This window comes from Anaerobutyricum soehngenii (assembly GCF_009697165.1).
Lineage (GTDB): Bacteria > Bacillota > Clostridia > Lachnospirales > Lachnospiraceae > Anaerobutyricum > Anaerobutyricum soehngenii.
In genome coordinates, this window is record NZ_VULP01000007.1 from 1 (window position 1) to 115343 (window position 115343).

Sequence of the window (115343 nt, forward strand, 5' to 3'; positions counted from 1 at the left end):
TGTGACTATATGTCTCCAAATGATTATGAAGAACTGTATCGTAGAATCCAGAAAGACGAATTGCTGATGGCAAGTTAAGATGAGGAAAACCTCATTTTAACTTGTACTAAATCTTGACATAGGACCAATTTGCACAAAATAGTTAGGAGTAAGAGTATGAAGAAAATGAAAAGAATAGTTGCTATTTTGCTTGCTGTTTTAATGATTACAACGATAGTGCCCGCGAATGCATTAACGGTATCAGCCGCAACCAATAAAGCAACAGTAACGCAACCGGCAAAGTTAAAAAATGTACTGAAAAAGAAGCGCATAACAACAGTTAATATAAAGACAGGAAAAAAATATACTTTTACTACGAAGGCGAAGAAGTATAAAAAGACGATAAATCTTACGGCATCTCGTTCAACTTTTAAAAATAAGGCTGTTTTTAAGAAAGTAAATATTAAAAATATTAATTCTTATGTAGAGATGGCTTCGGGGAATAAGTTGAATGTTACGGCATCTAAAGTGAAACTTCAGATTGCAGCAAAAGCCAAAAATACATCGATTCGTCTGAATAAGAAAAATATGAAAGCAGCAGTAAAGATAAGCGGTTCAATTTCAGCGATTCAGATAAATAAGAAGGCAGATTTAAAAGTTTCTGGTAAGCCTAAGAAAGAATTAAAGATTAAAAATAGTGCAGCGGATTCTAAAATTAATATAGATACGGCTACAAACGTACAGGTTATTTTAAATAAAAAAGCCAATGTACTTATCGGAAAGAGTGTAAAGGGAGCTACTATTATTTTAGCTGCTGGTAGCACAGCAACAATTACCAATTATTCTAAAAAAGAAGTTTCTGTTCGGCAGAGTAATGGAAATATTATAAAGGTTAAGGCTGGACAAAAGAGGACGGTTAGTAATAAAACCAGTTCTGATTCCACGAAAAAGGGAAAGGATAATGTTGTTCCAGTAAAGGCATGGAAAGTTTCTTTTGAGACTAAAGGAGGTACACAGGTACCAGCTCAAACAGTTGAAATAGGAAAGAAAGTAGTGGAACCGGTAGAGCCGTCATGGGATGGATTTACATTTAAAGGATGGTATTTAGACGAGAATTTTAAGAACAAATACGATTTTAACAACAAGGTTTCAGAAGATTTTACATTGTATGCAAAGTGGAGAATGAGTACAGATTCTGATATAAGGCATACGGTAACCTTTGTATTAAATGATGGAAGTGCTGGAACTTATCAGCAATCTACGGTTATAAATAATAATTCTGTATCAAGACCTTTGACCAATCCTTCTCGTGCAGGGTATACATTTAAAGGTTGGTATGATGATGAGACTTTAACTGCAAAATATGATTTTTCCTCTCCAGTCACATCAGATATTACTTTATATGCAGGCTGGGGTAATCCAGAGGGAGAAGACGGTTTATATGCTTCCCAGAATGGAGGAGATACAACCTATGCTATTTCTTCTTTAAAAGTGTCAAACACGAAGGTAGAAGCGGTAGTTAACTCAAATACGTCAGGTATTCTTGTTGTAAGATTTTATGATCCATCGGGTTATTTTGATGAAAATAGCAATTGGAGTGTTGACTCTAAACACTGCTATGGGTATTTATCTGTAAGAACACCGGCGCATTGTGAATCTTCGGTGGTATCTGTTGATAAGCCTTCTGACATGAATTTGCCAATACATTATATAGTAACAGCATCACTCTATGACTCAGAAACAACGAATGAACTGTGTGATACATATATATGTGCAGATTATACTGAGGAAAATGAAGAGTTTGAAAAGTTGACCGTTAATGATTTTAAGAATGAGACAGTTCTTAATTTTGATAAAGATAAGACAGATAACTTTGGGGTACTGGCAAATGAAGTAAAAGAAATAAAATGTACAGGAAGTCAGAATCATATTTCTGTAAAGAGTCAGACCATCAAGAGTGGTGATAGTTTAGTAAATAGAGAAACTTATATATTTTCTAATCCAGATGATACAGTAAAGAGGTTAAAACAGGGAGACAAAGTTTTAATTTATGAAAATGGTACTGCTAAATATATACTTGAAATATCTAATGTATCTGTAAGTGGTGGACAAATTTCCATTACGGAAAGTTTAAATACGGATTTAATGGATTTTTATAGTGTATTAAAAGTAGATATGGGTGTCGAAGAAGCAAAAGCGGAAGTCGGGGGCATTATGAGACATGCAGAAATAATCGATACCGATACGTCAGCAAAAGTCTCACTGGCAACGAATCTTGAATGGAAAATTAAAAATGGTAGTCCTGGAGCATCTTTAAAGGGAGAATTAAAAGGTGAGGCAGAGCTGAATCTTTCTATTAAGTATGATGTGAGAATATTTAGAAAAGATTATTTTGAATGTGCAGTAAAATCTAATATTACAGGAACCTTGCAGGTTAAGTTAGAGGGTTCCATAGATAACAGCTCCAAAGTGAAAAAAGAACTTGAGGGCGTAAAAGTTCCATTTAAGACTCCGATTGTGGGTCTGGATGCGTATACAGCAGTATCCTTCCCGACAGAAGTATCATTTAAAGCAAATGTATCTGTCACCTTAAAGTTTGCTATGAATAATGGTTTCACATATAATAGCAATTCAGGAAGACAGGATATTGATAAGAAGTCATATTCTGTAGACTTTAAGGGAGAAGCAAAATTTGAAGTAAGTACAGGTCCTAAGTTTACAGTAGGTGTTACTTTTATTAAGGATAAATTAGATGCATCAATTGAGGCACAGATAGGAGTGAAGCTAACTGCAGAATTAGCTCTTACACAGAGTGATGATATTTCCAATGTTGATTCGAAACATGCCTGTCATGCCTGTTTGTCCGGAAAGGCAAGATGGTTTGCAAAGGTAAATGTAAAGTTGAAATATAAAATCGTAAAAGATGTACTGGAAGGGACAGCCTTTGATTTGAATGTTATTTCTGTTGAGGGATATGTGAATCCACGACAACGAATACCGGGAGGATTCTATTTATCTCTTAAGAATGATAGAAATAGCATACTTGGAGGTCAGATTAAATTTGGCTGGGGAGAATGTCCAAATAAGAAATACAGACTTATTGTAAAGACAGTAGATAAGGATAATAATGAAATATCCGGAGTAGCACTTACTATTGTGAATAGTAATGGAGATGTTGTACAGTCTGCAAAATCACAATCAAAAGGATATTTATATAATGGTGTTTATAAGGTATCCGGTACCATTGGTGATAAGACAGTTTCCTCATCATTTGTTATTAATGAAGGTGCGAAAAATGTAACTCTTTCAGAAAAATCTCAGTCAACAACTCACATTACAGGAAAGGTAAGAGATGCCGACACTAAGAAGTGGATTGGTGGAGCAACAGTTAAGTTCAATAAGGGAGAAATGACGATAAGTTCTGCTACTACCGATGCAGATGGATTATTTGAGGCGGATCTTCCAGTAGACAGTTATGAGATAGTTGTCAGTAAAGATGGATATGTCAGCGTTACCACGAATGAAACGATTGTAGAAAGTGAAACAAAATACATGGGAACAATAGATTTAGTAGCTGGTGACGAAAATGGACGGGGAGGCTTTAGCGGATATATTACAGATGCCATAACAGGTAAGGCAGTGCAGAATGTAAAGTTACAGATTAGAGCAGGAGCCAACAGTCCAGATACAAATGATATTCTTTTGACGTTAAGTACTGATTCGGGAGGATACTACAGTTATAAGCCAAAAGACATTTTTGGAATTAAAAGAGGTCTTACCAGTGGAATGTACACGGTTACAGCTATCAAAGACGGTTATATCACAAGTAGCTTTAATATTGTAGTAAAAGAAGATGAAGATGTTGATAATCAAAATGGAACAATTTCTCCGGTTTTAAAAGATAAAGAATACCGAATTGTATTAAGATGGGGAAGTCGTCCAAGTGATCTGGATTCACATTACAATGCTATTGTAGAAGCGGATCATGTATATTATTCAAATAAGAGAGGAAAGGCAGCGAATCTTGATGTAGATGACACTAGTAGTTATGGACCGGAAACAATTACAGTAACAGACTTTGATTCACTAAGTAATGGATTTGTTTACTCGGTACACAACTATTCAAACAAGAGTGAAAGTTCAAGTCAGGCACTTTCAGAATCCGATGCATATGTTACAGTATATCACGGAAAGTATGAGCCAGTTGTTTTCCATGTTCCGGTAGGCTATGTGGGAACAGTATGGAATGTATTTAAAGTAAACAGCGAAGGTAATATAGAAGCGATAAATACTTTTGAAAACTGTAGTGATTCATCGAATGTAGGAAGTTCTTTCAGAACATATTAATTCAGGATGTATTAATTAGTGAAAATGTGAGCGGGGCTGCCGCAGTATAGGTCTGAAGCTATAACTGCTGACAGTCCCGTTTTTATGTGCCCTGAAAGATTTTAAAAGTGCTATATGATATGCAATAATGAGCATGGGAGCTAAGCTTTTTCTTGTTAGATTAAAAATATTAAAATATTAGAAAGAATACCTTCTAAAAAAGCGAGAAATAATAAAAAAATGCCTACAGGGAGATAATAACGCTGTATAGTTTTTGGAGCGGTATCTTTTTTTACATAAAATTGTTCGGGATTCGAAGGATTATAGTTAACAGTAACTTTTTCACCAATAGAAAAATAATTATAGTTATGTCCATTTAAAGATTTTTCATATATAAAACCATGAACATCATATTTTACAACGGGGATATATAGATATTGTTTTGTTTGAATATCTGTTGATACATTACATTCTTCTGGAGTTAATCGGATGATTGTACCAGTTACTGATGCAGTGCATACTTTTTCCAACTTTGACTGGTCGTGAGATATTTTATGGCTGAGATAAACAAAGAGAATTCCAATTCCGATAAGTAATAATGGAACGATTCCGCCCATAAGTATTCTAAAGATCATAAGCATTGTCGTCACCTCCTGATAAAAAATTTCCGTCAAAATCAAATATAGAACAATTTTAAAAGTATATTAATGAAATTTCTGTTAGTATAATCATAACAAAACTGTTTATAGAAAGTAAAGTAAAATTAAAAAGTTGACTTTTCCGCGTAAGTGTGTAAATATATAAATATAAATCTGCCAACGCAGAAATTCTGGTTACTGACGGATATGTGAAGAGACACAGTGTAGCCGGAGGGATGGAGACATCCTGTTATTAGCCGACCGTCTGGGCAGCTTCTTTTGAAGTTGCCCTTTTTGTTTTTACCCCAACAATTTATCTCAGTCGAGAAGACTCCCACCTCCTTCAGGCGGCTCGACTTGAATTAAAGACATAGTAAATAGGGCAAGGGTATAAAGCAGAAGAGAAAGTGTGTAAAGTATTTATATGCGTTAAAATGAAAGGAAGAAGGATATGAAAACAGATATTCAGATTGCACAGGAAGCAACAATGCTTCCAATTAAAGATGTAGCAGCAAATTATGGGATTACAGAAGATGATTTAGAATTATACGGAAAGTATAAGGCTAAGTTTTCTGATGAGTTTATGAACAGTCTTGATGAGAAACCAGATGGTAAACTTGTATTAATGACAGCGATTAACCCAACTCCTGCCGGAGAGGGAAAGACAACAACAAGTATTGGTCTTGCACAGGCATTAGAGAAGTTAGGAAAGAAGTCTGTTCTTGCACTTCGTGAGCCTTCTCTTGGACCATGTTTCGGAATAAAAGGCGGAGCTGCTGGAGGCGGATATTCCCAGGTAGTTCCTATGGAAGATTTAAATCTTCATTTTACAGGTGATTTCCATGCAATCACATCTGCAAATAACTTATTAGCAGCACTTCTGGATAATCATATTCAGCAGGGAAATGAGCTTCGCATCGATACAAGACAGGTAATATGGAAACGTTGTATGGATATGAATGACCGTTCTCTTCGTAATATTGTCATTGGCCTTGGAAGAAAAGTAGACGGTTATGTAAGAGAAGATCATTTCGTCATTACAGTAGCAACAGAAATTATGGCGATTCTCTGTCTCGCAGAAGACATTAAAGACTTAAAAGAACGTTTATCAAAGATTATTGTAGCATATGATGTGGATGGTAATCCTGTAACTGCAGGACAGCTTAATGCAGTTGGTTCTATGGCAGCATTATTAAAAGATGCGATTAAGCCAAATATGGTACAGACATTAGAGCATACAGGCGCAATCGTTCATGGAGGACCATTTGCTAATATTGCACATGGATGTAACAGTGTACGAGCTACAAAGATGGCGTTAAAGCTTTCTGATATCGCCATTACAGAGGCTGGATTCGGTGCAGATCTTGGGGCAGAGAAGTTCATGGATATTAAGTGCCGTATGGCAGGCTTAAAGCCAGATGCAGTTGTATTAGTAGCAACAGTTCGTGCTTTAAAATATAATGGTGGTGTTCCAAAAACAGACCTTGCAGAAGAAAATATGGATGCGTTGAAAAAAGGTATCTGTAATCTTGAAAAACATATCGAAAATCTTCAGAAATTTGGTGTGCCTATCGTTGTAACTTTAAATGCGTTTGTTACAGATACAGAAGCAGAACACGACTTTATCCGTCAGTTCTGTGAAGAAAGAGGATGTGAATTCGCTCTGTCTGAAGTATGGGCAAAAGGCGGCGAAGGTGGAATTGAACTCGCTAAGAAAGTATTGAAAACATTAGAAGAAAAAGAAAGTAATTTCAAAGTACTTTATCCAGATAATGCACCTTTAAAAGAAAAAGTAGAAACCATCGCAAAAGAGATTTACGGTGCAGATGGAGTGACATATGAGCCAGCAGCAGAAAAAATGCTTGCGAAACTTACAGATTTAGGATTCGGTGATCTGCCAGTATGTATGGCAAAAACACAGTATTCTCTTTCTGATGATCAGACAAAATTAGGTCGTCCGGAAGGTTTCAACATTCATGTACGTGATGCTTTCGTAAATGCCGGAGCAGGTTTTGTTGTAATCCTTACCGGAGCAATCATGACAATGCCGGGATTACCAAAGAAACCAGCAGCATTTGGCATTGATGTAGATGATAATGGAAAGATCACAGGATTATTCTAAATCCTGATTTGTAGATTTAATGTAGACAAAAAAAGAAAACATACCATATCCCATCTGCTCTGTAGTCGCTGTATTTAAGATGCTCGTCCGCATCTTAAACACGCTCCGAAGCCGCATCTGGGATATGGTATGTTTTCTTTTTTCGTCTATATTAAATCTTATTCTATATTTAACCACATTGCTGGTTTTACAGTGATATTAGTATTGGTTACTTCATATCCATAATCCATAACGGTTTTATCTTTGTATACAAAGCTCATAGAGTTTTCGGCTGCTCCTGGAGTACGAAGCCACCAGCAGCTTTTTGTTTCATGAATGGCATCATAATATTTTGCAACTTCATCACAGCTGAGTAAGAAGAATTTATCTTTCGTATTATTACCTGCTGGAGTTTTATAGGTTGCATTTGGTGTGTTTTTTACAGTTGTTTCCAAAATACTGTTCCGTTCGTTTTCAGTGAAACTTTCCTGAAGAAAATTGTTGTTAAGCCATTCACGTACGGAAGAAGATTCCCAAGTTACATTCTGCCCTTTTTCATCAAATGGTGTTGAACCGAAAGCATTATCTTTGAGTAAAAGTACTTTTCCATCTTTTTTATCGAGTACTCTCCAGTCCATATGGGCAAAAGGAATTACTTCTCCTATTTTGGTGTTTTTAACGCGTGCTTTTTCTAATGTAACAAATTTAGATTCACTGTCTTTATAGTCTTCTTTAGAAAGTGCATTATAATTTTTATAGGCGGTATTCTCGTCTCCGTCTTTATAAGCTTGTTTTGCAGATTTGTAACGGTATTCTAATGCTTTTTCATGGGCGGAAATATCTTTGTTCTTCATATAAACAATTTCGTAGTTCTGCCATGTTTTTTCATAGTTTCCTGTATGTGAGTAAATGCCGGCGAGACATTGTCTAAAGGAAACTGTCCGGGTGAAAAACAGTAATGCAAGCATACAAACGATGAAGGTACAGCTTACAAAAAGACTGTGACGTTTTAACTGGGAAGCTTTCTCATCTGCAAGCTTTTCACAGAGTTTCATCTGTTCTTCGGAATCATTACACTTGATGGCTTCTGCATATACAGAAGGCTCTGTCCATTTTTCAACGAGGGGATGTGTCTGCTCATAGTGGTAAATACGAGAAAAGATTGTTTGAGCAGAGTAGTAGTCATTCGGTGTTTTTGCTTTATCACGAATATGACATGCTTCTTTATATAATTCTATTTTCCCTTCTGCGCGTGTGTTGAACTTCTTTTTCTTGAGTTCTCTAAGAAGTGGCCGCACATCTTTATAAGGTTTGACTTTTTTTAAATATTGGATAGCACGATGATAATATTTGCCCTGGTCTTCAAACTTATTCATATGTTCCGCTATATTAATATATCGGAGGGCAGTTTCATAGTTCTGCTGAGCCAGTTCTTCTTCCGATAAATTATCATGGGTTTCTTCGATGGTGAGATTGATATCAATTTTTTCATCATTTCTCATGGGAAGTTCTTCCTTTCTAAAAATATAGTGAGGCAAAATTATTCAGTGTTTCAGTGATAATGAAACGAATCTGAATAGTTGCAATCAAATTATGTTACCATTTTTTCGGGCAAAATACAAGGCGTTTGCGTAAGAAAACCATCTAATGGAAATTGCCAAAAAAAAGATGCGGATTTCTTAAACATTGTTCAATAAAAAAGGAATAAATGTTGAGAAAAATACGGTAAGTGTGATAATATATTCAGACAGAATGCTAAGGCGTTCCTGAAAAAGTAAGTGTTGATAAATATGCTGTGCAATTTGTTATGCAATTTGCAATGAATTTCAAAGGCAATGATATTTTCTTTGGTATTGGCATGGTATTAGTATACGAGGAGGAAAAGCATGATATATTTTGATAATGCGGCAACAACATTAAAGAAACCAGATGGAGTAGCACAGGCTGTTTCAGATGCTATCATGAATTTGGGAAATGCAGGAAGAGGTGCTTATGATGCATCTTTACATAGTATGCGAATGGCCTACGAAACGAGAGAATTATTGAATGAACTTTTTAATGGAGAAGGACCGGAGCAGATTGCGTTTATGTCTAATGCAACGGAAGCTTTAAATACGGCAATTAATGGGATGATTCAGTCGGGAGATCATGTTGTGACAACAGTTATGGAACATAATTCGGTACTTCGTCCGTTATATTTAAAAGAACAGACAGGGGTTGCGCTTACTGTTTTGCCACTTGATGAGAATGGGTTGATTTCCAGTGAAGCTTTTGAAGAGGCGATTCGTCCAGATACGGAAGCGATTGTTTGTACGCATGCATCGAATGTAACAGGCACAGCGCTTAATTTATATAGAATAGGAGAAGTATGTAAACGTCATGGATTACATTTTATTGTTGATGCTTCACAGTCAGCAGGAATTCTTCCTATAGATATGCAGGCAATGAACATTGATGCATTGTGTTTTACCGGGCATAAAGGATTGTTTGGACCGCAGGGAACGGGGGGAATCTGTCTTAGAAAGGGGATAACGATTCGCCCGCTAAAGGTAGGTGGAAGCGGAATACATTCTTTTGATAAAGAGCAGCCGCAGTTTATGCCGGAACTTTTAGAAGCCGGAACGATAAATGCACATGGGATTGCTGGTTTAAATGCTTCACTTAAATATCTGAAGAAGGAAGGCCTGGAAAAGTTATATACAAAAGAAGCGCTTCTTACGAAGACATTTTATGAGGGAGTGCGTCGTATTGAGGGTGTGAGAGTGTATGGTAACTTTGACCAGGAAAAAAGAGCGCCTGTAGTATCGTTAAATATTCGGAACGAGGATGCAGGAAAGGTTAGTGAAATTCTTTGGGAAGATTATGGAATTGCAACAAGAGCAGGAGCACACTGTGCCCCGCTTATGCATGAAGCGCTAGAAACAACGGAGCAGGGTGTTGTCCGTTTTAGTTTCTCAAGTTTTAATACGATAGAAGAAATCAAACAGGGGATCGAAGCAATTCGGGAGCTTGCATCTGAATAATAAAGATAAAATAAAAAATAGACAATTATAAGCAGATTTTTCTTGCTTAAAAAGAATAAAATGACAAGAAATATTCGGTCCAGATATTTGCAAAAATGATAAAATGCACAAAATAATAACGATAAATATTGAAGTCTTAGTATAGTTATGCTGTTCTAAATACAGTGTAAATAATGAAAACACCATAAAAGGAGGATATGAATATGAAGAAATTTACAAAAATCTTTGCATTTGCAATGGCATTGATGATGGTATTCGCACTTCAGGCTCCGGTAAGTGCAGCGGAAAAAGGAGCAGTGCAGGCTGTAAATCAAGAGCAGGCGCAAGCAACAGTACAGGCGGATACATATACACATAGAGTATATAGCCTTTATTACAATCAATCTATGAAAAAATGCCCAGTCACAATACAAGTTACAAGTAATTCTTCTAATCATTATACATATGAAGTTCAGTTATTAGATCATACGAAGAAAAAAGTTATCGCTCAGGATGATTGTGCATTATATGCATTTTTTGATTAAAAAAAGAATCAGCTTTATTACTATAGAGTAAGAGCAACTGCATATGATTATACACAGAAAAAATATGTTCCTGTTTCTGACTGGTCTTATGGTTATGGTATTAATACTGCTATATGTAAGGTTAAATTATCCGGTAAGAAGATCAAGATAAAAGTACCTAAAGTAAAGGGTGTTAAGAAGTTTACTTTGTATATGTCAACAAAGAGTGATAAAGGGTATAAAAAAGTTAAGAAAGTAAAACCAGGAAAGACAGTTGTAATATCTAAGTTTAAGAATAAGGCGTTTAAGAAGGGAAAATATTATTATTATAATGTTGTTTCTAAGAAAAATGAAACAAGATTAAAACATAATTTCCATATTTACACCAAATATGTTCGTAGATAGGTAAATATTAAAAATCCCAGTAAGGGGAAGGCTTTTTAGCCTTTCCTTTACTGGGATTTTTTTGGAGTATCAATTAGTCAGCTTTTGGACCTGCTTCTGCGATATTCTTTGGCATGTTAGGATATTTCTTAGTGAAGTTATCCTGGAACATCTTAGCAAGCTTTTTAGCCTGTGCATCGTAAGCAGCTTTATCTTCCCATGTGTCACGAGGGTTCATGATTTCAGAAGGTACGTTAGGACATGTCTGAGGAATGTCTACGTTAAATACTTCATCATGTTTGTACTCTACATCATCAAATGTTCCGTTTAATGCTGCAGTTACCATTGCACGAGTATATTTTAACTTCATACGGCTTCCTACTCCGTAAGGACCGCCTGTCCATCCTGTGTTTACAAGATATACTTTTGTGTTGTATTTTTCAATTCTTTCTCCAAGCATGTTAGCGTATACAGATGGATCCATTGGCATGAATGGTTCACCGAATAATGTGGAGAATGTTGGCTGTGGTTCTGTGATTCCACGTTCTGTACCAGCAAGTTTGGATGTGAATCCTGTTACGAAGTGGTACATAGCAGCGTTCTCATCTAATCTGGAGATTGGAGGAAGTACACCGAATGCATCAGCAGTTAAGAAGATAACTACTTTAGGGATTCCGCCAACACCAGGGATCTGTGCGTTAGAAATATAATCAACTGGGTATCCTACACGAGTATTCTCTGTAAGAGATCCATCATCAAAATCAAATTCACGAGTTTCGTCATCCATGACAACGTTCTCTACAAGGCTTCCGAACTTAATCGCATTGTAGATTTCTGGTTCGTTTTCAGCGCTTAAGTTGATACATTTAGCGTAGCATCCACCTTCGAAGTTGAAGATTCCTCTGTCAGACCAGCCATGCTCATCATCACCGATTAATTTACGGTTAGGATCAGCGGAAAGAGTAGTCTTACCTGTTCCGGATAAACCAAAGAATACTGCTGTTTCATGAGTTTCAGGATCCATGTTAGCGGAGCAGTGCATTGGAAGCACGCCTTCTTTTGGCATTAAGAAGTTCATTACAGAGAATACAGACTTCTTAATTTCTCCTGAGTACTGAGAACCACAGATTACTACCTGTTTCTGTTCATAGTCAACGATGATAGCTGCTTCAGAATGAGTTCCATCGATTTCTGGAATACACTTGAATCCAGGTGCAACGAAGATTGTGAAATCAGCTTCGCCGTAGTTTTCTAATTCTTCTGCTGTAGGACGAATTAAAAGCTCATGAATGAAAAGATTCTGGCTTGCTAACTCGTTAATGATACGGAACTTTCTTGTGCAGACAGGATCAGCACCAGCCTTACCATCAAAGATGAAGATTTCTCTGTTCTGAAGGTAAGCAACTACTTTTGAACGGATAGCATTGAACTTCTCCTGAGTGATAGGAACGTTAACGCTTCCCCATGCAATGTCATCATGAACAGAAGGAGTATCAACGATGAATTTATCTTTAGGAGAACGTCCTGTATATTTACCTGTAGTTACAACGAGTGCGCCTGTATTAGAGAGTTTGCCCTCTCCTCTTCTTAAAGCTGCCTCTGTTAACTGTGCAGGTGTTAAGTTGCGGTAAACTGCTTTAGGATTCACAATCCCAAGTTTCTCGATACCATATGTTTCCATTGTAATACCTCCTAAGTTATATTTGAATTAACTAATACCAATTTTTCAACAATCGTTCCTAGTATAGCAATGAAGGATTGAAATGTCAATTATTCAAAACAAATAAAATGACTAATTGTGAGAAAAAATATTAAAAATATTTAAAAATCAAGGGTATTTACATATATCTTTTAAGAAACATTACTGAGAATTTCTGTTTCTTTTTCTATTTCCTGTCTTAAAATTGAAAAATTGCAGGAACCAACATTCAGAACTGCTTCATGAAAATCAGAAATTTTAAAAGCTTTTCCGAGGGAATCAGCCATAGTTTGTTTTAATTGATCTAATTCGTAGCAGCCGATACTGTAGGAGAGATAAGTTGTCGGATTTTCAATGACATAACGATAAAGCTTTTGGGCACCATCTTTATCTATGCCATAAGTCTGTAAGTAATTTGCCAGAGCATTTTCATCATAATTTTTATAATTTACATACAGATCGCTGAGAGAAGATAAGGATAGCGAGAGCAGGTCATTATCCCGGTAAAGCTGGCGGAGCTGCTTTGTTGTTTGTTCATCGACATTTTTAAATTCAATAAAGTTATAGCTGTATAGCTGAGCGTAAGTTCCCCAGCCTTCATCATAGCCGGCACAGTGGAGAAATGTCCGAAGGGGAGAGGGATTCGTAGTTAAAAAATAATTTGTCTGATACAGATGTCCCGGATAGCCTTCGTGAGCAAGGGTAGAAAATAATTCATTAGAATCCACGCGGCTTTTATTTATGTAAATAATATTATCTTTGGTGCTGTCGATTGGCGGTACAAGGTAGAATGCACAGGCGGAAGTACCGGAGAGTGCATCAGGAACATTTTTGAGCTGGCAGGAAATATTTTTTATTTCCGGAAAGTCGATTAGCGAATCATTTTTTAACGTGTTCATAATTTCTTTTGGTGCAGAAAGAGCAGGAGTTGCAGAGAGATATTCTGTATACAAATCCTTATTCTTTGTAGTGAGAGAAGAAATATCTTTTACTGTATTTTTTAACTGTGATTCTAAAATAGTAATACAGTCTTCCGGAGAAAAATCTGTTCCTACATTAGATATAAGCAAAAACTTATAATAATCCTGCCCATTTTTATACTCGCAAAGTCTTTCTTTAGAAGAAGTATTTTTTGATTCATTTATATAAGTTTGTAAAGAAGTTTTCAGTGATTTATATGCAGGAAAAACTTTATCGGTAACAAGCAGACGGTTATTTGCAATATAACTTGCTTTCTGGTCTTTACTTAAAGATTCTACCTCAGCTAAACGTTCCTCAAAGCTTTGGATGAGGAGATTATTTTCTTCACTTGCATTGAGAAACTGATCAATCTGATCAATGGTATCAGAAATTACGAAAGAAGGACTTATGATACCTGCATTTCGCCGTTCCTGTTCAAAATCAAGAATCTGAGTAAAAAGTTCAGGAACCTGGTTGACAAGAGAAAGATAATCTTTTACGTCTTTTTCGTTATCCAGGCGGTATTCAGAAAGAGTTACCGGAATTTCGGACTGTAAACCGTTTGTGCCAAGTGGGGAAGAATAAAGGATGTATTTTTCGTTCATAATAGATTCGTTCAGATAATCCTGAAAAATCTGCCAGGTAAGTTTTTGCTTTTTTGTCAGATTGCTTGTTGGAAAGGTATAAAGTTTTTGAAGTAATTCTTTTGAACGGCTACAGTTCTTTTTTAAAGTATCGGAAGAAAGATCTCCATAGGTTGGAGAGACAGGGGTTTTGATTCCATATGCAGACGGATTCGAAAGTTTAAAATGAAGAGTGACGGTATTTTCAGCAGCATATTCCCTGAAACAAGAGTTAAGAAAGCGGTCAAACTTCTTTTGCTGTAAAGAAGTTTGCGTAGAAGCTTGTCCGCAGCCAAACAGGATGGTTCCGGAAAGCAGAATAAAACAGATGCTGGCAAATAGTGTGTGACGATGGTTTTTCTTCATAGCGGCCTCCTTTTATATCATTTTTATATCAGAAGATGAAAAGTATTTGGTATTATACTATGAATTATACAGGAAAACTATTAGTTTTTCAGAAAAATAACCATAGACGAATATTCGGATTTATTTTATAATAAAAAATGTTTGACTATAGATAGTACACCTAAGGACAGGTTGCACAGGAGGTATATAGATAAATGAGTAAGAAACCATATTACATTACGACTGCGATTGCTTATACATCAGGTAAGCCTCATATTGGAAATACTTATGAGATCGTTTTAGCAGATGCAATTGCAAGATTTAAAAGAAAAGAAGGCTATGATGTACGTTTCCAGACAGGAACCGATGAACATGGCCAGAAGATTGAGTTAAAGGCAGAAGAGGCTGGAATTTCTCCAAAGGAATTCGTAGACAATACTGCAAAAGAGATTAAGAGAATCTGGGATTTAATGAATACATCCTATGATAAGTTTATCCGTACAACAGATGAAGATCATGAGAAACAAGTTCAGAAGATTTTTAGAAAACTGTATGATAAAGGAGATATTTATAAGGGATATTACGAAGGAATGTACTGTACACCATGTGAATCATTCTTTACAGAATCTCAGTTAGTAGATGGTAAGTGTCCGGATTGTGGACGTCCATGCCAGCCTGCAAAGGAAGAGGCATATTTCTTCCGTATGAGTAAATATGCAGACCGTCTGATTCAGTATATTAATGAGCATCCTGACTTTATTCAGCCGGAATCCCGTAAGAACGAGATGATGAATAACTTCCTTTTACCGGGACTTCAGGACTTATGTGTATCCCGTACTTCTTTCACATGGGGTATTCCTGTAGATTTTGATCCAAAGCATGTTACTTATGTATGGCTTGATGCATTAACAAACTATATTACAGGTCTTGGATATGACTGTGATGGGGAAAGTGGAGAATTATTTAAGAAATACTGGCCGGCAGACTTACATTTGATCGGTAAAGATATTATTCGTTTCCATACAATTTACTGGCCGATCTTCCTAATGGCATTAGATCTCCCACTTCCAAAACAGGTATTTGGTCATCCTTGGTTATTACAGGGTGATGGTAAGATGAGTAAATCAAAAGGAAATGTTATTTATGCAGATGATCTTGTAGAGTTATTTGGTGTAGATGCTGTCCGCTATTTTGTACTTCATGAGATGCCTTTTGAAAATGATGGTGTTATTACATGGGATCTTTTAGTAGAACGTATGAATTCCGACCTTGCGAATACTCTTGGAAATCTTGTTAACCGTACTATTTCCATGTCTAATAAATACTTTAATGGTGTTGTTGCCAATGCTGGTGTCACAGATGGATTTGATAAGAATCTTATGGATGTGGCATTAGATACAAAGCATAAAGTAGTAAAATGTATGTCCAAACTCAGAGTAGCAGATGCTATGACAGAGATTTTTAACTTATTTAAACGTTGTAATAAATACATTGATGAGACAATGCCATGGGCTTTAGCAAAAGATCCTGAGAAGAAAGACAGACTGTCTACTGTCCTTTATAATTTAGTAGAGAGCATCACAATCGGTGCTTCCTTACTTACTCCGTTCATGCCGGAAACAGCAGAAAGAATCTTTGCCCAGCTTAATTCTTCTGAAAGAAGCATGGATGAACTTGAGATGTTTGGTCTTTATAAGTCTGGTAATAAGGTAACAGATAAACCGGAAATTCTTTTCGCAAGACTTGATGCAAAAGAAGTACAGGCAAAAGTTGAGGAACTGAATGCTTCAAAACAGACACAGGAAGCAGAAGAAGAGAAAAAGGATGATGAACCTGTAATTGATATCGAAGCCAAAGAAGAGATTACATTTGATGATTTTGAAAAAATGCAGTTCCAGGTTGGCGAGATCATTGCCTGCGAGGAAGTAAAGAAGTCCAAAAAACTTCTCTGTTCTCAGGTTAAGATTGGAAGCCAGGTAAAACAGATTGTTTCCGGTATCAAGAAACATTACAGTGCAGAAGAAATGGTTGGCAAGAAAGTTATGGTACTTGTGAACTTAAAACCTGCTAAATTAGCTGGAGTTCTTTCTGAAGGTATGCTTTTATGTGCTGAGGACGAAAATGGAGAATTATCTCTTATGGTTCCAGAAAAGAAGATGCCAGCAGGAGCAGAAATCTGTTAATATGTAGATTTCGTGGAGACGAAAAAAGAAAAAATACCATATCCCATCTGCTCTTGTAGTCGCTGTATTTAAGATGCTCGTCCGCATCTTAAATACGCTCCGAAGCCGCATCTGGGATATGGTATTTTTCCTTTTTTCTGACTATTCTAAATCTACAGTTGGTAAGAATGGGGATTCTCCAGAAGGGAGTAGGTTTGGCTGAATTGTATTCTTTTTCTTTATTATAAATTCTTTACAATTCAGCATAAAATTTTGTTTCAGCGGCTTACTGGTTTTGATAGCAAATTAGTGATTTATGTTGGAAAAAAGGGGATTGTCCAGAAGATTATGATTTTTTAACTGATTTGTGTGTCTGAAGTAGACAGCCGCTGAAGGAATGATTATTGCTGAATTGCTAAAAGATTGTGGAAAAGAGAAGAAACTTCTTAATTAAGTATTACATTTTGTGACTTTGTGCTATGGAATTCTGACCATAGGAACTTAGGACTCATTTTTCCTAAGTTCCTGTTTTTCTGGGCAGAATGGAATGTTTAGCGCAACGGAACAAAATGAAACTTAATTAAGAAGTTTCTTCTTGTTCATAGTTTGGAATGCAATTCAGCTAAGTAATCAAGCTGCCTTCAGTGGCGTATGTTTCCTTTAGCAATTAGCAATTAAAGAGGTATATTATGATTTTTGATACACATTCTCATTATAATGACAAGCAATATACACAGGACAGGGAAGCTGTCCTTGCATCTTTAGAAGATGCAGGTGTAACACAGGTAGTAAATGTAAGTGCGAGCTGGAAAGATTTACAGGATACGTTAGAGCTTATTCAGAAGGTTCCGTTTATGTATGGGGCAGTCGGAATTCACCCGGATCATGTTGGCGAGTTGAATGAAGAGCGGTTGAGACAGCTTCGGGAATATTGCCACAGAGACAAGGTTGTTGCAGTTGGAGAAATCGGACTGGATTATCACTGGAACGTAGAACCAAAGGAAGTACAGCAGGAATGGTTTGTCAGGCAGCTTCATCTTGCAACAGAAGAAAAACTGCCGGTAATTATACACAGCAGAGAAGCTTCACAAGATACATTTGATATTATGAAAAAGGAACATGCAGGGACAACAGGTGGTGTGATCCACTGTTTTTCCGGTTCTGCTGAGATGGCAAAAGAATATGTGAAAATGGGGTATTATATCGGTGTAGGTGGTGTTGTTACTTTTAAAAATTCTCGTGTATTAAAGGAAGTAGTAAAGGCTATTCCTTTAGAGCATATCGTAGTAGAAACGGATTGTCCTTATCTTGCACCAACACCGCACAGGGGAAAGAGAAACAGTTCTGCATATCTGCCGTTAGTTATAGAAGAAATCGCGAAATTGAAAGGAATTACGGCAGAAGAAGTAGAAGATGCAACTTATGAAAATGCCCAGAGATTATATGGCTTAATTCGTTAGACAAGCAGATACACAGACGACCTCTGGAAGAGAAAGAATTCATATCTGTGACTTTAGTCGCGGCGTGTTGAATGTTCGCTCCTGCACTCACATTCAACACTTGCTCCGAGGTCACAGATATGGATTCTTTCTCTTCTAGAGGTCTGTTTTTTGGCTGCTTTAAGATCAAGTGATACGAAGCATTTTTTACATATTGTCCCTTTCTCAATTTCGTCTCTTGAATGAAATAGCTATTTCATGTATTATTACATTACTATAGAGAAACTAAGTAAAAATTTAAGGGAAGGTTTAAGAACTGATTTCCCGAATATAAAAATGCTGTAATAAGTGTTATAAATGATTTTTTATGTTTTGTGGGAATGTTCTATCGCAAGAATACCTTAATCTTCTGTAACAAAATTTATAATAATATCCTTCAGTGCGAGTATTTGTACGCATTGCCACAGTATAGTGGAGTAGAAATCCTGGCGGCAATGAGGAGCAATGAAGGATATTATTATAAATTCTGTTTTCAAAGATTTTATCTTGTGATAGAACATGTTCAAAGACGAAAGTTGAATCTTATGACAGCAAAAGGAGGTTTTATGGCGAATTTAGGAAATCCGCAGGAGACGATTGCTGTTTTACAGCGGTATGGTTTTAATTTTCAGAAAAAATATGGACAGAACTTTTTGATTGATACACATGTACTTGATAAGATTATCGGAGCAGCACAGATTGGTCCGGATGATTTTGTGTTGGAAATCGGTCCGGGAATCGGAACGATGACACAGTATCTGGCAGAAGTGGCAAGGGAGGTTGTTGCTGTTGAAATTGATACAAAGCTGATTCCGATTCTTCAGGATACGTTAAAGGAATATGATAATGTAACGGTATTAAATGAAGATATTTTAAAAGTGGATATCCGTAAAATTGCAGAAGAAAAGAACGGTGGTAAGCCAATCAAGGTCGTTGCCAATCTGCCATATTATATTACAACACCAATTATCATGGGATTATTTGAGAGTGAAGTGCCACTCGATTCCATTACAGTTATGGTACAGAAGGAAGTGGCAGACCGTATGCAGGTAGGACCGGGAACGAAAGATTACGGCGCGCTTTCTCTTGCAGTGCAGTATTACGCTGAGCCATATATCGTAGCTAATGTGCCTCCAAATTGCTTTATTCCAAGGCCAGCCGTTGGGTCAGCCGTTATTCGCCTGACACGCTATCAGGAAAAGCCGGTGAAAGTAAATGATGCCTCTTTTATGTTTAAAATTATTCGCGCTTCTTTTAATCAGAGAAGAAAAACATTGCAGAATGGACTGTATAATTCCAGCGAACTGCGTATACCGAAAGAAAAAACGGTAGCGGCGCTTGAGGAGATGGGGCTTACTCCGACAATCCGAGGGGAAAAACTTTCTTTGGAGGAATTTGCACAGTTATCAGATATTCTTGGAAGATAAACACACTGCTGTCATAAAAGTAGTTTGCCGGAATACATTAGTGAAAAAGGAGTATCATCATGGCAGATTATCAACGGATACTTTCTTATCTGTATCGTTATGAAAAGTCAGAAAAAAAAGAATGTCTTGGATTTATTAAGGCAGAGCAAAAATCAGCTATTCTTAAGCTGACTATTCAGATAAACGATGAACGATTATTACATGGAATGGAATTAAAACTATGTTTCTATGAAAAGCAGGGAGAACACTGGGGAGTCCGAAAGATTGATTCGATCATAACAGAAGAAGATAAAGAGGAATTTCATCAAATATATTCTAAAGAGCAGCTTCCGGAAGGTTTCGATATAAAGAAACAGTCAGGTGTTGTGTTGTATTATCAGGAAGAATACTATTATGGAAGTGTCTGGATTGGTGAGGAAATCCCTGCAGAAGTGTTGAAATCATTGCAGTGGAAGAGAAAGGAAGAACCTGTAGATCATGTAGATTATGTAGATAATATTGATGATATTAATGACATCAATGCAGGCAATCTGGATGAAAACGTGGATCATACTGCTATGCGTAAGTTGGCTGAAAATACAGATGAGCGTATAGATGATATTGATATTAGTGAGCAGATTAAGAATGCAGATGATACGGATGTTAGTAAGCAGATTGAGAATGCAGATGATACGGATGTTAGTAAGCAGATTGAGAATGCAGATGATACAGATGTTAGCAATCAGGCAGAGAGTACAGATAATATTAAGGAGCAAGAACAGAATATAGCTAATTTTATTGCTGCAGATAACAATGATAAGATAGGCAATACTGGGTTAAATAATATGGAAGTAAATATGGATACAGACATAGAAGAAGTAAACGCTCCTGTGGATGAATTTGAAAAAATGTGGATAAACTCTGTAAAACAAGACCCTCCTGTGGATAATATTTTTAATACTGCCTTTTATGAAGGGTATAAAGTATCAATAGCAAAGCTAAAAAAGCTGGGAGAAGAAGCCAGACAGTTAGCAGATAATCAATTTCTTTTAAAAGGATATGAACGCTATAAGCATTTGTTAATGGGCAAGGTAAGATACGCAGGAGAAAAAAGATATTGTGTTGGAGTTCCTGGTATTTATGAGAATAGGGAAAAATATATGGCGGAACTTTATCAGTTCCCGATATTTTTATCGCTGACAGAGAATAGAATGAAAACAGGCAATTTTGGCTACTGGCTTTATCTTTTAAAGGGCAGGGAGTAAATAATCAGGAAAGGCCGTTATTTTTAGAGGAATGAGCAACTGGCAAACAGGAGAACATTTTATGAGAAAATACACAGAAGATGAAAAGTTTATGAAAGAGGCAATCAAGCAGGCAAAGAAGGCGGAAGCAATCGGAGATGTTCCCATTGGCTGTGTTATTGTCCATGATGGAAAGGTGATTGCCCGGGGATATAATAAACGAAATAAAGATAAGACGGTTCTTGCACATGCAGAGCTTCTTGCTATGAAAAAAGCGTGTAAAAAGCTTGGCGACTGGCGATTGGAAGACTGTACGATGTATATTACTTTAGAACCTTGTCAGATGTGTGCCGGAGCGATCGTGCAGGCACGTGTGACCAGAGTGGTTATTGGAAGCATGAATGCGAAGGCCGGCTGTGGCGGTTCCATTCTTAATCTTCTTGAAATGCAGGAGTTTAATCATCAGGTGCAGGTTGAAAGAGGAGTACTTCAGGAGGAATGTTCGGAAATGCTTTCTGCATTTTTCAGAAAGTTAAGAGAGATTCAGAAAGAAAAAAAGAGAAAAAGAAAGCAGATGCAGGAAGAAAATCAGGATTAAAAGAAAATCAGAGGCATTCTGGAAAACAGAGTCAGTTGAATATCTGACTCTGTTTTTTTTTTCTTCTTGTTGGAAAAGAATAAAAATACTTAATAAATATCAAGGAAAAAGGTGAATAAATGAAAAGAATATGATATTTTAAAGGTAGAAAAATTTGGATAGAAATTTAAAGGGGTATATGGAGAAAGGATGAAGGTATGAAGAAAAGAATAGTATCATTTTTGATGGCAGGAATGATTTTTATGATTTCACCATTGCAGGGGATTGCGCAGGTTGTTTCAACAGAGATTATAGAGGATACTTCCCAGGGAAAAGATATGACAAAAGTTTCTTCTGAGAATATGCAGGAGATAGATACGACAGAGGTTTCTTCTGAAAACACACAGAAGGAAGAATCTGATTTTGTTATTACAGATGGTATTTTAACTGAGTATACAGGGGAAAAAACAGAGGTTATGATACCAGATGGAGTAGCCAGCATTGAAGAGCATGCCTTTAAAGAGAATAAGGTTATTACAAAAGTAGTATTTCCAGACAGTGTGAAGACTATAAAGTATATGGCTTTTCAAAATTGTACTTCGTTGAAAGAAATTTATTTTGGTAATAAGTTAGAGCAGATTAACGGGAATGCTTTTTATGGATGTAAGACAGTGCAGAATATAACATTTACAGGTCTGACTGTGCCAACAATAACAAATAAGCAGGATTTTTTTGGAAGAAGTGGAGTAGTAGGCCTTGAACGTATTTATGTGGAAGCTGGTTGTTATGGAAGATATGTGGCGGCGTATGGACAGTCAATATCAGATAGTACAAGAATAATTGAATTAAAGTCAGATGATTTTGTTATAGAAAATGGAGTTCTGGTGAATTATGCTGGAAATGCTGAAGAAGTAAGGGTTCCAGAGGGAATAACAGAGATAGGAAGAGGAGCATTTCAGAATAACAAGACAATAAAGAAAGTGATTTTGCCAGATGAGGTTATAACAATAGGGGCATATGCGTTTGCGGGATGTAGTAGTCTTGAAAGTATAAATATGCCAAAAAAAGTAGAGGTAATAGGAGATAAAGCTTTTTATGGATGTGGGTCTTTAAGCGGAAGTTTGTTGTTGCCGGATCATCTTGTATCGATAGGAGCCAGTGCGTTTTACAATTGTACTTCTTTGACAGGAAATTTAAATATACCAGACAGTATAACAAGTATTGGGAAAAGTGCATTTTTCAATTGTAAAGGATACAATGGAACGCTTTGTTTGTCGGCAAAATTGACCCAGATAGAAGAATCTGCTTTTAACGGATGTAAGTTTACAGGGACGTTGAATTTGCCAGAAAGTATAAAAACAATAGGATATGGAGCGTTTTGGTCCAATAAATTTAGTGGAGAAGTAATAATACCCGATAAGACAGAAACGATAGGAAACAGTGCCTTTGCATCCTGTACAGAATTGGAAAGGGTTATATTTGGAGAAAATGTAAGTCGTATTGGAAGCTATGCGATTAGCGGATGTGTAAAGATAAAGACATTAACATTTAAAGGACTTACACCGCCATCACTTACTTGCTATGAGTTTTTTGGAAGTAGTAATGGTCCAGCTAATCTAGAAACAATCTATGTTCCATCTGGTACTTATAAGGCGTATCATACAGCATATGGAGCAGGAATGGGAGCAGGAGTCCGTCTTATAGAAGAGGGAGCTGATGACCTTATCATAGAGGGAGAATCGTTAGTGTCGTACATAGGAGATGCTGAAGAAGTAAGGGTTCCAGAGGGAATAACAGAGATAGGAAGAGGAGCATTTCAGAATAACAAGACAATAAAGAAAGTGATTTTGCCAGATGAGGTTATAACAATAGGGGCATATGCGTTTTCAGGATGTAGTAGTCTTGAAAGTATAAATGTGCCAAAAAAAGTAGAGGTAATAGGAGATAATGCCTTTTATGGATGTGGGTCTTTAAGCGGAAGTTTGTTGTTGACGGATCATATTGTGTCGATAGGAGCCAGTGCGTTTTACAATTGTACTTCTTTGACAGGAGATTTAAATATACCAGACAGTGTAACAAGTATTGGGAAAAGTGCATTTTTCAATTGTAAAGGATACAATGGAACGCTTTGTTTGTCAGCAAAATTGACCCAGATAGAAGAATATGCTTTTAACGGATGTAAGTTTACAGGGATATTGAGTTTGCCAGAAAGTATAAAAACAATAGGATATGGAGCGTTTGTGTCCAATAAATTTAGTGGAGAAGTAATAATACCCGATAAGACAGAAACGATAGGAAACAGTGCCTTTGCATCCTGTACAGAATTGGAAAGGGTTATATTTGGAGAAAATGTAAGTCGTATTGGAAGTTATGCGATTAGCGGATGTGTAAAGATAAAGACATTAACATTTAAAGGACTTACACCGCCATCACTTACTTGCTATGAGTTTTTTGGAAGTAGTAATGGTCCAGCTAATTTAGAAACAATCTATGTTCCGGGCGAGGCTCTGGAGATTTATAAGAGTAAATGGGGTTCTTATGTTGGAAGTAATGTGACATTTTCTTCTGATTTTATGACGACAAAGGTGGGAAATCTTTGCATAGAATATGCATTCAGTCACAGTGTGAAGTTAAAATGGAATTCATCTTTGAGTGAAAAGATACAGGGATATCATATTTATCGTGATGGCGTTTTGGCAGGTACAGTGAAAGACTGTAGTTTTTCAGAGGATAATCTGAAAATGGGAAGTTATACCTATGAAGTGGCAGGATATACGGAGAGTTTAGATGAGGATAAAGAAAGTGTACAGGAAACAGCAAGAGCTTCTCTTAATGTGACACTGAAAGAGCCAGAAGTAACGAAAATTTATACGGAATATGATGGAAATAAACTTTGTCAGGAAGGAAGTAATTTATATGCTTCTGTTAAGAATATAGGAAATCTTGGCTCTAAAGATGAAAAGACAACATGGGGTAGATTTTATTTGCTTCAGAATGGAAAGAAAACACCGCTATGTAATGCGATTACAGAAAAACATTATAAGAGTGAAGATCATGCAGTATATCAGATGTCATGGGATATTCTTGATGTAAAGGATGGAATATATACAATTATATTTGAAATAACAGATGCTGATGGAGAAACAGGAAGTGCAACTGCAGAAGTAGAGATTGATCGATCTGCGCCTGAAAGAATTTCCAAAATAACAGCGCTTGGAGATGTCAATAAAATTGTTCTGTCATGGAGTCTGGCACACGAGCTTGAGACAAATTGCTATTATATTTATCGAAAAGCAGAAGATGAGAATCAGTATACTCGAATTAAGAAAATATATGGAAGGGATACCGTTAGTTATACGGATGTAAAGGCAACTCGTGATGTAAAATATGAGTATTATATTACTGCGGTAAATACTATGGGCAGGGAAAGTGAGCCGTCAGATGTTGTGGCGGCAAAGCCTTCAAAAGATGAGGAAAAACCAAGAGTTGTACAGATGAGTCCGGAAAATGGCAGTGCAGTCAGTGGTGTGCAATTTATTTCTGTACAGGCAGAAGATAATATAGGGGTAGTAAAGACAGAGATACAAGTTTCAGAAGATGAGGGCCAGTCATGGGAAAAAGTTGGAGAGAATACATCGGGAAATGGAAAGATTGCTTTAGATACCAGAAAGTATAAAGATGGAAAGCTTCTTGTAAAGGGGCTTGCATATGATGCGCAGAGTAATGTTAGCACAGGGCTTTCTTATGCCTACAGAGTAGACAATACAGGCCCGGAGCAGGTAAAGGGATTATCTGGCGAAACGACCTCTACTACAGCGACACTTCGTTGGAATGATGTTGCAGATAAGGATTTTTCTTATTTTCGACTGGAAAGAAAGCAGGAAGATGGGGTATTTAAGAAAGTACAGGATATTTATAACACACTTGGAGTAAACCTTACTGATTTGACAGCCAATACGATATATATTTATCGTGTGGTGGCATATGATCAGTGTGGAAACAGAGGAATAGAATCTGAAGAATTAAAAATAAAAACAGCGGAAGATAAGGAAGCCCCACAGATTGTTTCTATGAATCCTGCTGCAAATTATTATAAAGATAGTATTCCGCTTAAAATTAGTATCAAGGATGACACAGGGGTAGATTCTGTAAGAATTCAGGTATCAAAAACAAAGGCAGACTGGATTGATGCAGGAAAGATTTCTTTTGAAAATAAAAGAAAAAAGGAAACTGCGGAATACACATTGGATCTTACAAATTATGATGAGGGCAGTATTTTTGTACGGGCAGTTGCAGTTGATATATTAGAAAATGAAATGGAAAAAGACATTCCATTCATAGAATATATTGTTGATCGTACAGCACCGTCTGTTCCGAGAGGATTAGAAATGGATGTTTCTAAAGGGCGAATTGAACTTAAATGGGAACAGAATAAAGAAGAAGATATTAGTAGTTATGTGCTGTATCGTTCTATTGATGGAGAAAATTATGAAAAAATCGCCGATGATATCCAATATTTGAATTACTGGGAAGCAAATGCTGAAACGGGACAAAAATTTTGGTATCAGTTAGCAGCAAAAGATAAAGCAGGTAATGTTAGTGAGAGAACAGAGGCGGTCTCAGCAGTTGTTCCAGAAGATGAACAGGCACCGGTAATGGAAAGCAGCCTGATAAAAGATAGGGATATTATCGGAGGAGATAATAAAACTTTTCGTATTCTGGTAAGTGATAATGATAAGCTTGATACGGTAAGTGTTTCATATACGATTGGAGAGTCTTCGGATAAGAAGTTGCTTTTCCAAGAGGTGGAGTTAAATTGTAGGGAAAAACTGCTGGAGAAAACATTGCCTATTGCACAGTGGACAGATGGTGAGAAGATAATTTTTTCTGTGACGATTACAGATAAAGCAGGGCACACGACAGTTTGTAGTGATATAGAATGTACCGTGGATAGAACAGCTCCTGAAATTATTTCTTTTAAAGCATCAGAGCAGGAAGAGTCTATTCTACTTACCTGGATAGGAAAGCAAGAAAAAGATTTAAAGGAATATCAAATTTATCGTAAGACGATAGAAGGCAAATATGTTTTTATTAATACGGTTACGGCAGATGATTCAGAAGAGTATACTTATGAAGATCATGAGGCAAAACAGGGAGAAACCTATGTATATAAGATAAAAGCTTGTGATAATGTAGGAAATTTCAGTGAAAAAGAAAGTGAGAATATCTGGAGAAAAAATAAAGTATCAATACAAGCGGTTTTGTCCTGTGAAAGTTGGATGGAACAATCAGTAGAATATGCTTTTCGTGCAGATGAATCCAAAGCAGATAGTGGAATCATTTCTTATATATTTGACTTTGGAGATGGAGAGCAGGTTACATCAGATAAACCTGTTACGAAGCATAAATATGCAGAAACAGGAAATTATAAAGTGATTCTAACAGTGGAGGATAAGGAAGGAAATCAATCTGTAGTTGAAAAGACAGTACAGGTGGAAGAGGCGAAACTTATTGGAACACTTAAAGTAAGGGTATATGACAGTGATGGAGATGTTTTATCTAATGTTCCAGTGTATTTTGATATGGATCATACCATGGAAAATAAAAAATATACAGATGAAAGAGGTTGTGTAGAATTTGTTGGTGTATCTCAGAAATATGCAGTTGGCGTATATACGGATGGATATCTTCCTGTGAAAAAGAATGTGCTTGTTCAGGCGGGAGATAAGACGGAATTAAAGGTTACATTGACAAAACAAGCAATAGTGAGCGGAAATTTCGAAATAAACCGCATGACTTTAGATGAGATTATGGCAGCTAAAATTGATACAGCTAATCCAGAAAATCAGTATGTTTCGAAGTTTACGGTACGTATGATGTATCAGGATACACCGGTGGAGATGTCAGGGTATGTAAATGATAGTGGACAAATGATTCGATCGGATAATTCGCAAAAAATGGTTGTGGAAGATACTAATGGAAGACATTGTGCCAGAAAGCTGGAATGTTTTGTGCCTCAATCTTCAAAAAATTCTAAAATTATAGCAATAATTGATACTCCGGTGACAGCATCCTGCTTGAAAGAATTTTTTGATGTCCGGCTTTATATTTTTAATCAGGCAGATGGAGAGTTTGTATTAGAAGATAATACAACAACATTAAATATTCCGGAGGGACTTTCTATAATCCAAGGCAAGAATACAAGATTTGACAGTCTAAAGGGGCAGGGACAACAAGAAGTTGACTGGATTGTACGAGGAGATCAAAAGGGTTCTTATGATTTGTCTGTAGATTATCGAGGAACATTAATGCCATTTACAGAACCGGTAAAAGCAACATTTAAAACTAGCGAGAAAATACAGGTATATGGTACAGAAAATTTATCCGTAAATTTTGAAGTAAATAAGACCATTCGAAATAATGTTCTGTATTTTAACCTGTCAGTTACGAACAAGAATCCGGTAGATGTTTATATTACTTCATTGGATATTATTGATAATGTGTTAAAAAGCAATCAGAATGCGAATACTTTGCCGGAAGGTTTTCCATTAAATACTTCAGGATCTGAGAAAGGAATAAAAATCTTAAAGACTTCTCTTTCGGATAAGAATAATATAAGATATTTAAAACCAGAGTATGAATTAAGTGTTCTTAGACCGGGACAAACATTTAAAAAATATTATGCATATTATGATGTGATTAATTATGATGGAACAGCCTTTCTTGGATGGATAAAAAGTAAGTTTGAAAAGATGGATATTCCAGTAACTCTGTCTTCCACGGAAATGAATTTCTATAGTAAAAATAATGCAGAGGAAAAGAAAAAGTCAATTTTAACAGAACCGGAAAAAAGAAAGCTTTATGAGTTTATAAAGGACAGTAAAAATGAAAATTTCTATTACTATATGCAAGCTCTTGCAGATAGTGAGGATGATGCCAAGAAGTTTGGAGAGGCTGTGTATCGTACAACAGACTGTGTTTTAAATTGGGACATGAGTTTGATAACAAATAGTGATATGAAAGATATTACAAGACAGTACGTAGTAAATCTTTTGACGGATGAATCTATGCAAAGTAATGTTGTTCAGAAGGTTGATACGAAATATATAAAGATAGCAAGTGCCGTACTGAGTGATATGCAAAGTGTTGCATCTGATTCGAGTACGACTGATGTAGAAGAACTCAGCAGTTTTATATCAAATACGAGTACGATTAACACACTGGCAGAAGCGATAAAAGGAGGAGGAGAGAAAGGATTAAAAGAAAAGCTTTTAACATTAGCAGGATCTACAGCGGCAACAGAAGCAGTAGCGAATGTTATTCATACATATTGTAATGATAATAATCATTTTCTTGCACAGGCCTTTCAGGCGTCGGTAACAGAGAATTGTGGAGCTTGTAAAAAGATTATTGGACAGGTTTCTAATGGGATAACAGCATGGAATAATTCGGCAGAATTTATTAATCAAATGGTAACTATCAGTGCCAATCAGGAAGAATCCCTTAATTGTATTGACAAGCTGATGAGTTCTGAATATATAAACGATGTGGTTTATGAAGAACTTGGAAATATCAGGGATCAGATTAATAATGGGTATAAAAGCCAAGCAGATAAATTTGTATCAGAATATGCCAGATTATCATTAAAAGCACAGGGACAGACATTATTAAACAAAGGATTAAATCTTATAGATGAAACATTTTATGGTGGACATTATGCGACACCGGTATATGCTATATTAAAAATTAGTTTTAATCTGGGAGACAGTCTGTTTGAATGGTCAGATAATGTAAGTAATTTGCAAAAACTTCGTGTTGCGGCATCTCTGACATATTCGCTGAAAAGTCGTTTGAGGGAAGAAGAGAAGGATGGAGGCGATCCAGAAGAGTTTTTAAGTACATTAAAGTATTTAATTAAAATGAGGCTGGAAGGAGAAAAAGCCTATATTGAATCAGTAAAGGATTCAGGAAAAAAAGAGCAGGTTTTAAAAGCGATTAATAAAGAATTGGGAACAAGCTTTAGCTTGTTGGATGAATATTATAACTATATACAGACACAACTGATATCATATAGAGATACTCTTTTTGGAGAGATAACAGATAGGCTTGATGTTGCTGCTGCACCGGATGTTTCTATTGATTATACAAATGAATGTACGGATAAAGAGGTTAGTCAAAATATGGAATATAGTTTTGATGGAGTAAACTGGACAACTGGTACAGGAATAAAGCTTGTGTTGACACCAGGAGAGGCAAGCCGACATTTATGGATAAGACAGAAGGCAGATTCTGCAGGGCTTACAGGAAATATAAAGAAAATTTTGATTCCGACGAGACCGGTTATTGATGGAGAAGTAAAAGCAGAGTATCAGAATGGAAAGATTACATTTACCGGATTAGATGACGGAGTATACAGTATAAATGGGGTTCAGAAAAATATGACTGTGTCATCTGGTGTGGGAGTAGCAGAAGTAGCTTCCTTTATAGAGAATGTGCAAATTCAAAGGATGGCTACAGTAAGAGAATTCGCGTCCCGAACAAGAAAAGTTACTGTAGTAAAAGCAGAGGAAAAGCCGGATGTACAACCAACAACACAGGAAAAATCGAATACTGGGTCATCGAAGGATGAATCAGCAGAAGAAAAAAAGCAACCGGGAAGAGTAGATAAGACTGTTGATAAAACGGTACAAAAAAGTGTAAAATTAAAAAAAGCAAAAATTATTTCTATAAAGAAAAAGAAGAATACATTAACTATTAAATGGAAGAAAGACACCAATTCATCTGGATACGAAATATGGTATGCTACAAAGAAAAATTTTAAGAAGGGCCTGAACAAGAAAATTATTAATTCTCCAAAAAAGAGTTCGATTAAGTTGAAAAAAATAAAATCGAAAAAAGTATATTATATAAAAATTCGGTCATTTAAAAGATTATCGAATGGAACTGTAGTATATAGTAAATGGAGTAAAGTAAGAAAACAAAAATAATTCAGGTAAATATAATATTATGTAACTCTGTGAATTTTCAAGAATAGCTACAATAGAATCAACAGAAGAATTAATAGAGAGTTTTTGCTTTAGTAAAAGAATTAAGAAAGCGCCACAAGATGGAATATTATTAAAAATCCATTCATGTGACGCTTTCTGTTATGTGAATATAAAAATCGAATTATTAAAACCGTGCGGTCAGCTTTGTATGCTTACCAACAGACGTTACCTCTACAGTTAGCTCGAACCAGGCACCCTCACGGCACACAGGAGAGACTCCTTAGTGCTGCTCCGTTCCCGACCTGACACGGTTCAGAGATTCCTGTTGCGCGAGACCCAATTGTCAACACCACTTATAAAGGGCAGCTCCATCAATAAGACATCCGAGGCTGACCATCACTCCTGCTATAGCGGATTTCAGGTACAGGACGCCGCTAACTTCCCAGCTGCACGGTAAATATCAGTATAAAGGATTTTACCAGTTATGTCAATGAATATTTTGTATTTTATTTGTTGAAATGGGCATTATATCGGATGGGATGCGTATCTCGCAGCAAGAGTGCTGAAAAATTCTTGAAAATAGCAAAGTAAATAGTTAATTTATGCGTAAGTAAAAATAATTATTCAAAGTAAAATATTGACACGAATCCGAGGCTGTGTTATGCTTTTTTTGTGTTTAAAAGTTAGTATGGAAATTTAGTATAGCTTGTGTCTTAAGCAGAAAGGCAGGGAAACATTGCAGGGGAATGTTATAGATTCATGGGAAGAGAGATTTCGGCTCACGTTAGACCATTTTCGTAATGAGAACATGGCAGATTTTCGGAAGAATTCCGAAGCATACAGGCGTTTAGTAAGAGAGGAAGAAGAGGCGTATGCCAAGCTTGATACGCTGAATCTGACAGAGGAGCAGAGAGAGATTATAGAAGAGGCTTTTGAAGCACAGAGTGCGGCAGAGGCAGAGTATGCGACAGAAAGTTATTTTTGTGGAATAGCAGATTGCATACGATTTTTGAAATATATCGAGGGACCAAGGGGTGAATAGTACGATTTTTCGGTGATTTTCTTATATTTTTCTTGAAAAGACGTATAGGGTTTGCTATAATGTTTTATTGACTATGGGCTGAGGCAGATGCCCTTAAAAGCCTTTATAATTAATGAAGATAGATAGCACACTGGTGCTGCTGAAGACAGATTTCAGTACAGGAAAAGTAGGAGGAAGAAGAATGCATTGGTCTGAGAAGATTGCAAAAGATATTATTAAGAGATCTCCGGACAAGGAAGAGTACGTTTGTGCAGCGGGTATCAGCCCATCCGGATCCATTCACATTGGTAATTTCAGAGATATAGCTACAAGTTATTTTGTATATAAAGCGTTGATCAAGCAGGGAAAGAAAGCCCGCCTGTTATTTTCATGGGATGAGTTTGACCGTTTCAGAAAGGTACCTGTTAACGTTAAGGAGATAGCTCCTGAGTTAGAGAACGAGATTGGTAAGCCATATGTAGATGTAAAGGATCCTTATGGATGCTGCTCTTCTTATGCAGAACATTTTGAAAAGGAATTTGAAGCATCTCTTTCCCGTTTTGGAGTAGAGGTTGATTTCCGTAGACAGAGTGAGAATTATCGCAGCGGAAAGTATGCGAAGTATATTATCCAGGCAGTACAGAAGAGAAAAGAGATTTTTGATATTCTTGATAAGTTCCGTCAGCAGGTAGCAACAGAAGAAGAGAGAGAAGCATATTATCCGGTAAGTATTTACTGTCCGGTATGTGGTAAGGATGAAACAACAATCATATCCTCTTCTGAAGACGGAGTAACATGTGAATATACATGTAAGTGTGGACATAAGGGCACATGGGATTTCAGTAAGGACTTTAATTGTAAGCTTGCATGGAAGATTGACTGGCCTATGCGCTGGATGATCGAAGGTGTTGACTTTGAGCCGGGCGGAAAGGATCATGCCAGCCCAGGAGGAAGTTATGATACAAGTAAGATCATCGCGAAGAAGATTTTCGGAGCGCAGGCACCTATGTTTAAAGGATATGAATTCGTAGGTATCAAGGGAACAACTGGTAAGATGTCTGGTTCTACAGGTCTTAATCTTACACCGGATACATTACTTAAGATTTATCAGCCGGAGATGATTTTATGGCTTTATTCTAAGTCAGAGCCGAATAAGGCATTTGATTTCTGCTTTGATGACGAGATTTTACGTCAGTATTTTGAGTTTGATAAGATGCTTAAGGTGTATCAGGCAGGTAAGGGCAAGAACTATGATTATATTGAAGGCATCATGCATAACTGTATGATCGAGGGTCGTGAGATTCATCCGGTACCAATGCAGCAGATCGTAAACTTTGGTTCTGTTGTAGATTTCAATGCAGACATGCTTGAGACGGTATTTGAAAAGATTGGTACACCATATAAGAAAGAAGAGTTTGCAGAGCGTCTTGAGCTTGCGAAGTACTGGTTAGAGAAGTGTTCACCAGAGAACATGAATACACTTCTTGGATACAGAAACTGGGATTTCTATAATACACTGAATGAGGTGGAGAAGAAGGAGATTGAGTTATTACATGACTTTATCGCTAAAGGTGAATATGATTTAGATGCTCTTAACAGCTTTATCTATACGATTCCTAGAGAGGCAGACCCAGACTTCCAGGAAGAGAATAAGAAGGCAGCACAGGCACAGTTCTTTAAGAACGCATATAATCTTATGATTGGTAAAGCCGCGGGACCAAGACTGTATTTATTCCTGTTTGCTGTAGAACCACAGAGATACCTTGGACTCCTTGATTTCTCTACTCCACAGACAGAAGAAGAGAAGGTTCTTGCAGCAGAAGCGAAGGCTGAGGCAGAGAGAAAAGCTGCAGAAGAAGAAGCCAGAAGAAAGGCTGCTGAGGAAGAAGAAGCCAGAAAAAATGCAATTGCACCGATTAAGGAAGAGATTACAATTGATGCGTTTGATAAAGTTGATATGCGAGTATGTAAAGTTATTAACTGTGAAGTTGTAAAGAATGCAAAGAGACTTTTAAAACTTACATTATTTGATGGATTAGATGAAAGAATTATCGTATCTTCTATTCGTGACGATTATACACCAGAAGAACTGATCGGAAGAAAGATTATTGTAATCGCGAACTTAAAGCCGGTGAAGTTTGCAGGTGTGAAGAGTAACGGTATGCTTATCGCAGCCAGCGGAGATGATTTCGGATGTAAGATTATCTTTGTAGATGATTGTGTACCAGAGGGAACAGCAATTCATTAAGCTGCTGATACCAGGGTCAAAATATTTTTTGACCCCAACATTATTTGATCATAGAATTTAATATTGAATTTAGTATTATAAGACATAAATTCATCACCTTTCCGGGATGATTTGTTAACAAAATCGTAACAAATGTTGCAAAAGTTACAGAATTATTAAATTTGTACTTGACTTTTGTTAATAATTATCGTAGAATATGTTACAGAAAGTTAAAAACACCGCACTGGAAAGGATTTATACATGAAGTTAACATATTTTGCAAACTGGAAATCATGCCTCCGCACATTAGTTTTAACGATGATGGTAATTGTAGCAGTGCTTGCAGTTAAGCCGGCAGCTGTACAGGCAAAAGCATCTGATTATACAAAGGATACAGAAGGCTGGATTGAGGCCTGTCAGAAAGTCGGAAGAGACTTAACAAAATACAATTTTACATACGGAAGCCATAATAAGCCAACTCTTTCAGCAAGTATCAAACATGGAAGAAGAGCAAACTGTGCATCATATGTTTCATGGTGTCTGCAGGAATTCGGAGTACTGAAGAAGGGACAGACTTTTTACACTCGTGGAGGAAGAATTCATAAGAGATTTAAATCCTGGAGAGGAAAAGTTAAGATTATCAAAGTAAATAAAAAGGCGAAGGATGTTAAGTTACAGCCTGGTGATATTATTGGATGGAGAGATATCGTTCACACTAATATTTACGTTGGTAAGAATGGCAAGGGACAGAAACTTTGGTTAGATGGAGGTTCCGCAGGAACTCGCAGAGGACGAGTAAGACGTTATTATTCTGCAGATAAGATTAAGACTTTTAGTTATTTAAATAAACATAAGATTTCTTTTATTATCCGTATTAAAGGATTGTAAAGATATTAAAAAGCGTATAAGTTTATGTTGAAGCTTATACGCTTTTTGTTTTTTTCAGAAAAAAAGTGAGTAGAGAAGATACTCTTCTAAGAGACTAGTGAGGAGATAGAAAACATGGTCATTCGTTTTATCATGAGTTTTCTTGCTACGTTAGCATTAAATATACGGTTTGATATTCCACAGGATATGAACCATTTGGCCAGCGAAAGCAAGATGCTTAATATATTTTATAATTTTCAAGGAAGTCTGACCGGTACGATGGCAGCGGCAACGCTGGTATTTGTCTTGTTGTGTATTATAGAGAGATATCTTTATAAAAACAAAACAAAAGTACATAGGACACCGGTATTATTTCTTATATGTTTTTGTATTGCGGTCGTATGGGTGATGGGAGAAAGTTTTTACAGGGTAAATTCCCTTGCATTATTGCATATGGGAACAGGACAGATGGTGAAAACGCTTGTCTATGTGACAGGCATTACTTGGTTCCTTTCTGAAATGTCAGCTTTGCTTGATCTGTTTTTACAGTCTGGATGGGATTGGCTGCCAAAGAAAAAAGTGTTTTTCTGTGATGCCTACAATAAGCATCCATTTAAAGTTTCTGTTTTAGTATTGTTTGTATGCTGGCTGCCGAATTTATTATTATCTTATCCGGCGACCATGTGCATTGATGTGTGGAATCAGATGCTGCAATCTTTTGGATTCCAGAGATTCACGACACATCATCCACCGGCACATACTGTTTTGGCAGGAGCTTTTGAGAGAGTAGGATTACTGCTTGGAAGTGCGAATCTGGGCTTGTTTTTATATATTTTATTTCAGATAATCTTATTTGCGCTGATTTTAGGATATATGTTTTATACAATGAAGGAGCTTGCTTCACCAACATGGTTAAAAGTTACAGCATTTATTATTGCTGTTTCTTCGCCATATTATACGCAGTATATCGGAATGATCGTAAAGGATACGATATATTCTTATTTTATATTGCTTTTTGTCATTGAGCTAGTGTACATACTTTTATTAAAACAGGAATATTGGAAAAGTAAAAAGCATTGTTTTCTTTTAGCAGCATCAATGATTGGCTCTGTTTTGTTTAGAAATAACGGAAAGTATATTATCTATCCGATGATCCTATTTATTTTAATTACAGTACTTTTACAGAATAGAAACCAGCGTACAGATCAAGAGGAGAATCAAGATACAAGTCGCATCAGAAAGAAAAGCAGACGGACTCGATATACGAAAACTTTTATGACAGCAGTCATGGTATGTCTGATTTCTGTTGCTGTTTCTTCAGGGGTTCAGAACTTTTTGACCAGACATTATAACATTGAACCAGGAGGGATTCAGGAAGCATTATCCTTGCCATTTCAGCAGACCGCCCGTTATGTGAAAGAGCATGAAGAGGAAGTAACGCAGGAAGAGAGGGAAGCGATAAAGGGAGTACTGGCATACAATAAGCTTGGTAAGTATTATAATCCGAAGATTTCAGATCCGGTCAAAGCTACCTATAAGAAAAGAGCAACGACAAAAGATCTGACAGCGTATCTTAAAGTGTGGGTGCAGCAGGGATTGAAGCATCCCGTCACTTATATAGAAGCAACAATGAATCAGAATTATTATCTGGTATATCCACTGGTAGAGAACAGTACCGTTTATGATACAACAGCGCCGGACAAAGTCTCCGCAAAGAAACTGGCAGAAAAGTTAGGGGTTCATGAAGTTCCGGTGATTCAAAAACTGGATAGATGGAGAACTGGATTTAATAAGGTGTTTTTTACCTTGCCTGTGTTTGGGCTTATAGCAAGTATGGCATTTTTTAATCTGATTTTAATCTATCTTTGCTACAATGGAATACGCAAGAAGATTCCACAGATGTTTTTGCTGGAGATGCCGCTTTTGCTTAGCGATGCGATCATTGTACTGGCGCCGGTTATTAAAGGACATCCAAGGTATGCATTTCCGGTTATCTACTCTATACCGATTGTATTTTGTGCATATTTATATTGGGCAGGAAAAAAGAATCAGTGAATCAGCAAGTAAGCTAAAAAAACGTAATAATTAGTAAAGACACTTGCTTGACTTTTCTTACACGAAACGATAAAGTAAAAGTATTAGCATATAAACAATTATAAGGAGGATTCTATGAAATTTACTAACGTAAAAAAGACCGTTTTAACGGGTGTTGTAATGGGTGCTGCATTATTTACATTTAATTTTACAGCATTACCTGGAAGTGTTAATCTCCCTGCAGTAGTTCAGGCAGCTGAAGCGAATTTTACAGGTGAGGAAGCAGGAAAACTTTATTTAACTGGACAGCTTTACACAGGTGCTGCATTAAAGGACGGTAAGCTTTACAACTATAAACAAGGTGTACGGGGAGCAGCCTATACAGGAACATTTACAGGAAAGTATCTGAATGTAAGTACAGGTGCACAGGTGCAGATTAACGGTGTATATTATCAGAATGGAAAAGTATTTTCCGGTGTTGCAGGCAGAAAGTATTATGTAAAGGGTCTGTTACAGAAGAAGTTTACCGGTTGGAAGAAGGTTGGCGGAAAGATTTATTACTTTACAAAAGGTGTTGCTCCTGCAAAAGGATTTAAGATGTTAAAGAGCTATACCGGTGGAAGCACGAAGTATAAATATTACTTTAAAGGCGATGGTTCTCTTTCTACAAACTTATTTAAAGACTGGGGATATAACAAGTGCATCAAGACAAAAATGACGATTGAGATTAATACAAAGACTCATAATGTTACATTTTATCTGTACGATAAGAAGACAAAGAAGTATATCATCCCAGCGAAGACAGTGCTTTGTTCTACATCTGCAAAGGCGAACGGAACACCTAGAGGACATTTTTTCTTAATGAAGACATCCGCAAAGAGATGGGTAAGAGTGCCGAATAACAATACACGTTTCTATCAGTGGGCCACACGTATTGCAGGAACTCCTACATTAGTTCACAGTAGTGTATATACAAAGTATGGTAATAACAAGGCATTATCTGCATCTTATTATAATAAGTTAGGAAACAGCAATACATCTTACTGTGTTCGTATGCAGGCGGTAAACGCAAGGATCGTTTATGATGTTGCAAAGAAGACACCAAAGAAACAGCGTACATGGATCAACATTGTAAAGAAAAATAAAAAGGGACCTTTCGGTATTGTTAAGTTAAAACATACTACAGGTAAGTTAAAGAATTCCAGAAAAACTGACCCTACAGATCCTGAATTATTCCCTGGAAATCCATTCTCCGTTAAGTAATTTTAGCAGGGGAAGTACGGATGAATACACAATTTTCTAAAAAAGATACAAATATCGTGAAGGGCGTTGCAATTATTGCAATGCTCTTCCATCATTGTTATGTAACCAATATTAATTTTAAGGCACATGGGGTATCGTTTGCACCATTTTCAAAAGGAACCGTTGTAACATTGTCTTTATGGGCAAAAGTCTGTGTTGGAATCTTTGTATTTTTAAGTGCCTATGGCATTACGATTTCTTTAAAAAAGCTATATGATCAGAATAAATATGAGAGACAGAATATTTCCTGGCTTACAATACGAAGAGTGTGGAAGATTCTGAGTGGTTTCTGGCCGATTTATATTCTTGCGATTGTTGGATGTAAAGTTTGGGCGCCGGAAAGCTTTACCGTATATAAGCAAGGCATGACTCGAATTATTTATATGCTTATTGATTTTTCAGGGTTGGCTCATATTTTTGGAACACCGACTTTACTTGGAACCTGGTGGTATCTTGGACTTGCATTTATGGAGATTATGCTGCTTCCATTTCTTTATTATGTGTATCGTAAATGTGGAGCATTTACTACGATTGCATTGAGTTATCTTCTGCCAATGGCATTATCATTGCCGATGAGCAGCAGTGTTGTACATTATCTTCCAGCTATGACGTTAGGTATCTGGTTTGCACAGGAAGATTTATTTCCTAAGGCTGTAGACTGGAGGATTCCACATACAGGGCTTATGATCACAAGGGTAGCAGAGTTTTGTGTACTTGCTGTGTTCATTCTTGGAACCGTATGGCTTAAGACTTCAAAGTTTGGAAAAGTGCATCCGAATGTTACCGATAGTGTAACACCATTAGCAGTTATTTTATTCACTTATCTTTTCCTTGCAAGTATACCGATTCTTCGGGATATGCTGTGTATACTGGGTAAATACTCAATGAATATCTTTTTATTTCATAACTTTATCCGTTCGCGATGGTTTGAGGACTTCTCATATTCTTTCAGATTCTGGTGGCTGATCGTTATTGTATTAGTAATAGACTGTCTGCTGTTTTCTGTTGTTATTGAATTTTTAAAAGAAGTTCTGCGATACAATCACCTGACGATAAAGATAGAAAAGAAGTTACATGGAATGATAAGTAACGAATAATAAAAGGAAAGAAAGTTATGGAGAATTCAACACAACAAAATAAAAAATATTATAACGAGATTACGATTGCAAAAGGAATCGGTATTCTTCTTGTTGTATTAGGACATGCTTTAAAGCAGACAGGAGTAAGTAATGTACCAGGGAATGCACTGATCAGTATAATATATAGTTTTCACATGCCTCTGTTCTTTGTGTTATCGGGATTTGTTTCTGTAAAGATTCTTCAGTATTCTAAGATGACAGAATACATAAACTATATAAAAAGCAGAGCAGCCCGTCTCCTGATTCCTTATTTTGTTATGGGAATTCTCTATATGCCTTTAAAATATTTTATGAACAGGTTTGCGATTAATCCATATGATTTTTCACAAAGCTGGAAGTTGATTCTTGGAGATAATCCGAATACAACGATGTGGTTTTTATATACCCTTTTCTGGGTGTCGGTAATCGCATTGATTTTACTGAGGCGCTCAGTGCTGTTACCGATGCTTATTATAAGCGCTATTCTTTCATGCACAGCCTTTATATTTAACTGGAGTTTCCGTATACCAAAGTATTTATTTTTCTTTATTCTGGGAATTTATATTAGAGATCATTATGAGAAATTCATAGAAATCAGAAAGAATAAGTTGATTTTTATTTTGGTGGCAATCGCATTTATTATATGTAATATAGTAAATTATCAGATGGGAAGAGGAGAATTTATTACTTCTGTTTCAGGAACAATATTATGTATGTGGTTTTCTCTTTGGCTTGTGGAGAAGAATGTAAAATGTTATGGCGTTTTGAAAAGTCTGGGTGATGCGAGTATGGATATTTATATTTTGTCAGACCCGGTACAGACGGTATCAAGATTAGCTTTATGGAACATATTACATATGCCAAATGTTTTGGTTATTATGTTATGTTTTGTGTCAGGAACAGGCATATCATTTATTGTAGCAAAGTATATTCTGCGCAGATTCAAAGTATTTCGAATTCTGCTGTTTGGAGAATGTTAGTACATAGTTATTTATAAAACGATGTACCAGATGAATAAGACAGGAAGGAAGGCATTATGAAGAAAAGTTTATTAACAAAGGTAATGGCATTAGCTATGGCAGCAGTTATGTTATTTAGTTTCAATACGACATCACAGGCTGCTGCAAAGAAAAATATTGATACAAACGATACGATTTCATTATGGGTGGGAGATTCCCGAACCGTTCTCATCTATCAGGACATGAATATGAGAGCCCCAAATGGAACAAAATATCGCAATAAAGCACGAGTAGAGGGCAAATATCTTATGCTCAAGTATCGTGACTGTTATGCAGGACGAGGAACCGGATATAATCTGGTGCGTGGAGGAAGAACGAGAATACAGAACGTAGCAAGAAAAGCTGGTCGTCAGAATATTGTCTTTGCCTCCGGAGTAAATGATATTTATAATCCACAGGTAAGTCCGTTTAGATCCTATGTAGGTGGTGGACGAGTAGCTCCGGCAAGTCCGGAAACACTTGCTACAGAGTACTGGAAGTTATATGAGAGTTTTATCAGTAAATATCCAGAAGATCATTTTTATCTTCTTTCTGTTAACCCGGTATACTGTACGCTTCGTTACAGAGGAAATACGGTAACAAACAGCAAAGTCATTCGTTTTAATAAGACATTACGTAAGCTTGTTAAAAAGTCCGGTTATAAGAATGTAACATATGTGGATACTTATAAGAATGTATTCCAGAAAAACGGATGGGTTCATAAGAAGAGTGCATATCGTTACGCTATTAAGTACAGAAAGATGAATGTGCGCTATATGAGAGAAAGTTCCAGCTATCAGTTACATTACACCGATTCAGTAGATAAAAAGCTTTTTAAATATGTAAATGACTTTATTAAAAATGATATGAATATTAGCAAAGATATAAAGCAGAATTAATTACGGTTATTGCGGAAGATAAAAAGTAGCTTGTTGTAGTTAAGTATTCTTGAATTTATCAGGAGGAGGGTAACAGTTATGAGAAAACATAAAAAGTTATATACGCTATTAACAGTGTTGCTATTAACGTTTACGATGTTCATTCAGTTTAGTTGTTCTTCTGAGGGAGCAACCCGGCTGAGTGAGACAAATATAGTGATGACAGCAGGAACAAATAAGAAGTTGAAATTACGGCAGGCAAGGGGGAAAGTTGAATGGTCTTCCAGTAATAAAAATATAGTTTCTGTAAATGAAAAAGGCAGAATATACGCATTGAAAGGTGGAACAGCCTATATTAAAGCAAGGACGAAAAAGAAAACATATAAATGCAAAGTTGTAGTTGTAGGATTTAATAAAGAAAAGTTAACTTTGTCTAAAAAGAAAAAGTTTACTTTAAAAGTAAGAAATTCAAAAGCAAGGAAATGGTATTCCCGTAATAAAAAGATTGCGACAGTTACTTCAAAGGGTGTTGTAAAGGCTAAGAAAAGTGGAAAGACTACGATTGTTTGTGTGACTCGTACCGGAAGAAAGATTAAATGTAAGGTGTATGTACCAAAACTTGAAAACGCAAGTACAAAGATGGTTGTGGAAACAACAAGAGAAGTTGAAGTAGTTAATACAGCTAATGTATGTCGCTGGTCTTCTTCGTCCGGTCAGGTTGCCGCTGTTGACAATAACGGAACAGTACAGGCTTTAAAAGCAGGAAAAACAACGATTAAATGTAAAACAGGTAATGCTGTTTTAGAGTATGACCTGACGGTCATTAATCCAAATAATCTTGTGACAAAGAGAGCAGATCTTCCAGACAATACAAAAGTAGATCAGATAGATGTTACAGTAACAGGATATCCGAATAACCGAACATATTCTATTTATAAACAGAATGGAAGGGAAAATATAAGCAAAAAATTTCCTCATTATATGCAGGGACATGGATGTTCTGCTTCATCATTAACAACGGTACTTAGTGCTTATGCAGGAGTTACATATAAGCCGACCCGTATGATAGAAAAGATTGAGAAGAAGTACTTTGGAGACAAGTGGAAGAAGAATTACAGTAAGAGTCGTCCGATGCCAATCAGTTTATATGGAATGACGAAGATTCTTGAAGGCTATGGAGTAAGATATAAATATGTCAGAGATTTTTCAGACAGTCTGGCAAAGCAGGAAATTGAAGCACATTTAAGGACTGGTAATCCGGTAATCTTTGTTGTTGCTGCTAAGAGCCGAAAAGCTGGTGCAGTAGCGAACAAATGGACAAGCGGATATCACTGCATGACAATGCTTGGAATGACAGATACAGGAAAAGTAATTGTAGCAGACTCCGTAGACCGTTCTACTAAAACTTTTGGAAATAACCAGAGAATAAAGTATGCATCACTTGGAGAATTGATTGGCTATATGTTCCCATGTACCAATACGACATCCACATCAATATACTGGGGTGGTAAGGCAAGTAGCGGCGGTTACATTTTAATTAATCCGCAGAATCAATAAAGTACATCAGATAGAAAATGAGGATAGACATGAAAACAAAAAAGAAAATAAGAATGAAAACAAGAATGAAAAAAGCAATCACATTCATGCTTACAATGTTCATTCTGACAGCAGTACTTCCGGTAAATATACAGGCGAAGTCAGTAACGACACCAGTCTCACAGCTCCCGGAAAAGTCAGATGTAGGACAGATTACAGTTACTGTTAATTCGGAGAATGGTACAAGAAAGTATACTGTTTTCGGACAGCATAAAAATCCATGGAAAAAGACGAAATACCTTGATATGCATGGATGCGCGGTTTCTTCTTTGACAGCAGTACTTTCTGCTTATTCTAAAAAATACAGGAAATATACACCTGTTCAGGTGAAAAATATTGTAGAAAAGAAAGCACTAGGAACAGCTGTCTGGAAGCGCAATTACAGCAAACCGGTATTAAGACAGATGCCAATTTCGATGTATGGAATTTCAAAAGTACTGAATTATGCCGGTATCAAAACAAAGTATGTACGTACCTTTACTAATAAAAAGGCAGAAAAACAGATATTAAAGCATCTTAAGACAGGGAATGCGGTAGTGATCGAAGCGAATAACCGAACACAGATAAATGGCCGTTTCAGTGCCAGAACAACCAGAAGATGGGCTCTTGGAAAGCATACAATGGTTCTGCTGGGACTCACCGATGATGGAAGAGTTATCGTAGCAGATTCTGCGCAGAGAACCTGGTCTAAGAAGAAGCAGAGGATCAAATATACTACAGTAAAAGAAATTGTAAAATATCTGATTCCATGTAAATCTTCAGCTAGAACTTACTATTTCTCCAGTACCGCAGCTTCTGGGGGATATGTGTTGGTAAATACGAAATAACCCTGTTAATGCGGAGAAATAGAACAGCTTTCTCTGACAAGCAGCTTACATGGAAGCTCAATTCTTGCAGCACTATTATGTCCATTATGGATTCTGTCAAGAAGGAGCTTCACAGCATGGTGCGCCATTTCTTCTTTTGGAATATCAATGGTAGTCAGCATTGGTTTTGTCTGCTCTGATTCCCGAATATTATCAATAGAGATGATAGAAGGAACATATCCTTTTTTTCTACGATGCCGCAGACAGTCAAATACGCCAAGTGCTGTGCTGTCATTTGCACAGAAGATGGCAGTAGGAAGGGAATCTCGTTGTAGAATGAGCTCCATTGTTTTCATTCCTTCCTCGCGGGTCTGGCTTGTTGGATAGATATTTGAGTAGTCAAGAGGAAGGCTGTGTGAAATTAAAGATTGATAATAACCGATATATCTCGCCTCATAGGAGCAATCTCCTATGTAGGCGATTTTTTTATGCCCAAGAGAAATGAGATAATTCATAGCGGTGATAGCTGCATTGGTTCCGTTACAGATTACTTCATCGTAGGCAAAATCCGTTGGGTTACGGTCAATTCCAACGATATTATGATAATGATTTTGCAGAGGAGAAATAAGTTCGGAAGGACATTTTCCGAGAAGAATGATTCCATCCGCATGTTTGTCGGTAGCAGAAAAAGAAGACTTTTCATTTAACATAGAAGTAACTTCCGGAAGAGTGAGGAACTTTCCAATGACACATTGCTGGCGTAAAAGTTCTTTTTTTAGAAACTCAAAAAGTTCGCTGAAAAATAAATCTTGAGAGAGTGAGGGAAAACGAGTAAGAAAAATATCAAAAGTCATTGCTTTTTCTTCTGTCCGCGCCAGACTGGTTCCGGATTTTAAGGTTTGAGCAGCAGTGTTTGGTGTATAACGGATTTCCTGCGCGGCAGCCCAGATACGGGATTCCAGCTCAGGATTTTTGCATTTATAATCCGGTTGATTTAAGACTCTTGAAACAGTAGATACTGAAGTGCCGGCAATGCGGGCTATTTCTTTTAAAGACATAAAAACCTCCTGATAACGTTATCAAAAATATTATAAAAATAGAATAAAAAAATCATCTGTATATCAGTTTATTATAAAAAATATGTTGTAAAAAATCAATTTATTCAAAAAGATAACGTTATCAAAAAATGGTATTGTTGTTAAGGCATTTTTCGAATAATATAAATACAACACATGTGAGAGCAAGAAGAACTGATGTCAGGCAGAAAAATCAAAGAAAGGACGAAAAGGTATGAGACGGAATATAAAGAAGATTTTTATGGTGGCAGGAGTAGTAGCAATGATAGCGGGGCTTACAGGATGCGGAACAAAGAAGAGCGCAGGAAAAACAACAGAAATTAATGTGGGTTATTTTAATAATGTAACACATGCACAGGCTCTTTATATGAAAGCACAGGGAACACTTGATAAAGCATTTGACGGAAAGGCAGCAGTGAAATGGACTTCCTTTAATGCAGGTCCTTCTGAAGTGGAAGCATTATTTTCAGGAAATATCGATATTGGATATATTGGACCGGTTCCGGCGATCAGTGCCAATGTAAAGTCAAAGGGAGATGTGAGTCTGATATCTGGAGCTTCTCAGGCAGGAGCGGAACTGGTAAAAGCACCCGGTTCGGATATTAAATCTGCAAAAGATTTAGATGGAAAGACGGTAGCGATACCGCAGATTGGAAATACACAGCATTTGTGCCTTTTAAAGCTGCTTTCAGATAATGGTTTAAAAACAGTAGAAGAAGGTGGCACAGTTACGGTAACGGCTGTAGAAAATGCAGATGTTCAGAACATGATGGATCAGGGAAATATAGATGCAGCACTTGTTCCGGAACCATGGGGTTCTACACTTGTAAAGAACGGAGCAGAAATCGTTCTCGATTATAATCAGGTTTATATGGAAGGCAATTATCCAGTAGCGGTAGTTGTTGTGAGAAATGAATTTTTAAAGGAGCATCCGGACTTAGTAAAAGAATTTTTAAGACAACATGAGGAAGCGACAGATGCAATTAATCAAAATGTAGACAAAGCAGCGGAGATTATCAACAATGAGATTAATGCAGCAACAGGAAAATCACTAAGTGCGGACATTTTAAAGACAGCATTTCAGAAACTTACGATTTCAACAGATGTAAATAAAGATGCAGTTGATGATTTTGCAGCAATTTCACTTGAGCAGAAATTTATCGATCAGAAACCATCAGATGATTTTATCTCTGTAGAGGAGACAAACACATCTGCAAAATGATGGATATAACAATGTTTTGAAGAATGGCATTTTAAAGGAGACAGAGCATGGCATTATTATTAAAAAATGTAGGAAAAACCTTTGAAAATACAGGGCAGGCTACTTTAAAAAATATAAATCTTGAAATAAAACCGGGAGAGTTCCTCTGTGTAGTTGGGAAAAGCGGATGCGGCAAAAGTACGCTGCTGAATCTGATTGCAGGTCTGGAAAAACCGACAGAAGGAAAAATTCTTTTAAATGGAAAAGAAGTGAAAGCACCCGGTTCGGAACGGACAGTGATGTTTCAGGAACACGCTCTGTTTCCATGGCTGAATGTAATTCAAAATATAAAGTTTGGAATGGAGATAAACGGAGTTCCAAAGAAAGAGCAGGATTACCGCGCGGAAAAGTATTTGAAAATGATGCAGCTTGAAGACTATAAAAATTATGCGATACATCAACTCTCCGGAGGTATGCGCCAGAGGGTAGCATTAGCAAGAGCATTTACAATGGATTCAGAAATTTTACTGATGGATGAACCCTTTTCCGCACTTGATAAACAAACATCAAACCATTTAAGACAGGAACTGCAGGATATATGGATGAAAACACATAAAACAATATTTTTTATTACACACAGTGTAGAAGAAGCGGTTTATCTTGGAGACAGAGTTGTAGTAATGTCAGGAGAAGACGGCGGAATCAAAAATATTGTACCGATAGAGTTAGATAGACCAAGGCATGTCTATAACGAGGACTTCATTGCCTATCGACATAAAATATTAGAAGAGATACAGGGAGGGGATTACTGATGAAAAAAATATGGAAATCCAATATAACAGGAGAAATACTGTTCCTTCTTGGTGTTATTCTTTTATGGCAGATTTTATATATGATCGGTGTTGACGGACTTGGAATATGGAAATCCTATGCGATGCCGTCACCAAGTGGTGTGTGGAATTCATTTACGGAAATGATAAAACAGGGAACCTTGCTATCGGCAATTGGGAACAGTTTACTGCGCGGGGCAATAGGATATATTCTTTCCCTTATGATCGGAGAGGTTATCGGAGTATTTATGAATCATTTTTCATTTTTACATAAAAATTTAAGACCTCTGATTATGGGAATACAAACACTGCCAAGTATTTGCTGGGTACCATTTTCTATCTTATGGTTTGGATTAACACAGACAGCAATCATCTTTGTAGTAATTATGGGATCTGCATTCAGTATGGCAATCGCCGTAGACAATGCGATACTAAACGTCCCTCCAATCTATAAAAAAGCAGCGCTTACAATGGGGGCAGATCAAAAACAAATTTATTGGAAAGTTATATTTCCCGCAAGCCTTCCGGAATTAATATCAGGTATGAAACAAGGCTGGTCATTTGCATGGCGCGCATTAATGAGTGGAGAAGTAATGACGACATCCATCGGACTTGGCCAGACATTAATGACAGGGAGAAATCTTGCAGACATCAATCAGGTTATGCTCGTCATGGTAGTTATTGTGGTAGTTGGAATCGTGATTGATCAGGTGATCTTTCATAACCTGGAAAAAAGAATACTAAGAAAAAGAGGATTGACAATTTAGCAAAATACAGAAATGAAAAAGGACAGGGATTATCACTGCAATCCCTATCCTTTTTTCGTTTCGTTTATTTGCAACCCATTTCCTGTTCTGTTATACTAGAAAATAACTTTAGGACAGTACATAATGTATGAAATGGAGATTATTATAGAATGAAAAAATTAGTAATTGCAGAGAAACCGTCTGTTGGACGAGATATTGCCCGCGTGCTTGGCTGTAAGCAGCAGGGGAAGAAATATATTGAAGGTAATGAATATATTATTACCTGGGGACTGGGGCATCTGGTGACACTGGCAGACCCGGAAGGCTATGATAAGAAGTTAAAGACATGGAGAATGGAAGATCTTCCAATGATGCCGGAACGTTTTAAGCTAGTAGTTATACCACAGACAAGAGGGCAGTTTCAGGCAGTGAAGTCTTTGATCGAGCGAAAGGATGTTGGGGAAATTATTATCGCAACGGATGCCGGACGAGAGGGTGAACTGGTTGCGAGATGGATTCTTGCGAAGGCAGGGAATAAAAAGCCGTTGAAAAGATTATGGATTTCTTCTGTGACAGATAAAGCAATTCGTGAAGGATTTGCACATCTTAAGAATGCGAAAGAGTATGAGAATCTTTATCATGCTGCAACGGCGAGAGCGGAGTCCGACTGGCTGGTGGGAATGAATGCAACGCGAGCGTTGACTTGTAAGTATAATGCACAGCTTTCCTGTGGAAGGGTGCAGACACCGACTTTGGCAATGATTGCAGCAAGGGAGGAAGAAATCAGACATTTTACACCGAAGCCGTATTATGGTTTACAGCTTATTGGTAAGGGAGTTACATTTACCTGGAAAGATAAAAAGTCCGGAAGTGCGGCAACATTTTCCAGAGAAAAAAATGAAGAAGTTTACAAAAAGATTTTAGGAAAGACAGCAGAGGTTATTGAAGTAAAAAAGACGAAAAAGACTTCACAGCCGGAGGGACTTTATGACTTGACCGATCTTTCAAGAGATGCGAATCAGCGCTTTGGTTTTTCTGCCAAACAGACATTAAATATTATGCAGAGCCTTTATGAACATCATAAGGTGCTGACTTATCCAAGAACAGATTCGAGATATTTGACAACGGATGTGGCAGAGACTCTGCGGGAACGTGTGGAGGCGATTGCAGTTGGTCCGTATAGAAGCTTTACTAATACAGTGCTGAAGGGAAAGATTACTCCGAAGAAATCTTTTGTTAATAATCAGAAAGTATCCGATCATCATGCGATCATTCCAACAGAACAGCCGGTTATCCTGGCACAGCTTTCAGTAGATGAGCGAAAGATTTTCGATCTTGTTGTTAGGAGATTCCTTGCAGTTTTATATCCTCCTTATGAGTATGAACAGACGAAGATTACCATACAATGTGAAGGGGAAACATTTTTTGCTGAAGGAAATGTTCCATTAAACAGGGGATACAAAGAAGTAACTGCGCCGGAAGGAGATGAGAATGGAAAGGTATTTCCATCTTTAAAAGAAGGCGAAGTAATCGGGGAATTTACTTTGAAAAAAACCGAAGGAAAGACAAAACCGCCGGCGAGATTTACAGAAGGAACGTTATTGAAAGCGATGGAGAATCCAGTAAAATATATGCAGCAAAAGGATGCAAAAGCAGCAAAAACGTTACAGGAAACCGGTGGACTTGGAACGGTTGCAACAAGGGCAGATATTATTGATAAGCTGTTTGGCAGCTATCTTATTGAAAAAAAGGATAATGAAATATTTATTACAGGTAAGGCAAAACAGCTGTTGTCTCTTGTGCCGGAAGATTTAAAGAAGCCAGAACTTACCGCTGAGTGGGAATCGAGGTTATCTGCGATTGCAAAAGGTAAGGCAAGTGATAGAAAGTTCATGAAAGAAATTGAAACATACACAAAAGAACTGATGAAACAGATCCAGAATGGAACAGGAACTTTCCGTCATGATAATCTGACGAATAAAGTTTGTCCGGAGTGTGGAAAGCGTCTTCTTTTAGTAAATGGTAAACAGGGTAAGCTCTATGTCTGTCAGGATAGAGAGTGTGGATACAAGGAACGGATTTCCCGAATGACAAATGCTCGTTGTCCGGTTTGTCATAAAAAGATGGAACTGATCGGAGCAAAAGAGAATCAGAAGTTTGTATGTTCTTGTGGGCATAAAGAATCGATGCAGGCATTTGAAAACCGCCGAAAGAAAGAAGGAGCCGGTGTTTCTAAAAAAGATGTGGCAAATTATATGAAAAAAATGAAGAAAGAAGAAAAACAGCCACTGAATAATGCACTTGCAGATGCGCTGGCAAACCTGAAGTTATAGGATACAGCCAGTACGGAAGTGAGTAAATAAAAATGAGGATTTAATTTATGAGTATAAAAAGAGTGATTTTAACTTCTTTATTTTGTGTAGCAATGTTATTTGCAGCAGGAAAAAAAGCAGAGGCAGCTTTTCCTTATGATATGGAGCAAAAGCCAGTAATGGCAGCCTCTATAAAGAGCGAAAAAGTATCTGTTTATGAAGATGTATCACTGAAAAAGTTGTTAAAGGAAGTGAACGGCAGCAAGCTAAACATAGAGGCATACAGAGTCAGTGGAAAAAGTATTTACGGAAAGTATACAAGTGGAAAGGAATCTGGTTTCGGCTGGTTTTCCCTTGATACTTTTGTAGTCGATCCTGATTATAAAAATGTGTATGCAACAGTACGAGACGGGATGTACATTTATACGAATCGAAGTTTTTCAAAGGTACAGACAACGATTAAAAAGTATAGTGGGATTATCGTCATCAGTAAAAAAGATGGGGACCGTCAGGTGATTTGCGATAAAAAAGATCATTATGAGATTGGATGGATGACCGCTGGGGCATTTTCTAATACATTGCTTTATGACGGAAGAGAAAAACAGACAGTAGCAGATGGCATCTATGAATTTGGATGTGGATATCAGGATGATAAAAACGGCGGAGCAAAAGATCAGACAGAAATGGAAGGCTATCAGAAGTACACATTTAAGATAATGCATATTACACAGAATAAATACTATATTCAAAATACAGAAGATGGAAAGTATTTATCTGTGGTATTTCAGAGTGTTTCAAGGGAAAATGCAGCGAAGGGGAAAAAGGGAAGTTATAAACTTTGTTGGACAGAAAAACCAGAAGAAGTACGAGGGCGGTTTGAATTGCAGCGATTAAATGGAGCCTATACGATTCAGAATGTGTCGAGTAAGCGTTTCCTTGCGGAAGAAAAAGATTCTGCAGATTCTGTGAGCTTGACACTTTTCACAGGAAGAAGTGATATAGGGAGTCACTGGCGGATTCATGCGACACAAAAGATGAGTAATACAAAGAAGCCATTTGTCATTACCCAATATGATCCGGAGTGGTGTGCGACACCATATGGCGGAGGTGGATGTATGGGAACTGCAGGCTGTGGAATTCTTGCAACAGTAAATGCTGTTTACGCATTGAACGGTCAGTATATGGATGTAATGGAGCTTGCCAATTATGCAGTGAAGAAAAATTACCGTATTGTCGGAAGCGGAACAGATGATGGTATTTTTAAGGCAGCAGCAAAGAAATACGGAAAAAAATATGGATTTGCCTGGGATGGTGGAAGTGGAAGCATCGACGTTTTAAAGAAAAAGCTTAAGGCAGGAGATACAGCAATCGTTCATGTACAGGGACATTATGTTTGTATTTCTGATTATAATAAAAAAACAAAGAAATATCTTTTACTGGATTCCAATTATCTGCCAAAACGTGCAACTTCCGCTTTTGGTGATTGGATTAAAGTAGACAGACTTTTATCCGGGGCATTAGAATCCCAGTATTTTTATTTCTTTAAACTTAGTGAAAAGTAATGATGAAGTAGAAGCGATGTAGTGGAGCAGGTATTCGGGATATGATTTTGAGAACGAAGTCTGTAGAGTGAAAATACGAAAAGCAGGGAAATGAATATGAAGAATAAAGAAGATTTAAAAAAGGAACTGATCAAAATCGATCATAAAAGTTACGGAATGTATAAAACGCTTGGAGGTAGTTACAGTTACGGAAATTATATTTTGCATATAGATCATGTACAGGGAGATCCCTTTGCTTCTCCTTCCAGACTTCGTTTTGAAGTGAAGAAGGAAACGCATGGATTTCCGGAAGAGTATTATGAAGAAAAACATCGCAGACTGGCATTAGAAGATCAAGTGCTGCGCCGGTTTTTAAGGCAGCTTCGTCAATTAGATAAAGGATCTATGGGTTCTGGTAAGAGCGGAAGAATTACGACCTGTCCGGCAAATCAGACGGTGCAGGAAAGAATCGCGGTTGTTTTTTCTAAGGATAGAATGGAACTTCGTTTTGAAATGGGATTTCCGGCGAGAGGAAGAACAATTATGGCAAAAGAGATGCAAAAACTTGTTTTTGATATTTTGCCGGAACTGGCAGAAAGCTGTTTGTTTTATCGTAAATGGGATACAAAGAGTAAGAGCTTTTTGGAAAAAGCTGTTTCTCTTGCAGACGATCAAAAGGAATTACGCCGGCAGCTAAAAGAAAGAGGATTGATAGGTTTTGTGGCAAACGGTGCAATATTACCAAGAGAAAGTGGCATTTCCGATCGTCCAATGCGGGATGCAGTGCCATTTATTTCACCGGAATCCTTACAGATTGAAATAGAGCTTCCACATAAAGGAAAGATGATCGGAATGGGGATTCCTAAAGGAATTACTGTTATCGTAGGTGGCGGTTATCATGGAAAGTCTACATTATTAAAAGCGTTAGAACAGGGAGTATATAATCATATTGCAGGAGATGGGAGAGAATATGTCGTAGCAGATGCTACAGGAATGAAAATCCGGGCAGAAGACGGCAGAAGTATTTTGCATACAGATATTTCTTTGTTTATTAATCATCTTCCTGCCGGACAGGATACCGTAGATTTTTCTTCGGAAAATGCAAGCGGAAGTACTTCTCAGGCGGCCAATCTGATAGAAGCCATGGAAGCTGGAGCAGAATTGCTGCTCTTAGATGAAGACACCTCTGCAACGAATTTTATGATTCGGGATAAAGTGATGGCAAAGTTAGTTTCTGATGAAAAAGAACCGATTACAACCTTACTTCGTCACATACGTGGAATTTATAAAACGATGGGAATTTCTTTTATCATTGTTGTAGGAAGTTCTGGAGATTATTTATCCGTAGCAGACCTTGTGCTTCAGCTAGATCATTATAAAGTAAAAGATGTTACAAAAGAAGCAAAGGAAATCTGCGAACAATGCCAGATTGCAGGGCAGTATGCGGAAAAAGAAGTTTGTATGCCGGAATTTTCCCGTAAATTAAAACCAATAAAATCTGCTAGAAGAAAGTTAAAATCAATGGGAACAGATACGGTGCTGATCGACAGGGAATCCATTGATGTGCGTTACTTAGAACAGCTTTCAGAAAGTGGACAGACAACAGCACTTGCCTATATGATGGGATGGATACTAGATCATGTAACAAAAGAAGAAGATATTCAGGAATTCATAGAAAATATGTATAAGCTTATCGAGAGAAAAGGAATGGCAGCGGTAATTCCTGCAAACTATTCTGCCGGACATCCCGTTCTTCCAAGAAAGCAGGAATTGTATGCCTGTCTTAGCAGATACAGAAGTGCCAAAATTGTAAAAAAATATATGTAGATTTTGTGAAAATGATTGAGAATAGAGTGAGATTAATGTAAAGTAGAATAAAGTAGGTGAAGGGTAAACTAACAATAAAAAAGGAGAATTTATAATTTATGATAAAGAGAAAGATATTTATTGCGACGGTATTGTTAGCATCTATGTGTATGGTGGGTGGATGTGCTACCTCAAAGTCCGGAGAAAAGGCTGCGGAAGCGACAACAGAAGCAGCTGCTACAACAGAGCAGACAACACCGGTAGAACTGAACGCTTCTGAATATGTGAAGCTTGGGCAATATGAAGGACTTACGATTAAAGGTTCTTCAACTAAGGTCACAGAACAGGAGATAGAAGATAAGATTGATGAACTGGCTGAAGAATATACAGATTACAAGGAGATTACCAGTCGTGATATTGTTCAGAAAGAAGATTATCTGAATATCGATTATGCAACAACGATTGATGGTAAGGAGAATGAAGATTATTCTGACAGCAGTATTGACATTCATTTAGGGGAAGGAAACCTGAATGTAGATGATGATGTCGATATAGACGAGAAGCTTGTAGGAAGTAAGGTTGGACAGGAAGTAGAGGTGGAATTTACATTTCCGGAAAGCTATGAAGATACTTCTGTAGCGGGAAAGAAGTGTCAGATGACAGTGACGATTAATGCAATAGAAAAAGAAGTTGTTCCGGAAATCACAGACTCCTTCATTAAAAAGAATACAGACTATTCTACATTAAAGGAATATAAACAACAGGTCAGAAAAGATCTTATTTCCGATAAGAAGACAGAAGCACAGCAGAATAATGAAGATGCGCTCTGGACAAAGATTATGGAGAATGTAACGCAGATTAAAGAGTTCTCGGAAGATGCAGTTAAGCAGGAAGTGAAAAATGTTAAAATAGAGAATAAAGAAATGGCAGAGTACTTTGGCATGAGCGTAAGTGACTTTATTGAGCAGTATAACGATATGTCAATCGAAGAATATGCCAAAGATTCGCTTAAGAGACAGTGCGTGCAGGATTTGTTAGTAGAAGCAAAGAATGTAACAGTAACAGATGAAGAATTGAATAAAGAGATACAGTATTATATTGACGAATTAGGCTACAAGGATAAAAAAGATGTTTTAGATACAATGCCGGAGGAAGAAATCCGTTCAGAATTACTGTATACCAATCTGATGACAGCATTATTAAAAGATACAAAGATTCAGAAAGCAGAATAGGGCCACAGTCAATCATGGAAAAGGAAATGAAAAAGAATAAAAGTAACGATAATTTTCAAATAAAATTAAAGTAAAAAATGCTTGCATTCATCTTTTGTTTATGATAGAATTAATATCCGTAAGCGGATATGGCGGAATTGGCAGACGCGCTAGATTCAGGTTCTAGTGAGCATTACGCTCATGCAAGTTCAAGTCTTGTTATCCGCAGCGTAAAACCATTATGATTCGTTATGAGTCATAATGGTTTTTTTTACAAAATTTTACGTATATATGATCATAATAAAAAAGTAAGACAGGCGTTATTATGTAAGATCTAGAAAGGGAGAGTGCACTTATGAGTAACTATATCACTACATATACGAGAAAGCATTTTGACCCTGTAAATCCTGAGCCAGTGAATATGGATATTAAAGACATTGCACATGCTCTTTCAATGATATGCAGAGGAAATGGACATGTCAGTTCTTTCTGGTCTGTAGGGGAGCATTGTATTTTATGTGCAAAGGAAGCGGCTGCAAAAGGATATGCAGATCGTTTAGTACTCGCTGCGCTTTTACATGATGCAAGCGAGTGTTATATGTCAGATGTGCCAAGGCAGTTAAAACAGAACATGAAGCAATATAAAGAGCAGGAGAATCATTTATTAGATGTGCTCTATACAAAGTTTTTAGGAACTCCGCTGAGCGAAGAAGAAGAAAAGCTTATAAAAGAAATTGATAATGCATTATTGTGGTATGATCTGAAGTATTTATTAGATGAGGAATTAGAGGAAAGGCAGCCGAAGCTTCATGTAGAGCCTGATTATACGGTAAGAGCATTTTCTGAGGTGGAAAAGGAATATTTAGAGATATTTAAACGATATAAAAGTACAGTTTACAAGGGACTACACAGGGTAGGTATCTGACGGGAGGGGTGCCGCCAGTCAGATTTTCCATGTGATGTTCAAGCTGTCGCTTGTGGCGGCTATGGTGGTGATCATCAAATCCACCACACGCCGCTTGTCATCAAAAGATACATTCTCCCAGGTATCGAGGTAGCCGGAAATCTGGCTGACCTGTTCCGGGCTGATGGCCTCCACAGTCAACTCCGCTATCCTTGCCAGAAGTTCCTGCTTGCGCCCGTCCAGTTCCGCTATCTTCACATTCACATAGGAGAACAGGACATTGTTTGCCCCCGTCAGACTGTCCACCAGCTTTTCAATCTCGCTGTCTACATGGGCAAGTTCCACTTGCAGGGCGGTGATTTTCGGGTTTGCCTTTGCCGCTTTCTTTTTTCCTGTCAGCGTCTTGTAGCTTGCCAGCTTCTTTACCATCTGCTGATAAACAACCGCTTCCAGTTCCGAAGTGATGATTTTCCCACAGCCAGGACAGCTTTTATTGTCCAGCCGTTTCGTGCAGCGGAGATACTGTTTGCCGGAGGGATTGTAGATACTCATAAGAGCATACCCGCAATTCCCGCACTTGATTTTTCCTGCCAGCCATGTGTGGGTGGCTTTCCGGGCAGACTGGATTTTCATGTTGTTCATCAGCTTCTTGCGGCAGGTCAGCCAGGTGTCGGAGGGGACGATACCCTCATGGGGAGCCAGTACCAGCATTTGGTCTTTTAAGTCGTTTTTCTTGCTGGCCTTTACATCTCGCCCTTGATACAGATAGCAGCCGTTCATGCCCGTAAAATCGGCAACGTCATTGACAATGACTGTACCTTGACTTTTGAAAAATTCGTACACATCAAGGTCTGCCTGCACATAGACAGGATTGCGTAACATCTGCGCCAGCGTGGGGCGTATCAGCTCTTTGCCATGGAACAAAATCCCCTGTTCGGCAAAGTACCGGGTAATGTCCCCGTAAGAAGTTGTGGGCTGGGCGTACATCTCAAACATCAGCCGGATATTGGCCGCTTCCTCCGGGTTTACCACCAGCTTCTTTGTGTTGATACCGTCCATCTTGATAGGCTCCGTATGGAAGCCGTAAGGGGCTTTCCCGCCCATCTTAAAGCCCCGCTGACTGCGGGAGTAGTAAGCGTCCGTTACCCGCTTCTGTATCGTTTCCCGTTCAAGCTGGGCGAACACGATACAGATATTCAGCATGGCCCGTCCCATCGGCGTGGAGGTATCAAACTTTTCCGTAGAGGACACAAACTCCACATTGTACTGCTGGAACAGCTCCATCATGTTGGCAAAGTCCAGAATGGAACGGCTGATACGGTCGAGCTTGTAAACCACGACCTTTGCAATCAAGCCCCGCTTGATGTCCCGCACCAGTTCTTGAAACTTCGGACGGTCTGTGTTCTTGCCGCTGTACCCTTTGTCTGTGTATTCCTTGCAGTTACCGCCTTTCAACTCGTATTTGCAAAATTCAATCTGGCTTTCAATGGAAATGCTGTCCTTTTTGTCTACCGATTGTCTTGCATAGATTGCGTCTATCCGATTGTTCATATTGTCGCTCCTTTTCTTAAAAAAGAAACGGAGCTGCTGACAGTTCTATTATACCGCCAGCAGCCCCGCAAATCAATGATGGGTTTGGAAAACCTTATGTCCCGGCTTCCTCACTCTCCCGCTTGTCGGCGTACTTGCGGAACACCTCATAAAGCTGCTGTTCCAGTTCCCGGCGTTTGGCTGCTTCCTGTTCCGGCGTGAACACCGGGGAGAGATTTTCCAGTGTGATTTCCTTTCCCTGAAAAGTCACGATTTCGATTTCCTTTTTGTATCTGATATTACTTATAAGATCACCTTTCCTTTCCATGCTGCCGCTGTTGCCGTTTCAGTTCCGCTAAAATCTCCGGCGGGATACGGTCAACCAGCCGCCGCATATCGTCCAGTTCGCTTTTTAACTTCGCCCGTTCCATCGTGTCATTCATCTTGCCTTTTTCGCTGGCCTTTGCCCTGACTTCCAGCTTTTCATTTTCCGCTAACAAGTCATTGATTGTGACCTTGTATTTTTTCAGTTGCCCGGAGAAGTTCTCCATCTGCGGAAACCACTTTTTCAGCATGGAGAGGGCTTCCTCTTTCTTCTTTCCGGCGTTCAGCGGGGTAATGCCGGAGAGAACCGCTTCAATGGCCCTCGCCTGTTTGGAGAGGTTGACCGCCTGTTTGAACAGCCGGGTGGGGATATGCTTCCGGCCCGTCTTGCTGGCGCTTTCCCCACGCTCCAGGTCGGGGTACTGCTCCACCATACAGGCGTGAAAATCGTCCTGCCACTTCGTCAGATTGGCCCGGTTGCCGATAATTTCTTTGGCGCACAGGCGGTTGTCCTTTGTCAGCGGCACAAAGACCAAGTGCAGATGGGGCGTTTTTTCATCCATGTGTACCATAGCCGAAACGATGTTCTCCCGGCCCACCCGGTCAATGAGGAAGTCCGCCGCCCTCTGGAAGTAGGCCGCTATCTCCTTTGGGGACTTGCCCTTGAAAAACTCCGGGCTGGCGGTAATCAGCGTGTCCACAAACCGAGTGCTGTCCTTGCGGGTGCGGCATCTGGCCTGCTCGATGCGGCTCTGAATGAAATGGTAGTAGCGGCCATCCGGCTTGACGATGTGGAAATTGTACTTGCTCCGGCTGGTGTCAATGTCCGGGTTGCTGGCGTACTGCTCCTTTTTCCGTTCATGGTGGGCTTCCAGCGGCCCCGCCGGGTGGCCCTTGTGCTTCTCAAATCGCAAAATTGCGTGTTGTGCCATTGAACTCCTTTCCCCATTCCATTCCTTTCCGGCGGGTTTTCCCGCCGAAAATATCTCTGATAGGATTGGAATGGAATGAATGTAAATAGATGGTTTTAATCTCTGTATTTCTATATACCGTCAGATTTCCGTACTTCAAGAGGATTGATTTTCGTACTCGCCAAGTACGGTTTTCAGCCCTCCGGCGTACCATAACCGGATTTCTTGAAGTCGGTGTTTGGAACCGCTTCATAGGATTTCGGGTAAATGCGGTTGGGTTTTCCACAGCCCTGTTTCTGGATTTCCACCAGCCCCGCATACTGCAACTCCCGCAGGGTGTTGACCGCTTTCTGCCGCCCGCAGCGGAGCAAAGCGACCACCTCGCAGATGGGGTAGTACAGGTAGACCCGCCCGTACTCGTCCGCCCAGCCGTTCTTCCGGGACAACTCCGCCCGGCGCAGGACAAAGGCATACAGCACCTTCGCTTCGTTGCTCAAGGGCTGGAATGTGGGTGCTTCAAAAAGGAAATTGGGGAGCCGGGTGAAACTGAACGCCTTTTCCGGCTGGTGAATATAAATCGTGTTTGTCATAGCGTGTTTTGTGGACGGTTAGAGGCCCGTTTTCCGGGGCGAATGATAAATGATACCAGCCGCCCCGGTTGAGGGCTTGCGGAGCCTTGCAAATCAAGGCTTTTCCCGCTCTTAACTGTCCACAGCAGACCTCCTTTTCCGTTCACTTTCTGTTTTCTGCCGCCTGTGAACTCTGGCGGCGCAGTCCGGGCAGTATTTGCCCCGGTTGGACTTCGGGACGAACACACCGCCGCACTCCGCACAGCGTTTCAAGTCCCTGTCCCGGTAAATCTCCGCTTCCAGCGTCCTGTCCAGCGGCAAGACCGCCCAGCGGAACCACTTGCAGCAGACGGAGAACGAAATCATCTGCGGACAGGCGCAGGTGTCGCCATCGTCCAGCGCAAGGCAGTTTCCGTCCTCGCAGTTGCAGCACTCCCGGCGTATCAGGCCGCTGGCTCGTCTCTTCTGGGGCGGGGTTATGCGGTAGGGGGAGCCGTCCGGCCTGTGTTCCAGCGGCGGCAGGTGTTGATAGGGTCTTTTGCTCATGCGTCCCTCCGTTTTCTTTGGCGTGTTCTGTTTCCAAGGTGCTTGTCCATCGATGAACTATCCCAAGTCTACACCTTTTTGACCGCCTGTGCCGTATATCCAAGAGGTAGGAAATCAGCCTGAAAAACTCCCTATTTCCACGCTCTCGGATTTGTGATATAATCAAAAAAAGATAAAAGACAAATTCAGGTTTCTGGTCTTCTTGCACAAAATAAAGGAGGAGCTATTATGCAAATTGTTTATATTCCAAGCGAATCAATGTCTGTTCAAGGTAAAAAAGATGAAATCTATAAAAGATATGGGAAAGACTGGAATATTAGAGAACAGGGAGGAGGTAACGGAAATTGGTTGTTGACCAGAAAAAGTGATGTGCTTGTAGATGGAAAAAGTTATCGTACTTTTGTACTTGAACACTACGGTAAATCCAAGCTGACAGCGAAGCTTGTTGATAAATTTCGTGAAGATGTAGCAAATGGTAAAATAAAACTGTAAATGCCTATGCCGTTATGCTATGAGCATAGTACATAGCATAACGGCTTCTCTTTCGTTGAGCTAGCAAGGAGGGTGAATATGTCTTTATCCATACAAGAGCGATTAAAAGACCTACGTGTGGAGCGTGGCTTGACGCTGGGGCAGCTTGCGGAGCAGACCGGGCTTTCCAAGTCTGCGCTGGGCAGTTACGAAACGGAAGACTTCAAGGACATCAGCCACTATGCCCTTATCCGGCTGGCGAAGTTTTACGGTGTGACCGCTGATTATCTGCTGGGGCTGTCTGAAATGAAAAATCACCCAAACGCCGATCTTGCAGACCTGCGTTTGAGTGATGAAATGATTGACCTGCTGAAAAGCGGGAGGATAGACAATACCCTGCTGTGTGAGCTGGCGGCGCACCCGGATTTCCCCCGGCTGATGGCTGACCTTGAAATCTATGTGAACGGAACGGCACTGAAACAGGCGCAGGGTGCAAACGCCATAGTGGACACGATGAGCGCAACTGTTATAAAAAAGCATAATCCTGGCATGAGTGATACGCAGTTAAGACAGCTTATCACCGCCCATATTGATGAGGACGAGTTTTGCCGCTATGTGATACAACGGGACATAAACGGGATTGCCCTTGCTCTGCGGGAAACACACAAGGACGATTTTTTCAGCGTCCCAGAGGATAACCCGCTAAAAGAAATGCTGGAAACTGCTGGTGAAATCGTCAGCCAGGACAGCGACACGGAACAAGCGTACTTGGCGTTTATCTGCAAACGGCTCAAGCTGAATTTTAGGAAGCTGTCAGTAGAAGAACGGAAGTGGCTGAAAAAGATTGCGGAAAAATCCGACTTGCTGAAGAATCCAAAACCGCAGAGAGGACGAAGATAAAAAATGCCTGAACGGCGGTTCTGGTTTTTCAGAACCACCATCCAGGCATTTTGTTTAGTAATAGAAAAAGGTGCAGTTGATTATTGCGTATTGTCAATCTCTCTCAAACCGGGTAGTAAAAATACGGCAAGCGCAACGATGATAATGCCAATTCCGCAAATGACAAACCATTTCTCAACTCCCAGCCGCTCCGCCAGAGGCCCGGAAATGACAAGGCCAAACGGCATGGCGAGGGAAGCGGCGCTTGTCAGTAGAGAAAAAACTCTCCCCAGATATTCTGGTTTGACCGTTTCTTGAAAAATCGCATTTTGCACACCGTAAAATGGAGCGGAAATTCCCATAACAGTACAGCACACAACAAAGACAAGAAATGCGTCTGGCGGCAAAAGCCCGGAGAGCATATTGCTAACGCCCATCAGGAGAACGGAAAGACCGATGGTGTACCGCCGTTTCTTAAAACCGCCCCAAATGCTCAGAATGACTCCGCCAAGCAGCATACCAACCGCAAAAGCAATTTCAGCGGCAGAGGCATGGGCCGGTGTTCCTTTGAAGTATGACATACAGATGAGAGGAAAAAGCGTACTGATTGGCATATAAAAGAACATATAAATTACACCAATCCAGAGCAGAGCAAAGAGGCCCCTGTTTTGCTTTAATACCACATACCCCTCTTTCATATCCTGTAAAAACTGTTGTCTTTTCGTTTCTGGACATAGTTCAGGCGTTGGTATGGACGAAATCGCAACAGTCACACAGGCAAGGATTGCACCCACAATATCTAACAATATAATTGCATTAAGAGGCCAAACAGCATATAAAAACGCTGCGGCAGCTGGACTGATAATCGCACTTACTGCTTGCATGGTCTGCGTGTAACCAGCGCATTTTGTAAGTTCCTCTTTTGGCACAATCATAGGTGTTGCTGCGCTGAATGCTGGAGAATGAAAAGCAGTTCCCGCACTTCGGATTAACAGGACAACCATAATAGACCATACGGGCAATTCCATGTAAAACGCCACCAGCGCCAGAATACCGCCAGCGGCGGCAATTATCAAATCCGCACCAATCATTACGCTTTTACGGCTGTGCCGGTCAACAAAAGCACCTGCAAACGGGCCTAAACAGGCTTGCGGCAAAAATCCAATCAGTGTTGCCGCCGTCAATATGATTGCAGAATTAGTTTTCGCAACCAAATAAAAGATAATGGCCATTTGCAAAATACCGCTGCTAATAAAGGATATTGCTTGTCCGGCAAGAAGTGTAAAATAAGTTTTTCTCCATGAATTGTTGTTTTGGGTCATAATGCGAACCTCCTTTTTTATTGCATTGTTCCTTTGTTTCTGCAATAAAAAGCAGGCGTTGTCCCACAGAGAGGGCAGACGCCTGCATAACAACAAAGCACGAAAAAACACCACGATACAGTTCAAAGACTGCTCGTGTCAAACCTACGTGTTCCTTTGCATACGCACGCAAAAAAAGCCCACCATCATGTGGAAAGGTACTTCTACTTTTTATTGCTTATTAGCGTACACAAATTAACACACGTAAGCCTCCTTCCAATCTCAAACTGTCGCACAGTATAACACACATCCGATAGACTTGTCAACCATTTTTAACCTTGTTTTCCATCTTGTTTTTCCATCTCTTACGGGCAGTAGCAAAGCCAGGCGAGCCAGTCAACGGTCAAGATGAACGGCGCTTTCAGCGCCGCCGTTGACAGTCTCGCCCGTCTTTGCTAATGGGTAATCAAGGCGGGAAAGCCATTTTAGGGCTTTCCCGCCCATTTCAATTTTGGGAGAAGAAAGGCCCCAAAATGAACGAGTGCGGCCAAACACTTTTAGGGATTGGCCACCTTGTCCACCCATCCAGCGGGGCGGCGGGGAACGGTCAAGGCCGGGCGTCAGCCCATTCATTTCAGCCTTGACGGTTTCCTGCCGTCCTGCTACTTTTCCCGGAGTGTGGCCACACATCTGGTCACGGTGTCCAGAGCTTTGGGACTTTTTGTCCCATAGGCCGGGGGCGGAGGACGAGGGACGGGGGCTTTCATAATACGCCCTGTCTGCTGCTGAAATCAGCCCTTTGTTTCCGGCTTACCAGCCCCAAACAAAGCCCTGCTTTCCTGCCGCGTCAAATGCCCTTGCCCTCCCCGGCGGCAACGGTATTTTCAGGGCAACGCCGACAGAGCGTATAACACACTACACTTTGCTCCGCAAAGTCGTGTGCCAAATGGGGCGCTGCCCCCTTTGGAAACCCCCGCAACAAACAGGTGCTATGCACCCAGCCGGGAGCATAGCGCCGTTTGTTGTCAGCAGCCCGTTTCACGGTCTGCGTGTAGTTCCTTGTAAACTGACCTAAAGATAAGATAAAATATAATGAATGAAATGACGATGTTATAAGATATACGCTCGGAATTTTGATACCGGTTTTCGGTTGATATTCCGAGCGTAAGTAGTTTTAGCGCTGAATGGCAAAAGGTGTACTGTACCATATATTAGCATAATCTCTGGTATTATGGTTTAAAATATCTTTAAGTAATTTACATATGTGTGTGATCTGGCTATTTATGTCATTATCAACTGTACCATATATCTCTCCGGATTTTATTTTCTGGTGCATTTCGGGATTATTATTAATTCCGATAATCAGGGGAAGGCTCATGTTATGCTGCTTATAATAGTCATAGACACCAAGTGCCATATCATCATTATTACATATAACTGCTTCTGCGGAATGAATGAGTGTTTTATCTAAGTTTGCAAACTTTTCAGTCGCAAGTTGGCGCTGCCAGTCAGCAGAGAGATTGGCGAGCTGATTGAGAGGCAGATTTTGGCTGTTTTCAAGGAAACCATTTGTTCTTCTTATAGAATCAAAATGTGTTTGTTCTCCTTCAATAAGAATATAATCGAGCGTATTGTTTTTATTATGATCTAATTTTTTCTGATTTTCTTTCCATGCGTTTTGAAGCATATCCGCCTGAATTGCACCAGCCTTTTTTGCCTGCGTTCCCACATACCATGTCTGTTTGGAAATAGATAAATCTTTTTTGTCTGTTTCTCTATTAAATAAAATGACAGGAAGTTTATGGTTCGCTGTCTTATTTAGGACGCTAGCAGCAGAAGAAGGTGTTACAAGATTGATCAATAAGGCATCAAAGTTCTGCTCATACATGTATTGAAGCTGATGTTCCTGGCGATTGGCATTACCTTCGGCATCAAAGATTTCATAAAGAATTTTTTTGCCGTTAAAAGTACAAGTTTCAAGTTCGTTCTGAAGTTTGTCAATATAGTCGCTCATAAAGGTGTCATCCATGTCATAGACAGCGATGCCTATATGAGTGTACTCATTTTGGGGTTGCGGTAGCTTCCATATTGTTATAGTGCTTATTAAAATAATAATTAGTGTAAACAAAATGGAATTATAATTAAAAAGATTTGTTTTCATAACTAAAATCCTCATTTTTGTTAATTTGCCAGTAGAGAGTTTAGTTTTCCACTTTCGATAGTCTGTTTATCTAACTTTTGGCATGAAACAATGATATTTTGCATATGTTTACTGCGAGAGTAGGAGTCAATCATTTGGATACTCTTATATCCAAGTTTATAAGTGTTCTTAATGTAGATATGAGAATGCTTGCTTTCTGCAATTTTTTTTATTATTTGAGAAGTAATTGGAAGGCAGTAGGCTTTTTCTGTAGTTTTCTCAAAGGTAGCGTAATGAATAAAGGATGACGTCATCGTTTCTGTAATTGCTAATAGGTTACTGTAGTCATAATGTTTGTTAGGTTCTGTCATATATTCTTCCGGATAAATCAAAAGAATGCCAATTACATGATTGTCCGTCTCTTTTTTTACTAAAGAATCCAGATCCTTGGCAGAGAGCTGCTCTTTATACCAGAAGTCAAGAGTAATAGAGTTGTTACAGGCATAATCGCGCAGGGCATCTAAAATTCTGGAAGTTTTTTTATTATAGGAAGAGGACAGCAGGACTACTACCGTATTTTTGCTTTTGAGGTTTGTATGGTTCATCATACATTGGGAAGAAAAAAATGCAATCAAAAGCATTAATATAATTAACAGTACATATTTTTTCTTATTATTTTTCATAAATAAAATCCTTTCGTTTGCCATAGGCGGAAACCCACTATCTTTAGGTGGTGGGAGGAGCCTTGTTAACTGTTACCTAATATGCTACAATAGCCGTAGCAGTTCTTAAAGAGAAAACCGTTAGATGTGCTGCTCATTAAAGGCACTCTTTTGTACATTGACAAGATATGAGGTTGCAATACGAAATTCGTGTATTGCGTAAAATCTTAACCGTAAAAGATTTTTTACTGTATAGCATGGGAAGTTTAGTACCTGATACAGTTACAGATGAGCATGTCTTGTCTGTAAAGGGTGCTGTCAGCCACCCTATGATGTAACGCCACTTTAGATAGCAATATCTATCGGGGATTAAAGGTCGGAGGTGTAATCCGTTAGTACGACTGGGCAGTTACAAGCCCATGACCTTTAGGTCGTGGGTAGTTGACCAATATCCAATATCCTCAACTTTCTTTATTTTCGGAATGATGATAGAGGCAGTTGTTCCTTCATCAAGTTCACTGGTAATAACAACACCGTATGCATTGCCGAAAATCAATTTAATTCTCTCATCAACATTTCGTACACCGATACCAGAACCACGTTTGCTGGAGACTACTTTATTGTGCATGATATATTCAATCGTTTCTGGAGGCATACCAAGACCGTTATCAATTACATCAATATGAATGAGCGAGTTTTTTTCATAGATAGAAATCTGGATTTCACCATCATCATAAATTCCTTCCATTCCATGGTAAATAGCATTTTCAAGTAATGGCTGAATGGACAGCTTAGGGCAGAGATATTGTAAAAGATTTTCATCTGCCTGTACAGAAAAATCGAATTTATCTTTAAAACGTATGTTTTGAATAGAAAGATAGCTGGTTGCATGCTCTAGTTCTTTTTTTAGTGAGATAATATCCTGTCCCTGACTTAAGGAAATACGGAAGAATTTTGCAAGAAGAGAAACCATCTGCTCTGCACCTTTATATTCACCACTCTGTATCATCCAGATGATGGAATCAAGGGTATTATATAAAAAGTGAGGGTTAATCTGAGATTGTAAAAGTTTCTTTTCCATTTTTCGTTGTTCACGTTCATTGTTACGGATTTCGTCCATTTGTTTTTGTAACTTTTCTGCCATGATATTAAAATGAGCGCTTAGTGTTTTTAATTCTCCGATGCCATTTTCTTCTGCTTTTGCCTGGTAATTTCCTTTTCCAAATTCCCGCATTGTGTTAAGTAACCGGTACACAGGATTAGTGAACTCATGAAAGAGTAAAATATCCATAAAAACAAGAAATATACCGACCATAAGTAAGATAATCCATACAACATAATAAACACTTATATTTTCTGTATGTATATTGAACAAAGAACTGACGAGGACAATATTCCAGCCGGTATATCCAATCTGCTGTCGTTCGATCAGCCATTTAGTACCCTGAAATTTATGTATTTTATAATTTGTACAGTTTAAGGCTATATTGATAGTTCTTTCTTTATACAGATCGGAGGAAATGCGTTGCATAAAAGGATGGTAAAGAAAAGCCGAATTATCATCTAATAAATAGCAGTAAGATGTCTGCGTATTTTTATAATGTTGTAAAATTGCATCGACAGAATCTGTATAATATTGCATTAAAAGAATACCAGGTTTCATTTTGCCATGGTCAATATATTCAACATATCGGCTGATCTGGAATACATGTTTTACTTTATCAGGATAGACGAGCTTCTTTGGTCCATAATAAATTGTTTCGATATTATTTTTTGCTTGTGTAAACCAGCTTTCCTGAGTAGCAGGTGTGGCTGATAAATGCGAAGAATGCCATAAAGAAGTTCCGTTGATATCATATAGGGCAAGCCCGTTAATATACTCTGAAGAACTGTTTTCTATATTCGATAATATCGAAGAAAACGCTTCATCCTGAAGATCATATTTTTTAATTGTATCATAATAAATCGTGTTAATTGTATCATTGATGGATTCAATTTCGTTTTCAATATTTTGTGCAAGTACATTTTTTTGTCTATTAGTGTCCTCTACAGTTTTTTGAATAAAATAAGCAGAGAGGTAATGCGAAAATAAAATCATGCAGCTTATGATACAAAAAGCAATTGATACAGACATGATGAGCGGAAATAAAATTCGAATGCTCATTTTTTTATTTTTCATTGACACTTCCTCCAAGTTTTCGATATTTTACTGGAGAAATACCACAGTGCTTTTTAAAGACATAGCTAAAATAATTTGGTTCAGGATAACCTACCATCGTTCCGATAACATGGCTTTTGTAGTCAGTGACATCAAGTAACATTTTTGCGGCTTCCATTCGTCTGTTAATTAGATAATTTAAAAAAGTAGAGCCGGTTTCCTGTTTGAAAATTTTGGAAAAATAGGAGGAGCTTACATGTAGTTCCTGACAGATGGATTCTACAGATAAATCAGGTTCCTGGAATCTTTCTTCCACTAATTTTTTTGCATTTTCAGCTAAGATTACGTTGTTATCTACTTGTTTTTTCTGTATTAATGTACGTATTAACTGAAAATAATTAATAAGCCAGTTATCAAGTTCTTCTCCCGTATTTAAAGAAAGAATTTTCACAGCCATTTTTTTGGAACCGGCAAATTCTTTATCGGAAGTAAGCTGATATTTTTTATAAAGACGAGAAAGAGAAAAAGATATTTCCAGTACAACGATTTGATATTCACTTAAGTTATAATGTGAAGAATGAAGATGTTCAAGCATAGTTATAACAGCTTGTTTTAATTCTTCTTCAGAACAACGTGTAATAATCTTTTCGATAGAATCTACTTCAGAATTCCAGTCTTCCTCTTTTTTTTGAAGAGGCAGAATGTCATTATAGTAAGTATAACTTTCTTCTTGAATAACAACGTTATAATCAAGCGCTTCAAGAGCCTGCTGATACAGCAGAGGGAGTTCTTTAATGGTAGTTGTAGAGGAACTGATTCCACAGGATATTCTGGTATGAAAAATACGTTCAATTAAAACAGAAGCCTCTTGTATTGTTCGAGTGATTCGTTCAATATCATGTTTTTTATTTCCGCATAGTAAAAAGACTTCTTTATCAATAATTCCAAATTCATAGAGAGAACTTATCTTCTCCAAAGCTTCTTTTATCGTCTCTTTAATAGAAAGCTCAGAGAGAACATCAATTAAATTCGTTGTTCTTATTTTTACAGTGATAATATGGAAGACAGCATAATTGAGATTTAATTTAAGGTTTTTAATCTGAGAGTCGTAGTATTCATCTGTTACAGGTTCGGTCAAAAGCTGTGTCAAAAACTGTTGTCTAAGAAGAGGAATACTTTCCGCATAAATGTTTTCCAGACGGGTTCGGTTCAGTTTTTCTGCATATTCTTTTTCAAGTTCTTCATGTATATTAGTTAGAAGTTTTTGCATTTCATCGTAGTCGATTGGTTTCATAAGATATTGGGATACCCCATAGCTGATCGCCGTTCTGGCATATTCAAAATCATCCCAGCCAGAAAAAAGAATAATTTTTGTATTTATGTAATTATCATGAATAATTCTGGATAGTTCCAGACCATCCATAAAAGGCATTTTAATATCGCTGATTAAAAGATCTGGATGATATTCTTCTATTAATTCCAGAGCTTCTTTGCCATTTTGGGCGGTTCCGACAACTGAAAATCCAAGGCTTTCCCAGTCAATACCGTTTTTCATGCCAAATAATATTTGTTGTTCATCATCTGCTAAAATAATGCTGAAATTTATCAAAATTTTTTCCTCGTTTTGTGTAATATTTGAATGTTAATATTCAGGTTATAATATTTAAATTGTAACATAAATAAGGACAAGCTGATTATTTTTTTAGGAAAATCAACTTGCCTTACTTATAATATTTTTGTACAGTATCCTGTTATTCCTGTTCGGAGGATGTGGAAGAGCCTGTAATTTTAGAAATTACTTTTTTCATAAATTCATCATTAAGTTTATATTTTGTTTTAAATACAACGTAAGCAAGAATAATTCCAAGAGCAGGTACGATACACATCAGTATACGTATGGAATTTTGTGTTGCTAAAGTTTGTACAGTATTAGGAACATATCCGGTTAACTCTAATACGAAACCGATTGCTAATGCTGTGAAAGCAGCAGTAAATTTTACGATTAATGTCTGAAGAGAGAATATAACACCTTCATTTCGAACCCCTAAGACATACTCGCCGTAATCAACAACATCTGCAAGGAAAACAGTAGCACATCCAAGCTCCAGACCAGTACCGGTTTTTACGATAATTCCGGCAATAGCAGTTAAAGGGATATTAGAAGGACAGACAAATCCAACAACAAGCAGTAAAATAAGTCCAACTGGTGGAAGTGTACATGCAAGTAAAAATGCTTTCTTTCTAGATAATAATTTTGTGACTTTAGGGAAGATTAATAATCCTACTACTTCTGCAACGGATGCACTGATCATAAAGGCAGATAACATTCCGGCATTATTGCATACATAGCTAAAATAATAGGTAGCAACACCCATAATAGCTTGAATTCCAACATTGTATAATAAAATTAAGAGAACAGCCCATCTTAACTGATCATTCTTTTTAATTACAGTAAAAATATCGCGGAATTTCATTTTTTCTGTTGTTCCAGTATTTTGTTGTTTCTTTGGCAGGTTAATAACACAGACAGCCATTGTGAATATAAATGTAGCGGCGATAATTAATGCGAATCTGTGATATCCGATATAATTTCCACCAAGTCCTTTAATAATCTGTACACCGAAACCAGCAATGATAAGGGACTGACCGATACTGGCAAAAATTCTTGGTAAAACAGATACCTTTTCACGTTCTTCTGGATCGGAAGTCAGATTAGGAATGATAGACCAGTATGGAATATCCATAATTGTGTAGGTCATTCCCCATAAGACATAAACAACAGATGCGAATACACAAAGACTCACACCAGATAGATGAAAATCAGTAAATACAGTAACAAATACAAATGAATTGATTAATGTTCCAATAACAAGCCATGGTACGAATTTTCCCCACCGGCTTCTCGTATTATCAACAATCATACCCATAAATAAATCATTAAAAGCATCCCATAACTTAGCAACAAAAAACATGGTTCCTATGAAAGCAGGAGCAACTTTAATGATATCTGTAAAATAAATCATAGAAAAGGTTGCGATCATTCCATAGATCAAATCTTTTCCTAATGCACCGAAAGCAAAGCAATATTTTACTCGGCCTGGTATTTTTCCCTGGTATACTACACCACTGTTACTTTTGTTTTCCATTTTGACCTCTCCTCTTTTTTTATTGGTGTTTTTTGACTTGGTTGAAGTTTAACATTTTGCCGAAAAGAATGACATTTGATATTCTATTCAAAAAATATGAATTTCTATTTTCAGGAATTGGATTGAAAATCAGCTTATGATACAGTACACTAATGGGAAAGTATGCACAAAAAGATTCCGAGAGTGCATAGGTAAAAAGTGGGGAATATCAATCAGATATATCGGACATATTAGACATATTATATAGAAAGGCTGGAAGCGGAAAAATATGAAAGAGAAAGAAGATATAAGAGAGAATAAATGGGACAAACTATTGAAAATACATACAATGGGACGTGATGATTCTAACGCAGATCAATACCATTATCCATATGAACCTACACCATATTCTGTATTAGAAAGATTAGCTAATACAGGAATCATACGAAAAAATAATACACTGCTTGATTATGGCTGTGGAAAAGGGCGTGTAGACTTTTTCCTTTCATATCAGACCAGGTGTACATCTGTTGGTGTGGAATATGATGAAAGAATCTATAATAAGGCAGTAGAAAATAAAGAAAGTGCTATTTCTACAAGAAGAGTATCTTTCAAAGCGGAAAATGCAGAATATTTTGCTGTACCAAAAGAAGTGGATAGAATCTATTTCTTTAATCCATTTTCCCTGGAAATATTACAAAAGGTAATGCATAAAATATTAGAATCTTACTACGAAAATCCTCGGGAAATGAAATTACTTTTTTATTATCCGTCAGATGAATACATCTCCTATTTAATGACAGTAAATGAATTAATATTTGCAGATGAAATCGACTGCAGAGATTTATTCCAGAAAAATGATTCCAGAGAAAGAATTGTGATATTTGAACTTTAAAAATAATCTTGATTTCTAAGAATACTCTTTTTTTGATACTGACATTATTTTTGAAACAAAATAAGACTACGAGGTAAAATAAAATGGAAAATAAACATATTCATGAAAACGAATATATAAAAAATAAAGATAAAACACAAAATAAATACCATATTCATGAAGCAGCTTATATGGACGAACATATGCAGGAATATGTAGGACAGCATATATATGAACATACACATATAGATGAACATGGGAAAGCTCATACACATACTCATAATCCAGAAACCGTAAAAAATGAATTGAATCGTATTGCCCGCATTATCGGCCATATGAAGTCAATCAAGACGATGATTGAATCGGGGAGAGACTGTAGTGAAGTTCTTATACAGTTAGCAGCAGTTGATGCCGCAATAAAGAGCCTAAGCAGAGTTATTTTAAAAGAGCATATGTCAACCTGTATCGTCGATGCGATAAAAACAGAAGATACTGAAGCAATTGAAGCATTGAATGAAGCAATAGACAAATTTATAAAATAAAATACTAATTTGAGGGACTAAAGAAACGAAAACCAGAAATTTGATAGAAAAGAAAATGTGAAGATAGTCGCTTCGTAGAAAATGCCTGACCGGCATTTTTACTGGCTCCGACATCACATTTTCTTTTCTATCAAATTTCTGGTTTTCTGTCCTTTGGCTCCAGATGGAAATTAGTATTTAAATCTTGGATGGGAATAAGGGGATTGTCCAGAAGGCTATGGTTTTTAATCAGAGAACTGTTTCCCCATAAGAAATTCGCCATAAAAAAATAGCAGTGAAGGTCAAAGCCTTCCAATTAATAAGATTTCTTTCTCTATAATTCCGTTAAAATTTCGTTAACAATTCCTTTTCCTTTAGAAGACCGGCTACAAATCCAGTGGGAAAATATTCTCCTCTGGAGATTTTTATTCTAGTGAAAACCATAGACTTCTGGACAATCCCCTCTTTTTCCCTCAGACTAAAATACTAATTCCTCATCAAGAACAGACAGCCGCTGAAACAAACTTTTATGCTGAATTGTAAGAAAAGCTATGATAAAGAAAAAAGAATTGTTATAAGTATTGTATTTTGTGACTTTGCGCTATGGAATTCTGACCATAGGAACTTGGGACTCGTTTTTCCCAAGTTCCTGTTTTTCTGGGCAGAATGGAATGCTTAGCGCAACGGAACAAAATCAAACTTATAACAATTCTTTTTTCTTTACAAGACTAACTACAATTCGGCTTGGTATCTTCTACATAAAGCGGTGTCTGTCTCCCCAGTAAATTAGTAGTTTGTTATTGACATTTTCTTGGAAAAGGATTATGATATACAAACAAGTTCGCTAGTGAACAGATTCCTAACGAACTAAATAAAGGAGATATGAAAGAAAATATGTATTCTCATAAAAGCAAGCAAGGAAAGCTTTGAAGAGTGCATGATAACAAACGGAGGATAAAATATGCGAGATTCTATGATTAATATCTGTGGAATGAATATGCGTAAGCTTTTGGAGAAAAAATCTGAAGTGCTGGTGCAGAAATACGGAGTGAGAAATGTGGAGTTGGAGATTCTTTTGTTTTTATATCATTCATCATGTGGAGATACGGCGAAGGATATCGTAGAGCAGAAGAATTTATCTAAGGCGCATATTTCAAAGTCTGTGGATAATTTGCGGGCAAAGGGATTCGTTGTTTTGATAGAGGATGACAATGATCGTAGAAAGAGACATATTGAGTTGACACAAAAAGCGGAGGAGGCAGCGAAGGAGATGTTAGAAGTTCATAATGATTGTAAGCGTATTATTATGCGGTATGTGACAGAGGAAGAAAAGGCAGTTATGGATCGTGTGATGCAGAAGATGCTTCGCAGTTTGGATGAGGAACTTCAAAAGTAACAGAGTTAGTCTGATTAGAAGAAAGGAATGTAGTATATGAAGTCAATGGCAATAGAAAGGGAATTTGGCAGCGGAGGACGGGATATCGGAATTCGCATTGCGAAAGAGGCACAGATTCCTTACTATGATGGACAGCTGCTGATTGAGGCCGCTAAAAGATATGGCATAGAGATTGCAGATCTTAAGGAGTTTGACGAGAATAAAGTAGGAAGTCTTCTCTATAATATCGCGATGATGGCAGGCTATAATCAGTATGAAAATATGGCGAAAATTAATGAGATTTTCTATGGAATGAAAGAGACGATTAAGAGTCTTTATGCAGAAGGTCCGGCGGTTTTTATCGGAAGATGTTCTACAGAAATTTTGAAATCCTGCGAAGATGTTGTGACAGTTTTTGTCCGCTGTAGTGATAAGGAGAAGAGGGTACAGCGCATTTTTGATAAGGAAAATGTAGATACGATGCAGAAGGCACGTCGTTTAATGGACAGAAAGGATTGGGGCAGGGAAAGGTATTTTAAGTTCTGGACGAAAAAGGACTGGAAGGACGAGAAGAACTATGATCTGATTCTTGATACAGCGAAGCTTTCTTTGGAGGAGTGCTCAGAGATTTTATTGAAGAGGATGAACGAGTAGGCATTGGAAAGCATAATAATAAACGATGCGAATTTTTGATGAACATAGTAGTCAGAGTAAAATTGTTTTGACAAAAAGTAATTGGAGGACATAAAGAATGACAAAAATATTTAAAAATATGGCCCCATACTGGTATATGATCGTTGCGATTGTATTATTGCTTATTGTGCAGGCGTTTGGCGATTTGTCGCTGCCGCAGTATACGTCAGATATCATTGATGTGGGAATTCAGAATAAAGGTGTGGAGCATATTCTTCCTGTGAAAATGATGGAGGATGAGTATGAGATTTCGCAGTTGTATATGACTTCAAAAGAGAAGAAAGTATGGAAAGATACTTATGAGAAAAAGGGTGAGTATTACATTTGCAAAGTAGAAGATGAGGAGAAGCTGGATCAGTTAGATGATACATTTCTTACAGCGATTTTCTTAAATCATAACATGTCAAATGTAAAAGAATCGCAGTTTAAGAAGATGATTAAGAATTCGATTGCTTCGAATCCTGCGATGGCTCCGATGAAGGATAAAATAGATGATATGAGTGTCGATGAGATTGGAAAGATGCTCAACATGGAGTTTAAGAGTTTTCAGGAGGAAGATGATAACGGGAAAAAGGTTACTTACGTTGATGTGCGCCCGATGCTGTATCAGATGAGGCAGACAGGCATGATGAGTGCCAAAGATATCCAGAAGTCCAGAGAAGAAATCGAAAAGAAAATGAACGATATTGGAGAGAGTACTTTATTTTCTACAGGTGTTGCCTATGCGACAAAATGTGATAAAGCTGCAGGAGTAGATATCGATAAGATACAGACAGATTATCTCTGGAAAGAAGGCGGCCGTATGCTTGGAATTGCATTTATGATTCTGGTAGCGGCGATTGGAGTCGGTTTTCTTGCTTCTAAGGTAGGTGCGAGTATTGGCAGGGATTTGCGTGGAAAAATCTATAAAAAGGTTATGGGATTTTCAAATGCGGAAATGAACCGTTTTTCTACAGCATCTCTTATTACAAGAAGTACAAACGATATTCAGCAGATTCAGATGGTTACAGCAGTTATGCTGAGACTTCTTTTGTATGCACCGATTATCGGAATTGGTGGAATTATTAAAGTGTATCAGACCGGAGCAGGAATGGAATGGATTATTGCTCTTGCGGTTGTTGTGATTCTCGGATTTGTTATGCTGCTTGTTTCGATGGCGATGCCGAAGTTCAAAATTATGCAGACATTAGTAGATGGTCTTAACCTTGTTTCCAGAGAGATTTTAACAGGACTTTCTGTTATTCGTGCATTTGGCAGAGAGAAAACAGAGGAAGAGCGTTTTGATGAAGCGAATAAAAAGTTGACAGGTACGCAGCTTTTTACAAACCGTATTATGACGTTTATGATGCCGGGAATGATGTTTATCATGTACAGTGTTACCATTCTGATCACATGGGTTTCCGCACAAAAAATTGATGCGGGTACGTTACAGGTTGGTGCGATGACAGCGTTTATTACTTATGCAATGCAGATCGTTATGGCATTTCTTATGATGACAGCGATGTCTATTATGGTACCAAGAGCGGGTGTTGCAGCAGATCGTATTGATGAAGTTCTTAAGACAGAAGCTTCTGTTCAGGATGTGAAGAAGCCAGAAACGCTTAAGGAGCATAAAGGTGTTCTGGAATTCTCACATGTAGATTTCAAGTATCCGGGAGCAGAATATAACGTGCTTTCTGATATTGATTTTAAAGTGGAGCCAGGCAAGACAACGGCAATTATCGGAAGTACCGGCTGTGGAAAGTCTACGCTGGTTAATCTGATTCCAAGATTTTATGATGTGACAGGTGGACAGATTACATTAGATGGCAAAGATATTCGCCGGATTTCTATGGAAGAACTCCGAGAGGAAATCGGATTTGTGCCACAGAAAGGTGTTCTTTTCTCCGGAACAATCGCTTCTAACCTGCGATTTGGAAAAGCAGATGCGACAGATGAGGATATAAAAGAAGCAGCAGAAATTGCCCAGGCGACAGAATTTATTGAGACGAAAAAAGAAAAATACGACAGTCCAATTGCCCAGGGTGGAAGTAATGTATCTGGTGGACAGAAACAGCGTCTTGCGATTGCAAGAGCGATTGCGAAAAAGGCAAAAGTACTTGTATTTGACGATAGTTTTTCTGCACTTGATATGAAGACAGATGCAGCACTTCGTAAGGAATTAAATGAAAAGGTGCAGGATGCATCTATCGTAATTGTAGCGCAGAGAGTCAGTACGATTTTACATGCAGACCAGATTCTTGTTTTGGATGATGGAAAGATTGTTGGAAAAGGAACGCATGAAGAACTGCTGAAAAACTGTGAGGTATATCTTCAGATTGCAAAGTCACAGCTTTCTGAAAAGGAGCTTGGACTTGAAAAATTAGGTTTGGTAAAAGAAAAAGCAGAGAAAGAAACAAATAAGAAAGAAATCCTTTCTACAAAAATTGATGAGAAAGAAAATAACAAATTAAAGAAAAAGTCTGATGACAGGAAGTTAAAACATAAGAAAGGAGGTAAGTAAAATGGCTGAAAATAAAGCAGGAACATCAAACAGAGGTCCAATGGGTGGTCGTGGCCCAATGGGCGGCGGAAGAAGAATGATGCATGGCGGCGAGAAGGCTAAGAACTTTAAGGGCTCTTTTAAAAAGCTTTTACGTTATATTGGAAATTATAAATTTGCGATTCTTGCGGTAATGATTTTTGCGGCAATATCTACAGTATTTTCAGTAGCTGGACCAAAGGTTATGGGAAAGGCAACTACTGCGCTGGCCGAAGGCCTGATGAAAAAGATTGCCGGAACAGGCGAGATTGATTTTACCCGTATCGGAAAGATCCTTTTGCTTACTTTAGGATTGTATCTGACAAGTACAGTGTTTAACTTTTTACAGGGATGGATTATGACAGGCGTAACACAGAAAATATGTTACCGCCTTCGAAAAGAAATCTCGGAGAAAATTAACCGTATGCCGATGAAGTACTTTGAAAGTCGTACTTATGGTGAAGTTCTTTCAAGAATCACCAACGATGTAGATACATTAGGTCAGGGATTAAACCAGAGTGTAACGCAGGTTATTACTTCAACAGCAACGCTTATTGGTGTCGTTGTAATGATGCTCACCATTTCACCGTTAATGACATTAATTGCATTTATCATTTTACCGGTATCGGCAATCTTAATGTCTACAGTCGTAAAGTTTTCTCAGAAATATTTCCGCACACAGCAGGAATATCTTGGACATATTAATGGACAGGTAGAAGAAAGTTATGGTGGTCATCTGGTCATTAAAGCATTTAACAAAGAAAAAGATATGGTAAAAACATTTGATGAAACCAATGGAGTCTTATATGAATCTGCATGGAAATCTCAGTTTTTGTCAGGTTTAATGCAGCCAATCATGGCATTTGTCGGAAACCTTGGGTATGCCGGAGTTGCCATTTCCGGTGGACTGTTAGCAATTAGAGGAACGATTGGTGTCGGTGATATTCAGGCATTTATTCAGTATGTAAAGAATTTCACACAGCCAATCCAGCAGATTGCGCAGGTTATCAATCAGGTACAGTCCATGACAGCAGCCTCCGAGAGAGTATTTGAATTCTTAGAAGAAGAGGAAGAAGATCAGGAACACGAGGGAGCGGTATCTGTAGAAAACGTAACAGGAGAAGTGAAATTCTCTCATGTGAATTTTGGCTACAATCCAAATCAGACGATTATCAACGATTTTTCCGTAGACGTAAAGCCGGGTCAGAAAATCGCAATTGTCGGGCCTACCGGTGCAGGAAAAACAACAATGGTGAAACTGCTTATGCGTTTCTATGATGTAAATAGTGGTCAGATTCTTTTAGATAATCATGATGTTCGTGATTATAACAGACGTGATCTTCGTAAAGCATTTGGAATGGTGTTACAGGATACATGGCTCTATAAAGGAACTATTATGGAAAATATCCGTTATGGACGTTTGGATGCAACAGATGAAGAAGTTATCGAGGCAGCAAAAGCAGCTCATGCAGACAGCTTTATCCGAACACTTCCGGGCGGTTACAACATGGAACTTAATGAAGATGCAAGTAATGTGTCTCAGGGACAGAAACAGCTCCTTACTATCGCAAGAGCTATTTTGGCAGACAGCAAGGTAATGATTCTTGATGAGGCAACATCTTCTGTAGATACTCGTACAGAGGCTCTTATCCAAAAGGCGATGGATAACCTGATGGAAGGAAGAACGAGCTTTGTTATTGCGCATAGATTGTCTACGATTAAAAATGCAGATGTGATTCTTGTGATGAAAGATGGAGATATTATCGAACAGGGAAATCATGAAGAATTGCTGGAGAAAAATGGTTTTTATGCACAGTTGTATAATTCGCAGTTTGAAGAAGCAGCATAATAGAGTTTGAATTCTGGTTTGCCGCAGGCAAGGAGACGCGCTTAGTAAATAAAATAACCTATATTTGTGACTTTAGTCGCTGCGGTTTGAATACTCGCTTACACACTCTCGTATCCAAACCTTGCTCCGAGGCCACAAATATAGGTTATTTTATTTACTGAGAGCTGTCTTTGGAAGTTGAAGAATAGTCAGAATTTATGTTTTTGGGCAACTTGATAAGAAAAGTATGAAAAATATATATTCAAATATTTGAATGTGTATTTTGGGACGAAAATGATAAGTGAAATACACTGGTTTTAAGATGAAAAAAATCAAGGTGCGGAGTGTTTGATTTTAATGCTGGAATAAATTTTTGCCTTCTTGACATATTATTTTTAAAGAGGTAAGCTAGTTATAAAATAGTAGATAATATATTATCTAAAATAGCTTAAAAACGGAGATTTTAGATAATATATTATCTAAAAAATAAGAATAAATATGAAAATATGAATAAGATTGAGCACAAACAAGATTGAGTATAGAATAGTGGAGCAAGAAAAGGAGATACATTGATGGAGGCGTTGGTTTGGGAAACGGCGGAAGAACTTGATATGAAGCTGGCGCAGAGGGTGCGGAATATTAGGCGGAGGAGAAAGATTTCGCAGGAGGAACTTTCTCGTATGAGTGGGGTGAGTTATGGTTCTGTGAAGAGGTTTGAGGCTACGGGGAAGATTTCGTTGTTGTCGCTTACGAAGCTGGCGATGGCGTTGGATATGGCAGATGAACTTCGTGAGTTATTTACACAGGTTCCATATCGGAATATTCAGGAGGTTATTGATGAAAGAAAACGGAACACTACAAGTTTTATATGATGGAAAAGTAGTTGGAAAGCTGGCATTAATGGCAGGAAGAAAGATTGCATTTGAGTACAGTGAGGAATGGCTGGAAACAGGATTTTCTATTAGTCCTTTTTCTTTGCCGTTAAAGGAGCAGGTTTTTATACCAACAAAAGAGTATTTCGGCGGTTTATTTGGTGTTTTTGGGGATAGTCTTCCTGATGGGTGGGGTAATTTATTATTGAATCGTATGTTGTGGAAAAAAGGAATGAAGCCAGAAGAAATGACAATGCTGAATCGTTTGGCGATTGTGGGACAGTCCGGAATGGGAGCATTGGCATATCGGCCGGAGGAACATTTTTCTTTTGAGCCGCAGGGATATGATTTAGATGATTTAGCATTACAGTGCCAGAAGATATTGAATACAGAGTATTCGGAAAAATTGGATGAGTTATATTTGCTGGGAGGAACCAGTGGAGGTGCTAGGCCTAAGATTATGACGGAAATTGATAGAGAGGACTGGATTATAAAGTTCCCAGCTCATGTAGACGGTCAGGATGCAGGAGAGATGGAGTATGAGTATGCTTTATGTGCGAAAGCGTGTGGAATTGATATGACGGAAGTGCGGCTTTTTCCATCAAAGAAATGCAAAGGCTATTTTGGTATTAAGCGTTTTGACAGAGAAAGGATAGTAGATGGAATAGAAACAAAAGTAAAAGCAGGAAATAAGAAAAAGAGGATTCATATGTTAACAGCAGCGGCACTGTTGGAGCTGGATTTTGAACAGCCGAGCCTGGATTATCATAGTCTTATGAAATTGACTAAGATTTTGACGAGAGATAATGAAGATGATGTAAGAGAGATGTTTCGCAGAATGTGTTTTAATGTATTTGCACATAATCGGGATGATCATTCTAAGAATTTCACATATTTGTATGATGAAATGAAAAAGGGATGGCGATTGAGTCCTGCGTATGACCTTACTTTCAGCAATACTTACTATGGAGAGCATACCACAATGGTAGATGGTAATGGAAGAAATCCAGGGAAAAACGAACTGTTGGCGGTGGGGCTGCAGGCAGGTCTGGAAAAAAGCTGGTGCGAGGAAGTAATAGAAAAGATGAAAAATACGGTGGAAGAACGATTGGAAAAATACTTATAGAGGTGGAAGTATAGTAACAATATTTAAATAGCGTATAAGAGAATTTGGAAAAAAGAATGTGACAGCCTATCTTAAGTAAAACTTAAAAATACTTAAGATAGGCTCTTTTTTTCTTTTTTCATGCCGAAATAAGGTATAATAAAATAATAAAAAATGTTTTACAAAAAAGGTTCTTATCAGTATTTTTTTGTATAGAGGTTTTTATAAATCAAATATGAAATACAGTAATAAATACTGAGTTTGGAAGAAGTTTAAGAAATTATTTTAGAGAGGCGGATAAATTTGGAAGAGAATAATTCAAGTATTTTGGTGGTGGATGATAATCCGGAAATTCAGGAAATTATACAGGTATTACTTGGAGGAGAAGGGTATCTGGTAGAGACAGCAGGTAATGGTGTGAAAGCTTTGGAAATGCTTAGTCAAAGAGAGTATGATTTAATTATTCTTGATATTATGATGCCGGGACTTGATGGGTATCAGACATGCCGCAAGATGAGAGAAGAAAGTAACGCACCTATTTTATTTTTAAGTGCAAGAACGAAAGACAGTGATAAAACATTAGGATTTTCGAGCGGAGGAGATGATTATCTGGCGAAACCGTTTTCCTATAATGAGTTGATCAGTCGGGCAAAGGCATTAATACGGCGATATCAGGTTTATAGAGGAAAAGCAGAACAGCCAGTGAAATTGAATCGTTTTTCCTGTAGGAATCTGATCGTGGATGAAGAGACTAAGAATGTATACTCTGATGGAGAGCTGCTGGAACTTACGGATACGGAATATGCCATCTTGCTGCTGCTTTTGAAGAATCGTCATCAGGTATTTTCGGCAGAGCGTCTTTATGAAGCTGTATGGAAGGAGAGTTTTTACTATGGTGCAGAGAATACAGTGATGGTGCATATTCGAAATCTCAGAAGAAAGGTAGAACGGGATTCTAAAAACCCGTCCATTATAAAGACTTCATGGGGAAAGGGATATTATTGTGATTAAAAAAGTACGGGAAAAAACAAAGGGCTGGCAGATTCATAAACAGTTGATCGTTCTTATTCTTTTAACGGGAATGGTGAGTGTTCTTTTATTTGAAGTACTATGGTTAAACAAGTGGAATATTTATGAGTATGTTCGACAGATTCCGGGATTGCATGATGTATCATTGGATGAAGATTTTTGGGAAGATTTACGAGCAGAAGCAACAAAGTATGATATACCTTCTTCGGAAGACGATAAGGCAGGGATTAAGAAGATTCAGCCGTTTCTTGAACAAGGAGATAAATATACCGGAATTTATATTTATGCGTTAAAAGAAGGGAATTATATAACCGGAAGGTTTCCAAAAGTGTTGGAGAATGCAGCATTTAGTACATTTTTTGATATGGGATATCAGCTTACCGGAGGCGAAGGGGAGGAAACATATGAGTTTCCTATGAAGTTCAAGAATGGATATGCGACAGTAATGGTATGGTTTTATCACAGAGTGCGCTTTATTTATCCATATTGTATTTTTTCATTAACTGTCAGTATTGGTTTATTTTTTACTGTCATTTTATTTTTCATAAAAAAGAAAATGAATCTGGTTGCAGAACTAAAAGATGAGATTCTCAGAATGGCAGCAGGTAATCTCAGGGACAGTGTACCGAATATGGGGCAGGATGAGATTGGAATTATTGCGGAAGAACTGGATAATTTAAGAGCAGCACTGCAGGATACATTAGTTCGCGAGAAAGAAAGCCGCAGAGCGAATCAGGATCTGATTACGGCGATGTCACATGACTTAAGGACACCGTTGACTATCTTAAATGGATATTTAGAAGTACTTCGCCTGAATAGAAATCCGGAAATGCATGAGGAATATTTAAAGAGGTGCCTGCAAAAGACCAGTGATATTCGAGAGATGACAGATAGGATGTTTGAATATGCGCTGGTATTTGAAGAAGGAGAAGAGCCAAAAGTAAAGGAAATTCCAATAAAGTTTTTCAGAGACTGTATCAATGAACATAGTGATTTTATACGTCTGGCAGGATTTCAGACAGAGATGGAATATACTTATGTCGAAAGATGGATTACGGGGGATAAAGGGATGATAAAGCGGATTCTCAGTAATCTTTTTTCCAATATTTTAAAGTACGGAGATAAGTCTTCACCGGTATTTATAAAGGGAAGCTTTACAAAGCAATCATACATTCTTGAAATATCTAACACTGTAAAACAACAAAATACCGGGGTGGAAAGCAATCATATTGGATTAATGAGTGTAGAAAAAATGATGCACCAACTCGGAGGAGAAAGTACGTTCTCTGAAAAAAATGGATCCTTCGCCGTAGAATTAAAATTTAGTTTAGTTCATTAAGAAAATGGATGGAGCGAAAAGATAATCGATTCCTTTCGGAGCCAACAAGCAGAAAATAAAAATTTCAGACCATAGTATAATGTAATGTGAGAGCAAGTAAAAATGCCGGGAAGGCATTTTCTACGCAGTGATATCTTTACATTTGCTATGGTCTGAAATTTTTATTTTCGTTTGTTTCTTCAATAAATCAAATAATCATCCAGTCTTTTGAAGGCCTCTTTTATTCTGCTAAGTGGCAAGGCAAGATTAAATGTTTTGCTTGAAGTAAATTGAAGCCTTGAAAGTGATATAATCTTTTCCATTATAAGAATGTTATAAAATATTTTCAATGTAATTTTATGAAGTTAAAAATGTACTAAATAAAGCTGATAATTTTCTTGAAAATACAGTACTACAGACATTGCAAACAGAAGGGGGAGTGTGATAAAATGGGTGTGAATTTTTACAAGGAGGAAGACTTATGGAAGGATTAAGAAAAAGTGAAAAGTTTATGCCAGAATATAAGCTAAGTATTTTTCTGACATTAGCGATGCTGGCAATGTTGTTTTTTACAGCAGGAATGAAAACGGATGCCGCGGAAGTTCCAAATGGCCTTGTTGTAAATAATGGGGTAATTTCTTATTATGAAAATGGGACAGCTGTTAAAAACACATGGAAAACAGTAGATGGTAAGAAGTATTATTTCCAGAGTAATGGAAAGGCTGCTGTTGGTAGTGTAAAAGTAAAGAAAGCGTATTATGTCTTTAATGAAGTTGGTATTTTACAGACAGGTAAGAAGCGTCTTGTGACTGTGAAGAAGAAACAGTATTACGCAGCAAAGAATGGAAAGGCTCTTTCTGGAATTTACTATATAAAGAATAAGTTCTATGCATTTAATAAGAATGGGGCCTGTAACCAGAAAAAGACAAAGAAGCTTAAAGCGGCTGCAAAGTATAATAAGAACTTTAAAAAGCTTAAAAAGCTTTTAGGCAAGCCAAAGAAGACGAAGTATGAGTCATATTCCTGTTATGGACCGGGAAATGACGGATACATTAAGTATGCTAATTTTACTGTATATGTATACAAGTACAAAGGTAAAGTATTGTATATGGGTGCAGAGTAAAGAATAAATCATTATATCTAACAAAGGAGAGAATTGAAATGAAAAGTATCAAGAAATATGTTGGGATTTTTCTGCTGGCATTATGTCTGATTGGAACAATGCAGGCAGTACCATGTAAGGCTGCAAGTCTGAATTCAAATGTGAATGGGATCGTTAAAAGTCAGGTTCTTCCTGAAGACACGAAGGAAGTAAAGTTACAGAAGTTATTCCAGTATACAGAGAAGACTTATGGTTACAAACGACAGATTGGTTTCAAGAATAAAAAAGGCTGGACAAAAACATATGCACAGAAGATGATCAAGAGCAAAAAAGGAAGCTGCTATCATTTTGCTGCTGTTTATGGTTATCTCGCTAAAAAAGCAACAGGATATAAAGTTCGTGTTGCTGTCGGTCAGACAAAAGGATTTAGCGGTTCATGGCAGCCACATGCATGGACAGAAGTTAAGGTTAAAGGTAAATGGTATATCTTTGATACTAATATGGATAAGTTTAAAGCGAACTCCACTTTAAAATACTATAACCTGTTAAAGACAAGTAAAGCTGCAAAGAAAGTTTATAAAAACAAAGGAGTAAAGTATGTTAACATCAAGTAATTTTACATCTGGAATAGATTTTGTGAAGAAGAATTTTCGTGTTGTAAAGATGTTTCTTTTTGTTGCTGTTTTAGTATTTGCATTTTCTGTAAATGGACATGCAGAAGAAGCTGGTTCTCAGAATCCTGTGGAGGGAACGACACCGGAAGAGACAACAACAGAGCAGGAAGTAAAACCTGTAATAAAGAATGGTCTGGTAGAAGAAAACGGTAAATACTATTTTTATAAAAATGGAAAGAAACTGAAAAAAATCTGGAAGACTGTAAATGGAAAGAAATACTATTTTAAAAAGAATGGACAGGCTGCAACAGGTTCTTATAAAGTGAAAAAGAAATACTATATTTTTAATGAAAAGGGCGTATTTAAGAAGTATAAATCTGAACAGCCAGTAAGTGTAGGAAAAAGAGTATATTTTGTTTCTAAAAAAGGTATGGCAGCACCAGGATGGCATATATATAAGAACAAGCTGTATTATGCGAAGAAGTCTGGTATATGTGCAAAGTCTCAGACAGTAGATGGCATTACATTTACTAAGAAGTCTTATGCAGCGAATAATACAAATACTAAGTCAAAGATCAAGGCAAGAAAGATTGTTGAAAGTATTACAACAAGTAAAATGAGCAGAGCGCAGAAGAGACGTGCATGCTGGAATTACATGGTAAGACGCGGACGTTTTCATTATGCATTAAAGTATCCTAATTTATCTAAAAAGGGATGGCAGAGAGCGACTGCTTTAAATATGCTTTCTACAAAGAGTGGAAACTGCTATAGTTTCGCTTGTGGATTTGCAGCATTAACAAAAGAAATTGGTGACAGACCGGTTGTAATCTGCGGAAGAGTAAGCGGAAGAAGAGATCATGCCAGTGACGGTATGACAAGACACAGCTGGGTACAGATTGGCGGAAAGAATTATGATCCAGAGGGACAGTTTGCCGGATGGGCAAGAGGAATCTATGGATCCTCAGGATATCGTGTTCGTCATAGCATTCAGAGGAAAGTGGTGTTCTAGGGAAAATGGTATTTAGTTCATTTGAATTTTTATGTATATTTCTCCCTGTACTCTGCATAGTATATGCAATACTGCCATCTATACGATGGAAAAATGGGCTGCTTATTATAGGCAGCCTCCTCTTCTATGCATACGGAGAACCGGTATACGTATTATTAATGATAGGAAGTTCCCTGGTACATTATCTACTTGCTATGGGAATCAGTAAATCTGCTTCTGCAAAGAAGCCTCTGCTGGCGCTGGATGTTATTTTGAGTCTTGTTGTTCTTGGACTCTTTAAATATACAGGAATGATCGTTACAACGATTAATCAGATTGCACATTCTAACATACCAGTACCAGCTATTGTTATGCCTATCGGCATATCTTTTTTTACGTTCCAGTCTATGTCTTATGTAATTGATGTATATCGTGAACGTGTGGAAGTGCAGACTAACTTTTTTAAAGTACTGTTGTACATATCTTTCTTCCCACAGTTAATTGCGGGACCGATTGTAAAATATAGAGATATCAGCAAAGAGATTGATGAAAGACATACGGATGCACAACAGGTAATGCAGGGACTTCAGAGATTTATTATAGGTCTTTCAAAAAAAGTTCTTATTTCTAATACAGTTGGACAGGTAGCCGATCATATTTTTGCAGCGCAGGCATCATCCATTAATGGTGTTACAGCATGGCTTGCGGCAATCAGTTACCTTTTACAGATTTATTATGATTTCAGTGGTTACAGTGATATGGCCATTGGGCTTGGACAGGTATTCGGTTTTCATTTTCGTGAGAACTTCGACCATCCATACGATGCAACATGTATTCGTGACTTCTGGAGAAAGTGGCATATTTCCTTATCTTCTTGGTTCAAGGATTATGTATATATTCCATTAGGAGGTAATCGAAAAGGAAAAGTTCGTACAGCAATAAATAAATTGATCGTATTCTTTCTTACCGGTTTATGGCATGGTGCAAACTGGACATTTGTTGTATGGGGATTATTCCATGGCTGCTTTTTGATGCTTGAAGAGTTTGTTCCAAAGCTTCAGAAACTTCCTCGTGTAGTGGCACATATTTATAGCTTAGTCGTAGTTACGGTTGGTTTTGTTATTTTCCGAGCAGATACCTTATCGCAGGGATGGATGTTTATTCGGAAAATGTTCTCCGACTTTTCTATGTCTGCGGCAGGAAACAGCCTTGCAATGCAGCAGATGACACCATGGTTTATCTTTATTCTTGTCATTGCTGTTCTTTGCGCTGCACCGGTAAATTCCCTTGCAAAAGGAATCAGAAGCAAGATGACGGAAGGAAGTAAAGGATTGGCTGTTTGCGGAACAATAAAAAGTGTATTTACACTGGTATTACTTTTATGGTGCATGATCCGACTTTCTGGAAATGCATATAATCCATTTATTTATTTTAGATTTTAGAGGAAGGAATGTGATGAAAATGAAATATAAATTATATATTGTTATATTTATGGTAATGTGCATTCTTCCTTTTGCCGGAATGGCAGTTGCAAAAACAGAGACAACAACAGAGAATAGAACAATGGCTGCTTTCCCTTCTTTTATGGAAGAAGGAAAGTGGAATGTAAATTACCTGCAGGATTTAGGAGCATACTTTGAAGATCATTATGCGTTTAGAAATCTTCTGGTTTCCGTAGATTCGCAGATACAGGCAAAGTTATTTAAAACATCAAATATGGATACTGTCATTGTAGGAAAGAATGACTGGCTGTATTACACAGCCTCTCTTGACAACTATCTTGGACAGAACCTGATGTCTGATCAGGAAGTTTATAATGCAGCATATAATCTGTCTATTGTGCAGGAATATGTCCAGAGCAGAGGCGCAAAGTTTTTAGTAGCAGTCCCTCCAAATAAGAATTCGTTATATGGGAAAAATATGCCATATTATGACCAGTCTAAGGTAAGTAGTGAGAGAAATTATACGAATATCATAAAGGCTCTTAAATCGAATAAAGTAGCATATACAGATTTGTATCAGCTTTTTTCCAATAAGAAAGAAACTTTGTATTTGAAGAGAGATTCTCACTGGAATGAAAAAGGTTCTTTGCTTGCATATAATGCGCTGCTCACAGATTTAAATAAAGAGCATGAATTGTATGAGACGGTGCCGGTACTTCGAACAAAGACAGAAATCGGAGATCTGAACAAGATGATTTATCCGATGTGGAGCCAGCCGGAATGGAATTATGATTATCAATATAAGAAGAATTATACATACACATCTGATACGAAAAGCGTGGAAGATGCATATATCACGACAACAAACAAAAAGGCCCAGGGTTCTCTTTTAATGTTTCGTGATTCCTTTGGAAATACATTACTTCCATGGATGGCACAGTCCTATGAGAAAGCTGTATTTTCAAAAGAGATGCCATATCCGTTAGAAAAATATATGCAGGAATCCAAGGCAGACACTGTTATTATAGAAAAGGTAGAAAGAAATTTAAAAGACTTTATAACAGATCCACCAATGTTTACTCCATCAGAGACAAAGTTATCCGGTGAAGCAAAACAGGTAGAGACAAAGACCACAGTTCATGTGGGTGTCAGTGAAGCAGATACTGCTTATACAGAAGTTTCTGGAAAGCTTGATTCTAAATATGTCACACCAGGAATGAAAGTATATGTAGCGGTTGGAGAAGATTCTGATCAGCATATTTATCAGGCGTATCTGGTGAATGCTAATTCTTCTGCTGATTCTTTAGACACTACAGAGTATCGTCTGTATCTTCCACAGGAGACAGTAGATACAAAGACGAAAGTTCAGGTTTATGTAGAGTCAGAGCAGGGTCTTTATCTTGTGGGACAGAGCTTGAAGGGAGAATAGTATGAGAGTAAATAAATATATAATTGCAATTGCAGCAGGTATATTTTCCCTGAGTATGTTGTCCGGATGTCAGTCAAATAAAAAGGCAGATATGAATGTAAGTATCCAGGATGGTCAGGTACAGACAAAACTTGCTGTAGCGAAAGGTTCCTCTGTATCTGATATTCTTAAAGAAGCGGAGATTACTCTGAATAAGAAGGATCAAATTACCCCATCCCTTACTACGAAACTAGATAGCGGAGAAGAAAAAATAGAGATAGCTCGTTATGAAAAGTTAAAAGTATCGGATGATAATAAAGAACAGGAAGTAGAAATCCTCGGCGGCAAGGTAAAAGATGTCCTTGAACAAGCAGGGATTACTCTTGGAAAACATGATATCGTAAATCATGATTTAGAGGCAAGCTGTACGGATGACATGGATATCCAGGTAATCCGCCGGGTAGAAGTTTCTCTACGGGCAGATGGCAAGACAAAAAAGACAGTCACTCAGGCAAAAACAGTCAAAGAACTTCTTAACGAAAATAATATTGCTCTTTCCAAAAAGGATCGTATACGCCCTGCATTAAATAAACCTTTAAAAGAAGGAACAAAAGTTGTAGTAGAACGAGTTGAAACAAGAAAAGAAAAGAAGACAGAAGAGATTGCATTTAGTGTGGAAACACAAAAATCCTCTTCTATGTATGTAGGTTCAAGTAAAGTAACAAGAGAGGGCGTGAATGGCTCTAAAGAAGTTACATATCAGATTACTTATGTAGATGGCAAAGAAGAGAGCCGCAAAAAAGTAAAAGAAAAGGTAATCAAAGAGCCTGTTTCTAAGATTGTTACAGAAGGCACAAAAGAAAAACCACAGCAATCTTCACAGAAATCTTCTGGTTCTGGAAAACATATCGTTTCAAAACGAAAAGTACCGGACTGTGATGGTTCCGGTCATGGCTACTGGGAAATCAAGTATTCAGACGGAACAGTAGTAATAAAGAATTATTAAACACAAATAAAACGAATAAAAAAGTCATTATGTAAAACAGATTTACAGCACTATGTGAGGATGCCTGCCAGCAGCCTTCATGTTTACGGAAGTTGAAGTTTTATATAATGGCTTTTTTATTGTTCACAAAATGTTCACAAAATTTTAGCACTCAACACTTGACATGGCTAATAATAGGTGTTATATTACAGCTAGAACAAAGGAGAGGACATAAAGAGATAAGAAGATAAAAAAGAAGTTCTGAACCGAAGTTCATAAAATTCATTTCAACATAGTCGAAAGAAAGAAGCTTCCGATTTGCTGAAGACAGTTTAAAGATTTCGAAAGGAGAAATGACTTATGATGATGCCTAGTATTTTTGGAGAGAATTTATTTGATGATTTTGATAGCTGGTTTGACGCACCGGTTGAGAAGAGATTTTTTGGTAAGAAGAATCCGTTATATGGAAAACATGCAAAGAACCTTATGAAAACAGATGTAAGAGAAAAGAAAGATAGCTATGAAGTAGATATTGACCTTCCAGGATTTAAGAAAGATGAGATTAAGCTGGAACTTGAGAATGGATATCTTACGATTTCTGCCGCAAAAGGTTTAGATAAAGATGAAACAGATAAAAAGACAGGTAAATATATCCGCCGTGAACGTTATGCCGGTAACTTATCAAGAAGCTTTTATATCGGAGAAGGTGTAAAACAGGAAGATATTAAAGCCGCATTCAAGAATGGTATTTTGAGCATTACCGTTCCAAAAGAAGATAAAACAGCCAAGGAAGAGAAGAAATACATTACAATTGGTGAATAATTGATAAGATAATCTTAGAAAAAGATAAATCAGAATATTAATACATGGAAAAATAACAGATACCCATGAGGTATTTGATAAGATATAGGTAATATGGATTATAAGAAAGGCGAAATATAGTAGCCTGAATTATAGAGATTAAAATTTAGTTTTGAAGGGAGAAATGACTTATGATGATGCCTAGTATTTTTGGAAATAATTTTGTAGATGATGTATTTGATGATATGTTCCCATTCGCAGGTAATTATACAACTGCTAACTATGATCTTATGAAGACAGATGTAAAAGATGCCGGAGATCACTATGAACTCGAAATGGAAATGCCTGGAGTTGAAAAAGAAAACATCAAAGCAGAACTGAAAGATGGTTATCTGACAGTTACTGCACAGCAGAATACCAATAAAGATGAAAAAGATAAAGAAGGTAATTATATCCGTAAAGAAAGATACAGTGGAAGTTGCCAGAGAAGCTTCTATGTTGGTGAAGGCGTAAAACAGGAAGATTTGAAAGCTGCTTTTAATAACGGAATTCTTACGGTAGCAGTACCGAAAGAAGTTCAGAAACCGGTAGAGGAAAAACAATATATTGCAATTGAATAATAATCTATTCAGAAACGAATAGATAGAATGAAAAAGGTCTGGTGATTGCAGATGCGATTACCAGACCTTTTTCTCTTTTATTTTAAAACTTTGGAAAGTATAGTTTTAGCTGGATGTTTTAGTTTTTCTTTGTCCGGGTCTTCGGAGGTAACTTCAGAAAGCATATGGTAAAAGAAAGTATAATCTTTCTGGCTGGCAGACGGAACACTATTGAGGATTCGTTGTATTTCATTCGTATTCCCGCTAAGACGAGCATTTCTTTCAAAAGTGCTAATGGTATATTCGTCTGTTAGAGCAAGTCCAAAGATGTCCAGAAAATCATCATAAATAGAATGATTTTTAAAATATCGTTTCCCATAGCGTCGTACGATAATGTTTTCACTTCCTAATTCGGCAGCGATTTCATTTAGTCCTTCTGCGTAATCAAGATATACTGCGGAAGGAGTAGTGTGGATAAATTCTTCCCATGTCATAGAGCAAAATCTTTTTTTAGATTTTTTTATTTTTTGATTCCACATGGCATTTAATAAAGCATCTTGTCGTCTGAGATAAACGATAATTTTTATTTTAAATGCATTATGGAGAGATTCCTTTCGTAATGTTTCCCACAAGTCTCTTTTTTTAAAATGTGCGGCATACCAGATTCCTTCATCAGAGAGGAGAACATTATCATATTTAGAAAACATATGAATAATGTGATCCATGTTAAAGCGAAAAAGCTTTTTTTCTTCTAATATATTTATTTTACCATTTTTATCATATTGTGGAGCAATAAGAAAATGTGCATTTCGAAAAGGGTTTATATCAGGATAAGTTTGTTCAAATACAGGAAAATAAACCCCATGTTTTGCAAGGTTTTCTTTATTTTCGTTGCAAAAATATTGGATGGAAGTAGTGGCAGTTTTTGGACAGCCGATGTGTATATATAATGTTTTCATGATATCCTCTTTTCTTAAAGTTTTTTTGTAAACGAAAAAGAGAATATCTTAAAAACATTAAAATTAAATTAAAAAGCTTCCTGTGACCGCATATTAGAAATAGCTGCTTCTTTGGGGAGAGAAAGTGTAAAAATAGAGCCTTCATTCACTTTACTTTTTACAGATATTGATCCTTTATGCAATTCTGTGATTTTCTGTACCAGAGAAAGTCCCAATCCAAAGCCCGGTGTATTCCTGGATTTATCTGCACGATAAAAACGGTCGTAAATGTGCTTCTGTGTTTCTTCGTCCATACCACACCCATGATCTTCTATTTCAAAAATAGCAAGATTGTCTTTTTCCCATAATCTAAGTTTGACAAAAGACTGGTTTTCGCTATATTTCATCGCATTATTTATAAGATTTTTGATAGCGATAGCCATAAGGCTTATGTTCATGTAAATAGATATGTTTTTGAGATCATATTGAACAGATATTTGTTTTTGCATACGAAGTGGTTCTGCCTCACAAATAGATTCAATAAGATCTTTTAAACAGGAGTATTCAAAGTCTTCTTTTATTCTCCCCTGTTCTAAGCGGGAAAGTTGAAGAAGCTGAGTAATAATTTCATTTGTTTTTGCATTTTGACGTGCGATTACAGTCAGGGAATCCATATAATCGTTTATTGTTCCCCCATATTTTTTTAAATACTGACATTCTGCTGATATAATAGATGCAGGGGTTCGAAGTTCATGAGCAACATCAGAGGTAAATTGCTGTTGTTGGTGAAACAGATCTTCTAATCGGTCCATCATACGATTATTTGCCTGAATCATAGCATCCATTTCTTTAAATGCAGTAGCAGATTCAATACGCTTTGCAAGATTACCTTCGATACCGATAGTATCAGCAGTATCTTTTATTTCTTTCATAGGAATTGTAAGTCGGGAAGAGACAGCGCCGATTAGTAAAAGACCAATAATACTGATTACAAAAGTAAAAGTATAGGATATGTATTTCATAGCCTGGTATTGGCTGTTAAAATCCGTTTCTTTTCCAATGTTTCTTATAATAACAAGAATTTGCTTATTAGTAATGATGTCTTTTTTTAAAAAGGGCCGGTCAAAAATATAATAATATCCAGAGGAACATTTCACTCGCCTAAAATCCCACTGATTTAGAGGATAATTGTTTAATTCTTTGTCTGGATAATGACCGCGGATTGTTCGGCCCTTATTATCTAAAACAAGTTTTTGTACATGATTTTCCCGGAAAATAAAATTTTTGTCTACTAAAATTTTCCCATTTCGGACTTCAACGTTAAGAAAATCATAACGGCTTTCCCGGCGGATCTGCCTTCTGATATCAAAGTAAATTGTTTTATTGGAAAAATATGAAATAAACAGTATCATTATAGCTGCCATAATCAATATAATTGCGGCAAAGCGAATAGAAATATAGTGAGTAATTGATTGTTTTTCTTTATGGTTCATAGCATTCCCTTATCTTTATTATTGTTCAGGAGATTTTAGCATATATCCGATTCCTCGAATGGTTTGAATAAGTTTTACATCAAAATCATCATCCACTTTTTTTCTAAGATATCGTATATATACATCAATAATATTGGATTCTCCATCAAAGTCAATCCCCCAGGCATTAGATTCTATCTGTGAGCGGGAAAGCGCGATATTTTTGTTTCGCATCATATATTCTAAAATAGAATATTCTTTTGGAGAAAGCTCGATGAGGATACCATCTCGCGAAACAGATTTTTGATCAGTATCTATTATCAGATCTCCACAGGAATAAGAAGTACTGTGTTTTTGAGGACAGCGCTTTATAATAACGCGAAGCCGGGCAAGAACTTCATCAAAAGAAAACGGTTTGACAACATAGTCGTCTGCACCATAATCAAGCCCTGTTACAATATCGTTGGTCTGATCACGCGCAGTAAGGAACATAACAGGGGTCTCTATTTTTTTATTCCGTATATCTTTTAGAACCTCAAAGCCATCTTTTCCGGGAAGCATGGCATCAAGTAAAATGGCATCATAACTTTCTTCTGTAATATAATATACCGCATCATTTCCATTAAAACAGGAATCTACGATATATCCTTCTGCTTTAAGGTGTTTTGTAATAATGTGATTTAAATCCGGTTCATCTTCAACTACAAGAATTTTCATAAGAATCTCCCTTCATATATTTATATGTTCCGCGGGTCCTAAAGACAAATCCCTTAACGTGCAGGCACGAACGGAGTTTTGACCTTTTTCTTTTGATATCATAGCATAAAAATATTATAAGAGATATGCCTTTGTGCGGAATTCCTCTATATTTCGTGTTAAACCAAGTGATTTATAAATGAAATATATGTAAAAATCTTGTAATGAATGTAACGCTATGATAGAATAAATGAACTGGAATTTAAAAGAAAAGTACCGAGAGTATATAAAAATTTATTAGGGAGGTATAGGAAAGTGATGAAAGGCTTGTTTATCATTAATCCATCTTCTGGAAGGCAGAATTTTATTGATAAGATTAAGGAGATTGCGGGAATGCTGGTCATTGACCAGATATGTAATACAATAGATGTTTTCTATACAGAGAAACAGGATGATGCCTTGAATAAAGCAGCCGCACTGGAAAAAGGCCAGTATGACTTTGTCGTTGCTGTTGGAGGCGACGGAACACTTAATGAGGTAATTAATGGAGTAGTAATGAGTAAAAGCGAGACTCCGGTTGCTGTCATTTCTGCAGGAACAGTTAATGATTTCGCTACATATTTAAATCTTCCGCAAACCCCAAGAGAATTCTGCGATATGATAGCAGATTTCCAACTTAAAAAAGTAGATGTTGGTAAAGTAAACGACAAGTATTTTATTAACGTAGTAGCAGCAGGTTTATTATCGGATACAGGATTTAAGGTATCTAAAGATAAAAAAGCAGTAATGGGTAAGTTAGCCTACTATTTAGAAGGAGCGGCAGAACTTCCGAAACAATTCGGAAAAAGCTGGAAAATGAGATTCGCAACAGACGATAAGACAATAGAAGAAGAAGTTCTCCTATTTATGATTGCAAACTCACAGAGTGTAGGCGGATTTAGGGAGATTGCCCCTCTGGCATCAGTTTCCGATGGTTTATTTGATGCAGTGATTATAAAGAAAATGGATATTTTTCAGATGCTTCCATTAATGATCTCTATATTACAGGGGGATCATGTAAATCATCCGGCAGTAGAATATATTCAGACAGAAAACCTTCAGATAGAGAATCTGTCCGGAGAGGAAGTAAAAGTAGATTACGATGGAGAAGAATTACCGGAAGGTTTCCCGGTAAATATCAGTATCATTCCACAGGCAATACAAATCGTGGTACCGGGAAAATAAACACTAATTTGTAAATTTTGTGTAGACGAAAAAAGAAAGAATACCATATCCCATCTGCTCTGTAGTCGCTGTGTTTAAAATGCTCGTTCGCATCTTAAACATGCTCCGAAGCCGCATCTGGGATAGGTATTCTTTCTTTTTTCTGACTATACAAAACTCACAGTTGGTGAGAATGGGGATTGCTCGGAAATCTATGGTTTTCATCCAAATAAAGGCTCCAGATGAAGAATATTTTCTTACGGCAAAATAGTTCTTTGATTAAAAATCATAATCTCCTGGAGAATCCTCTTCTCTTTCCAACAGAAATCACTAATTTGCTATTTATTATTAAAAACAGACAGCTGCTGAAACAAAATTCTATGCTGAATTGTAAGAAGACTAACTACAATTATTTAGGAGAAGATATTCTCTTCTGGAGATTTTTATTCCAAATAAAAACCAAAGCATTCTGGGCAAGCCACTTATTCCCATCCAAGCTTTAAATACTAATTTCCATCTGGAACCAAAGAACAGAAAAGCAGAAATTTGAGATAGAAGAAAATGTGATGTCGGAGCTAGTAAAAATGCCGGTCAGGCATTTTCTACGAAGCGACTATCTTCACATTTTCTTCTATCTCAAATTTCTGCTTTTCGTCTCTCTAGTCCATCAAATTAGTATTTTAGAAAATAATAGTTGCAAAGAATTTCTTTCTGACTTATAATAGACAGGAATATAGAGTTGTTGCGTTGAGAGAAGCTACGGTATGGATGTTTTTAAGAGAGTTGATGGTTGGTGAGAATCAGCAGGCGGAAGTACCTTTCCACTTTTTGAGCATTGACGAAAGTCAAAGGCTGGTATCCTTTAACGTACCGACGAGAGGCTGTTATCGTTTTTCATATTTAAGACAGGATCGTTTGATGTATTTGGATATGTTTATATAACAGCAATTTGGGTGGCAACACGGAATTCTTCGTCCCATGATGTAGGGTAGAAGGGTTCTTTTTTTATCTCAGTCGAGAAGACTCCCACCTCTTTCAGGTGGTGAGTGACAGCAAATTTGTCTCAGTGGGAGTCCAATCTCCGACTGAGATAAACGCTACGCGAGGATGCGCAGTGATTCTGTAAAGAATATGTCAGCTTACGCTGATCAGAATCACGCGCCAAGTCTCGCAGCAGCTCGACTTGAATTTAGTCGGGAGAATTCCCGCTTCTATAACACAGGAGGAATATTGATAATGTTAGATTTAAAATTTGTTAGAGAAAATCCAGAAGTTGTAAAACAGAACATCCGTAATAAATTTCAGGATGAGAAGCTTCCTTTAGTAGATGAGGTAATTGAATTAGATGCACAGAGAAGAGCAACTCAGCAGGAAGCAGATGATTTAAGATCAAATAGAAAGAAGATTTCTAAGCAGATCGGTGCATTAATGGCACAGGGTAAGAAAGAGGAAGCTGACGCTGTAAAAGAGCAGGTTACGAAGAATGCAGAACGCCTGGCAGAACTTGAAAAATTAGAAGCAGAACTTGGGGAAAAAGTGAAGAAAATTATGATGATTATTCCTAATATCATTGACCCAAGTGTTCCGATCGGTAAAGATGATAGTGAGAATGTTGAGATTCAGAAGTACGGTGAACCATTTGTTCCTGAGTTTGAAGTTCCATACCATACAGACATTATGGGAAGATTTGATGGAATTGATTTAGATAGTGCAAGAAAAGTTGCCGGTAACGGATTCTATTATTTAATGGGTGATATTGCGAGACTTCATTCAGCAGTAATTTCTTATGCAAGAGATTTCATGATTGACAGAGGATTTACTTATTGTGTACCTCCTTTCATGATTCGCAGCAATGTTGTTACAGGTGTTATGAGTTTTGCCGAGATGGATGCGATGATGTATAAAATCGAAGGTGAAGATTTATATTTAATCGGAACTAGCGAACATTCCATGATTGGTAAGTTTATTGATACTGTTTTACCAGCGGATACGCTGCCAAGAACACTGACATCTTATTCTCCATGTTTCCGTAAGGAAAAAGGTGCACATGGTATCGAAGAACGAGGAGTATATCGTATTCACCAGTTTGAAAAACAGGAAATGATCGTTGTATGTGAGCCAGAAGAAAGCAAGATGTGGTTTGATAAATTATGGCAGAACACTGTAGATTTATTCCGTTCTATGGATATCCCTGTTCGTACACTTGAATGTTGTTCCGGAGACTTAGCAGATCTTAAAGTAAAATCTATCGATGTAGAAGCATGGTCTCCTCGTCAGAAGAAATATTTTGAAGTAGGAAGCTGCTCTAATTTAGGAGATGCTCAGGCAAGACGACTGAAGATTCGTGTAACAGGTGAAAAAGGTAAATATTTTGCCCACACATTAAATAATACAGTAGTAGCACCACCTCGTATGTTAATTGCATTCCTTGAGAATAACTTAAATGAGGATGGCTCTGTAAGAATTCCAGCACCTCTCCGTCCATATATGGGAGGAAAAGAAGTATTAAAACCAATAAAATAAATACTGATCTGTAGATTTCGTGTAGACGAAAAAAGAAAAAAATAATACATCCCATCTGCTTTGTAGTCGCTGTGTTTAAAATGCTCGTTCGCATCTTAAACACGCTCCGAAGCCGCATCTGGGATGTATTATTTTTTTCTTTTTTCTGGCTATTCTAAATCTACAGTTTAATAACATGGACTACACCAGAAGCCTATGACATTCCGGGAAATTAATTTCTAAAGGACTGACATTTAAATGGTTGTATGTTGTTTACACTTGAAAATTGAATGCAATTCAACAGAAATACGCTTCCTTCTGGAGATTTTATCTGAATAAGAATCGTAGATTTCTGACAACCCCCTTTCTCTTATTTTTTAACTGATTTGTAGAATGAGGTTAGACAGCTACTGTAATAGAACTTTTGGCTGAATTGTAAGGCAAGTATAGCAAAGAAAAGAAGATTAAATACAATTCAATCACATACAACAATTTGAATGTCAATCCTTTAGACTTTAATTTCTCGAGAATTCATAATCTTTTGGAGAATCCCCATTCTCTCCAACTGTGGATTTAAAGTAGTCAGAAAAAAGAAAGAATACCATATCCCAGATGCGGCTTGGGAGCGTATTTAAGATGCGGAAGAGCATCTTAAATACAGCGACTACAGAACAGATGGGATATGGTATTCTTTCTTTTTTCGTCTACATTAAATCTACAAATCAGGATTTTTTTCTATGTGATATGCGTTCTTTTCGACGTTTTTCTAATTCGTGTCTATGAATCATGTGCATGATTAAAATAATAAGAATGACAGCAATGAGGATTCTTAAAGAGAAAGAGATTCCTTTATGTATTGCCTCTTTTCTTTTGGATGCTACAGGAGCAGTTTTCAGGTTATCATCCAGGGATTTTCCTTCAAGGTAAGCTTTGCCCTGCTTAGAAGTTATGTCATAGGTTACTTCTGTACGGCCGAGTTCTTTATCATCGCAGGAGATAATGATATATCCAAGACGGCCTGTTTTTTTATCTTCATCTAGTTTAAAAGCGGTTTTTAATGTGGATTCGTCGAAGTCTTTTTTTACAAGGACAGAAAAATTAGTATCATAAGAGCTGTTTAATAACTGAATCTGGTCAAGCTTTGCTGAGTCGATCGAAGAGTTTTCTGTCATGGCAGTTTTTAAACTGAAGTTGGTCAGTGGCGTGACTGCCTTTACCTGATTAAATGCCCATTTGAATAAGTTTGCGGTATCAGTGTAGCTTTTGTCTGCTCCATGATCTTTTAAGATAACACAGATTAATTCAACATTATCTTTTTTAGCATAGGTTACTAATGTATTGAGGGCTACTTGAGTAAAGCCGGTTTTAGCTCCTTTTGCATATTCATAATAGTAGTCACTGTTTTGTCTTAAAATTTTAGCGTGATTCCAGAGTTCGAGTGTATCGGTTAAAGAATCGCTCTTTTTTAAGGTATAGGAAATGGTTCCGGCAATTTTGCGGAATTCCGGATGCTTCATTGCCTCTTTGAGAATGAGTCCCATATCATAGGCAGTTGTGTAATGTTCTTCATCAGGAAGTCCATGAGGATTTTTAAACTGTGTATTTTTACAGCCTAATTCTTTTGCACGCTTTGTCATAAGCTTTGCAAATTCTGTGGTAGAACCGGAAATGTGTTCAGCGATAGCAGCAGCGGCTTCATTAGCGGACACTAGCATTAATGCATATAAGCTGTCTTCGACAGTAAGTTTTGCGCCGACATTGATTCCGGCGGTACTGCTTCCGGCTTCGATTCCATTAACAGCGACGTTGGAGTATGTGATGATATCGCTCATGTTACAGTTTTCAACGGCGAGTAAAGCAGTCATAACTTTCGTGATGCTGGCTGGGTATCTTTTTGTGCTGGCTTCTTTTCCATAAAGAACCGTTCCAGTACCAGCATCCATTACAACAGCGGATTCTGCTACAATGTCAGGTGCTCCGCTTAGCTTTGAGGTTCCATAGGAAGCGCCTGTTGTCTGGGTGTTAGATGTGCCAGCCGATGCTTCTGTTGTTGCAGCAGTAGCCGCAGTAGTTTCCGTAGCTGTAGTAGTGGTCGCAGCTGCCGCAAGGGAATTTACACAAAAGCTGAAGGCCATTGTCAGTGTCAATATAAACGTAAATAATCGTTTCATTGGGATTCTCCTTTTGATTCTGCCCAGTTGGGCCATGTTTTAGAGTTTTGCCAGGTCATTTTTAGACCTTGCTTTTCATTGTATCCTACTTCTATAGAAAAAGCAAAAATTAATTGCAAAAATAATGTGCAGCGATTAGAATAATACTGTATGTCTAAAAATATCAGATAGGAAAAATGTACGCGAAAAGTTTCAGGCGGAAAATCAGCCACAAAAGCAAGTGCAAGAACGACTCCGAGAGTACATTAAATGCAGTGGAAAGCAAAGTGCGTATTAAAGTAGAAAAGTAGATAGGAGAGTTTGATGAGATTAAGAAATGTAAAAGGTTCAAGAGAACAGATTGCAGCGAATGAATATACAATTAAAGATGCAGAGCAGATCAAGGGTCAGTGGAAAGATTATTTTCAGGACGGTAAGCCGATTCAGCTAGAGATTGGGATGGGAAAGGGAAAGTTTCTTATGCGGTTAGCAGAGAAAAATCCTCATATTCATTATATTGGAATTGAAAAGTATTCCAGTGTTTTAGTCAGAGCATTAGAAAAGATGGAAGAAACTCCTTTAGATAATATTCATTTTATTCGAATGGATGCAGAGAATATTGTGAATGTATTTGAAAAAGGAGAGGTAGATCAGATTTATCTGAATTTCTCAGATCCATGGCCAAAGGACCGCCATGCAAAGAGAAGACTTACTTCCAGACAGTTTTTAGAGCGTTATCATAATATTTTAAAAGAAGAAGGAAGAGTTATTTTTAAGACAGATAACAGACCATTATTTGATTTTTCTTTAGAAGAAGTAGAGGAAGCAGGATGGACATTGGAGAAATGTACATTTGATCTTCATCATAGTGAATACTTAGAAGGCAATATTATGACAGAATATGAAGAGAAGTTTGTAGCAAAAGGTAATCCAATCTGTATGCTTCAGGTTTTTTATAAAGAAAATAAGTAATCTGTACGGGCATATGTAGTAATTGACTGGGTGATAAGAGAAGGTTGGAATTTGATAAATCAGGCGCACATCTTTAGTAATGTTCATAGAATAAATCAGGGGTGATATTTTATGAATTTTAAAGAAAAGATGTGCTGGAATATTCAAAGAAAAAGTTTTTGTGACAGGGGAATCTGGCGATGTTTATTTAACTTTTGCCGGAATATTTCAGAAGTGTGCAATATTCTGAATGGAAAATAACAGAGATCAGGTCTTATGTGTATTTTGCTTGAAGAAATCAGTATATTTCTGAGGGATTACAGATAATAAAACATATTTATAATAGATGAAAGGATTTACAAATGAAAATCGTAGCAATAGATTTAGACGGAACATTATTACATTCTGACTGTACGATTTCTTCTTATTCAAAAGAAGTGATTGCTGAGGCAGGGAAAAATGGGATTATGGTAGTACCGACTTCAGGAAGAAGCTTTCGAAGCATTAAGAATCAGGTAAAGGATATTGAAGGCGTGAAGTACTGTATCTGTGCTAACGGAACTTTGGTTGGAAATATTCAGACGGAAGAACTGATCCATAATTACAAGATACCGCAGCATTTCGTTTACGACATTTATAAAGAAGTGAAGGAAAGACATGGATTTATAGAGTTATATTGTGACAATGATGCGTATGTAGAAAAAGAGGATATTCCTGTCTTTTACAATACAAAAATGGGAAAGGATTTTTGTGACAGTTTACTTTCTACCGATGTAAAAGCGCTGTCTTATGATCTGCTGTTACGTCGGGGAACAATGAGGATTAATAAAATCCATGTTGCATTTCCAGATCCGCAGGAATTGAGAGAATTTGCTGCTAAAATAGCGAAAAACGAGAATCTTGTTGTGACATTTCCAAGTGAATATAATATGGAGATTTTCCCAAAGGGATGTAATAAAGATGTAGGGATTCGTATTCTTGCTGAAAAATATAATATTGCACATGAAGATACCGTAGCGATTGGAGATAGTGATAATGACGTGGCGATGATCGAATATGCACATATTGGAATTGCGGTAGCAAATGCGATGGAAGTATTAAAAGAGAAGGCGGATTATATTACGAAATCAAATGATGAAGATGGTCCGGCGATTGTACTAAAAAAAATACTTGAAAAATAAAAAATAATGCTTGCAATCTATGAAAGGTTGTTATATAATAGTCCTTGTCGTTGAGAGAAACGAAAACAAAACACAAGGATATGCGCTTTTAGCTCAGTTGGTAGAGCAGCGGACTCTTAATCCGCGTGTCCAGGGTTCGAGCCCCTGAAGGCGCATTACAAAGCATCGTTTTTAGGATTTAGGCCTGGGGATGGTGCTTTTTTTGTTGCCAATAAAAGGAGGAACAACAATGAACCTGATTTTTGACTTAGATGATACCCTTTATGACCTCATGGGACCTTTTGAACTGGTTCATAAAAAGTTATATGCAGATAAAACCGATGCGGATTGTACGGAACTGTTTATAAAATCACGAGATTATTCGGATGAGATTATGGAAGCAGAGATAAAAGGAGACATTCCACATGAGGATTGTTTTTATGAGAGAATTAAAAGAACGTATCATGATGTGGGAATTGAGATGAACAGAGAAGATACAGAAGAGTTTGAACGATTATACAGAGCTTATCAGAAAGAAATATCTCTTAGCGAGGGAGTGGAAGAGTTCCTTGATTATTGTAAAGCTCATAATATTTTCATTGCCATTCTTACGAACGGGAGACCGAAATCTCAGTATGCGAAGGTAATTGCTTTAGATTTACATAGATGGTTTGACGATGACCATATCTTTATTTCCGGTGGGATCGGCTATCAGAAGCCAGATCCGATGGCATTTCAATATATCGAAAAGATGTTTTCACTTAATCCGGAAGAAACATGGTATATTGGAGATACTTATGAGGCAGATGTTGTTGGGGCAGACGGTGCAGGCTGGCATACAGTCTGGTTTAATCACCGCAACCGAGAACGTCTGGAAAACTGTGCTGATGTGACAGTAAGAAGTATAGAGGAATTAAGTAGATTCATAAAAGAAAGAAGTTAAAAGTATGAAATCAGTAATATCTATATGGAAACCAGGATTTTAAATCTAGTAGAAAGAGTAAGGGTTTCTAAGTGCTCGACTTGAATGATATTACTGATTTCATTAGAGAATAATAAGATAATCAGAATAGAATAATATTGATTACTTCGTGTTTAATTTTAACAATTTGTGGTATTCAAGAACATCATTATCCCACTGTTTATATTTTTGATCTCCGCGGCGGTCAGGAAGGCCATATTCGTTTTTGAGGTATTCACCGAGATAGGCGGTAGTTTTTTGGGCTCCTTTGATATTGAGATGATCGCCGCCGTCTACAGTATCTTTTTTCCAGTTGATATTCTTTTTTAATTCAAGGTTCAAATCGATAAAGTTGATTTTGTTCTTGTCAGCAATCTGCTGCAATGCATTATGCTTTCTGTAGTTCCATCCATTGTAATTCGGAACGGAGATCAGTACAGGAATAGAACCCTGACGTTTGCAATAGTGAATACATTTTTCAAAGGTAGATGCACTGATATCGTTGATTTTCCAGGTTTTTCTGGTGAACTTCATTCGGTGCTTTTTTTTATGGACTTTGTGCGTTGATTTACGGTAATAGTAACCTTTCATAACGGAATATCGGTTTCCCCAAATGTTCTTAATTTTATGTGGGTTTAAGTTTTTGTGGAAGCTGATAACCGGAAAAAAGGTTGCGAGCTTTGCTTTTGTGATAGAGTCGAGATTAGCGATATCGGTTTTATCACGAAAAAGATTATTGCCGTCAATCAGTACGATAGAAGGCTTTTGGTGTTTATAAATCTGCTTTAAATATTCATAAGTCTCAGGAATACGCTGGCTTGCCTGTCCCCAGGTATATCCGGTGAATCCGTCCTGTTCCCACCATATGAGAGGAAAAATTCCGCTGTATACATTACTGTCTCCTATTGCTAATACATCAATACTGTTATCCGGTTCCTGAAAAATGCTATAGCCGGAGTAATTAAATAGCGGATTGGCATTGTACCCCATGGCAATGGATAAGGAAGAAAAGATTTTCAGTGCAAATGTTAAAATCAGCAGGAAAATAATGCTTCGTGCTGCTATTGATTTTTTTGACATTTTAGTTCCTCCTGTAAAGTGAATGTACTCTCACGAAATCAAGCACAAAAAGATTCCGAGAGTACATATGAAAGTGTTCGATAGTAAATCATATTAAAACTTCGCATAAATAAAGTCGGCAACGCCCCATCCGGGTCCATAGGCACCGGCAATGATGATCAGTATAATAGGAATCATATATAGTCCCCAGCGAATTGGTAAGGACTGTTTTGATATGAGTTCGCGGATAGAATGTCCCTCTTCCTGGCTCTTTCCGATGAGATAGAGAAGAATAATACTAAAGACGATTAACAGGAAATCCAGTTTAAATAATCCTCCTTGATCAAAAGCTATCTGCCAGAAAGAGACTTTGCTGTTCCATGGACGAAATACAGAACAGAGCATAGCGATAGCAACGTTTAAGTTTCGTGCCCGGAAAATGAGCATACCAATATTTACAAGAATAAATGTGCGGGCTGTCTGCATTATGTGATACCAGGATGCATTTCGATCAATGTTACATTTCCTGCAAAAAGCAGCAAAAACAGGTTCGAAAAGCATACCAAGGACCATGATGACATAGTAATAAAGACCGTAAATAATGTATTTCCATTCTGCTCCATGCCAGATTCCATTACCGAACCAAACGGCGAACAGAGCAAAAATACCGGGAATCGTGGCAGCATAATAACGATTCATGTGGGCTCGGCACTTTTGGCAGAACTTCTGAAAATGTGTTCCAAGAGAAATCGGGTAAAAAATGTAATCTTTGAACCAGGCTCCCAGAGTAATATGCCATCTGCGCCAGAAATCATTAACGGAAGTGGCGAAAAATGGACGTTTGAAGTTCTCTTCTAAAGTGATGCCGAAAAGCTGGGCGCTTCCTCTTGCAATGTTAATACATCCGGCAAAGTCCATGTAAAGCTGGAAAGTATATAAAAGAATTGCCATGATAACAGGAAAACCGGAGTATCGTTCGTGATTTGCAAAAATAGCACGAACATACATATTTACGCGGTCAGAAAGAAGTACTTTTTGAAAAAGTCCCCATGTAATAAGCTGGGCACCAAAACAAAACTGTTTATAATCAAAGCGATGCTCTGCTTTTAATTCTTCACCAAGCTGCCCATAGCGGGAGATTGGTCCCTCGGTGATGACTGGGAAAAAGATTAAAAACAGAAGCAGGCGCAGGTAGTTTCTTTCGACCTTACATACGCCGCGGGCAACATCTGTCACGTAGCTGATGGCAGACAGTGTGTAAAAAGAGATTCCGAGAGGAAGAAAGATATTTAAAAACGGAATCTGGGCGGGGATATGTAAAGCATTAAAAAGTGCATTGATATTTTCACCAAAAAAGTTAAAATACTTTGTAACAAATAAAATACCGAAGTTTATAAAGCATAAGAATGCGATAACATAGCGGATTTTTGTCGTGGTCTTATTCTTTAGTTCTTTTCTTGTAGCGCGGTCCAATTCTTTCTTTTTTAATTTAAATGTTTCGTTGAACTGCTCGATAACTCTTGCACCAAGATAAATGGCTGCCGTTGTAAACAGGACAACGACAACCAGACTTTTCATTGTAAGAATATAGAACAGCAGGCTCGAAAAGAGTAGTCCGATCCAACGGCGCTTTATGGGAAGTAAATAATAAAGGATCAGACTGCCGCCAAGAAATGGAAAAAGATAGAGCCATGAATTATACTGCATATTCTCACCTACTCATCTTCTAAAATTTCCTGAACCATGTGGTAAATACTTTCTACAGATTTAAAGTTCTCTGGCTTAATATAAGGAAGTGTAATGTTGATATCAAATTCATCATTAAGCTCAGAGACAAGCTGAAGAATTTCCATAGATTCTAAAAGGTGTTCATCAATAAAATCTGTTGATGCCGCAAAGTCAGCGCCAGGTTTAATAGTTTCTAAAATTTCAAGAATAGTGTCCATAGTTAATCTCCTTTGTGTATTATTCAAGAATGTCTTAACATTCTTGATAGCTTTCTTTTAATAGTTTTCTGTCGATCTTTCCGTTTGCATTGTAAGGCATCTGTTTGATTCGGATGAACTTATTCGGTCGCATATACGCAGGCAGTTTAGAGGTTGCTGTAACGGAAAGTGCATCTGGTTTTACCTTTCCCTGATAAAAAACAAGAATTTGATCAGTTGTTTCTAAGTAAATACATACGCAGGCATGAATTTCCGGCAAAGCCCCAATAGAAGCTTCGATTTCACCGGGTTCAATGCGGTATCCCATATGTTTGATCTGGAAATCTTTTCGTCCCTGATATCTTAAAAGTCCATCTTCCCCTCGATATACAAGATCTCCTGTGCGATATACAACTTCCGGATAAGCATCATTCAACGGATTTTGTACGAAAGCTTCAGAAGTTTTTGATGGATTATGATAATAACCGTCTGCAAGAAACGGACCGCTGACAAGAAGTTCCCCGCTTGTAGCTTCTTTCCCGTTCTCATTTACGATGATCAGGTCACAATTGTCACAGGCAACGCCGATAGGAAGTGTTTCCTCATCGGAAAAAGTGTGATTAACAACATAGTAACTGCAAATATCGGTTGTCTCTGTCGGACCGAAAAGATTTGCGTAAAAAATATCAGGAAGTGCCTGGCGCCAGTAATTCAACTGCTTTACAGGCATAACTTCTCCGGCAAACAATACTTTCTTAAGATATTCCGGTTTAATATAAGAAAATGTATCCCAGTTCGCTACAATATTAAGCGCAGAAGGAACCCAGTAGATGGTATTTACTTTATAAGTATTCAGATATTCCATAAGCTGCATCGGGAATGAAAAATACTTCTTTGGAATAATCTGATAAGTTGCCCCGGTACGAAGTGCTGCATAAAAGTCAGAGACAGACATACTAAAGTACAATGGGGTCTGGCTTCCAAAAATAGTTGCTTGATCAATATCAAATGCATGGATAAACCAGCTTCCATAAGAAATCAATGCACGATGGCTGATCACAGTACCCTTTGGCTGACCGGTAGAACCGGAAGTATAGAGAATATATGCCGGATCACGTTCCGTCATCTGGTCACGTACTCTGTCAAGAAGCTTGTTATCTATTCCTGCCAAAGCACTATCTTCTATTAAAAATGTCTTAATTGTCTTTGAGAACGGTTCACTCTGGTCCTCTTCAAAAGAAGAAGGCATATCAGAACGGCTAGTGTGAAATGCATTCACTTTATCAATGTATGAGCTGTCTGTAAGAATCCCAGCCGGCTGTAATGTTTCAAAAATACGGTGTACACGTTCTACAGGCATCTGTGTGTCAAGTACGACATAAAAATTACCACTGTAAAGAACGCCGAGCATTGCCTCTGCCAGAGCAGGGCTCTTATCCATATAAATAGCAACAGGAATGCGGTGCTTCTTCAAAGTAGAAGCAAGCATGGTACCTGTCTGTTGGCTCTTTCTTTTCAGATCATGGAAAGTAACCGAAGCATGGTCGTCTGCAACGGCTATATGATCAGGAAAACGCTCACAGGTTTTCTCGAAATATTGTAATATATTTTTCATATGTAGTATCTCCTTAGTGCTGTTAGCGACTATTGATTCATAGTTATACATACAAGATAACAAAGAAATCTTAAGTAATAACCAAAGAGAATCTAAAACATTCTTAAGAGATAATTCTGGATTTATTTCCTTGCGCTGTTTGTTTCTTTTGCTTGATCAATGAAAACTTACATATATTTTACAAGACAATCTCTTTTGATTTTACATCTTTGTGTTAGAGTTATGCACATAAAGGAAAGGACAGATGGGTGATGAAAGTGAAAGAAATATATAAAATATCAGAGACTGTTCATAGAGCAGCAGGGGGAAAAATAGAAAATATTTTCCTGTTTTTAAATACAATGTTCTGGGCATTGCTTGCGCTTATTATTGGCGCGGCAGGATTTTCCCTGGCAACGGGAAGTGTGATTGGGCATGGAATTACATTATTTTGTATTGTAGGATATACTGGAATGATTATAGGATTTTTTGGTGGAAGTTATTATTTATATAGAAGAGATGAGAAATAAAGTAAGCAAGAAGCTATCGCAGTAACAGTGTTACAACTGTAACTGTGGATAGCTTCTTTTATTTTACAGGAAAAAATGCTGCGAAAATGCCGGGGTCCGTTTGAATGTATTTATGTGCCTACTGTTATTATATTTACAAAAGTAAAAATAATAATAAAAAATTGCCCAAAAACAGGGCAAAATATTTGGTTATATTGAAAGAATGTAAAAATATATGTCATGTTTTTGTTGACAATCTAGAGGGAAAATTTTATAATATAGGTAGTTACGGGAGGGGGAATATGAGGAAGGTAATTGATGATCCACGCCTGATGGTTCGGGTATGCGATTTGTATTATAATCAGGGTATCAGCCAGCAGCAGATTGCCAAGGACCTGAATTTATCCAGACCGACGGTATCTAGAGTGTTGGCGCTTGCTAAGGAGCAGGGAATTGTAAAGATTAGTATTTCCAATGTGAATGCAGTAGAGCATTGGGAGCTTGAGAGAAGACTTGAGAAAGAATTTGGTCTTCGGGAAGTAATCATTGTAGGAGAGAATTCCTCAGAGGATGGGATGAAGGAGTCGCTTGGAGAAGCGGCCGCCAGATATTTGGAATATACGATTAAAGATGGGAATATAGTAGGTGTTTCTATGGGTTCCACTTTATTTGAAGTCGTGTCCCATGTTGTACATCCTGCCGCACAGAAAGTTACATTTGTTCCGTTAGTCGGTGGAGTTGGAAGAGTTCGTATGGAGCTTCATGCGAACAGTCTGGCGGAATCACTGTCTCGTATATATAATGGTAAGTTTGTACCGCTGCATGCACCGGCCCGCGTTTCCAGCAGAAATATCCGAGATGAGCTTTTGAAAGAAGATAGTTTATTACCGGCGATTTATCTGACACAGAAATTAGATATTGCAATAGTTGGTATCGGATATCCGAATGAGAAGTCAGCAATTATGGCGACGGGATATTTTAAGGAGAATGAGATAGAATCTCTTATTGACCGTAAGGTAGCCGGAGAGCTATGTATGCAGTTTTATGATATTTACGGAGATACTGCTCCGTATAAAGATGATAATAATGTTATTGGAATGGATATCAGTATGCTTCGCTCTGTTCCACGTTCTATCGGTATTGCCGGAGGTGTTGAGAAGCTTCGGGCAGTCAGAGGAGCGATTAACGGACACTATATTAATACGTTGATTACAGATATTGAATGTGCAGAGGCATTGATATCTGAATAATAAATCATGGTGCAGCAGTAATAAATACTGCCGATGCAGTAGATGCAGCATCAGAATATATCTAGTTCATAGTTTTGATCAAGGGGGTAAATATCATGGATGAAATTCTAAACCTGTCAATTAATGAGATGCCACAAACTGAGTTTGATTGTTCTTGTGGAAAGCACCACAATTTTAGCGTACACGATATGTCTATCCGTAAAGGAGCAATCGAAGATTTACCAAAGATGGCAGAACCATTTAAAGATGGTAAGATTCTTGTAGTATTTGATAATCATACTTACGAAGTAGCAGGTAAAAGAGCTGTAGAACTTCTAAAAGAGAATGGATTTAATGTAAAAGAACTGTTATTTGATACAGGCGATGATATCTTGATTCCAGATGAGAAGACCTTAGGAAGAATTGTACAGGAACAGGATTTAGATACAAGCCTTATGGTAGCAGTTGGATCTGGTGTTATTAATGACTCCGTTAAGTTCGTAACTTCACGTTCCGGACTGCCATATATCATTGTTGCGACAGCACCATCTATGGATGGATATGTAGCAGATGGAGCCCCGATTTTCTCACAGGGATATAAGTATTCTCCGGTAGCTCATCTTACATACGGACTCGTTGGAGATACCGATATTTTAAAGACTGCTCCTCAGGATCTGATTCAGGCAGGTTACGGTGATGTTGTTGGTAAGATTACTGCGATCGCAGATTGGGATTTATCAGTTAAGGCCAATAACGATTATCGTTGCGATACTTGTGTTACATTAGTTAACAGAGCATTAGACAAGTGTTTTGCAAAAGCAGAAGGATTAAAGGAAAGAGATCCTGAGTCACTTGGAGCATTATTAGAAGCATTAACTTTAACAGGTGTTGCGATGGCATTAGTTAATATTTCCCGTCCGGCATCAGGTGCAGAGCATATGTTATCTCATTTCTGGGAAATGGATTACATTGCACGTGGATTAAATCCAAATCATCATGGAATTCAGGTTGGTGTAGCAACTCCGATTATTGCTCGTTTCTTTGAAGAATTAGCAGATATCCTTCCAGAAGGAACCGGAGCACTTTGTCCGCCTCATGAGGAGATTGAAGCACTTTTAGCAAAAGGTGGAGCACCAACAAGTCCAAAGGATATTGGTATCAGCAAAGAACTGTTCCATAACAGTTTACTGAAAGGATATACAGTACGTCCTCGTTACTCTATCATGCAGTTTGCAAAAGATAATGGACGTTTAGAAGAAATCGCAGATAAGATTACAGAAGAGATTTACGGCTAAAGAATGCCGGGCTATTCTTGAGGAATTCTCAGAATTTCTGACGACGATGATAGATATGATCAGGAATATATAAACAGGTAAGAGGTATATTTTATGCAGAAAAAGGAAGACGCATTAAAAGGTGTGAAACTATTTGTCCTTGATATGGATGGAACAGTATATTTAGGTGATCAGCTGATTGAAGGTGCATTAGATTTCATTCGTGAGGTAGATGCATCAGAAGACAGAGATTTCATTTTCTTTACGAACAATGCTTCTCGTGTCCCTGCAGTTTATGTTGAAAAGCTTCATAAGCTGGGACTTGATGTAGAGGAAAGTAAAGTTGTAACAGCTGGAGATGTCTGTGCAGAATTTTTGAAGGTGAATTATCCGGGAGCAAGAGTTTATCTCAATGGTACTCCTGTTCTGGAAGAGAACTGGAAGGAAAAAGGAATTAATCTTGTAGAAGAAGATCCAGATGTTGCAGTACAGAGTTTTGATACAACATTAACTTATCATAAACTAGATCGAATCTGTCACTACGTAAGAAATGGTGTTCCGTTTATTGCAACACATATGGATACAAACTGCCCGACAGAGTATGGATTTATGCCTGATTGTGGAGCAATGTGCAGTCTTATTACAGATTCTACAGGAGTGAAGCCTCGTTTCCTTGGAAAGCCATGGAAAGAAACAGTAGATATGGTTGCAGAGATTACAGGTTATAAGGCAGAAGAGATGGCTTTTGTTGGCGATCGCTTATATACAGATGTGGCAACAGGCGTGAATAACGGAGCGAAAGGATTTCTTGTTTTAACCGGGGAAGCAGATATGCAGACTGTAGCTGAATCTGACGTAGAGCCAACTTGTATCTATGATTCTTTAAATGAAATGAGAAAATATCTGTAGTTTTAAAGTATAAATCAAAAGGGATTTTTTACCACTCAAATAAAGAAGGAGATTAAAAAATGAAAGTAGTATTTGGATGTGATCCTAACGCAACACAGTTTAAATTAGACTTAATGGAATATGTAAAGAGTCTTGGACATGAAGTAGCAGACTTAGGAAGTGATGATCCGATTTATGCGAATACAGCCATTGAAGTAGCAAAAGCTGTAGCTGCTAAAGAATATGACAGAGGTATCATCGTTTGTGGAACAGGTATTGGTGTTTCTATTGCAGCCAATAAAGTAAAAGGAGCTTATGCTGCATGTATTCATGATGTATATCAGGCTCAGAGAGCACAGCTTTCTAATCATGCAAACATTATTACTATGGGTTCACAGGTTATCGGAATCGAACTTGCAAAACAGCTTGTTAAAGAATATCTTTCTGTAGAATGGGATCCTAACTGCAGATCTGTTGCAAAAGTACAGAGAATCATTGACTTTGAAAATGAAGAATAATCTATCAGATCTTACATGCGTTTGATTGGGAATATATGAAATAAAAGTGGGTATTGGGTAAAACAATATAGCATAGAAAGTATGCGTTAATGATGAAAGGAGTTACAAAATGGCAGAATATTTAATGGGTATTGATGCAGGAACCGGTAGTGTACGAGTAGCGTTATTTGATTTTAGAGGACAGAATCGTGCATACGCTGTTGCAGAGTATGGAACAACTTATCCTAAAAATGGATGGGCAGAGCAGAGCGACTACGAATGGTTTGAGGCATTAAAGAAAGCAATTCCTGAGTGTATCAAGAAGGCTGGTATCGCAGCAGATAATATCGCAGCGATTACCTGTGATGCTACAACAAACACATTAGTGTACTTAGATGAGAATGATACTTCTGTACGTCCACCGATTCTCTGGATGGATGTTCGTGCGACAGAAGAAGCATCCTTCATCGATACTATTCGCGAAGAATATGATGCAACGAAGTTCTATAAACCAGGATTTAGAGCAGACACTATGGTTCCAAAGTGTATGTGGGTTAAGAAGAACGAGCCTGAAAACTGGGCAAAAACTAAGACGATCATGGAATTTGAAGACTGGCTGAACTGGAAGCTTACAGGAAGAAAAACAGTAAGTATGTCTGTTGCAGCATTCCGTTGGAACTATGATGATAAAAATGGCGGATATCCAGTAGACTTCTATAATGCAGTAGGACTTGATGATGTTGTTGATAAGTTCCCAGAACCAGTATTAAAGGTAGGAGAAGTTGTTGGTAATATCAGTGCAGAAGCTGCAGAAATCTTTGGTCTTAGCAAAAAGACAGTTGTAGTAGAAGGTACAGCAGACTGTAATGCATGTATGTTTGGTGTTGGTGGTGTAAGACCAAACGGTATGACATTAATTGGTGGAACATCTACCTGTCTGTTAGGTCTTTCCGAAGAAGAATTCCACGTAGACGGTGTAAATGGAACATATCCAAACTGTATGTATGACGGAACCAGCTTGTTAGAAGGTGGACAGACAGCAGCAGGTTCTATTCTGACATGGTTCAAGAATAACCTTCTTCCGGCAGCATGGATGCAGGAAGCTGTAAACCGTAACATGAATATCTATGATCTCATCACAGAAAAAGCATCTTCTGTTCCGATCGGATGTGACGGTCTCGTTATGATGGACTACTTCCAGGGTAACAGAGCTCCTTATGCAGACTCAAAAGCAAGAGGAATGTTCTGGGGATTATCTATCGGTACAACACCGGCTCATCTTGCAAGAGCGGTATATGAAGGTGTTGCTTATGGTGCAAACCATTGTATCGTCAGCATGAAAAAGGCTGGATACGATGTAAAAGAAATTTACGCATGTGGTGGTTTAGCACAGTCTGACTTCTGGATGCAGATGCATGCCGATATTATCGGAGTACCAATGTATACAACAGTAGAGAGCCAGAGTGCAGGATGTCTTGGTGACTGTATCATCGCAGCTGTTGGTGTTGGAATCTATCCTAACTTCTGGGAAGCAGCAGACAGTATGATTCGTGTGGATAAAGAGTACATTCCTAACATGGAAGCACATAAAGAATATCAGTTCTATATGGAAAGATATATGGAAACATGGCCACAGATGAAAGAAATCGTACATAAAACAGTAGACCACAACAACAAAAAATAGTATTATATTAATATTGTAAATAACTAATAAGCCCGCGGAGGATACGCTACTGGTATGCTTCGCGGGTATATTAGATTTTAACTTGGAGGATTAATTATGTCAGAAGTAAAAGTAATAGGAATTGGTAATGACCATGCGGCAGTAGATCTTAAGAATGAGATCAAGGCATACCTTGAGGAAAAAGGTTATAAAGTAGTAAATTATGGAACAGATTCTTCCGAAAGCTGTGACTATCCAATCTATGGAGCAAAAGTAGGCCACGCAGTTGCAAGTGGAGAGGTAGATGCCGGTGTTTTAATCTGTGGAACAGGAATCGGTATCTCTATTGCAGCCAATAAAGTAAAAGGTGTACGAGCTGCCGTTGTCAGTGAACCGGTGTCCGCAAGATTAACAAAAGAACATAATAATGCAAATATTATTGCATTTGGTGCAAGAATTGTTGGAAGTGAGATGGCTAAGGCAATCGTAGACGCATGGCTTGATGCAAAATATATCGGAAGCGGCCGTCACGAGAGACGAGTAAACATGATTGAAGAGGAAGCAGCAAAGTATAATAAATAAAGTATATGGTTACGGAGGAAGAAGATGAGTCGTTTTATGGAAATAAAATCAAAGGATATAGAGAAAGCCTTTGAAGATGAGAGAAGACAGTATTTCGTTGGAAACTTAAAGAAACCACAACATATCCCTTTTGTTAAGTCAGACAATGCGGAAATGGGATTAACTGCTTATGATAAATTCACTGGTGAGCCGGCTCATCGCCACTCTGTGGCAAAAGAATATGCTTATGTTATTTCCGGTAGAACACAGTATATGGACCTTGACACAAGAGAAATATATGAGTATCATGCGGGAGATTTTTTTGCGACCTTTCCAGGAACAACTTATGTTCAGAAATCCGAAGCTGGAACAAAGATGATTTTTGTAAAAGAACCATCGATTAATGATAAAGAGCTTGTACCGATGGACGAAGAAGCTAAAAAATGGATGGAAACGGAATTCTGATTTGTAGATTTGGTAATAGACGAAAAAAGAAAAAAATAATACATCCCATCTGCTCTGTAGTCACTGTGTTTAAGATGCTCATCCGCATCTTAAATACGCTCCGAAGCCGCATCTGGGATGTATTATTTTTTTCTTTTTTCTGGCTATCTAAATTTACAGTTGGCGAGAATGGGGATTTTCCAGAAGGTTATGGATTCTCGGGGAATTAAAGTCTAAAGGATTGACGCATTCTTCTGGAGTTTTCCATTTGAATAGAAATTGTATACTTCTGGGGAATTCTCTTATTTTTCCTACTCAAAATGCTGATTTCATCTGGCGTCAAAGAACAGAAAAGCAGAAACTTGATATAGAAGAAAATGTGATGTCGGAGCAAGTAAAAATGCCGGTCAGGCATTTTCTGTGCCGCGACTATCTTCACATTTTCTTCTATATCAAGTTTCTACTTTTCGTTTCTTTAGTCCATTAAATCAGTATTTGTAAAATTCCACACAATAAGAGGTAATATTCGGCTATTTATTTACCAAAATAAAACGTGTGATTTTTTAGAAAAATGAAAGATTTTATTCATAAAAAAATAAGAATGTGCAGAAAAATACATTTACAAGAAGAAAAATTGTGATATAATAAACGAAGTTTGAGTGTATTGATAATTAAAATCAATAATGCTTATAAAGTATTCGTATATCTATTTTAGGAAATCAACACAGTTTTTAACAGAGTTTTCTTGTTTACAGAGTAACAATTATGGTTATATTCTGGTGAATACAGAGTTTTCTGTCCAACTAGTGTTAAAGTTCTATCCATCCTGTTATCTAGGTTTATGTAACAGGTTCTTTTAACTTTTATTTTCTATTATCTATTATACATTTTACCAATTGAAAATTGAATATTTTAGTACATGAAAAGAGACATAAAGAATAAAGAAAGAGTGTAAAAAGCAGGGGCTTGTAATAGAGTAAGTCCTGTTTTGTTATGGAGATTTTTATGAAAGAGAAGAAAAGAAAGTTCAGGCATGAGCATGGAGGAAGCTTTTCGGTAGATTATTATGCATATGCTTCTCGAATGAGAAGTTGGAATGCAGGTTTTAAAGTCCTGTTTTCGATTATTAGTTTACTTTTATGTATTGCGTGTAATAATCTGTTTGTTTCACTAGCAGTTATTTTTTTTATGGGATTTTTGACAGTGGCTGTTGGCGGTTTGAAGCTGCATCATTATATTTTGATGCTCCTTGTTCCAATCATATTTTTGATTTTTGGAACAATTGCCATAGCGATTGGGTTTTCAATGCATCCAGTGGGACAGTATCATGTTCATTTTTTGAATTTGTTTTACATTTACTGCTCAAAGGCAAGTTTGCTTAAAGCAGGGAATCTTGTGTTTAAGGCATTAGGCGCTGTCAGTGCACTTTATATGATGACATTGACGACACCGTTAAGCGAAATTATTGCTGTTTTGAGGAAGGCTCATGTTCCAAAGCTGATTATAGAGCTTATGAATATGATTTACCGATATATTTTCATTATGATTGATACGCACAGCCGTATGAAGAATTCAGCGGAATCCCGGCTTGGTTATTGTGATTTTAAAACATCTTGTTATTCCTTTGGACAGGTTGCCAGCAATCTGCTGGTTGTTTCACTGAAAAGAGGAAATAATTATTACAATGCCTTGGAAGCACGTTGTTATAACGGGGATTTACAGTTCCTTGAGGAGGAAAAGCAGGTAAAAGCAGGCCAGGTTGTAATGGCAGTTATTTTTATTATTATTTTATTGCTTATATGGTTTTTTACAAAGTAATTTAGAAGATAGTGTGCAGATATCCTGTATGTGTTATTTGCGATTTGAAAAATTTTAAATAGTTACAAGATAGATGTATGACCTGTGGAGGTATTTATGCAGGAAAAAGAACCAATATTAAAGGTAGAAGATTTACATTATGCATATAATGGCGAAAAAGCAGCGTTGAATGGAATTGACCTTAATATTTATGAAGGTGAAAAAATTGCGGTGCTTGGCTCTAACGGAGCCGGAAAGTCTACATTTTTT

General features: G+C 37.6%; 89 protein-coding genes, 2 tRNA genes, 1 other RNA gene and 1 riboswitch (1 of these 93 running past the window's edge). Of the genes, 67 read left to right on the plus strand and 25 right to left on the minus strand.

The window, feature by feature from the left end; all coding sequences use genetic code 11:
• Positions 1-156: 156 nt before the first annotated feature.
• Positions 157-4326: an InlB B-repeat-containing protein gene (locus tag FYJ25_RS04935; protein WP_154580698.1), complete on the plus strand. Its 4170-nt coding sequence runs from the start codon at positions 157-159 to the stop codon at positions 4324-4326.
• A gap of 155 nt (positions 4327-4481) precedes the next feature.
• Here the strand turns inward: FYJ25_RS04935 and FYJ25_RS04940 are convergent, their stop codons facing one another.
• Entirely contained in the window at positions 4482-4946 is a 465-nt protein-coding gene (locus FYJ25_RS04940) for a DUF3592 domain-containing protein (RefSeq protein WP_154580699.1), read from the minus strand.
• A 181-nt stretch (positions 4947-5127) separates the two neighbouring features.
• A riboswitch (ZMP/ZTP riboswitch) is annotated at positions 5128-5221 on the plus strand.
• Positions 5222-5394: 173 nt separating this feature from the next.
• Between FYJ25_RS04940 and FYJ25_RS04945 the strand changes: the two genes are divergently transcribed.
• Positions 5395-7065, plus strand: coding sequence for a formate--tetrahydrofolate ligase (locus FYJ25_RS04945; RefSeq protein WP_096238867.1), 1671 nt, complete (start codon positions 5395-5397; stop codon positions 7063-7065).
• Positions 7066-7223: 158 nt separating this feature from the next.
• Here FYJ25_RS04945 and FYJ25_RS04950 read toward each other — a convergent pair whose 3' ends face one another.
• The gene (locus FYJ25_RS04950) at positions 7224-8546 is read right to left on the minus strand and encodes a DUF6273 domain-containing protein (RefSeq protein ID WP_154580700.1); all 1323 of its coding nucleotides are present in this window, start codon (positions 8544-8546) and stop codon (positions 7224-7226) included.
• A gap of 384 nt (positions 8547-8930) precedes the next feature.
• Between FYJ25_RS04950 and FYJ25_RS04955 the strand changes: the two genes are divergently transcribed.
• The 3 genes from FYJ25_RS04955 to FYJ25_RS04965 all read left to right on the plus strand — a co-directional run bounded on the left by FYJ25_RS04955 (position 8931) and on the right by FYJ25_RS04965 (position 10975).
• Positions 8931-10067: an aminotransferase class V-fold PLP-dependent enzyme gene (locus FYJ25_RS04955; RefSeq protein WP_154580701.1), complete on the plus strand. Its 1137-nt coding sequence runs from the start codon at positions 8931-8933 to the stop codon at positions 10065-10067.
• A gap of 203 nt (positions 10068-10270) precedes the next feature.
• Positions 10271-10591, plus strand: coding sequence for a hypothetical protein (locus tag FYJ25_RS04960; RefSeq protein WP_154580702.1), 321 nt, complete (start codon positions 10271-10273; stop codon positions 10589-10591).
• A gap of 192 nt (positions 10592-10783) precedes the next feature.
• On the plus strand, positions 10784-10975 hold the full coding sequence (locus FYJ25_RS04965) for a hypothetical protein (protein ID WP_154580703.1): 192 nt from the start codon (positions 10784-10786) through the stop codon (positions 10973-10975).
• Between the two features lie 73 nt (positions 10976-11048).
• On the opposite strand, the gene pckA is transcribed toward FYJ25_RS04965, so the two are convergent.
• The gene (gene pckA, locus FYJ25_RS04970) at positions 11049-12635 is read right to left on the minus strand and encodes a phosphoenolpyruvate carboxykinase (ATP) (RefSeq protein WP_096238871.1); all 1587 of its coding nucleotides are present in this window, start codon (positions 12633-12635) and stop codon (positions 11049-11051) included.
• Between the two features lie 170 nt (positions 12636-12805).
• The gene (locus FYJ25_RS04975; RefSeq protein ID WP_096238872.1) at positions 12806-14602 is read right to left on the minus strand and encodes a DUF885 domain-containing protein; all 1797 of its coding nucleotides are present in this window, start codon (positions 14600-14602) and stop codon (positions 12806-12808) included.
• 194 nt (positions 14603-14796) lie between these two features.
• On the opposite strand from FYJ25_RS04975, the gene metG reads away from it, so the two are divergent.
• From metG to FYJ25_RS05005, 6 genes are all read left to right on the plus strand, one after another.
• Positions 14797-16764, plus strand: coding sequence for a methionine--tRNA ligase (gene metG, locus FYJ25_RS04980; protein ID WP_021906889.1), 1968 nt, complete (start codon positions 14797-14799; stop codon positions 16762-16764).
• Positions 16765-17432: 668 nt separating this feature from the next.
• On the plus strand, positions 17433-18203 hold the full coding sequence (locus FYJ25_RS04985; protein ID WP_154580704.1) for a TatD family hydrolase: 771 nt from the start codon (positions 17433-17435) through the stop codon (positions 18201-18203).
• A 584-nt stretch (positions 18204-18787) separates the two neighbouring features.
• Positions 18788-19648, plus strand: coding sequence for a 16S rRNA (adenine(1518)-N(6)/adenine(1519)-N(6))-dimethyltransferase RsmA (gene rsmA, locus FYJ25_RS04990; RefSeq protein WP_154580705.1), 861 nt, complete (start codon positions 18788-18790; stop codon positions 19646-19648).
• Between the two features lie 59 nt (positions 19649-19707).
• Positions 19708-20892 carry a DUF6128 domain-containing protein gene (locus FYJ25_RS04995; RefSeq protein WP_154580706.1) on the plus strand — a complete coding sequence of 395 codons (1185 nt, stop codon included), beginning with the start codon at positions 19708-19710 and terminating at the stop codon, positions 20890-20892.
• 61 nt (positions 20893-20953) lie between these two features.
• Positions 20954-21469 (plus strand): tRNA adenosine(34) deaminase TadA, encoded by a 516-nt coding sequence (gene tadA, locus FYJ25_RS05000; protein WP_154580707.1) that lies wholly within the window; start codon positions 20954-20956, stop codon positions 21467-21469.
• A gap of 197 nt (positions 21470-21666) precedes the next feature.
• The gene (locus tag FYJ25_RS05005; protein ID WP_154580708.1) at positions 21667-30435 is read left to right on the plus strand and encodes a leucine-rich repeat protein; all 8769 of its coding nucleotides are present in this window, start codon (positions 21667-21669) and stop codon (positions 30433-30435) included.
• A gap of 190 nt (positions 30436-30625) precedes the next feature.
• On the opposite strand, the gene ffs is transcribed toward FYJ25_RS05005, so the two are convergent.
• Positions 30626-30889, minus strand: an RNA gene (ffs, locus tag FYJ25_RS05010) — signal recognition particle sRNA large type.
• Positions 30890-31171: 282 nt separating this feature from the next.
• Here ffs and FYJ25_RS05015 point away from each other — a divergent pair.
• The 10 genes from FYJ25_RS05015 (at position 31172) to FYJ25_RS05060 (ending at position 43303) form a co-directional block, all read left to right on the plus strand.
• A complete protein-coding gene (locus FYJ25_RS05015; protein ID WP_123864818.1) occupies positions 31172-31477 on the plus strand; it encodes a hypothetical protein in 306 nt (101 codons plus the stop codon).
• A gap of 181 nt (positions 31478-31658) precedes the next feature.
• Positions 31659-33704, plus strand: coding sequence for a lysine--tRNA ligase (lysS, locus tag FYJ25_RS05020; protein ID WP_096238879.1), 2046 nt, complete (start codon positions 31659-31661; stop codon positions 33702-33704).
• 240 nt (positions 33705-33944) lie between these two features.
• Positions 33945-34571, plus strand: coding sequence for a hypothetical protein (locus tag FYJ25_RS05025; protein WP_154580709.1), 627 nt, complete (start codon positions 33945-33947; stop codon positions 34569-34571).
• Between the two features lie 114 nt (positions 34572-34685).
• The gene (locus FYJ25_RS05030) at positions 34686-36605 is read left to right on the plus strand and encodes a DUF6020 family protein (protein ID WP_154580710.1); all 1920 of its coding nucleotides are present in this window, start codon (positions 34686-34688) and stop codon (positions 36603-36605) included.
• Between the two features lie 114 nt (positions 36606-36719).
• Positions 36720-37847 (plus strand): L,D-transpeptidase family protein, encoded by a 1128-nt coding sequence (locus tag FYJ25_RS05035; protein ID WP_154580711.1) that lies wholly within the window; start codon positions 36720-36722, stop codon positions 37845-37847.
• 20 nt (positions 37848-37867) lie between these two features.
• On the plus strand, positions 37868-38983 hold the full coding sequence (locus tag FYJ25_RS05040; RefSeq protein ID WP_154580712.1) for an acyltransferase family protein: 1116 nt from the start codon (positions 37868-37870) through the stop codon (positions 38981-38983).
• A 17-nt stretch (positions 38984-39000) separates the two neighbouring features.
• On the plus strand, positions 39001-39984 hold the full coding sequence (locus tag FYJ25_RS05045) for an acyltransferase family protein (RefSeq protein ID WP_154580713.1): 984 nt from the start codon (positions 39001-39003) through the stop codon (positions 39982-39984).
• 56 nt (positions 39985-40040) lie between these two features.
• The gene (locus FYJ25_RS05050) at positions 40041-40901 is read left to right on the plus strand and encodes an SGNH/GDSL hydrolase family protein (RefSeq protein WP_154580714.1); all 861 of its coding nucleotides are present in this window, start codon (positions 40041-40043) and stop codon (positions 40899-40901) included.
• Positions 40902-40979: 78 nt separating this feature from the next.
• Positions 40980-42437: an Ig-like domain-containing protein gene (locus tag FYJ25_RS05055; RefSeq protein ID WP_154580715.1), complete on the plus strand. Its 1458-nt coding sequence runs from the start codon at positions 40980-40982 to the stop codon at positions 42435-42437.
• A 29-nt stretch (positions 42438-42466) separates the two neighbouring features.
• Entirely contained in the window at positions 42467-43303 is an 837-nt protein-coding gene (locus tag FYJ25_RS05060; RefSeq protein ID WP_167513774.1) for a C39 family peptidase, read from the plus strand.
• Between the two features lie 5 nt (positions 43304-43308).
• Here FYJ25_RS05060 and FYJ25_RS05065 read toward each other — a convergent pair whose 3' ends face one another.
• Entirely contained in the window at positions 43309-44340 is a 1032-nt protein-coding gene (locus FYJ25_RS05065) for a LacI family DNA-binding transcriptional regulator (RefSeq protein ID WP_154580717.1), read from the minus strand.
• Between the two features lie 232 nt (positions 44341-44572).
• Here FYJ25_RS05065 and FYJ25_RS05070 point away from each other — a divergent pair, with 232 nt between their 5' ends.
• The 9 genes from FYJ25_RS05070 to FYJ25_RS05110 all read left to right on the plus strand — a co-directional run bounded on the left by FYJ25_RS05070 (position 44573) and on the right by FYJ25_RS05110 (position 54930).
• Positions 44573-45580 (plus strand): aliphatic sulfonate ABC transporter substrate-binding protein, encoded by a 1008-nt coding sequence (locus FYJ25_RS05070; RefSeq protein WP_154580718.1) that lies wholly within the window; start codon positions 44573-44575, stop codon positions 45578-45580.
• A 47-nt stretch (positions 45581-45627) separates the two neighbouring features.
• Positions 45628-46371: an ABC transporter ATP-binding protein gene (locus FYJ25_RS05075; protein WP_021906872.1), complete on the plus strand. Its 744-nt coding sequence runs from the start codon at positions 45628-45630 to the stop codon at positions 46369-46371.
• Complete coding sequence (locus tag FYJ25_RS05080; RefSeq protein WP_154580719.1) at positions 46371-47156, plus strand: ABC transporter permease; 786 nt, start codon at positions 46371-46373, stop codon at positions 47154-47156. The genes FYJ25_RS05075 and FYJ25_RS05080 overlap by 1 nt, the downstream gene beginning before the upstream one ends.
• A gap of 149 nt (positions 47157-47305) precedes the next feature.
• A complete protein-coding gene (locus FYJ25_RS05085; protein ID WP_154580720.1) occupies positions 47306-49468 on the plus strand; it encodes a DNA topoisomerase III in 2163 nt (720 codons plus the stop codon).
• A gap of 47 nt (positions 49469-49515) precedes the next feature.
• Positions 49516-51009, plus strand: a complete 1494-nt coding sequence (locus tag FYJ25_RS05090) for a C39 family peptidase (protein ID WP_096238891.1) — start codon at positions 49516-49518, stop codon at positions 51007-51009.
• 96 nt (positions 51010-51105) lie between these two features.
• Positions 51106-52815 (plus strand): ABC-ATPase domain-containing protein, encoded by a 1710-nt coding sequence (locus FYJ25_RS05095; RefSeq protein ID WP_154580721.1) that lies wholly within the window; start codon positions 51106-51108, stop codon positions 52813-52815.
• A 98-nt stretch (positions 52816-52913) separates the two neighbouring features.
• Positions 52914-54026 carry an FKBP-type peptidyl-prolyl cis-trans isomerase gene (locus tag FYJ25_RS05100; RefSeq protein WP_096238892.1) on the plus strand — a complete coding sequence of 371 codons (1113 nt, stop codon included), beginning with the start codon at positions 52914-52916 and terminating at the stop codon, positions 54024-54026.
• 122 nt (positions 54027-54148) lie between these two features.
• A tRNA-Leu gene (locus tag FYJ25_RS05105) sits at positions 54149-54233 on the plus strand.
• Positions 54234-54360: 127 nt separating this feature from the next.
• Entirely contained in the window at positions 54361-54930 is a 570-nt protein-coding gene (locus FYJ25_RS05110; RefSeq protein WP_154580722.1) for a hypothetical protein, read from the plus strand.
• An 18-nt stretch (positions 54931-54948) separates the two neighbouring features.
• Here the strand turns inward: FYJ25_RS05110 and FYJ25_RS05115 are convergent, their stop codons facing one another.
• The 5 genes from FYJ25_RS05115 to FYJ25_RS05140 all read right to left on the minus strand — a co-directional run bounded on the left by FYJ25_RS05115 (position 54949) and on the right by FYJ25_RS05140 (position 58789).
• Entirely contained in the window at positions 54949-56460 is a 1512-nt protein-coding gene (locus tag FYJ25_RS05115; protein WP_002575864.1) for a recombinase family protein, read from the minus strand.
• A gap of 94 nt (positions 56461-56554) precedes the next feature.
• Positions 56555-56767, minus strand: a complete 213-nt coding sequence (locus FYJ25_RS05120; protein WP_002584948.1) for a hypothetical protein — start codon at positions 56765-56767, stop codon at positions 56555-56557.
• Complete coding sequence (gene mobV / locus FYJ25_RS05125) at positions 56751-57695, minus strand: MobV family relaxase (protein WP_002575862.1); 945 nt, start codon at positions 57693-57695, stop codon at positions 56751-56753. The genes FYJ25_RS05120 and mobV overlap by 17 nt, the downstream gene beginning before the upstream one ends.
• A 173-nt stretch (positions 57696-57868) precedes the next feature.
• A complete protein-coding gene (locus tag FYJ25_RS05135) occupies positions 57869-58264 on the minus strand; it encodes a replication initiator protein A (protein ID WP_002575861.1) in 396 nt (131 codons plus the stop codon).
• A gap of 111 nt (positions 58265-58375) precedes the next feature.
• A complete protein-coding gene (locus FYJ25_RS05140; protein ID WP_002575860.1) occupies positions 58376-58789 on the minus strand; it encodes a cysteine-rich VLP domain-containing protein in 414 nt (137 codons plus the stop codon).
• A 228-nt stretch (positions 58790-59017) separates the two neighbouring features.
• Here FYJ25_RS05140 and FYJ25_RS05145 point away from each other — a divergent pair, with 228 nt between their 5' ends.
• Positions 59018-59281 carry a hypothetical protein gene (locus tag FYJ25_RS05145; RefSeq protein WP_002575859.1) on the plus strand — a complete coding sequence of 88 codons (264 nt, stop codon included), beginning with the start codon at positions 59018-59020 and terminating at the stop codon, positions 59279-59281.
• Positions 59282-59359: 78 nt separating this feature from the next.
• Complete coding sequence (locus FYJ25_RS05150; protein WP_002575858.1) at positions 59360-60160, plus strand: helix-turn-helix domain-containing protein; 801 nt, start codon at positions 59360-59362, stop codon at positions 60158-60160.
• 80 nt (positions 60161-60240) lie between these two features.
• Here the strand turns inward: FYJ25_RS05150 and FYJ25_RS05155 are convergent, their stop codons facing one another.
• The 6 genes from FYJ25_RS05155 to melB form a co-directional block, all read right to left on the minus strand.
• On the minus strand, positions 60241-61461 hold the full coding sequence (locus FYJ25_RS05155; protein WP_002584949.1) for a Mef(A)/Tet(V) family efflux MFS transporter: 1221 nt from the start codon (positions 61459-61461) through the stop codon (positions 60241-60243).
• A 1153-nt stretch (positions 61462-62614) separates the two neighbouring features.
• Positions 62615-63601, minus strand: coding sequence for a substrate-binding domain-containing protein (locus FYJ25_RS05170; protein ID WP_154580723.1), 987 nt, complete (start codon positions 63599-63601; stop codon positions 62615-62617).
• A 20-nt stretch (positions 63602-63621) separates the two neighbouring features.
• Positions 63622-64263, minus strand: coding sequence for a hypothetical protein (locus FYJ25_RS05175; RefSeq protein ID WP_154580724.1), 642 nt, complete (start codon positions 64261-64263; stop codon positions 63622-63624).
• Positions 64264-64651: 388 nt separating this feature from the next.
• Complete coding sequence (locus FYJ25_RS05180; protein WP_243145685.1) at positions 64652-66421, minus strand: sensor histidine kinase; 1770 nt, start codon at positions 66419-66421, stop codon at positions 64652-64654.
• Positions 66411-68009, minus strand: coding sequence for a response regulator (locus FYJ25_RS05185; protein WP_154580725.1), 1599 nt, complete (start codon positions 68007-68009; stop codon positions 66411-66413). Before FYJ25_RS05185 ends, FYJ25_RS05180 begins: the two co-directional genes overlap by 11 nt.
• 142 nt (positions 68010-68151) lie before the next feature.
• Positions 68152-69546, minus strand: a complete 1395-nt coding sequence (gene melB, locus FYJ25_RS05190; protein WP_021906491.1) for a melibiose:sodium transporter MelB — start codon at positions 69544-69546, stop codon at positions 68152-68154.
• 268 nt (positions 69547-69814) lie between these two features.
• Here melB and FYJ25_RS05195 point away from each other — a divergent pair, with 268 nt between their 5' ends.
• From FYJ25_RS05195 to FYJ25_RS05280, 18 genes are all read left to right on the plus strand, one after another.
• A complete protein-coding gene (locus tag FYJ25_RS05195) occupies positions 69815-70420 on the plus strand; it encodes a methyltransferase domain-containing protein (RefSeq protein WP_154580726.1) in 606 nt (201 codons plus the stop codon).
• An 83-nt stretch (positions 70421-70503) separates the two neighbouring features.
• Positions 70504-70941 carry a metal-sensing transcriptional repressor gene (locus FYJ25_RS05200; protein WP_330399828.1) on the plus strand — a complete coding sequence of 146 codons (438 nt, stop codon included), beginning with the start codon at positions 70504-70506 and terminating at the stop codon, positions 70939-70941.
• 940 nt (positions 70942-71881) lie between these two features.
• Positions 71882-72316: a MarR family winged helix-turn-helix transcriptional regulator gene (locus FYJ25_RS05205; protein ID WP_154580727.1), complete on the plus strand. Its 435-nt coding sequence runs from the start codon at positions 71882-71884 to the stop codon at positions 72314-72316.
• Between the two features lie 36 nt (positions 72317-72352).
• Positions 72353-72949, plus strand: a complete 597-nt coding sequence (locus tag FYJ25_RS05210) for a cytidylate kinase-like family protein (RefSeq protein WP_154580728.1) — start codon at positions 72353-72355, stop codon at positions 72947-72949.
• 97 nt (positions 72950-73046) lie between these two features.
• A complete protein-coding gene (locus FYJ25_RS05215) occupies positions 73047-75491 on the plus strand; it encodes an ABC transporter ATP-binding protein (protein ID WP_154580729.1) in 2445 nt (814 codons plus the stop codon).
• 1 nt (position 75492) lies between these two features.
• Positions 75493-77358 (plus strand): ABC transporter ATP-binding protein, encoded by a 1866-nt coding sequence (locus FYJ25_RS05220; protein WP_154580730.1) that lies wholly within the window; start codon positions 75493-75495, stop codon positions 77356-77358.
• Positions 77359-77909: 551 nt separating this feature from the next.
• Positions 77910-78209, plus strand: coding sequence for a helix-turn-helix domain-containing protein (locus FYJ25_RS05225; RefSeq protein ID WP_005349716.1), 300 nt, complete (start codon positions 77910-77912; stop codon positions 78207-78209).
• Positions 78175-79335 (plus strand): type II toxin-antitoxin system HipA family toxin, encoded by a 1161-nt coding sequence (locus FYJ25_RS05230; protein WP_096238902.1) that lies wholly within the window; start codon positions 78175-78177, stop codon positions 79333-79335. The genes FYJ25_RS05225 and FYJ25_RS05230 overlap by 35 nt, the downstream gene beginning before the upstream one ends.
• Before the next feature lie 282 nt (positions 79336-79617).
• Complete coding sequence (locus FYJ25_RS05235; RefSeq protein ID WP_154580731.1) at positions 79618-80325, plus strand: response regulator transcription factor; 708 nt, start codon at positions 79618-79620, stop codon at positions 80323-80325.
• Entirely contained in the window at positions 80318-81682 is a 1365-nt protein-coding gene (locus tag FYJ25_RS05240) for a HAMP domain-containing sensor histidine kinase (protein WP_330578272.1), read from the plus strand. The genes FYJ25_RS05235 and FYJ25_RS05240 overlap by 8 nt, the downstream gene beginning before the upstream one ends.
• Positions 81683-82142: 460 nt before the next feature.
• Positions 82143-82784 carry a hypothetical protein gene (locus tag FYJ25_RS05245; RefSeq protein WP_154580732.1) on the plus strand — a complete coding sequence of 214 codons (642 nt, stop codon included), beginning with the start codon at positions 82143-82145 and terminating at the stop codon, positions 82782-82784.
• 38 nt (positions 82785-82822) lie between these two features.
• The gene (locus FYJ25_RS05250) at positions 82823-83377 is read left to right on the plus strand and encodes a transglutaminase-like domain-containing protein (protein WP_154580733.1); all 555 of its coding nucleotides are present in this window, start codon (positions 82823-82825) and stop codon (positions 83375-83377) included.
• Positions 83361-84386, plus strand: coding sequence for a transglutaminase domain-containing protein (locus tag FYJ25_RS05255; RefSeq protein WP_154580734.1), 1026 nt, complete (start codon positions 83361-83363; stop codon positions 84384-84386). Before FYJ25_RS05250 ends, FYJ25_RS05255 begins: the two co-directional genes overlap by 17 nt.
• A 5-nt stretch (positions 84387-84391) precedes the next feature.
• The gene (locus tag FYJ25_RS05260) at positions 84392-85807 is read left to right on the plus strand and encodes an MBOAT family O-acyltransferase (RefSeq protein ID WP_154580735.1); all 1416 of its coding nucleotides are present in this window, start codon (positions 84392-84394) and stop codon (positions 85805-85807) included.
• Positions 85808-85826: 19 nt separating this feature from the next.
• Positions 85827-87236 (plus strand): alginate O-acetyltransferase AlgX-related protein, encoded by a 1410-nt coding sequence (locus tag FYJ25_RS05265; RefSeq protein ID WP_167513775.1) that lies wholly within the window; start codon positions 85827-85829, stop codon positions 87234-87236.
• 1 nt (position 87237) lies between these two features.
• The gene (locus FYJ25_RS05270; RefSeq protein ID WP_154580737.1) at positions 87238-88221 is read left to right on the plus strand and encodes a ubiquitin-like domain-containing protein; all 984 of its coding nucleotides are present in this window, start codon (positions 87238-87240) and stop codon (positions 88219-88221) included.
• A gap of 339 nt (positions 88222-88560) precedes the next feature.
• Positions 88561-89022, plus strand: coding sequence for an Hsp20/alpha crystallin family protein (locus tag FYJ25_RS05275; protein WP_096238909.1), 462 nt, complete (start codon positions 88561-88563; stop codon positions 89020-89022).
• A gap of 170 nt (positions 89023-89192) precedes the next feature.
• A complete protein-coding gene (locus tag FYJ25_RS05280; protein WP_096238910.1) occupies positions 89193-89621 on the plus strand; it encodes an Hsp20/alpha crystallin family protein in 429 nt (142 codons plus the stop codon).
• A gap of 77 nt (positions 89622-89698) precedes the next feature.
• On the opposite strand, the gene FYJ25_RS05285 is transcribed toward FYJ25_RS05280, so the two are convergent.
• The 3 genes from FYJ25_RS05285 to FYJ25_RS05295 all read right to left on the minus strand — a co-directional run bounded on the left by FYJ25_RS05285 (position 89699) and on the right by FYJ25_RS05295 (position 92727).
• The gene (locus tag FYJ25_RS05285; RefSeq protein WP_154580738.1) at positions 89699-90559 is read right to left on the minus strand and encodes a hypothetical protein; all 861 of its coding nucleotides are present in this window, start codon (positions 90557-90559) and stop codon (positions 89699-89701) included.
• Between the two features lie 68 nt (positions 90560-90627).
• The gene (locus tag FYJ25_RS05290) at positions 90628-92031 is read right to left on the minus strand and encodes a sensor histidine kinase (protein ID WP_096238912.1); all 1404 of its coding nucleotides are present in this window, start codon (positions 92029-92031) and stop codon (positions 90628-90630) included.
• Positions 92032-92049: 18 nt separating this feature from the next.
• Complete coding sequence (locus FYJ25_RS05295; protein WP_147608285.1) at positions 92050-92727, minus strand: response regulator transcription factor; 678 nt, start codon at positions 92725-92727, stop codon at positions 92050-92052.
• A 297-nt stretch (positions 92728-93024) separates the two neighbouring features.
• Here FYJ25_RS05295 and FYJ25_RS05300 point away from each other — a divergent pair, with 297 nt between their 5' ends.
• The 3 genes from FYJ25_RS05300 to serS all read left to right on the plus strand — a co-directional run bounded on the left by FYJ25_RS05300 (position 93025) and on the right by serS (position 96432).
• Positions 93025-93930, plus strand: a complete 906-nt coding sequence (locus FYJ25_RS05300; protein ID WP_154580747.1) for a diacylglycerol/lipid kinase family protein — start codon at positions 93025-93027, stop codon at positions 93928-93930.
• A 726-nt stretch (positions 93931-94656) separates the two neighbouring features.
• Positions 94657-94851: a hypothetical protein gene (locus FYJ25_RS05305; protein WP_123864820.1), complete on the plus strand. Its 195-nt coding sequence runs from the start codon at positions 94657-94659 to the stop codon at positions 94849-94851.
• 294 nt (positions 94852-95145) lie between these two features.
• Positions 95146-96432, plus strand: coding sequence for a serine--tRNA ligase (gene serS / locus FYJ25_RS05310; protein ID WP_154580739.1), 1287 nt, complete (start codon positions 95146-95148; stop codon positions 96430-96432).
• 701 nt (positions 96433-97133) lie between these two features.
• Here serS and FYJ25_RS05315 read toward each other — a convergent pair.
• Entirely contained in the window at positions 97134-98582 is a 1449-nt protein-coding gene (locus FYJ25_RS05315) for a D-alanyl-D-alanine carboxypeptidase family protein (RefSeq protein WP_167513776.1), read from the minus strand.
• Between the two features lie 303 nt (positions 98583-98885).
• On the opposite strand from FYJ25_RS05315, the gene trmB reads away from it, so the two are divergent.
• From trmB to FYJ25_RS05335, 4 genes are all read left to right on the plus strand, one after another.
• A complete protein-coding gene (gene trmB / locus FYJ25_RS05320) occupies positions 98886-99533 on the plus strand; it encodes a tRNA (guanosine(46)-N7)-methyltransferase TrmB (RefSeq protein WP_096238918.1) in 648 nt (215 codons plus the stop codon).
• Positions 99534-99874: 341 nt separating this feature from the next.
• Complete coding sequence (locus FYJ25_RS05325; RefSeq protein ID WP_154580741.1) at positions 99875-100693, plus strand: Cof-type HAD-IIB family hydrolase; 819 nt, start codon at positions 99875-99877, stop codon at positions 100691-100693.
• 82 nt (positions 100694-100775) lie between these two features.
• A tRNA-Lys gene (locus FYJ25_RS05330) sits at positions 100776-100848 on the plus strand.
• 47 nt (positions 100849-100895) lie between these two features.
• Entirely contained in the window at positions 100896-101615 is a 720-nt protein-coding gene (locus FYJ25_RS05335) for an HAD family hydrolase (RefSeq protein WP_243145686.1), read from the plus strand.
• Positions 101616-101756: 141 nt separating this feature from the next.
• On the opposite strand, the gene FYJ25_RS05340 is transcribed toward FYJ25_RS05335, so the two are convergent.
• The 4 genes from FYJ25_RS05340 to FYJ25_RS05355 form a co-directional block, all read right to left on the minus strand.
• The gene (locus FYJ25_RS05340) at positions 101757-102713 is read right to left on the minus strand and encodes an SGNH/GDSL hydrolase family protein (RefSeq protein WP_021906954.1); all 957 of its coding nucleotides are present in this window, start codon (positions 102711-102713) and stop codon (positions 101757-101759) included.
• 93 nt (positions 102714-102806) lie between these two features.
• A complete protein-coding gene (locus tag FYJ25_RS05345; RefSeq protein WP_096238922.1) occupies positions 102807-104399 on the minus strand; it encodes an MBOAT family O-acyltransferase in 1593 nt (530 codons plus the stop codon).
• Between the two features lie 8 nt (positions 104400-104407).
• The gene (locus FYJ25_RS05350; protein ID WP_096238923.1) at positions 104408-104638 is read right to left on the minus strand and encodes a phosphopantetheine-binding protein; all 231 of its coding nucleotides are present in this window, start codon (positions 104636-104638) and stop codon (positions 104408-104410) included.
• 34 nt (positions 104639-104672) lie between these two features.
• Positions 104673-106232: an amino acid adenylation domain-containing protein gene (locus tag FYJ25_RS05355; RefSeq protein ID WP_096238924.1), complete on the minus strand. Its 1560-nt coding sequence runs from the start codon at positions 106230-106232 to the stop codon at positions 104673-104675.
• Between the two features lie 248 nt (positions 106233-106480).
• Between FYJ25_RS05355 and FYJ25_RS05360 the strand changes: the two genes are divergently transcribed.
• The 10 genes from FYJ25_RS05360 to FYJ25_RS05405 all read left to right on the plus strand — a co-directional run.
• Positions 106481-106741 (plus strand): hypothetical protein, encoded by a 261-nt coding sequence (locus FYJ25_RS05360; RefSeq protein WP_123864821.1) that lies wholly within the window; start codon positions 106481-106483, stop codon positions 106739-106741.
• A 281-nt stretch (positions 106742-107022) separates the two neighbouring features.
• A complete protein-coding gene (locus tag FYJ25_RS05365; RefSeq protein WP_096238926.1) occupies positions 107023-107970 on the plus strand; it encodes a sugar-binding transcriptional regulator in 948 nt (315 codons plus the stop codon).
• A gap of 95 nt (positions 107971-108065) precedes the next feature.
• Positions 108066-109244 (plus strand): sn-glycerol-1-phosphate dehydrogenase, encoded by a 1179-nt coding sequence (locus FYJ25_RS05370; protein WP_096238927.1) that lies wholly within the window; start codon positions 108066-108068, stop codon positions 109242-109244.
• 93 nt (positions 109245-109337) lie between these two features.
• A complete protein-coding gene (locus FYJ25_RS05375) occupies positions 109338-110132 on the plus strand; it encodes an HAD-IIA family hydrolase (protein WP_021906961.1) in 795 nt (264 codons plus the stop codon).
• Positions 110133-110191: 59 nt separating this feature from the next.
• Positions 110192-110629 (plus strand): RpiB/LacA/LacB family sugar-phosphate isomerase, encoded by a 438-nt coding sequence (locus FYJ25_RS05380; protein ID WP_021906962.1) that lies wholly within the window; start codon positions 110192-110194, stop codon positions 110627-110629.
• A gap of 109 nt (positions 110630-110738) precedes the next feature.
• Positions 110739-112292, plus strand: a complete 1554-nt coding sequence (locus FYJ25_RS05385) for an FGGY-family carbohydrate kinase (protein WP_096238928.1) — start codon at positions 110739-110741, stop codon at positions 112290-112292.
• Positions 112293-112388: 96 nt separating this feature from the next.
• Complete coding sequence (gene rpiB / locus FYJ25_RS05390; RefSeq protein WP_021906964.1) at positions 112389-112853, plus strand: ribose 5-phosphate isomerase B; 465 nt, start codon at positions 112389-112391, stop codon at positions 112851-112853.
• 24 nt (positions 112854-112877) lie between these two features.
• On the plus strand, positions 112878-113297 hold the full coding sequence (locus tag FYJ25_RS05395) for a cupin domain-containing protein (protein ID WP_021906965.1): 420 nt from the start codon (positions 112878-112880) through the stop codon (positions 113295-113297).
• 984 nt (positions 113298-114281) lie between these two features.
• Complete coding sequence (gene cbiQ, locus FYJ25_RS05400) at positions 114282-115094, plus strand: cobalt ECF transporter T component CbiQ (protein ID WP_154580742.1); 813 nt, start codon at positions 114282-114284, stop codon at positions 115092-115094.
• Between the two features lie 96 nt (positions 115095-115190).
• Positions 115191-115343, plus strand: the 5' portion of a protein-coding gene (locus tag FYJ25_RS05405; RefSeq protein ID WP_154580743.1) for an energy-coupling factor ABC transporter ATP-binding protein. The gene runs 684 nt beyond the window's last position; 153 of the gene's 837 nt are visible here — the first part of the coding sequence; its start codon is at positions 115191-115193; its stop codon lies off the right edge, out of view.

Excerpts from the sequence above, each read along its gene's own strand:
- FYJ25_RS04935 (WP_154580698.1), top strand. The coding sequence starts at position 157 with ATGAAGAAAATGAAAAGAATAGTTGCTATTTTGCTTGCTGTTTTAATG.
- FYJ25_RS04940 (WP_154580699.1), bottom strand. The coding sequence starts at position 4,946 with ATGCTTATGATCTTTAGAATACTTATGGGCGGAATCGTTCCATTATTA.
- FYJ25_RS04945 (WP_096238867.1), top strand. The coding sequence starts at position 5,395 with ATGAAAACAGATATTCAGATTGCACAGGAAGCAACAATGCTTCCAATT.
- FYJ25_RS04950 (WP_154580700.1), bottom strand. The coding sequence starts at position 8,546 with ATGAGAAATGATGAAAAAATTGATATCAATCTCACCATCGAAGAAACC.
- FYJ25_RS04955 (WP_154580701.1), top strand. The coding sequence starts at position 8,931 with ATGATATATTTTGATAATGCGGCAACAACATTAAAGAAACCAGATGGA.
- FYJ25_RS04960 (WP_154580702.1), top strand. The coding sequence starts at position 10,271 with ATGAAGAAATTTACAAAAATCTTTGCATTTGCAATGGCATTGATGATG.
- FYJ25_RS04965 (WP_154580703.1), top strand. The coding sequence starts at position 10,784 with ATGTCAACAAAGAGTGATAAAGGGTATAAAAAAGTTAAGAAAGTAAAA.
- pckA (WP_096238871.1), bottom strand. The coding sequence starts at position 12,635 with ATGGAAACATATGGTATCGAGAAACTTGGGATTGTGAATCCTAAAGCA.
- FYJ25_RS04975 (WP_096238872.1), bottom strand. The coding sequence starts at position 14,602 with ATGAAGAAAAACCATCGTCACACACTATTTGCCAGCATCTGTTTTATT.
- metG (WP_021906889.1), top strand. The coding sequence starts at position 14,797 with ATGAGTAAGAAACCATATTACATTACGACTGCGATTGCTTATACATCA.
- FYJ25_RS04985 (WP_154580704.1), top strand. The coding sequence starts at position 17,433 with ATGATTTTTGATACACATTCTCATTATAATGACAAGCAATATACACAG.
- rsmA (WP_154580705.1), top strand. The coding sequence starts at position 18,788 with ATGGCGAATTTAGGAAATCCGCAGGAGACGATTGCTGTTTTACAGCGG.
- FYJ25_RS04995 (WP_154580706.1), top strand. The coding sequence starts at position 19,708 with ATGGCAGATTATCAACGGATACTTTCTTATCTGTATCGTTATGAAAAG.
- tadA (WP_154580707.1), top strand. The coding sequence starts at position 20,954 with ATGAGAAAATACACAGAAGATGAAAAGTTTATGAAAGAGGCAATCAAG.
- FYJ25_RS05005 (WP_154580708.1), top strand. The coding sequence starts at position 21,667 with ATGAAGAAAAGAATAGTATCATTTTTGATGGCAGGAATGATTTTTATG.
- lysS (WP_096238879.1), top strand. The coding sequence starts at position 31,659 with ATGCATTGGTCTGAGAAGATTGCAAAAGATATTATTAAGAGATCTCCG.
- FYJ25_RS05025 (WP_154580709.1), top strand. The coding sequence starts at position 33,945 with ATGAAGTTAACATATTTTGCAAACTGGAAATCATGCCTCCGCACATTA.
- FYJ25_RS05030 (WP_154580710.1), top strand. The coding sequence starts at position 34,686 with ATGGTCATTCGTTTTATCATGAGTTTTCTTGCTACGTTAGCATTAAAT.
- FYJ25_RS05035 (WP_154580711.1), top strand. The coding sequence starts at position 36,720 with ATGAAATTTACTAACGTAAAAAAGACCGTTTTAACGGGTGTTGTAATG.
- FYJ25_RS05040 (WP_154580712.1), top strand. The coding sequence starts at position 37,868 with ATGAATACACAATTTTCTAAAAAAGATACAAATATCGTGAAGGGCGTT.
- FYJ25_RS05045 (WP_154580713.1), top strand. The coding sequence starts at position 39,001 with ATGGAGAATTCAACACAACAAAATAAAAAATATTATAACGAGATTACG.
- FYJ25_RS05050 (WP_154580714.1), top strand. The coding sequence starts at position 40,041 with ATGAAGAAAAGTTTATTAACAAAGGTAATGGCATTAGCTATGGCAGCA.
- FYJ25_RS05055 (WP_154580715.1), top strand. The coding sequence starts at position 40,980 with ATGAGAAAACATAAAAAGTTATATACGCTATTAACAGTGTTGCTATTA.
- FYJ25_RS05060 (WP_167513774.1), top strand. The coding sequence starts at position 42,467 with ATGAAAACAAAAAAGAAAATAAGAATGAAAACAAGAATGAAAAAAGCA.
- FYJ25_RS05065 (WP_154580717.1), bottom strand. The coding sequence starts at position 44,340 with ATGTCTTTAAAAGAAATAGCCCGCATTGCCGGCACTTCAGTATCTACT.
- FYJ25_RS05070 (WP_154580718.1), top strand. The coding sequence starts at position 44,573 with ATGAGACGGAATATAAAGAAGATTTTTATGGTGGCAGGAGTAGTAGCA.
- FYJ25_RS05075 (WP_021906872.1), top strand. The coding sequence starts at position 45,628 with ATGGCATTATTATTAAAAAATGTAGGAAAAACCTTTGAAAATACAGGG.
- FYJ25_RS05080 (WP_154580719.1), top strand. The coding sequence starts at position 46,371 with ATGAAAAAAATATGGAAATCCAATATAACAGGAGAAATACTGTTCCTT.
- FYJ25_RS05085 (WP_154580720.1), top strand. The coding sequence starts at position 47,306 with ATGAAAAAATTAGTAATTGCAGAGAAACCGTCTGTTGGACGAGATATT.
- FYJ25_RS05090 (WP_096238891.1), top strand. The coding sequence starts at position 49,516 with ATGAGTATAAAAAGAGTGATTTTAACTTCTTTATTTTGTGTAGCAATG.
- FYJ25_RS05095 (WP_154580721.1), top strand. The coding sequence starts at position 51,106 with ATGAAGAATAAAGAAGATTTAAAAAAGGAACTGATCAAAATCGATCAT.
- FYJ25_RS05100 (WP_096238892.1), top strand. The coding sequence starts at position 52,914 with ATGATAAAGAGAAAGATATTTATTGCGACGGTATTGTTAGCATCTATG.
- FYJ25_RS05110 (WP_154580722.1), top strand. The coding sequence starts at position 54,361 with ATGAGTAACTATATCACTACATATACGAGAAAGCATTTTGACCCTGTA.
- FYJ25_RS05115 (WP_002575864.1), bottom strand. The coding sequence starts at position 56,460 with ATGAACAATCGGATAGACGCAATCTATGCAAGACAATCGGTAGACAAA.
- FYJ25_RS05120 (WP_002584948.1), bottom strand. The coding sequence starts at position 56,767 with ATGGAAAGGAAAGGTGATCTTATAAGTAATATCAGATACAAAAAGGAA.
- mobV (WP_002575862.1), bottom strand. The coding sequence starts at position 57,695 with ATGGCACAACACGCAATTTTGCGATTTGAGAAGCACAAGGGCCACCCG.
- FYJ25_RS05135 (WP_002575861.1), bottom strand. The coding sequence starts at position 58,264 with ATGACAAACACGATTTATATTCACCAGCCGGAAAAGGCGTTCAGTTTC.
- FYJ25_RS05140 (WP_002575860.1), bottom strand. The coding sequence starts at position 58,789 with ATGAGCAAAAGACCCTATCAACACCTGCCGCCGCTGGAACACAGGCCG.
- FYJ25_RS05145 (WP_002575859.1), top strand. The coding sequence starts at position 59,018 with ATGCAAATTGTTTATATTCCAAGCGAATCAATGTCTGTTCAAGGTAAA.
- FYJ25_RS05150 (WP_002575858.1), top strand. The coding sequence starts at position 59,360 with ATGTCTTTATCCATACAAGAGCGATTAAAAGACCTACGTGTGGAGCGT.
- FYJ25_RS05155 (WP_002584949.1), bottom strand. The coding sequence starts at position 61,461 with ATGACCCAAAACAACAATTCATGGAGAAAAACTTATTTTACACTTCTT.
- FYJ25_RS05170 (WP_154580723.1), bottom strand. The coding sequence starts at position 63,601 with ATGAAAACAAATCTTTTTAATTATAATTCCATTTTGTTTACACTAATT.
- FYJ25_RS05175 (WP_154580724.1), bottom strand. The coding sequence starts at position 64,263 with ATGAAAAATAATAAGAAAAAATATGTACTGTTAATTATATTAATGCTT.
- FYJ25_RS05180 (WP_243145685.1), bottom strand. The coding sequence starts at position 66,421 with ATGAAAAATAAAAAAATGAGCATTCGAATTTTATTTCCGCTCATCATG.
- melB (WP_021906491.1), bottom strand. The coding sequence starts at position 69,546 with ATGGAAAACAAAAGTAACAGTGGTGTAGTATACCAGGGAAAAATACCA.
- FYJ25_RS05195 (WP_154580726.1), top strand. The coding sequence starts at position 69,815 with ATGAAAGAGAAAGAAGATATAAGAGAGAATAAATGGGACAAACTATTG.
- FYJ25_RS05200 (WP_330399828.1), top strand. The coding sequence starts at position 70,504 with ATGGAAAATAAACATATTCATGAAAACGAATATATAAAAAATAAAGAT.
- FYJ25_RS05205 (WP_154580727.1), top strand. The coding sequence starts at position 71,882 with ATGCGAGATTCTATGATTAATATCTGTGGAATGAATATGCGTAAGCTT.
- FYJ25_RS05210 (WP_154580728.1), top strand. The coding sequence starts at position 72,353 with ATGAAGTCAATGGCAATAGAAAGGGAATTTGGCAGCGGAGGACGGGAT.
- FYJ25_RS05215 (WP_154580729.1), top strand. The coding sequence starts at position 73,047 with ATGACAAAAATATTTAAAAATATGGCCCCATACTGGTATATGATCGTT.
- FYJ25_RS05220 (WP_154580730.1), top strand. The coding sequence starts at position 75,493 with ATGGCTGAAAATAAAGCAGGAACATCAAACAGAGGTCCAATGGGTGGT.
- FYJ25_RS05225 (WP_005349716.1), top strand. The coding sequence starts at position 77,910 with ATGGAGGCGTTGGTTTGGGAAACGGCGGAAGAACTTGATATGAAGCTG.
- FYJ25_RS05230 (WP_096238902.1), top strand. The coding sequence starts at position 78,175 with ATGAAAGAAAACGGAACACTACAAGTTTTATATGATGGAAAAGTAGTT.
- FYJ25_RS05245 (WP_154580732.1), top strand. The coding sequence starts at position 82,143 with ATGGAAGGATTAAGAAAAAGTGAAAAGTTTATGCCAGAATATAAGCTA.
- FYJ25_RS05250 (WP_154580733.1), top strand. The coding sequence starts at position 82,823 with ATGAAAAGTATCAAGAAATATGTTGGGATTTTTCTGCTGGCATTATGT.
- FYJ25_RS05255 (WP_154580734.1), top strand. The coding sequence starts at position 83,361 with ATGTTAACATCAAGTAATTTTACATCTGGAATAGATTTTGTGAAGAAG.
- FYJ25_RS05260 (WP_154580735.1), top strand. The coding sequence starts at position 84,392 with ATGGTATTTAGTTCATTTGAATTTTTATGTATATTTCTCCCTGTACTC.
- FYJ25_RS05265 (WP_167513775.1), top strand. The coding sequence starts at position 85,827 with ATGAAATATAAATTATATATTGTTATATTTATGGTAATGTGCATTCTT.
- FYJ25_RS05270 (WP_154580737.1), top strand. The coding sequence starts at position 87,238 with ATGAGAGTAAATAAATATATAATTGCAATTGCAGCAGGTATATTTTCC.
- FYJ25_RS05275 (WP_096238909.1), top strand. The coding sequence starts at position 88,561 with ATGATGATGCCTAGTATTTTTGGAGAGAATTTATTTGATGATTTTGAT.
- FYJ25_RS05280 (WP_096238910.1), top strand. The coding sequence starts at position 89,193 with ATGATGATGCCTAGTATTTTTGGAAATAATTTTGTAGATGATGTATTT.
- FYJ25_RS05285 (WP_154580738.1), bottom strand. The coding sequence starts at position 90,559 with ATGAAAACATTATATATACACATCGGCTGTCCAAAAACTGCCACTACT.
- FYJ25_RS05290 (WP_096238912.1), bottom strand. The coding sequence starts at position 92,031 with ATGAACCATAAAGAAAAACAATCAATTACTCACTATATTTCTATTCGC.
- FYJ25_RS05295 (WP_147608285.1), bottom strand. The coding sequence starts at position 92,727 with ATGAAAATTCTTGTAGTTGAAGATGAACCGGATTTAAATCACATTATT.
- FYJ25_RS05300 (WP_154580747.1), top strand. The coding sequence starts at position 93,025 with ATGAAAGGCTTGTTTATCATTAATCCATCTTCTGGAAGGCAGAATTTT.
- serS (WP_154580739.1), top strand. The coding sequence starts at position 95,146 with ATGTTAGATTTAAAATTTGTTAGAGAAAATCCAGAAGTTGTAAAACAG.
- FYJ25_RS05315 (WP_167513776.1), bottom strand. The coding sequence starts at position 98,582 with ATGAAACGATTATTTACGTTTATATTGACACTGACAATGGCCTTCAGC.
- trmB (WP_096238918.1), top strand. The coding sequence starts at position 98,886 with ATGAGATTAAGAAATGTAAAAGGTTCAAGAGAACAGATTGCAGCGAAT.
- FYJ25_RS05325 (WP_154580741.1), top strand. The coding sequence starts at position 99,875 with ATGAAAATCGTAGCAATAGATTTAGACGGAACATTATTACATTCTGAC.
- FYJ25_RS05340 (WP_021906954.1), bottom strand. The coding sequence starts at position 102,713 with ATGTCAAAAAAATCAATAGCAGCACGAAGCATTATTTTCCTGCTGATT.
- FYJ25_RS05345 (WP_096238922.1), bottom strand. The coding sequence starts at position 104,399 with ATGCAGTATAATTCATGGCTCTATCTTTTTCCATTTCTTGGCGGCAGT.
- FYJ25_RS05350 (WP_096238923.1), bottom strand. The coding sequence starts at position 104,638 with ATGGACACTATTCTTGAAATTTTAGAAACTATTAAACCTGGCGCTGAC.
- FYJ25_RS05355 (WP_096238924.1), bottom strand. The coding sequence starts at position 106,232 with ATGAAAAATATATTACAATATTTCGAGAAAACCTGTGAGCGTTTTCCT.
- FYJ25_RS05365 (WP_096238926.1), top strand. The coding sequence starts at position 107,023 with ATGAGGAAGGTAATTGATGATCCACGCCTGATGGTTCGGGTATGCGAT.
- FYJ25_RS05370 (WP_096238927.1), top strand. The coding sequence starts at position 108,066 with ATGGATGAAATTCTAAACCTGTCAATTAATGAGATGCCACAAACTGAG.
- FYJ25_RS05375 (WP_021906961.1), top strand. The coding sequence starts at position 109,338 with ATGCAGAAAAAGGAAGACGCATTAAAAGGTGTGAAACTATTTGTCCTT.
- FYJ25_RS05380 (WP_021906962.1), top strand. The coding sequence starts at position 110,192 with ATGAAAGTAGTATTTGGATGTGATCCTAACGCAACACAGTTTAAATTA.
- FYJ25_RS05385 (WP_096238928.1), top strand. The coding sequence starts at position 110,739 with ATGGCAGAATATTTAATGGGTATTGATGCAGGAACCGGTAGTGTACGA.
- rpiB (WP_021906964.1), top strand. The coding sequence starts at position 112,389 with ATGTCAGAAGTAAAAGTAATAGGAATTGGTAATGACCATGCGGCAGTA.
- FYJ25_RS05395 (WP_021906965.1), top strand. The coding sequence starts at position 112,878 with ATGAGTCGTTTTATGGAAATAAAATCAAAGGATATAGAGAAAGCCTTT.
- cbiQ (WP_154580742.1), top strand. The coding sequence starts at position 114,282 with ATGAAAGAGAAGAAAAGAAAGTTCAGGCATGAGCATGGAGGAAGCTTT.